106 protein-coding genes (2 of these 106 only partly in view) are annotated in these 114917 nt (G+C 64.6%); 65 read left to right on the top strand and 41 right to left on the bottom strand.

Translation table 11 applies throughout. From position 1 onward, the window contains the following. Positions 1–706: the 3' portion of a tRNA (adenosine(37)-N6)-dimethylallyltransferase MiaA gene (gene miaA / locus HWX53_RS04005; RefSeq protein ID WP_175939537.1), read on the top strand. Its footprint begins 266 nt before the window's first position; 706 of the gene's 972 nt are visible here — the last part of the coding sequence; the start codon falls outside the window, past its left edge; the stop codon is at positions 704–706. Positions 707–877: 171 nt separating this feature from the next. Here miaA and purM read toward each other — a convergent pair whose 3' ends face one another. Then, positions 878–1933 carry a phosphoribosylformylglycinamidine cyclo-ligase gene (purM, locus tag HWX53_RS04000; RefSeq protein ID WP_175939536.1) on the bottom strand — a complete coding sequence of 352 codons (1056 nt, stop codon included), beginning with the start codon at positions 1931–1933 and terminating at the stop codon, positions 878–880. Positions 1934–2167: 234 nt separating this feature from the next. Between purM and hda the strand changes: the two genes are divergently transcribed. The 7 genes from hda (at position 2168) to HWX53_RS03965 (ending at position 7937) form a co-directional block, all read left to right on the top strand. Further along, a complete protein-coding gene (gene hda, locus HWX53_RS03995) occupies positions 2168–2983 on the top strand; it encodes a DnaA regulatory inactivator Hda (protein ID WP_175939535.1) in 816 nt (271 codons plus the stop codon). Positions 2984–2994: 11 nt separating this feature from the next. Continuing rightward, positions 2995–3681 carry an HAD family hydrolase gene (locus tag HWX53_RS03990; RefSeq protein WP_175939534.1) on the top strand — a complete coding sequence of 229 codons (687 nt, stop codon included), beginning with the start codon at positions 2995–2997 and terminating at the stop codon, positions 3679–3681. Then, complete coding sequence (pcnB, locus tag HWX53_RS03985) at positions 3674–5311, top strand: polynucleotide adenylyltransferase PcnB (protein WP_175939533.1); 1638 nt, start codon at positions 3674–3676, stop codon at positions 5309–5311. The genes HWX53_RS03990 and pcnB overlap by 8 nt, the downstream gene beginning before the upstream one ends. Positions 5312–5426: 115 nt before the next feature. Next, the gene (gene folK / locus HWX53_RS03980; protein WP_175939532.1) at positions 5427–5990 is read left to right on the top strand and encodes a 2-amino-4-hydroxy-6-hydroxymethyldihydropteridine diphosphokinase; all 564 of its coding nucleotides are present in this window, start codon (positions 5427–5429) and stop codon (positions 5988–5990) included. Then, positions 5987–6667, top strand: coding sequence for a deoxynucleoside kinase (locus tag HWX53_RS03975; RefSeq protein WP_175939531.1), 681 nt, complete (start codon positions 5987–5989; stop codon positions 6665–6667). The genes folK and HWX53_RS03975 overlap by 4 nt, the downstream gene beginning before the upstream one ends. A 42-nt stretch (positions 6668–6709) precedes the next feature. Continuing rightward, a complete protein-coding gene (gene panB, locus HWX53_RS03970) occupies positions 6710–7525 on the top strand; it encodes a 3-methyl-2-oxobutanoate hydroxymethyltransferase (RefSeq protein ID WP_175939530.1) in 816 nt (271 codons plus the stop codon). Between the two features lie 112 nt (positions 7526–7637). Continuing rightward, complete coding sequence (locus HWX53_RS03965) at positions 7638–7937, top strand: hypothetical protein (RefSeq protein ID WP_175939529.1); 300 nt, start codon at positions 7638–7640, stop codon at positions 7935–7937. 35 nt (positions 7938–7972) lie between these two features. Here the strand turns inward: HWX53_RS03965 and HWX53_RS03960 are convergent, their stop codons facing one another. Beyond that, positions 7973–8905: a CopD family protein gene (locus HWX53_RS03960; RefSeq protein WP_175939528.1), complete on the bottom strand. Its 933-nt coding sequence runs from the start codon at positions 8903–8905 to the stop codon at positions 7973–7975. 434 nt (positions 8906–9339) lie between these two features. On the opposite strand from HWX53_RS03960, the gene HWX53_RS03955 reads away from it, so the two are divergent. From HWX53_RS03955 to HWX53_RS03940, 4 genes are all read left to right on the top strand, one after another. Further along, positions 9340–10083 carry a c-type cytochrome gene (locus tag HWX53_RS03955; RefSeq protein WP_175940592.1) on the top strand — a complete coding sequence of 248 codons (744 nt, stop codon included), beginning with the start codon at positions 9340–9342 and terminating at the stop codon, positions 10081–10083. Positions 10084–10104: 21 nt separating this feature from the next. Further along, positions 10105–11403, top strand: coding sequence for a cytochrome c (locus HWX53_RS03950; protein ID WP_175939527.1), 1299 nt, complete (start codon positions 10105–10107; stop codon positions 11401–11403). A gap of 82 nt (positions 11404–11485) precedes the next feature. Further along, positions 11486–12106 carry a hemolysin III family protein gene (locus HWX53_RS03945; RefSeq protein WP_175939526.1) on the top strand — a complete coding sequence of 207 codons (621 nt, stop codon included), beginning with the start codon at positions 11486–11488 and terminating at the stop codon, positions 12104–12106. A gap of 217 nt (positions 12107–12323) precedes the next feature. Beyond that, positions 12324–13823: a DEAD/DEAH box helicase gene (locus tag HWX53_RS03940; RefSeq protein ID WP_175939525.1), complete on the top strand. Its 1500-nt coding sequence runs from the start codon at positions 12324–12326 to the stop codon at positions 13821–13823. A 67-nt stretch (positions 13824–13890) separates the two neighbouring features. Here the strand turns inward: HWX53_RS03940 and HWX53_RS03935 are convergent, their stop codons facing one another. The 4 genes from HWX53_RS03935 to ggt all read right to left on the bottom strand — a co-directional run bounded on the left by HWX53_RS03935 (position 13891) and on the right by ggt (position 18775). Next, positions 13891–14400 carry a hypothetical protein gene (locus HWX53_RS03935; protein ID WP_175939524.1) on the bottom strand — a complete coding sequence of 170 codons (510 nt, stop codon included), beginning with the start codon at positions 14398–14400 and terminating at the stop codon, positions 13891–13893. A 51-nt stretch (positions 14401–14451) separates the two neighbouring features. Next, positions 14452–15276 carry a ferritin-like domain-containing protein gene (locus HWX53_RS03930; protein ID WP_175939523.1) on the bottom strand — a complete coding sequence of 275 codons (825 nt, stop codon included), beginning with the start codon at positions 15274–15276 and terminating at the stop codon, positions 14452–14454. Positions 15277–15625: 349 nt separating this feature from the next. Next, complete coding sequence (locus HWX53_RS03925; protein WP_244140040.1) at positions 15626–16888, bottom strand: MFS transporter; 1263 nt, start codon at positions 16886–16888, stop codon at positions 15626–15628. A 249-nt stretch (positions 16889–17137) separates the two neighbouring features. Further along, a complete protein-coding gene (ggt, locus tag HWX53_RS03920) occupies positions 17138–18775 on the bottom strand; it encodes a gamma-glutamyltransferase (RefSeq protein WP_175939522.1) in 1638 nt (545 codons plus the stop codon). 428 nt (positions 18776–19203) lie between these two features. Here ggt and HWX53_RS03915 point away from each other — a divergent pair, with 428 nt between their 5' ends. Continuing rightward, the gene (locus tag HWX53_RS03915) at positions 19204–19401 is read left to right on the top strand and encodes a hypothetical protein (RefSeq protein ID WP_175940590.1); all 198 of its coding nucleotides are present in this window, start codon (positions 19204–19206) and stop codon (positions 19399–19401) included. 46 nt (positions 19402–19447) lie between these two features. Here HWX53_RS03915 and HWX53_RS03910 read toward each other — a convergent pair whose 3' ends face one another. Next, on the bottom strand, positions 19448–19828 hold the full coding sequence (locus HWX53_RS03910) for a hypothetical protein (protein ID WP_175940589.1): 381 nt from the start codon (positions 19826–19828) through the stop codon (positions 19448–19450). Positions 19829–20037: 209 nt separating this feature from the next. Between HWX53_RS03910 and glpK the strand changes: the two genes are divergently transcribed. The 8 genes from glpK to HWX53_RS03865 all read left to right on the top strand — a co-directional run bounded on the left by glpK (position 20038) and on the right by HWX53_RS03865 (position 29165). After that, on the top strand, positions 20038–21534 hold the full coding sequence (glpK, locus tag HWX53_RS03905; protein ID WP_175939521.1) for a glycerol kinase GlpK: 1497 nt from the start codon (positions 20038–20040) through the stop codon (positions 21532–21534). A gap of 183 nt (positions 21535–21717) precedes the next feature. Beyond that, positions 21718–23094, top strand: coding sequence for a tRNA (N6-isopentenyl adenosine(37)-C2)-methylthiotransferase MiaB (gene miaB / locus HWX53_RS03900; protein ID WP_175939520.1), 1377 nt, complete (start codon positions 21718–21720; stop codon positions 23092–23094). A gap of 33 nt (positions 23095–23127) precedes the next feature. After that, the gene (locus HWX53_RS03895; RefSeq protein WP_175939519.1) at positions 23128–24243 is read left to right on the top strand and encodes a PhoH family protein; all 1116 of its coding nucleotides are present in this window, start codon (positions 23128–23130) and stop codon (positions 24241–24243) included. After that, positions 24240–24704: an rRNA maturation RNase YbeY gene (ybeY, locus tag HWX53_RS03890; RefSeq protein ID WP_175939518.1), complete on the top strand. Its 465-nt coding sequence runs from the start codon at positions 24240–24242 to the stop codon at positions 24702–24704. Before HWX53_RS03895 ends, ybeY begins: the two co-directional genes overlap by 4 nt. A 30-nt stretch (positions 24705–24734) precedes the next feature. Then, positions 24735–25421, top strand: coding sequence for a gamma-glutamylcyclotransferase (locus tag HWX53_RS03885; protein ID WP_175939517.1), 687 nt, complete (start codon positions 24735–24737; stop codon positions 25419–25421). Positions 25422–25611: 190 nt separating this feature from the next. Next, positions 25612–26517 (top strand): transporter associated domain-containing protein, encoded by a 906-nt coding sequence (locus HWX53_RS03880; protein ID WP_175939516.1) that lies wholly within the window; start codon positions 25612–25614, stop codon positions 26515–26517. Between the two features lie 66 nt (positions 26518–26583). Next, the gene (lnt, locus tag HWX53_RS03875) at positions 26584–28236 is read left to right on the top strand and encodes an apolipoprotein N-acyltransferase (RefSeq protein WP_175939515.1); all 1653 of its coding nucleotides are present in this window, start codon (positions 26584–26586) and stop codon (positions 28234–28236) included. A gap of 467 nt (positions 28237–28703) precedes the next feature. Next, entirely contained in the window at positions 28704–29165 is a 462-nt protein-coding gene (locus HWX53_RS03865) for a hypothetical protein (RefSeq protein WP_175938246.1), read from the top strand. On the opposite strand, the gene HWX53_RS03860 is transcribed toward HWX53_RS03865, so the two are convergent. Continuing rightward, a complete protein-coding gene (locus tag HWX53_RS03860) occupies positions 29159–31060 on the bottom strand; it encodes a tetratricopeptide repeat protein (RefSeq protein WP_175939513.1) in 1902 nt (633 codons plus the stop codon). The genes HWX53_RS03865 and HWX53_RS03860 overlap by 7 nt on opposite strands. 329 nt (positions 31061–31389) lie before the next feature. Here HWX53_RS03860 and glyQ point away from each other — a divergent pair, with 329 nt between their 5' ends. The 6 genes from glyQ (at position 31390) to gloA (ending at position 37334) form a co-directional block, all read left to right on the top strand. Then, complete coding sequence (glyQ, locus tag HWX53_RS03855; RefSeq protein WP_175939512.1) at positions 31390–32418, top strand: glycine--tRNA ligase subunit alpha; 1029 nt, start codon at positions 31390–31392, stop codon at positions 32416–32418. Between the two features lie 17 nt (positions 32419–32435). Further along, the gene (glyS, locus tag HWX53_RS03850; RefSeq protein ID WP_175939511.1) at positions 32436–34535 is read left to right on the top strand and encodes a glycine--tRNA ligase subunit beta; all 2100 of its coding nucleotides are present in this window, start codon (positions 32436–32438) and stop codon (positions 34533–34535) included. Between the two features lie 3 nt (positions 34536–34538). After that, on the top strand, positions 34539–35090 hold the full coding sequence (gene gmhB, locus HWX53_RS03845) for a D-glycero-beta-D-manno-heptose 1,7-bisphosphate 7-phosphatase (protein ID WP_159835296.1): 552 nt from the start codon (positions 34539–34541) through the stop codon (positions 35088–35090). A 30-nt stretch (positions 35091–35120) separates the two neighbouring features. After that, on the top strand, positions 35121–35894 hold the full coding sequence (locus tag HWX53_RS03840) for a lysophospholipid acyltransferase family protein (protein WP_175939510.1): 774 nt from the start codon (positions 35121–35123) through the stop codon (positions 35892–35894). An 87-nt stretch (positions 35895–35981) separates the two neighbouring features. Beyond that, positions 35982–36863, top strand: coding sequence for a SprT family zinc-dependent metalloprotease (locus HWX53_RS03835; RefSeq protein WP_175939509.1), 882 nt, complete (start codon positions 35982–35984; stop codon positions 36861–36863). A gap of 84 nt (positions 36864–36947) precedes the next feature. Further along, positions 36948–37334, top strand: a complete 387-nt coding sequence (gene gloA / locus HWX53_RS03830; protein ID WP_175939508.1) for a lactoylglutathione lyase — start codon at positions 36948–36950, stop codon at positions 37332–37334. 68 nt (positions 37335–37402) lie between these two features. Here gloA and HWX53_RS03825 read toward each other — a convergent pair whose 3' ends face one another. Further along, complete coding sequence (locus HWX53_RS03825; RefSeq protein ID WP_244139991.1) at positions 37403–38038, bottom strand: FCD domain-containing protein; 636 nt, start codon at positions 38036–38038, stop codon at positions 37403–37405. Between the two features lie 191 nt (positions 38039–38229). Here HWX53_RS03825 and dgoD point away from each other — a divergent pair, with 191 nt between their 5' ends. Then, positions 38230–39378, top strand: coding sequence for a galactonate dehydratase (gene dgoD, locus HWX53_RS03820; protein WP_175939507.1), 1149 nt, complete (start codon positions 38230–38232; stop codon positions 39376–39378). A 6-nt stretch (positions 39379–39384) separates the two neighbouring features. On the opposite strand, the gene pabB is transcribed toward dgoD, so the two are convergent. The 5 genes from pabB to grpE all read right to left on the bottom strand — a co-directional run bounded on the left by pabB (position 39385) and on the right by grpE (position 45761). Further along, positions 39385–41184 carry an aminodeoxychorismate synthase component I gene (gene pabB, locus HWX53_RS03815; protein ID WP_175939506.1) on the bottom strand — a complete coding sequence of 600 codons (1800 nt, stop codon included), beginning with the start codon at positions 41182–41184 and terminating at the stop codon, positions 39385–39387. 22 nt (positions 41185–41206) lie between these two features. Continuing rightward, complete coding sequence (gene dnaJ / locus HWX53_RS03810) at positions 41207–42343, bottom strand: molecular chaperone DnaJ (protein ID WP_175939505.1); 1137 nt, start codon at positions 42341–42343, stop codon at positions 41207–41209. A gap of 268 nt (positions 42344–42611) precedes the next feature. Continuing rightward, positions 42612–44564, bottom strand: coding sequence for a molecular chaperone DnaK (gene dnaK, locus HWX53_RS03805; protein ID WP_175939504.1), 1953 nt, complete (start codon positions 44562–44564; stop codon positions 42612–42614). Between the two features lie 179 nt (positions 44565–44743). Continuing rightward, positions 44744–45139 carry a thioredoxin family protein gene (locus HWX53_RS03800; RefSeq protein ID WP_175939503.1) on the bottom strand — a complete coding sequence of 132 codons (396 nt, stop codon included), beginning with the start codon at positions 45137–45139 and terminating at the stop codon, positions 44744–44746. A 19-nt stretch (positions 45140–45158) separates the two neighbouring features. Then, positions 45159–45761 (bottom strand): nucleotide exchange factor GrpE, encoded by a 603-nt coding sequence (gene grpE / locus HWX53_RS03795; RefSeq protein WP_175939502.1) that lies wholly within the window; start codon positions 45759–45761, stop codon positions 45159–45161. A gap of 361 nt (positions 45762–46122) precedes the next feature. On the opposite strand from grpE, the gene HWX53_RS03790 reads away from it, so the two are divergent. Next, complete coding sequence (locus HWX53_RS03790) at positions 46123–46284, top strand: hypothetical protein (RefSeq protein WP_175939501.1); 162 nt, start codon at positions 46123–46125, stop codon at positions 46282–46284. Here the strand turns inward: HWX53_RS03790 and HWX53_RS03785 are convergent. The 3 genes from HWX53_RS03785 to hrcA all read right to left on the bottom strand — a co-directional run bounded on the left by HWX53_RS03785 (position 46256) and on the right by hrcA (position 48901). Next, positions 46256–46663: an RNA-binding S4 domain-containing protein gene (locus HWX53_RS03785; protein WP_175939500.1), complete on the bottom strand. Its 408-nt coding sequence runs from the start codon at positions 46661–46663 to the stop codon at positions 46256–46258. The two genes, HWX53_RS03790 and HWX53_RS03785, sit on opposite strands and share 29 nt — an antisense overlap. Positions 46664–46688: 25 nt before the next feature. After that, the gene (gene hemH, locus HWX53_RS03780) at positions 46689–47756 is read right to left on the bottom strand and encodes a ferrochelatase (protein WP_175939499.1); all 1068 of its coding nucleotides are present in this window, start codon (positions 47754–47756) and stop codon (positions 46689–46691) included. Between the two features lie 128 nt (positions 47757–47884). After that, positions 47885–48901 (bottom strand): heat-inducible transcriptional repressor HrcA, encoded by a 1017-nt coding sequence (hrcA, locus tag HWX53_RS03775; protein WP_175939498.1) that lies wholly within the window; start codon positions 48899–48901, stop codon positions 47885–47887. Positions 48902–49087: 186 nt separating this feature from the next. On the opposite strand from hrcA, the gene HWX53_RS03770 reads away from it, so the two are divergent. Together HWX53_RS03770 and recN are read left to right on the top strand one after the other, a co-directional pair. Continuing rightward, positions 49088–49981, top strand: coding sequence for an NAD kinase (locus HWX53_RS03770; RefSeq protein ID WP_175939497.1), 894 nt, complete (start codon positions 49088–49090; stop codon positions 49979–49981). Between the two features lie 35 nt (positions 49982–50016). Then, positions 50017–51669 carry a DNA repair protein RecN gene (gene recN / locus HWX53_RS03765; RefSeq protein WP_175939496.1) on the top strand — a complete coding sequence of 551 codons (1653 nt, stop codon included), beginning with the start codon at positions 50017–50019 and terminating at the stop codon, positions 51667–51669. A gap of 234 nt (positions 51670–51903) precedes the next feature. On the opposite strand, the gene glnE is transcribed toward recN, so the two are convergent. Beyond that, the gene (gene glnE, locus HWX53_RS03760; RefSeq protein WP_175939495.1) at positions 51904–54696 is read right to left on the bottom strand and encodes a bifunctional [glutamate--ammonia ligase]-adenylyl-L-tyrosine phosphorylase/[glutamate--ammonia-ligase] adenylyltransferase; all 2793 of its coding nucleotides are present in this window, start codon (positions 54694–54696) and stop codon (positions 51904–51906) included. Positions 54697–54897: 201 nt separating this feature from the next. Between glnE and HWX53_RS03755 the strand changes: the two genes are divergently transcribed. From HWX53_RS03755 to aroG, 4 genes are all read left to right on the top strand, one after another. Continuing rightward, the gene (locus tag HWX53_RS03755) at positions 54898–59169 is read left to right on the top strand and encodes an AsmA-like C-terminal region-containing protein (RefSeq protein ID WP_175939494.1); all 4272 of its coding nucleotides are present in this window, start codon (positions 54898–54900) and stop codon (positions 59167–59169) included. A gap of 64 nt (positions 59170–59233) precedes the next feature. Then, positions 59234–60067 (top strand): carbon-nitrogen hydrolase family protein, encoded by an 834-nt coding sequence (locus HWX53_RS03750; protein ID WP_175939493.1) that lies wholly within the window; start codon positions 59234–59236, stop codon positions 60065–60067. 168 nt (positions 60068–60235) lie between these two features. Continuing rightward, positions 60236–61702 carry a metalloprotease TldD gene (gene tldD / locus HWX53_RS03745; RefSeq protein ID WP_175939492.1) on the top strand — a complete coding sequence of 489 codons (1467 nt, stop codon included), beginning with the start codon at positions 60236–60238 and terminating at the stop codon, positions 61700–61702. A 328-nt stretch (positions 61703–62030) separates the two neighbouring features. Further along, the gene (gene aroG, locus HWX53_RS03740; RefSeq protein WP_175939491.1) at positions 62031–63104 is read left to right on the top strand and encodes a 3-deoxy-7-phosphoheptulonate synthase AroG; all 1074 of its coding nucleotides are present in this window, start codon (positions 62031–62033) and stop codon (positions 63102–63104) included. Between the two features lie 85 nt (positions 63105–63189). On the opposite strand, the gene HWX53_RS03735 is transcribed toward aroG, so the two are convergent. Then, on the bottom strand, positions 63190–63744 hold the full coding sequence (locus HWX53_RS03735) for a cob(I)yrinic acid a,c-diamide adenosyltransferase (RefSeq protein ID WP_175939490.1): 555 nt from the start codon (positions 63742–63744) through the stop codon (positions 63190–63192). 201 nt (positions 63745–63945) lie between these two features. Between HWX53_RS03735 and HWX53_RS03730 the strand changes: the two genes are divergently transcribed. From HWX53_RS03730 to proC, 6 genes are all read left to right on the top strand, one after another. Further along, positions 63946–65361 carry an FAD-linked oxidase C-terminal domain-containing protein gene (locus HWX53_RS03730; protein WP_175939489.1) on the top strand — a complete coding sequence of 472 codons (1416 nt, stop codon included), beginning with the start codon at positions 63946–63948 and terminating at the stop codon, positions 65359–65361. A 122-nt stretch (positions 65362–65483) separates the two neighbouring features. Continuing rightward, on the top strand, positions 65484–67049 hold the full coding sequence (locus tag HWX53_RS03725; RefSeq protein ID WP_241269821.1) for an FAD-linked oxidase C-terminal domain-containing protein: 1566 nt from the start codon (positions 65484–65486) through the stop codon (positions 67047–67049). A 132-nt stretch (positions 67050–67181) separates the two neighbouring features. After that, positions 67182–68270 carry a glycolate oxidase subunit GlcE gene (gene glcE / locus HWX53_RS03720; RefSeq protein ID WP_175939488.1) on the top strand — a complete coding sequence of 363 codons (1089 nt, stop codon included), beginning with the start codon at positions 67182–67184 and terminating at the stop codon, positions 68268–68270. A gap of 19 nt (positions 68271–68289) precedes the next feature. Then, entirely contained in the window at positions 68290–69516 is a 1227-nt protein-coding gene (gene glcF, locus HWX53_RS03715) for a glycolate oxidase subunit GlcF (protein ID WP_175939487.1), read from the top strand. A gap of 45 nt (positions 69517–69561) precedes the next feature. Further along, a complete protein-coding gene (locus HWX53_RS03710) occupies positions 69562–70257 on the top strand; it encodes a YggS family pyridoxal phosphate-dependent enzyme (RefSeq protein WP_175939486.1) in 696 nt (231 codons plus the stop codon). A 15-nt stretch (positions 70258–70272) separates the two neighbouring features. After that, entirely contained in the window at positions 70273–71085 is an 813-nt protein-coding gene (gene proC / locus HWX53_RS03705) for a pyrroline-5-carboxylate reductase (RefSeq protein ID WP_175939485.1), read from the top strand. Positions 71086–71123: 38 nt separating this feature from the next. Here the strand turns inward: proC and HWX53_RS03700 are convergent, their stop codons facing one another. The 8 genes from HWX53_RS03700 to recG form a co-directional block, all read right to left on the bottom strand. Beyond that, on the bottom strand, positions 71124–71345 hold the full coding sequence (locus HWX53_RS03700) for a hypothetical protein (RefSeq protein ID WP_175939484.1): 222 nt from the start codon (positions 71343–71345) through the stop codon (positions 71124–71126). A gap of 27 nt (positions 71346–71372) precedes the next feature. Then, positions 71373–72233 (bottom strand): 4-hydroxybenzoate octaprenyltransferase, encoded by an 861-nt coding sequence (gene ubiA / locus HWX53_RS03695; RefSeq protein ID WP_175939483.1) that lies wholly within the window; start codon positions 72231–72233, stop codon positions 71373–71375. Between the two features lie 116 nt (positions 72234–72349). Then, positions 72350–72838, bottom strand: coding sequence for a Dps family protein (locus HWX53_RS03690; protein ID WP_175939482.1), 489 nt, complete (start codon positions 72836–72838; stop codon positions 72350–72352). 163 nt (positions 72839–73001) lie between these two features. Then, a complete protein-coding gene (locus HWX53_RS03685; RefSeq protein ID WP_175939481.1) occupies positions 73002–73166 on the bottom strand; it encodes a hypothetical protein in 165 nt (54 codons plus the stop codon). A gap of 53 nt (positions 73167–73219) precedes the next feature. Next, positions 73220–74710 (bottom strand): catalase, encoded by a 1491-nt coding sequence (locus HWX53_RS03680; protein WP_175939480.1) that lies wholly within the window; start codon positions 74708–74710, stop codon positions 73220–73222. Positions 74711–75011: 301 nt separating this feature from the next. Continuing rightward, a complete protein-coding gene (locus HWX53_RS03675) occupies positions 75012–75383 on the bottom strand; it encodes a DUF805 domain-containing protein (RefSeq protein ID WP_175939479.1) in 372 nt (123 codons plus the stop codon). A 178-nt stretch (positions 75384–75561) separates the two neighbouring features. Further along, positions 75562–76521, bottom strand: coding sequence for a hydrogen peroxide-inducible genes activator (locus HWX53_RS03670; protein ID WP_175939478.1), 960 nt, complete (start codon positions 76519–76521; stop codon positions 75562–75564). Positions 76522–76683: 162 nt separating this feature from the next. Further along, positions 76684–78882 (bottom strand): ATP-dependent DNA helicase RecG, encoded by a 2199-nt coding sequence (recG, locus tag HWX53_RS03665; RefSeq protein WP_175939477.1) that lies wholly within the window; start codon positions 78880–78882, stop codon positions 76684–76686. 79 nt (positions 78883–78961) lie between these two features. Between recG and queA the strand changes: the two genes are divergently transcribed. The 5 genes from queA to secF all read left to right on the top strand — a co-directional run bounded on the left by queA (position 78962) and on the right by secF (position 84930). Beyond that, on the top strand, positions 78962–80005 hold the full coding sequence (gene queA / locus HWX53_RS03660) for a tRNA preQ1(34) S-adenosylmethionine ribosyltransferase-isomerase QueA (RefSeq protein ID WP_175939476.1): 1044 nt from the start codon (positions 78962–78964) through the stop codon (positions 80003–80005). A 49-nt stretch (positions 80006–80054) separates the two neighbouring features. Continuing rightward, a complete protein-coding gene (tgt, locus tag HWX53_RS03655; RefSeq protein WP_175939475.1) occupies positions 80055–81215 on the top strand; it encodes a tRNA guanosine(34) transglycosylase Tgt in 1161 nt (386 codons plus the stop codon). 206 nt (positions 81216–81421) lie between these two features. After that, positions 81422–81751 carry a preprotein translocase subunit YajC gene (gene yajC / locus HWX53_RS03650; protein WP_159835259.1) on the top strand — a complete coding sequence of 110 codons (330 nt, stop codon included), beginning with the start codon at positions 81422–81424 and terminating at the stop codon, positions 81749–81751. A gap of 131 nt (positions 81752–81882) precedes the next feature. Further along, positions 81883–83961: a protein translocase subunit SecD gene (gene secD / locus HWX53_RS03645; protein WP_175939474.1), complete on the top strand. Its 2079-nt coding sequence runs from the start codon at positions 81883–81885 to the stop codon at positions 83959–83961. Between the two features lie 18 nt (positions 83962–83979). Then, a complete protein-coding gene (secF, locus tag HWX53_RS03640; RefSeq protein WP_175939473.1) occupies positions 83980–84930 on the top strand; it encodes a protein translocase subunit SecF in 951 nt (316 codons plus the stop codon). A 79-nt stretch (positions 84931–85009) separates the two neighbouring features. On the opposite strand, the gene HWX53_RS03635 is transcribed toward secF, so the two are convergent. From HWX53_RS03635 to HWX53_RS03625, 3 genes are all read right to left on the bottom strand, one after another. Further along, complete coding sequence (locus HWX53_RS03635) at positions 85010–85588, bottom strand: YceI family protein (protein ID WP_175939472.1); 579 nt, start codon at positions 85586–85588, stop codon at positions 85010–85012. 58 nt (positions 85589–85646) lie between these two features. Beyond that, positions 85647–86210 carry a YceI family protein gene (locus HWX53_RS03630; protein ID WP_175939471.1) on the bottom strand — a complete coding sequence of 188 codons (564 nt, stop codon included), beginning with the start codon at positions 86208–86210 and terminating at the stop codon, positions 85647–85649. 121 nt (positions 86211–86331) lie between these two features. Continuing rightward, positions 86332–86901, bottom strand: a complete 570-nt coding sequence (locus HWX53_RS03625) for a cytochrome b (RefSeq protein WP_175939470.1) — start codon at positions 86899–86901, stop codon at positions 86332–86334. 420 nt (positions 86902–87321) lie between these two features. Here HWX53_RS03625 and HWX53_RS03620 point away from each other — a divergent pair, with 420 nt between their 5' ends. The 5 genes from HWX53_RS03620 (at position 87322) to HWX53_RS03600 (ending at position 91855) form a co-directional block, all read left to right on the top strand. Continuing rightward, a complete protein-coding gene (locus HWX53_RS03620; RefSeq protein ID WP_175939469.1) occupies positions 87322–87984 on the top strand; it encodes a paraquat-inducible protein A in 663 nt (220 codons plus the stop codon). A gap of 5 nt (positions 87985–87989) precedes the next feature. Next, positions 87990–88670, top strand: a complete 681-nt coding sequence (locus tag HWX53_RS03615; RefSeq protein WP_241269867.1) for a paraquat-inducible protein A — start codon at positions 87990–87992, stop codon at positions 88668–88670. Beyond that, the gene (locus HWX53_RS03610) at positions 88663–90324 is read left to right on the top strand and encodes an MlaD family protein (protein WP_175939467.1); all 1662 of its coding nucleotides are present in this window, start codon (positions 88663–88665) and stop codon (positions 90322–90324) included. Before HWX53_RS03615 ends, HWX53_RS03610 begins: the two co-directional genes overlap by 8 nt. Beyond that, positions 90321–91025, top strand: coding sequence for a PqiC family protein (locus HWX53_RS03605; RefSeq protein WP_175939466.1), 705 nt, complete (start codon positions 90321–90323; stop codon positions 91023–91025). The genes HWX53_RS03610 and HWX53_RS03605 overlap by 4 nt, the downstream gene beginning before the upstream one ends. Before the next feature lie 221 nt (positions 91026–91246). After that, complete coding sequence (locus HWX53_RS03600; protein WP_244140039.1) at positions 91247–91855, top strand: glutathione S-transferase N-terminal domain-containing protein; 609 nt, start codon at positions 91247–91249, stop codon at positions 91853–91855. A 45-nt stretch (positions 91856–91900) separates the two neighbouring features. Here HWX53_RS03600 and HWX53_RS03595 read toward each other — a convergent pair whose 3' ends face one another. From HWX53_RS03595 to HWX53_RS03580, 4 genes are all read right to left on the bottom strand, one after another. Beyond that, a complete protein-coding gene (locus tag HWX53_RS03595; protein WP_175939464.1) occupies positions 91901–92926 on the bottom strand; it encodes an alpha/beta hydrolase in 1026 nt (341 codons plus the stop codon). Positions 92927–93186: 260 nt separating this feature from the next. Then, positions 93187–93744 carry a TetR/AcrR family transcriptional regulator gene (locus HWX53_RS03590; RefSeq protein WP_175939463.1) on the bottom strand — a complete coding sequence of 186 codons (558 nt, stop codon included), beginning with the start codon at positions 93742–93744 and terminating at the stop codon, positions 93187–93189. Between the two features lie 153 nt (positions 93745–93897). Further along, entirely contained in the window at positions 93898–95031 is a 1134-nt protein-coding gene (gene mnmA, locus HWX53_RS03585; protein WP_175939462.1) for a tRNA 2-thiouridine(34) synthase MnmA, read from the bottom strand. Positions 95032–95062: 31 nt separating this feature from the next. Next, positions 95063–95545, bottom strand: coding sequence for an NUDIX hydrolase (locus tag HWX53_RS03580; RefSeq protein ID WP_175939461.1), 483 nt, complete (start codon positions 95543–95545; stop codon positions 95063–95065). A 204-nt stretch (positions 95546–95749) separates the two neighbouring features. On the opposite strand from HWX53_RS03580, the gene HWX53_RS03575 reads away from it, so the two are divergent. The 3 genes from HWX53_RS03575 to HWX53_RS03565 are packed head-to-tail and all read left to right on the top strand — an operon-like array spanning position 95750 to position 98672. Then, positions 95750–96895, top strand: coding sequence for a Re/Si-specific NAD(P)(+) transhydrogenase subunit alpha (locus HWX53_RS03575; protein WP_175939460.1), 1146 nt, complete (start codon positions 95750–95752; stop codon positions 96893–96895). Between the two features lie 13 nt (positions 96896–96908). Beyond that, positions 96909–97229 (top strand): NAD(P) transhydrogenase subunit alpha, encoded by a 321-nt coding sequence (locus tag HWX53_RS03570; protein ID WP_175939459.1) that lies wholly within the window; start codon positions 96909–96911, stop codon positions 97227–97229. Next, a complete protein-coding gene (locus HWX53_RS03565) occupies positions 97230–98672 on the top strand; it encodes an NAD(P)(+) transhydrogenase (Re/Si-specific) subunit beta (RefSeq protein ID WP_175939458.1) in 1443 nt (480 codons plus the stop codon). Positions 98673–98745: 73 nt separating this feature from the next. On the opposite strand, the gene HWX53_RS27425 is transcribed toward HWX53_RS03565, so the two are convergent. Continuing rightward, entirely contained in the window at positions 98746–98952 is a 207-nt protein-coding gene (locus HWX53_RS27425) for a hypothetical protein (RefSeq protein WP_208454773.1), read from the bottom strand. 491 nt (positions 98953–99443) lie between these two features. Here HWX53_RS27425 and HWX53_RS03555 point away from each other — a divergent pair, with 491 nt between their 5' ends. From HWX53_RS03555 to HWX53_RS03510, 10 genes are all read left to right on the top strand, one after another. Further along, positions 99444–100745 (top strand): class I SAM-dependent RNA methyltransferase, encoded by a 1302-nt coding sequence (locus HWX53_RS03555; RefSeq protein WP_175939457.1) that lies wholly within the window; start codon positions 99444–99446, stop codon positions 100743–100745. A 115-nt stretch (positions 100746–100860) separates the two neighbouring features. After that, positions 100861–102258 carry an aminopeptidase P N-terminal domain-containing protein gene (locus tag HWX53_RS03550; protein WP_175939456.1) on the top strand — a complete coding sequence of 466 codons (1398 nt, stop codon included), beginning with the start codon at positions 100861–100863 and terminating at the stop codon, positions 102256–102258. Between the two features lie 10 nt (positions 102259–102268). Next, positions 102269–103468, top strand: a complete 1200-nt coding sequence (locus tag HWX53_RS03545) for a UbiH/UbiF/VisC/COQ6 family ubiquinone biosynthesis hydroxylase (RefSeq protein ID WP_175939455.1) — start codon at positions 102269–102271, stop codon at positions 103466–103468. A gap of 207 nt (positions 103469–103675) precedes the next feature. Continuing rightward, positions 103676–104767 (top strand): tRNA dihydrouridine synthase DusB, encoded by a 1092-nt coding sequence (gene dusB, locus HWX53_RS03540; protein WP_175939454.1) that lies wholly within the window; start codon positions 103676–103678, stop codon positions 104765–104767. After that, complete coding sequence (locus tag HWX53_RS03535) at positions 104764–104997, top strand: Fis family transcriptional regulator (RefSeq protein ID WP_175939453.1); 234 nt, start codon at positions 104764–104766, stop codon at positions 104995–104997. Before dusB ends, HWX53_RS03535 begins: the two co-directional genes overlap by 4 nt. 64 nt (positions 104998–105061) lie before the next feature. Beyond that, positions 105062–106627, top strand: coding sequence for a bifunctional phosphoribosylaminoimidazolecarboxamide formyltransferase/IMP cyclohydrolase (purH, locus tag HWX53_RS03530; protein ID WP_175939452.1), 1566 nt, complete (start codon positions 105062–105064; stop codon positions 106625–106627). A gap of 89 nt (positions 106628–106716) precedes the next feature. Then, positions 106717–107259: a crossover junction endodeoxyribonuclease RuvC gene (gene ruvC / locus HWX53_RS03525; RefSeq protein ID WP_175939451.1), complete on the top strand. Its 543-nt coding sequence runs from the start codon at positions 106717–106719 to the stop codon at positions 107257–107259. A gap of 24 nt (positions 107260–107283) precedes the next feature. Beyond that, entirely contained in the window at positions 107284–107865 is a 582-nt protein-coding gene (gene ruvA, locus HWX53_RS03520; protein WP_175939450.1) for a Holliday junction branch migration protein RuvA, read from the top strand. An 80-nt stretch (positions 107866–107945) separates the two neighbouring features. Next, positions 107946–109007 (top strand): Holliday junction branch migration DNA helicase RuvB, encoded by a 1062-nt coding sequence (ruvB, locus tag HWX53_RS03515; protein WP_175939449.1) that lies wholly within the window; start codon positions 107946–107948, stop codon positions 109005–109007. Between the two features lie 3 nt (positions 109008–109010). Beyond that, the gene (locus HWX53_RS03510) at positions 109011–109913 is read left to right on the top strand and encodes an oxygenase MpaB family protein (RefSeq protein WP_175939448.1); all 903 of its coding nucleotides are present in this window, start codon (positions 109011–109013) and stop codon (positions 109911–109913) included. Here the strand turns inward: HWX53_RS03510 and HWX53_RS03505 are convergent. Genes HWX53_RS03505 through tyrS form a run of 3 tightly spaced genes read right to left on the bottom strand, consistent with a single transcriptional unit; the run spans position 109910 to position 112273 of the window. After that, positions 109910–110557 (bottom strand): histidine phosphatase family protein, encoded by a 648-nt coding sequence (locus HWX53_RS03505; protein WP_175939447.1) that lies wholly within the window; start codon positions 110555–110557, stop codon positions 109910–109912. The two genes, HWX53_RS03510 and HWX53_RS03505, sit on opposite strands and share 4 nt — an antisense overlap. Beyond that, positions 110554–111012: a D-aminoacyl-tRNA deacylase gene (gene dtd / locus HWX53_RS03500; protein WP_175939446.1), complete on the bottom strand. Its 459-nt coding sequence runs from the start codon at positions 111010–111012 to the stop codon at positions 110554–110556. Before dtd ends, HWX53_RS03505 begins: the two co-directional genes overlap by 4 nt. A gap of 4 nt (positions 111013–111016) precedes the next feature. Further along, a complete protein-coding gene (gene tyrS / locus HWX53_RS03495; protein ID WP_175939445.1) occupies positions 111017–112273 on the bottom strand; it encodes a tyrosine--tRNA ligase in 1257 nt (418 codons plus the stop codon). A 261-nt stretch (positions 112274–112534) separates the two neighbouring features. Here tyrS and HWX53_RS03490 point away from each other — a divergent pair, with 261 nt between their 5' ends. Further along, positions 112535–113665, top strand: a complete 1131-nt coding sequence (locus HWX53_RS03490; protein WP_175940586.1) for an anhydro-N-acetylmuramic acid kinase — start codon at positions 112535–112537, stop codon at positions 113663–113665. A 69-nt stretch (positions 113666–113734) separates the two neighbouring features. On the opposite strand, the gene erpA is transcribed toward HWX53_RS03490, so the two are convergent. From erpA to rplM, 3 genes are all read right to left on the bottom strand, one after another. Further along, positions 113735–114100 (bottom strand): iron-sulfur cluster insertion protein ErpA, encoded by a 366-nt coding sequence (erpA, locus tag HWX53_RS03485; RefSeq protein WP_175939444.1) that lies wholly within the window; start codon positions 114098–114100, stop codon positions 113735–113737. 198 nt (positions 114101–114298) lie between these two features. After that, entirely contained in the window at positions 114299–114691 is a 393-nt protein-coding gene (rpsI, locus tag HWX53_RS03480; RefSeq protein WP_008351569.1) for a 30S ribosomal protein S9, read from the bottom strand. A gap of 10 nt (positions 114692–114701) precedes the next feature. Next, on the bottom strand, positions 114702–114917 hold the 3' portion of the coding sequence (rplM, locus tag HWX53_RS03475) for a 50S ribosomal protein L13 (protein ID WP_159835229.1). It continues 213 nt past the right edge of the window; only the last 216 of its 429 coding nucleotides appear in the window; the start codon falls outside the window, past its right edge; it ends in the stop codon at positions 114702–114704.

Here is a 114917-nt window from a genome sequence, read left to right as displayed (position 1 = left end):
CGGCGAAATCGTCGCGCGGGGAAACGTGCCGCTGCTGGTCGGCGGCACGATGCTGTACTACAAGGCGCTGACGCAGGGCCTCAACGACCTGCCGCCCGCCGATCCGTCCGTGCGCGCCACGCTCGACGCCGACGCCGCGCGCGACGGCTGGCCCGCGCTGCACGCGCGGCTCGCGGCGGTCGATCCGCAGACCGCGGCGCGCCTCGCGCCGAACGATTCGCAGCGCATCCAGCGCGCGCTCGAAATATATCTGCTGACCGGTCAGCCGATGTCCGCGCTGCTCGCCGCGCCGCGCGTGCTGGAGCAGGAAGCGCCGTATGACTTCGTGCCGATCGCGCTGGAACCGTCGGACCGCGCGGTGCTGCATGCGCGCATCGCGGCGCGCTTCGACGCGATGCTCGCGCACGGTTTCATCGACGAAGTGAAGCGCCTGCGCGCGCGGGGCGACCTCGATGTGTCGATGCCGTCGATGCGCTGCGTCGGCTATCGGCAGGCGTGGGAATACCTCGACGGCCTGACCGGCTACGACGAGATGCGCGACAAGGGCATCTTCGCGACGCGGCAGTTGTGCAAGCGCCAGTTGACATGGCTGCGCGCGATGCCCGAGCGCGTCGTGGTGGATTGCTGCGCGCCCGATGCGACGGAGCAGGCGGTCGAAGCGATAAAGTCCCGAATAGAGAGGCCAAAGTCTCGCGGGCCGGCGTGACGAACGCCTATCACCGCACGCGGTTGCTCGATCTTGAGCACGCAGCGCACCCAGCTATTGAGTCGACTGCCTTCGTGAGTCGAAGCGCTCACGCGGCCGACGCGGCTTGAAAAGTAAAAAACCCTCGCGCGCAACGCGAGGGTTTCTGTCTTGGAAAGCGACTGGCGACGCTTAGACCACCACCGTCTGCGCCTCGCCTTCACGGCTCTCGCGCACGACGCCGATCTTCCACACCTGCTCGCCCGCAGCGGACAGCAGGCCGGTCGCCGTATCGGCGTCCTCGGCCGCGACGATCACCGCCATGCCGATCCCGCAATTGAACACGCGATGCATTTCCGCATCGGCGACGCCGCCGTGCTTCTGCAGCCACGCGAAAAGCGGCGGCAACGGCCACGCGCGATGGTCCAGCTCCGCCGTCAACCCCTCGCGCAGCACGCGCGGAATGTTCTCGACAAGCCCGCCGCCCGTGATGTGCGCCATACCCTTCACGGTGATGCTCTGCATCGCGGAAAGCAGCGGCTTCACGTAGATGCGCGTCGGCGCCATCAGCGCGTCGGCGAGCGAGCGGCCGTCGAAATCGGCGTTCAGGTCCGGATTCGCGCGCTCGATGATCTTGCGCACGAGCGAATAGCCGTTCGAGTGAATGCCGCTCGACGCCAGCCCGAGCACGACATCGCCCGGAGCGATGGTGCTGCCGTCGATAATCTTGCTCTTTTCCACCGCGCCGACCGCGAAGCCCGCGAGGTCGTATTCGCCGTCCGGGTACATGCCCGGCATTTCCGCCGTCTCGCCGCCGATCAGCGCGCAGCCCGCGAACTCGCAGCCCTGCGCGATGCCCTTGACCACGTCCGCGGCGGTGTCCACGTCGAGCTTGCCGCACGCGAAATAATCGAGGAAGAAGAGCGGCTCTGCGCCCTGCACCAGAATGTCGTTCACGCTCATGGCGACGAGATCCTGTCCGACCGTGTCGTGCCGGTTCAGCTGGAACGCGAGGCGCAGCTTGGTGCCGACGCCGTCCGTTCCCGACACGAGCACCGGCTCCTTGTACTTCTTCGGCACTTCGAAGAGCGCGCCGAATCCGCCGATCCCGCCCAGCACGCCATCGCGCAAGGTCTTCTTGGCGAACGGCTTGATCCGGTCGACGAGCGCATCGCCCGCGTCGATGTCGACACCTGCATCGCGATACGACAAACCTTGGGTGTCCGGGGCGGATTTCGGTTGATTCATGGGGGGAGAGCGAGAAGGTCGGTAAAATGCGATTTTACCCGATGATGATACGAGGACGGTCGCCCGGCAGCTTGGTCCGCCGCGCGGCAGCGCCTTTTCGAGACAGAACGGCCCGGCCGACGAAACGCGCCCGAGCGCCCGGCCGCTTGCCACAGGCGCCTTCGCGCGCATCGGCGAGCCGACGCCGCCTGTTTTCGAGAGAACGCAGCATCCAGCCGACGACATCCATTCCCCGTGCAACGCCAACTGACGCTCGACCTCGGCACCCCGCCGCCCGCCACCTTCGACAATTTCTTCGCCGCCGGCAACCACGAACTGGTCACGCGGTTGCGCGAGCTCGAAGGCGCGCTCGCGTCCGGCCCCGTCGCGGATCGCACGTTCTATGTCTGGGGCGAGCCCGGCAGCGGGCGCAGTCATCTGCTGCACGCGCTCGTTCATGAGGCGGGCAGCCGGGCGCGTTACTTGAGCCCGCAGAGCGCGTTGCACGCGTTCGGCTTCGATCCGCAGGTCGCGCTGTATGCCGTCGACGACTGCGACCGCCTCTCGCCCGCGCAGCAGATCGCGCTCTTCAATCTGTTTAACGAAGTGCGCGCGTATCCGGCGAGCGCGCTCGTCGCCACCGGCAACGCCGCGCCGATGACGCTCGCCGTGCGCGAAGACTTGCGCACGCGTCTCGGCTGGGGCCTCGTCTTCCATCTGCTGCCGCTTTCTGACGAAGCGAAGGCGTCGGTTCTCAAGCACGCGGCGCACGAGCGCGGCATCGTGCTGGCGGAAGACGTCCCCGCCTATCTGCTCACGCACTTCCGCCGCGACATGCCGAGCCTGATGGCGCTTTTCGACGATCTCGACCGCTTCTCGCTCGAACAGAAGCGCAGAGTCACGCGCGCGCTCTTGCGCTCGATGCTCTCGCAAAGCGGGCGCGTGACGCCGCTCGTGGCGGTGTCGCCGGATACGCCGCAGGACGCGGACGACGAGCACCGCGCCGCCCCGCCTGCCGGCGCGCCCGACGCCGACGCCGCACCGGACAACGTTCCCACCCGCTTCAAGTAGAATGCGCTCCCATGAACCTTGCCCTCTTCGATCTCGACCACACGCTCATTCCCACCGACAGCGACCACGAATGGGGCCGCTTCATGGTGAAGCTCGGCATCGTCGACGCGACAGAATTCACGCGTCAGAACGACGCCTTCTACGCCGACTACAAGGCGGGCGTGCTCGACATCAACGCTTACCTGCACGCGATGCTCGCGCCGCTCGCGAAGTACTCGCGTGAGCAGCTCGCCGACTGGCACGCGCAGTTCATGCACGAGGTCATCAATCCGCGCATCGTGCCGGCCGCGGTCACGCTCGTGCGCGAGCATCAGGACAACGGCGATCTGTGCTGCCTGGTGACCGCGACGAACGCGTTCATCACCGCGCCCATCGCGGAAGCGTTCGGCATCGACACGCTGATTGCATGCGAAGTCGAAACCGTCGGCGATCATCCGCAAGGCGCGTTTACCGGCAGGCCGCGCGGCACGCCGAGTTATCGCGAGGGCAAGATCGTGCGCGTGGAGGAATGGCTCGCGTCGCTCGGCAAGACGCTCGGCGACTTCAAGCGCAGCTATTTCTACAGCGACTCGCATAACGACATCCCGCTGCTCGAGCGCGTCACGGACCCCATCGCCACCAATCCGGACGACACCCTGCGCGCGCATGCGCAAGCCAAAGGCTGGCGCATCCTGAACCTCTTCGATACACGTGATTAAAAAACTCATCCGCAAGCTGTTCGGACAAGAGAGCGCCGCATCCAGCGAAGGCGCCTCGAACGACACGCCGGGCGCATCCGCTGACGACATTCAAGCCGCCGAAGCCGCTGAAGCAAAAGCCGCCCGCAAAAGCACGCGTGCCCCGCGCAAGAAAGCCGCCGCGCCGGTCAAGCGCGACCCGAATGTGCCGGTGATACTGTCGTCGGACATTCACGGCATCGATCCGTCGCTCATCTCGAAGAACGCCATCCGCGTGACCGAAGGCTTGCAGCAGGCGGGTCATCGCGCGTTCATCGTCGGCGGCGCGGTGCGGGATCTGCTGCTCGGCGTCGCGCCGAAAGATTTCGACGTCGCCACCGACGCCACGCCCGATCAGGTGCAGCGGCTCTTTCGCCGCGCGCGCATCATCGGGCGGCGGTTCCAAATCGTCCACGTGCAGTTCGGACAGGAGATCATCGAGACGTCCACGTTCCGCGCGCTCGTCGACGCGCCGCCGGAACCCGTCGCCGAAGCGCCGCGACGCTACCGGCGCGGCGAGCTCGACATGCGAACGCACGCGGTGGACGCGAGCGGCCGCGTGCTGCGCGACAACGTGTGGGGCGAGCAGCATGAAGACGCCACGCGCCGCGACTTCACCATCAACGCGATGTACTACGATCCGGCCACGCAAACCGTGCTGGATTATCACGACGGCATGGCCGACATTCGCGCGCGCCTCTTGCGCATGATCGGCGATCCGGCCACGCGTTATCGCGAAGACCCGGTGCGCATGCTGCGCGTCGTGCGCTTCGCGGCGAAGCTCGGCTTCGAGATCGACGAAGCGACGCGCGCGCCGATCAAGGAACTCGCCGATCTGATGGACAACGTGCCGGCCGCGCGTCTCTTCGACGAGATGCTGAAGCTGCTGCTGTCCGGCCACGCGCTCGCGTGTCTCACGCGCTTGCGTCAGGAAGGGCTGCATCACGGTGTGCTGCCGCTGCTCGATGTCGTGCTGGAACAGCCGCACGGCGAGAAGTTCGTGACGCTCGCGCTCACGAGCACCGACGAGCGCGTGCGCGCGGGCAAGCCCGTTTCGCCGAGCTTCCTGTTCGCCACGCTCTTGTGGCACGACGTGCAGACGCGCTGGCAGAAGTACACCGCCGCGGGCGATTATCCGGTGCCGGCGCTGAACCGCGCGATGGACGATGTGCTCGACATGCAGACGGAAAAACTCGCCATTCACAAGCGTTATTCCGCCGACATGCGCGAGATCTGGGGCTTGCAGCATCGGCTGGAAAAGCGCGGCCGCAGCGCGATGAAGCTGCTCGAACACCAGCGGTTCCGTGCGGGTTATGATTTCCTGCTGCTGCGTTGCGAGTCGGGCGAGCTGGATGCGGCCATCGGCCAATGGTGGACCGATTTCATCGAGGGTGATAACGCGACGCGCGAAGCCCTGCTCTCGCAAGGCGGCAAGGAGCGTGCAGCGCCGAAGAAGCGTCGCCGGCGCAGCAATGCGAAACGCAAGGCTGCCGAGGGCGGCGAGAGCGGCGCAAGCACTGCGGCCGATGGCGAGCCCGAGTCCGACCGCTCCGACCGCATTGCGAACGAAGCCGGCGCGCCCCGAAATATCGAAGGCGCGGACAACGAATAAAGCCGGTTTTCGCTAAAGTAGCGGATAACGGTTAGCACCCGGGCAATGTGCCGGCGTTTCGATGTGTTTGGATGCCTCGCCGCTTCGCCCGGGACCTACGCGTAGGACTTCTGCCATGACGATTGCTTATCTCGGCCTCGGAGCGAATCTCGGCGATGCGCGCCAAACGCTGAAAGACGCAGTCGTGTGTCTCGCGCAGCAGCACACGATCACCGTGCTCGCCAAGTCGAGCCTGTATCGCACGGCGCCCATCGACGCATCCGGCGACGATTACTTCAATTGCGTCGTGAAGCTCGAAACGACGCTGCCCGCGCGTGCGCTGCTGCGCCTGTGCCATGTCATCGAAGAACAGTTCGGGCGCGAGCGGCCGTATCGCAATGCGCCGCGCACGCTCGACCTCGATATCCTCCTGTACGGCGCGTTCAGCATCGACGACATGGATCTCGTCGTGCCGCATCCGCGCATGACCGAGCGCGCGTTCGTGCTCGTGCCGCTCATCGAACTCGAACCCGATCTCATCATCCCGCAACGCGGCCGCGCCGACGCGTTCGTCGCGAACGTCGCCGATCAGCGCATCGAGAAAGTCGCCCTGTGCCAGTGCGCGGCGCCCGCCGCGCAGCCGGCAGCGGCAAAAGCTTCCAGCGCCTCCACCGTCTCCACTAAAGCCAATTGCCGATGAGCAATCCGCCTCTCACCGTCACGGCGCCGCAGTTGCGGCCGCCGCATCGTTATATCGCGATCGAAGGGCCGATCGGCGTCGGCAAGACGACGCTCGCCACGCGGCTCGCCGAACGCTGGTCCATGCGCACGCTGTTCGAGCGCCCGCAGGACAACCCGTTCCTCGAGCGTTTCTATCGCGACACGACGCGGCACGCGCTCTCGACGCAACTGAGTTTCGCGTTGCAGCGCGTCGCGCAAACGCGGGAAGTGGCGGACATGCTCACGCAGAACACGCCGCTCATCGCCGACTTTCTCACGCAGAAGAGCGATCTGTTCGCGCGGCTTACGCTGCCTGACGACGAGTTCAACCTGTACCGCGATATCGCCTCGCGCATCGGCGCGAGCGCGCCTGCGCCGGATCTCGTCGTGTATTTGCAGGCGAGCCCGGAAGTGCTGTTCTCGCGCATTCAGAAACGCGCGCTGCCGATGGAGCTGCAAATCTCCGACTCGTATCTGCGCGCGCTCGCCGACGCCTACAACGACTTCTTCTACCACTACGACGCGACGCCGCTGCTCACGGTGAACGCGGAGCATCTGAATCCCGTCGCATCGGACGACGATCTCGAACTGCTCGTCGAGCGGATCGAGACCATGCGCGGGCGCAAGGAATTCTTTGTCAAAGGCGTCTCGGTGTGAGCTTGCGTCTCATGCTCGCGCGCCATTTCAACTGAAATCATCATGACGTATCTGCAGGAAACCAGCCGCTCGACGATCACCGTTCCGAAGCTGCAAGCCATGCGCGAGGCGGGCCAGCGCATCGCTATGCTCACGTGCTACGACGCCAGCTTCGCCGCATTGCTCGATCGCGCGGGCGTCGATGTCATGCTGATCGGCGATTCGCTCGGCAATGTCCTGCAAGGCCACAGCACGACGTTGCCGGTGACGCTGGACGACATCGCGTATCACACGGCATCCGTTGCGCGCGGCAACAAGAGCGCGCTGATCGTCGCGGACATGCCGTTCGGCACCATCGGATCGCGCGAAGAAGCGTATGCGAATGCCGTGAAGCTGATGCGCGCGGGCGCGCACATGGTGAAGCTCGAAGGCGGCGAGTGGCTCGCGGATACCGTGCGCTTTCTCGTGGAGCGTTCGATTCCGGTATGCGGCCACGTCGGGCTCACGCCGCAGTCGGTGCACGCGTTCGGCGGCTTCAAGGTGCAGGGCAAGTCCGAAGCGGCCGCGGAACAGATGCGCCGCGACGCGCTCGCGCTTCAGCAAGCGGGCGCGCAACTGCTCGTGATCGAAGCGGTGCCGACGCTCGTCGCGCGCGAGGTCACGCAACAACTTGCAATTCCGACCATCGGCATCGGCGCGGGCATCGACTGTTCGGGACAAGTGCTCGTGCTGCACGACATGCTCGGAATTTTCCCCGGCAAGCGGCCGCGCTTCGTCAAGGATTTCATGCAAGGTCAGCCGAGCATTTTCGCGGCGGTCGAAGCCTACGTGAACGCGGTGAAGGACGGCAGCTTCCCCGGTCCCGAGCACACGTTCTGATCGTCTTAGTTTTGCGCCGTACCGCCCGGCCGTTTGCGCTGTCACGAACAGACTGGACGGGCGAGGTTCTTGCACACTAAGCTGAACACCTCAGCCCGAAGCGAGAACGACCATGTGGCACGTCCTTCCCGATGAAACCGTCCGCGCGCAGCTTGCTGTCGGCGCGTTCGTGGCGCTCGGCGTGGCGCGCGTGATCGCGGCGGTGCTGGGCGCGCAGCATGGCTGGCGCATCTCGATGGTGACGCGCGGTTTCATCGTGCTCGCGGTGGCGTTGTGCTTGCCGCAGATCCTCGACGTGCTCTTCGTCGCCGATTCGCATACCGCTTTTGTCGAGCTTCAGGGCAAAGCGGCCGGATGCGCGCTCGCGCTGTTTTGCGCGCCTATCGTGAGCCACAAGCTCGGTTACGAGTGAGACGGCGCTCAGTCCGCTGGACCCGCTTAACCCGCTCAACCGCCCATCGCGAAACCCGGCAAGCTGTGCGACAGCACCGACGCCGCCACGAATACGCCCACCATCAGCACCGCTTCGACGCGCATCAGGTTGATGACCGTATGCGCGTCCGTCGTCGATGCCGTACGTTGCAGGCGCGGTAGCGCCGACCAGCGGTTGAGCGCGCCGAGCAAGAGCGCCGCCGCGACGAACGCGAGTTTCACGATCAACGCGTGACCCCAGCCGCTTTGCGTCAGCGCCTCTGCCGATCCGCCGGTGCCGCGCCATGCGTTGAAGAGACCCGTCGCGATGACGACCGCCACCGCGACCGTCGCCACGCTCGACATGCGCGCGACGACGCGCAGTAGCGCCGCGCGCGCAGTCGATGCGTCGAGCGCCGGCAAGACGCCCGCGCCCGCGATGACGACGCCACCCCACACGCCTGTCGCGAGCAAATGCAGCAATTGCACGCCCTCCGCGATGGAGAACGCGCCCGCATCGGCGGCATGGCCGATCGCCGCTTTCCCCGATGCCGCGATCAACGCGCCGAGCACGGCGACGGCCAGGCGGGCGGGACCCAATGGACGGCTCGTCGCCATGGCGAGCGCGAGCAACACGCCGCCCGCAACCGACACCGCCCAGCCGATGCCCGCGTGCGTCGCGCTCGCGACGAGCCAGAGCGACGAACCGGCATCGAGAATGGATGTGCCGCTCATCGCGGCCGACTCCAGCCACAGCGAAACGAAGCCGCACAGCACGAACGCGAGCGCCCCCGCGATGCCGATACGCGATGCGCGCCGCCCGCCGCGCTGCGCCGGCGACACCGCCGCTGCCACGCGTTCGCGATGGAGCCACGCGCTGAGCAGCGCCCCGCCGAGCGCGCACGCGAACGCCACATCTGACAGCGCGGCGAACACCATCTGCAAAAAGGACAACGAATCGCCGGTCATGATGCGGCGGCCATCGAGGCGTGAACGGGAATTGCTGTGAGGAGATCCGGGCGGGTCATCAGTGCGTCGGCAAGAAAGCGGCTCGCGAAGTCTAAACGAACGCACGCAAACCGGAGCGCGCATTGCATCGGACGCTACGAACTTCGGCGCGACGCGATGGTGCTTGTGTCGACTCTTTGTTGATAAGCAATGAATTCAATGCAATGTCAAAGTTCTTGTCTGTCGCGCGGCATATTGTCGCGATTCCGCCTCAGAGCGCCCGAGAAGTTGTGTCAAATAGTCACCATCAGGCATCGATGATAGAATTCCGCGTCGCATCAGAGGCTCATCGAGCCGCTGTGGCTGTGGTCCGCCACCCTCCGCCACCCTACGCGTGGCCGTGGTTCGCCACCTTCGCACCGAGCCGCACGAAGCTCGGCAGGTCCCCGAATTTCATGGAGTGTCGCGTGTTTTCAAGACGCATTTTCCGTCCGCTGCTCGCCTTGGCACTGATCGGCAGCGCCGGCGTTCTCAGCGCGGGCCAGGCGCTTGCCCAGGCGCAAAACCAGCCTATCGCGCCGGATACCATGGCAGCCCGCGTGCAAGGCTGCACCGCATGTCACGGCGTGCACGGCGAAGGCACGGACAATGACTACTTCCCGCGTCTTGCCGGCAAGCCCGCCGACTATCTGTACAACCAGCTCCAGAACTTCCGCGAAGGGCGGCGCAAGTACCCGCCGATGAACTACCTCGTCACGTATCTCTCGGACGACTACCTTCATCAGATCGCGAATTACTTCTCGCAGCAGCGTCCGCCGTATCCGCCGCCCGCGAAGACGAACGTGTCGGGCACGACGCTCGCGCGCGGCTCGCAGATCGTGCTGAACGGCGATCCGTCGAAGAACATTCCCGCCTGCGCGGCGTGTCACGGCAAGGCGCTGACCGGCATGCAGCCGGCCATCCCGGGTCTCGTCGGCCTGCATTCGGACTACATCAGCGCGCAGGTCGGCGCATGGAAGTCGGGCACGCGCCACGCGAAGGCGCCCGACTGCATGCAGCAGATCGCTTCGCGCCTGTCGGATGACGACGTGACCGCCGTCGCCGCATGGCTCTCCACGCAAACCGCACCCGCCAACCCGGTGCCCGCGCCCGCTGGCTCGTTGAAGATGCCGCTCGTCTGCGGCAGCGAACCGCAATAAGGCGTCTGGAGCGACAACACAATGAAACGCAAGTCCCTGTTCGCACTTTCCTCGGCTGTCGTGGTGGCAGCCGTCGCAGCCGGCGCCGTCCTCTGGTCGGGCGGCGACAACCTCCATTCGGGCGGCGCGGTCGCGGCGACTCCGGCGGATCAGGCCGCGCTCGTCAAGCACGGCGAATATCTCGCCCGCGCCGGCGACTGTATCGCGTGCCACACGGTGCGCGGTGGCAAGCAGTTCGCGGGCGGCCTGCCCATGGCGACGCCCTTCGGCACCATGTTCACGCCGAACATCACGCCGGACGACAAGTACGGCATCGGCAAGTGGACATCCGACGACTTCTATCGCGCGATGCACACCGGCCGCTCGAAGGACGGCAGCCTGCTCTACCCCGGCTTCCCGTTCACGAGCTACACCAAGGTGACGCGCGCCGACTCCGACGCGATCTACGCCTACCTGCGTTCGGTTCCGCCGGTGTCCGAGCCGAGCCGTCCGCATGAACTGCGCTTTCCGTTCAACAACCGCAATCTGCTGATCGGCTGGCGCACGCTGTTCTTCAGCGAAGGCGAGTACAAGCCGGACCCGACCAAATCGGTCGAATGGAACCGCGGCGCGTATCTCGTCGAAGGTCTGGGTCACTGCGGCATGTGCCATACGTCGATCAACGCGATGGGCGGCCCGGTCAACTCCGCAGCGTTCGCGGGCGGCCTGATTCCGCTGCAGAACTGGTACGCGCCGTCGCTCACGTCGAACAAGGAAGCCGGTCTCGGCGACTGGGACATCAAGGACATCAACGACCTGCTGAAGAGCGGCGTGTCGCAGCGTGGCGCGGTGTTCGGCCCGATGGCCGAAGTGGTCCACAACAGCCTGCAGTACATGACCGACGCGGACATCAACGCGATCTCGACGTATCTCAAGTCGATCCCGCAGAAGAAGGAAGCGCCGGAACCGCTGCAACTGGAAACGTCCGAGAAGTTCGGCGGCGAGCTGCTGACCATGGGCAAGAAGGTCTACACCGAGAACTGCGCGAAGTGTCACGCGGAGAACGGTCTCGGCAAGCCGCCCGCTTACCCGCCGCTCGCGAACAATCAGTCGATCCAGATGCCGTCGGCCGTCAACCCGATCCGCATGACGCTCAACGGCGGCTATCCGCCGAGCACGGACGGCAATCCGATGCCGCACGGCATGCCGCCGTTCGCGCAGTCGCTGTCGGATACGGAAGTGGCCGCGGTCGTGACGTACATCCGTATGTCGTGGGGCAACCACGGCACGCCGGTGTCGCCGCAACAGGTGAGCAACCTGCGTTCGGCGCCGCTCGACTGACATTCGCGCGAGACAGCGTACAATACGCACGGGGCGCAGCCTTCATGTTGGGGCTGCGCCTTTTGTCTTTGGTGGACCAGTCATGCACGCAGGCGAGCGTTTCAACAGCATCAGCCATCTGATCGGCGTCGTTTTGTCCGTCGCGGGACTCGCGACGCTCGTGACGATGGGCGCGCTCCATGGCGACGCCTACAAGGTCGTGAGCTTCGCGATTTACGGCGCCATGCTGTGCACGCTGTACCTGATCTCGACGCTGTACCACTGTGCGCGCACGCCGCGCATGAAAGCGGTCTTGCAAAAGTGCGACCACTCGGCCATCTACTTGTTGATAGCCGGCAGCTACACACCCTATACACTGGTGACCTTGCGCGGCCCGTGGGGCTGGTCGCTGTTTGGCGTGAGCTGGGGGCTTGCTGTGCTCGGCATCACGCAGGAACTCACGCTCGGGCGAAGAACCCGCAGCGTTTCGATGGTGCTGTACGTGTTGATGGGCTGGCTCGCGCTCGTAGCCGTTCATCCGCTCTTGACGGCGCTGCCGCCCGCAGGCACTGCGTGGCTGGTGGCAGGCGGTCTGATCTACACCGCCGGCATCTGGTTTTTCATCAACGACGAGCGCATCCGGCACGGCCACGGTATCTGGCATCTGTTCGTGCTGGCGGGCAGTCTGTGTCAGTTCGTGAGCGTCGCGCGCTATGTCGCGTGAGCCTTGAACGGGGCAAAGCGCCCGCATCGCGAAGCAACGCGATGCAACTTACAGCCAGCCGGCGTGTCTTGATAGCGCGTCGAACCTTGCGGCACAGCCAGGCGGTCCAGGACCGCGCACCAAGGCCGCCGCCCGATTCATCGCGAGCGTCGTACATCATCGCCGCTGTTGCCAGCCGCCTGCACGCCGTTCGCCACAACGATTCGAACATCTATTTATGTCTTTTGATTCACTCGGTCTGTCAGAACCTCTCCTTCGCGCAGTCAACGAACTCGGCTACACGAATCCCACTCCGATCCAGCTTCAGGCCATTCCGGCCGTCCTGAAAGGCGGCGACCTGCTCGCCGGCGCGCAAACCGGCACCGGCAAGACGGCGGGCTTCACGCTGCCCATCCTGCAACGTCTCTCGCAAATGGCACCGGCCGCGGCCGGCAGCAAGCGCCCGGTGCGCGCGCTGATTCTCACGCCGACGCGCGAACTCGCGGCGCAGGTCGAAGAAAGCGTGCGCGCGTATGGCAAGTATCTGAAGCTGCGCTCGACCGTGATGTTTGGCGGCGTCGGCATCAATCCGCAGATCGACGCGCTGCGCCGTGGCGTGGATATTGTCGTCGCGACGCCGGGCCGTCTGCTCGATCACATGCAGCAGAAGACGATCGACGTTTCGCAGCTCGAAATTCTCGTGCTCGACGAAGCCGACCGCATGCTCGACATGGGCTTCATCCACGACATCAAGCGCGTGCTCGCGCGTCTGCCGCAGAAGCGCCAAAACCTGCTGTTCTCGGCCACGTTCTCCGACGAGATCAAGGCGCTCGCCGACAGCCTGCTCGATTCGCCCGCGCTGATCGAAGTCGCGCGCCGCAACACGACGGCCGAGCGCATCGAACAGAAGATCCATCCGGTCGACCGTGATCGCAAGCGCGAGCTGCTCACGCATCTGATTCGCCAGCACGACTGGTTTCAGGTGCTCGTCTTCACGCGCACGAAGCACGGCGCGAACCGTCTTGCCGAGCAACTGACGAAGGACGGCATCAGCGCGCTCGCCATTCACGGCAACAAGAGCCAGTCCGCGCGCACGCGGGCGCTCGCCGAATTCAAGGATCAGACGCTGCAGGTGCTCGTCGCGACCGATATCGCGGCGCGCGGCATCGACATCGACCAGTTGCCGCACGTGGTCAACTTCGACCTGCCGAACGTGCCGGAAGACTACGTGCACCGCATCGGCCGCACGGGTCGCGCGGGCGCGGAAGGCGAAGCGGTGTCGCTCGTGTGCGTCGACGAACTGCAATTGCTGAAGGACATCGAGCGCCTCATCAAGCGGCCGATTCCGCAGGAAGTGATTGCCGGGTTCGAGCCGGACCCGAACGCGAAACCAGAGCCGATTCAGCGCCGCAGTCAGGGTCGCGGCGGTCCGCGCGAAGGTGGCCGCGCGCATGGCGGATCGCAGGATCAGGCGCGCGCCCCGAAAGCGGGCAACGGCGCCGGTCAGGGTCAGCGCGACGGCCGCGGCTCGAAGCCGGCCAACGCTAAACCGGCCGGCCACGGCAACGCGGGCGTCAAGCCGGCGCCCCGCCGTCCCGAAGCCGCGCACGCAGCCGGCCACGCTCCGGCCCCGCGCGCCAAAGCCGGCAATCCCGGCGCGCTGCTCGGCGGCAAGTCGCGCAACGACAACGGCGGCGCGCGCCGCGACGGCATGCGCACCGGCGGACGCGGGCGCTGAGCGTCGGCGACGTCATGTTGAAAGCGAGCCGCCAACGCGAGCGGCTCGCGAAAGAAGCAACAAGCAATCAGGCAGCGGCGCTCGCCGCTTGCTTCAGCCAGTCCAGTTGCTCGCGCCAGCGCGCGATGACCTGCTCGGTGTCCGTCAGTTCGAACGTGATGCCGCCTGTCAGCCGCGCGTACGGCACGCGCTGAATCTCCCCACTTTCAATCGTCCCGACGAAGCACGCGAGCGGCACGTCGTCGAGCGCGACGCGGCGCGCGTCGATCTGCACCTGATGGAACGCCTCGTCGAAGACGAAAGCGAGCGTTGCGCTCGCGCTCGACGCGATTGCCCGCGCCGTACGCGACGACGGCCACAGCGCGAAGCACAGCGTGCGCGCGTCCGGGGCGAGCAGTTCGCCCGCGCTCAACAAGGCGGTGCGAATGCGCCCGCCGTCGTCCACGGCGGACAGCGACGCCGTGAAGCCGCTCGGCGCGCCCGTCAGCGTACCGTCGAACAACGCGCGCAGATCGGAGGGCCATTCGTCGAAGATGGTCTGCAAAGACAGCGCCTTCGCTGCGGTCGAGTCGGTCATTGACGTAGGCTCGTTGCGTGAAACAGCATGCGCCGCCGCACGCATCTGGCGTTAGCGGAAGAAGAGTTGCGTGATTTTCGCGAGCGGATAGTGCACGCCCGGCTGGATACGCGCGGGCAAATCGAGCGGCTTCAAGAGCATCTTAATACACTGATCAGCCGACAAATTTCTCCGAACCAACGCATTGACCTGCGCGAAGAGTTCGCGATTGTAGGTCGAATCCTTGACGCGCTCCGGGTATCGAATGGCGAAGACGTGTCGCAGCGCGATCTCCGAGTCCTCGCTTTTCAGCTCGGCCACGCGACGCACCAGCGCGCCGAGCACCGCCAGCCGGCCATTGCCTTCGATCTTGTTCCACTTCTTGAAGAAGCGGAAGAAATGCTTGTAGTGACGCACTTCGTCGACCCGGATGTTATCCGTGATCTCCTTGAGCACCGGCTCGTCTGAACATTCGTTGATGGCGCGATACAGCGTGGCCGTTCCCGTCTCGATGACGCAGCGCGCCACCATCTCCAGCGCGCGCTTCTTTTCGAACTGCTCGTAGGAACAGGTCAGCGAATATTCGGCGAAGAAGTTCTTGAACGCCGTGTCCCAGTCGAACTCCGGCCAGACGTGGTTGATGTACGTCTTGAGCGCGCGGCCGTGCTGCATCTCCTCGGGCTCCCACTCGTTATTGAGCCACGCCGCGATTTCCGGATCGTCGCGAAAGTAGGTGCTGAGGTTGCTCGTATAGAGATCCGTGCCGCTCTCGATGAACGAGCAGGCACACAGCAACAAAAGAAGATGTTCGTTGGACGCCGCCTTCTGTCGGTCGATCCGATTCAGATCGATATCTTCGATGCGCCACGGCATCACGTGGGTGCTATCTGTATGCATGTATCGCGCTCCCTGGCTGAACTGAACGCGCCACCGGCCAAAAAAGACGGTCGAGGTTCATACGACGCTGCGACGTTGTCCCAGCGTCTTCGAATCAAAGTGTTAGCGGCTTGTGCTTTTTCATCTTAGCCGTCCTGCAACGAGTTTGCAGACATGGGGACAGACTTGCGCCGCGCTGCGCGGTTCCATGCGCGGTTTGCCTTGCGTCAATTTTCTACGTCTCGATGCGCGGCTTGGGTGGCGCAGCTTGAAGCAGGAAGCGTGCCGCCCGCGATGGATGCGCGAGGCGCGTCAAAAAGCACAACGGCGGCGAAGCCGCCGTCGTAAGCTAGTTCACAGGAAGCAGATGCTATGCAGCGTGTCGCGCGCCGCCGCGCATGCGCCAGGCGACGATCGCAAGCGAGACGCCCGACAACACCGCCGCGAGCAGCACGTAGTAGCTCGGCGCGAGCTTGTCGCCGGTGACGTGGATGAACGCCTCGACGATGGTCGGCGCGAATCCGCCGAAGAGCGTCACGCCGAGCGCATAGCCGATGGACAAGCCCGTCGAGCGCACGCGCGTGGGAAAGATCTCCGACATCAGCGCGGGCATGGGACCGGAATACGCGGCTTTCAGGATGCCTGCTGCCGACTGAAGCACGACGAGCGAGAGAACCGTCGGCGAAGCTTGCAGCCATGCGAACATCGGATAGATGGCAACGCCCATGACGACGGAGGTGCCGAGCATGATGCGAATGCGCCCGAGCCGGTCGGACAGCGCGCCCATGATCGGCGAGAAGATGAACTGCAGCCCACCGTTGAGCACGACCACGGCGAACGACGCCGTGGCGGGCAGATGCAGTTGCTTGACGGCATACATCGGCATGTAGAGTTGCAGCACATACACGCCGACCGTCGATTGCGCGACGATACCGACCGCGAGCAGCAGATTGATCCACTGATTCGAGAACGAGACGCCCGGCGCGCGAGCGTCGGTGCGCGCCGGCCGGGACGCCAGGAACTCCGGCGTTTCGTCGAGGTGCGAGCGGATGTAATAGCCGACGGGCCCGATGAGCAGGCCGAACACGAACGGAATGCGCCAGCCCCACGACTCGAGTTGCGGTTGCGGCAGCCACGCGGTCAAGAGCGAGCCGAACGCGGCGGCCATGATCGCGGCAAGCCCCTGACTCGCGAACTGCCAGCTCGCGTAGCAGCCGCGACGCGCTTCGCTATGCTCGACCATGAACGCCGTCGCGCTACCAAACTCACCGCCTACCGCGAAGCCCTGAATCAGCCGCGCGAGCAGGATCAGAAGCGGCGCCGCGATGCCGATGTGCTGATACGACGGCATTGCCGCCATGGTCAGCGTGCCGATCATCATCAGCAGAATGGCGAGCGTCAGCGCGGCCTTGCGGCCGTTGCGATCGGCGTAGATGCCGAGCACGATCGCGCCCAGCGGACGCATCAGGAACGAGATGCCGAAGGTGCCGATGGCGAGCATCGTCGAAAGCCATTCGTCGTGCGATGGGAAGAACGCCTTCGCGATGATCGCCGCGAAATAGCCGTAGACGAGAAAATCGAACCATTCGAGCGCATTGCCGACCGACGACGAAAAAACGATGCGGCGAACCATCGCCTTCGACAGCGTGGCGGCCGGCGGATGCGAAATGTCGGCGCCATGGGCAACGGCCGGGCGGCCTGCCAGCGGTGTTTCGTGCACCGCTTCGTTCAAAGTCTTTCCGTGTTGCGTCATCTCGTGCTCTCGGCTCAATACAGCAATGCGCGGACGTGCGCCACCGTTCGCACGGCGCTTGGCGCAGTGCGAAGGCGAAAACTCATGGAAGGCCGGCTGTCTGCGTGAACGCAGGCAGCCGTATCGTTGCTAGAAGCCGGCAGCGAGACCGTCGCGGCGGCTGTCGCTCGCTGCGACGTAACCGCGGTCGGGATCGTCGCGGTCCAGCTTCCAGATGTATTGACCCGAGCCGAAGTCCATGTACGGATCGTCGATGGACTTGATCGTATGGCCCATGCCCTCGAGCGCGCGAGCCGTCTCGAGATCGAGCGTAGCTTCGATGTCGATGGTGAAATCGCGGTTCACCTTCCAGCGCGGCGCGTCGCAAGCCGCCTGCGGCTGCTGACCGTAGTCGAGCATTCGCACGATCGACTGCAGATGCCCTTGCGGCTGCATGTCGCCGCCCATGACGCCGAAGCTCATCACCGCTTCGCGTCGGCCGCCGACGTCCTGCGTGAGGAATGCCGGGATGATCGTATGGAACGGGCGCTTGCCGCCCTCGACGACGTTCGCCGATTCCGGGTCCATCGAGAAGCCGCAGCCACGGTTCTGCAGCGAGATGCCGGTATTCGGCACGACCACGCCCGAGCCGAAGCCCATGTAGTTCGACTGGATGAAGCTCACCATCATGCCGCGCTCGTCGGCCACCGACATATAGATCGTGCCGCCCGCCTTCGGCATGCCGAAGTCGAACTGCGTGGCTCGCGCCGGGTCGATAAGCTTCGCGCGCTCCGTGAGGTAGGCGTCGTCGAGCATCTGCTCCGGCGTGACTTCCATCGAGCGCGGATCGGCGACGTAGCGATAGACGTCGGCGAACGCGAGCTTCATGGCTTCGATTTGCAGATGCTGCGACTCGATACGATCGACCGTCAGCGCGCTGACATCGAACTTGTCGAGAATGCCGAGCGCGATGAGCGCCGCGATACCCTGCCCGTTCGGCGGAATCTCGTGGACGGTGTAGCCGCGATAATCCTTGCTGATCGGCTCGACCCACTCCGCGCGATAGTTCCGCAGGTCGTCCAGCGTCATCGCGCCGCCGCCCTCGCGTGCGAACGCCGCAATGCGTTCGGCGACTTCGCCCTCGTAGAACGCGCGTGGGCCGTGTTCCGCGAGCGCGCGTAACGTATTGGCGTGACCCGGCATGCGCACGAGCTCGCTGACTTCGGGGGCGCGGCCGTGCGGCATGAACACATCCGCAAAGCCGGGTTGATCTTTCATTTCAGGGACAGCCGCCGCCCACTTGTACGCGACGATGCTCGCCACCGCATGACCGCGCTCCGCGATTCCGATGGCCGGCTCCATCAGATCGGCAAAGGGCAGCGACCCGAACTTCGCATGCAATGCTTCCCATCCGGCGATGACGCCCGGGACCGTCACGGTGTCCCATCCGCGCTTGGGCTGGCGTGCCAGGCCGTTTTCTTCGCCATATTTGCGGCGGAAATAGTCGACGTTCCATGCCGCCGGGGCCACGCCCGACGCGTTCAGCCCGTGCAGCTTGCTGCCGTCCCACACCAGCGCGAAAGCATCGCCGCCCAGACCGTTCGATACCGGTTCCACGATAGTGATGGCCGCCGCGGCCGCGATGGCCGCGTCGACGGCATTGCCGCCTTTCCACAGCATGCGCAGACCGGCTTGCGCGGCGAGCGGATGCGAGGTCGAAACGATGTTCCGCGCGAACACGGGAAGGCGCGGAGTGGGATAAGGGTTCTGCCAATTGAAGCGGTTCATGAATGAAATCCGAGTTACGGGCGGCGATACGCGTGCAAAGCACACTGATAGTTAATCGTTGATGCGGCAAAAGAAGCATATTGCATTGCCACCGTAAGCCGGAACAAATTCATTTATCGTATAGATTAATGAAACGTCAGCATGAGTTCGCGGCGAGCTCTTTCAGTGTGCAGTGCAGCGCAGTCTTCACGTGGATTCTGCAAATCGGCCTCTCTGACCAACCGCTTTCGAAGCCGCCAAAAGTCAAAGCCGAAATTTTCACCGGTATGATTGGCACTCCTCAGACGCTTGCCTACAATCCCAATTCCCGGCAGCGCATTGAAGAAATACACGTGCTGCCCGGCAGTTGCAGTTTTCCCGCGCAACGTTTCGAAGCGAGGAGCCGGTCGCCGCTGGCCGTCTGCGCTTCGGTCGTCATGGAGAACACGATGCTGAGTCCGCACGAATTTGCCACGCTGCTTTTGGTTCAGGAAGCGCCCAACCAGGTCGACATGGAACGCGAGGAACTCGACGCCCTGCTCGAACGCCAGCTCGTCCAGCTCGAACAACTCGCCTCCGGCCGACAGCAATGGCGGCTCACCGCAACCGGCGATTCCACCATCAAGGCCTTCAAGCGGTTCTCGTAGCAGCGCGCGGGACGCGTGCCGCCGGCCGCGTCCCTTCCCCCGAGCTTTATCCCCCTCGCAACGTCGGATCGACGGCCGCTCGCCAACTCAGCGCCTGCGCGCGCTGATCCAGCAGGAAGTTGGCCCACGCGCTCTGCGCTGTCGGACCCGGATTCGCGACATACGCGCGATGCCGTTCCGCGATTCCGGCCTGAAACGCGCAGAAGCGATCTCTCGACAGCGCGCCGCGCCGCTCGGCGACGTACGCGTCGAAGAAGGCCGAGTACACGGACTGCGCGTCGGCGCCCCAATCCGTCGACGCCATCCCGCACATGTCCTGAAGCGCGCCGAAAGACGGCGCGCCGAACGATCCCTCCAGACTAGGCGTCGTTACGCAGCCGGCCAGTACGGCTGCCGCAACCGTGCCCGTCGCGATCCACATTCGCATTGCAGTCACCCATCGCTCGATTGAGCCGCCAGTATCGGACGATCGCCGCGTTGTTGCCACTCGGCCGAATGGCATAGGCCGAATCACGGCGAGCATGGACCGTCCATTTTGCTTATGCCATTCGGCCAGGTTGTCCGCGCGCCGCGCCTCCGATAGATTGCGCATGCGGACTTCGCATGGCGGATGCCCGCTCAACCTCGGAGATGACCATGCAGGATCAAATCGTCCTCGCGCTCGACCAGGGCACGACGAGCTCGCGCGCCATGCTGTTCGACAGGAGCGGGAACATCGTGTCCGTCGCTCAGAAGGAGTTCCAGCAGATCTATCCCCGTGCCGGCTGGGTCGAGCACGATCCGCAGGAAATCTGGTCGACTCAGGCGGGCGTCGCGGCCGAAGCCGTGACGCGCGCGGGGCTGAGCGCATCGTCGATCGCGGCTTTGGGTATCACCAATCAGCGCGAGACCACCATCGTCTGGGATCGCGAGACCGGCAAGCCGGTGTACAACGCGATCGTCTGGCAGGACCGCCGCACCGCCGCGCTCTGCGATGAATTCAAGGCGCGCGGCCTCGAGCCGATGGTCCGCGCCAAAACCGGCCTGCCTATCGACGCCTATTTCTCCGCAACGAAAATCCGCTGGATTCTCGATAACGTCGAAGGCGCGCGGGACAAAGCCAGGCAAGGGCGGCTCGCGTTCGGAACCGTGGATAGCTGGCTCGTCTGGAACTTCACGCGCCGGGGCATGCACATCACGGACATCACGAACGCGTCGCGCACCATGCTCTTCGACATACACGCGCGCCGCTGGGACGACGAGCTGCTCGACGCCTTCGACATTCCGCGTAGCATGCTTCCCGAAGTGCGCGCGTCATCCGAAGTGTACGGAACCACGCACGGCAGTTTTCTCGCCGCCGAAATCCCGATCGCGTCCATCGCGGGGGACCAGCACGCCGCGCTCTTCGGCCAGATGTGCACGGAAAGCGGCATGGTGAAGAACACGTACGGCACGGGCTGCTTTCTCGTCATGAATACGGGCGACAAACCGATCGAGTCGCGCAACAACCTGGTGACGACAGTTGCGTGGCAGATCGGGGATCGCGTCGACTATGCGCTCGAGGGCAGCATCTTTATCGCCGGCGCAGTCGTGCAATGGCTGCGCGACGGACTCGGGCTCATCCGAAGCGCGAGCGAGGTCGAAGCGCTTGCGCGCGCCGTGCCCGACAGCGACGGCGTGTATCTCGTCCCCGCCTTCGCCGGGCTTGGCGCGCCGCACTGGAACGCGCGTGCGCGCGGAACGTTGTTCGGCGTCACGCGCGGCACAACGTCGAGCCACATTGCGCGGGCGGCGCTCGAATCCATCGCGTATCAGTCGCTCGACGTGTTGCGAGCCATGGAAGCCGACTCGGGCATGCCCATCGCGCAGTTGCGTGTGGACGGGGGCGCGTGCGCCAACGACTTGCTGATGCAGTTTCAGGCCGACATGCTAGGCGTCGATACGGTGCGGCCGCGCGTCGCGGAAACCACCGCGCTAGGCGCAGCCTATCTCGCCGGACTCGCGGTGGGCTACTGGAAAGACCTTGGCGAACTGAAAGCGCAATGGCAGTTGGACAGGCGGTTCACACCGTCGATGCCGGCGTCCGACGTCGAACCGCGTCTTGCCGGATGGCGGCGAGCGGTCGCCGCAGCGAAGGCCTGGGCGGATGCCTGATGCAAGCCGACCGCCTAACCGCAGCCCGGCACCACTCAACGGGCTGGCGAGCGTCGCAAGGCGCTGCGGGCTATAATATGCGGCTAACGTCAAGCGAAAGTAGCGCAGTTTCGCGCAAAAACCGCTCAATTCCATCCGTTCTCAATACGCCCCCAGGTTAACCACTGCGACCGGCGACCATTCATGACCAAGAAAGTTTACGTAAAGACCTTCGGCTGCCAGATGAACGAGTACGACTCCGACAAAATGGTCGACGTGCTCGGTGCCGCTGAAGGACTCGTCAAGACCGACACGCCCGAAGACGCGGACGTCATTCTCTTCAATACGTGCTCCGTGCGCGAAAAGGCACAGGAGAAAGTGTTCTCCGACCTGGGGCGCGTGCGCGAACTGAAGGAAGCGAATCCGAACCTGCTGATCGGCGTGGGCGGTTGCGTCGCGAGTCAGGAAGGCGCGTCGATCGTGGCGCGCGCGCCTTACGTCGATATCGTCTTCGGACCGCAGACGCTGCATCGCTTGCCGGCCATGATCGACAAGCGGCGCGCCACGGGCCGCGCGCAAGTCGACATCACCTTTCCGGAAATCGAAAAGTTCGATCATCTGCCGCCGGCGCGCGTCGAGGGTCCGAGCGCGTTCGTCTCGATCATGGAAGGGTGCAGCAAATACTGCAGCTATTGCGTCGTGCCTTACACGCGCGGCGAGGAAGTGTCGCGCCCGCTCGATGATGTGCTGACCGAAATCGCCGGTCTCGCCGATCAGGGCGTGCGCGAAGTGACGCTCCTCGGCCAGAACGTGAACGCCTACCGGGGCGCGTTGACGGCCGGCGCGCATGAAATCGCGGACTTCGCGACGCTCATCGAGTACGTCGCGGAGGTGCCGGGCATCGAACGCATTCGTTACACGACTTCGCACCCGAAGGAATTCACGCAGCGCCTCATCGACACGTACGCGAAGGTGCCGAAGCTCGTTTCGCACCTGCATTTGCCGGTGCAGCACGGCTCCGACCGCATTCTGATGGCGATGAAACGCGGCTACACCGTGCTCGAATACAAGTCGGTCATTCGCCGGCTGCGGGCAATTCGCCCGGATTTGTCGCTGTCGACGGATTTTATCGTCGGTTTCCCCGGCGAAACCGAGGACGATTTTGCCAAGATGATGGCGCTCGTCGAGGAAATGAGTTACGACACGAGCTTCTCGTTCATCTACAGCCCGCGACCAGGCACGCCGGCTGCAAACCTGCATGACGATACGCCCCGCGAGGTCAAGCTCAGGCGCTTGCAGCACTTGCAGGCGACGATCGAGGAAAACGTCGTGAGAATCAGCAATTCGATGGTCGGCACTGTGCAGCGCATTTTGGTGGAAGGTCCGTCGCGCAAGGATCCGAGCGAGCTCGCCGGACGCACGGCGAACAATCGCGTCGTCAACTTCCCGGCGCCGCTCGCTTCGCATGCGCGACTCATCGGCCAGATGATCGATGTCGAGATCAACCACGCGTATCCGCATTCGCTGCGCGGCGCGCTCGTGCTCGCACCCGAGACGGCCGCCCCCGAGCTTGCCAATTAATCCTACGAGACCGGACAGGACACCCACCCCGCCTTGAAGAACGCTCCCCAGCAGCATCTCGAATTCACCGCTCCGCGCGAAGACAACGCGCGGCTCGCGAACCTCTGCGGCCCGCTCGACGAAAATCTGAGGCAGATCGAACAGGCGCTCGACGTGACGCTGTCGCGACGCGGGCACAAGATCTCGATTCGTGGCCGGGGCGCCAAAGTCGCGCTCGCGGCGCTCGAAAACTTCTACAACCGCGCCCGCGATCCGATTTCCGTCGACGATATTCAGCTCGCGCTCGTCGAAGCAAGCCATGCGGCGCGGCTAGCGAAAGAAGCCGGCCAGAACGGCGAGGACGACGGGCAGAACGACCCGCGTTTCCGCGGCGACCCGGATCACCCGTTCGACGAGCCGAGCGCCACGATGGACCTCGGCGAGGACGAAGATCACGGCCCGACGCTGTACACGCGCCGCGCCGACCTGCGTGGCCGAACGCCCATGCAGCGCCAGTATCTGAAGCAGATCGTCGCGCACGACGTGACGTTCGGCATCGGGCCGGCCGGCACGGGCAAGACGTATCTCGCCGTCGCCTGCGCCGTGGATGCGCTGGAGCGCGATCAGGTCAAGCGCATCGTGCTGACGCGCCCAGCCGTCGAGGCGGGCGAACGGCTCGGCTTCCTGCCCGGCGATCTCGCGCAGAAGGTCGATCCGTATCTGCGCCCGCTCTACGACGCGCTCTATGATCTGCTCGGCTTCGACAAGACCGCGAAGATGTTCGAGCGCCAGATGATCGAAATCGCGCCGCTCGCCTACATGCGCGGCCGCACGCTGAACCACGCGTTCATCATTCTCGACGAGGCGCAGAACACCACGCCCGAGCAGATGAAGATGTTCCTCACGCGTATCGGCTTCGGCTCGAAGGCGGTCGTGACCGGCGACACGACGCAGGTGGACCTGCCGCGCGGCCACAAGAGCGGGCTGATCGAAGCGCAGCACGTGCTGTCGGAAGTGCGCGGCATCGCCATCACGCATTTCACGTCGGCGGACGTGGTGCGGCATCCGCTCGTCGCGCGCATCGTCGAGGCTTACGACGCGCAGTCGCAAAAAGACGCCGCGCTCGCCGAGGCAGCGCGCGCGGCCCAGCAGTCGCAAAAACCTGCATGAAGCCGAGCCTCACGCTGAACCTGCAGTTCCCGGCTGCAAAGGCGTTTCCGTCGCACAAGGCGCTGTTGTCCCGCGCGACGGTCGGCCGCTGGATCAAGGCGTCGCTCTTTGCCGACGCCGAGTTGACGGTCCGCTTCGTCGACGAAGAAGAAGGCCGCATGCTGAATCGCACGTATCGGCAGAAGGATTACGCGACGAACGTGCTGACCTTCGCATATGCGGAATCCGAGGACGACCCCGTTTCGGGCGATCTGATTCTGTGCTGTCCGGTGGTCGAAAGGGAAGCCAGCGAGCAAGGCAAGCCGCTCGACGCGCACTACGCGCATCTGATCGTGCACGGCACGCTGCATGCGCAGGGCTACGATCACGAGGTCGAAAGCGAAGCGCAAGAGATGGAATCCATCGAGACGGATATCATGCAGTCTCTCGGCTTCCCCGATCCGTACGTGCCATTGGTCTGACTTTCGCCGATCCGCTGCCCCGTCCGCACCGTGAACGACAAGACACCCGAGTCCACGCCCGCTATCGAGAGCCCGCCGCTCGATCCGCAGCAGCCTCGCCCGGACTATCCGCCCGCGCTACTCGACACGCCGCTTCTCACCGATGAGGAACTCGCCGCATCGCGCGAAGCGGCGCTTTCGCATTGGGACCGCGCGTCGGACCTGTGGCTCTTCGGCTATGGCTCGCTCATCTGGAATCCCGGCCTGCCGACGCTCGAAGCCGTGCGCGGCAAAGTGCATGGCTATCATCGCGGGCTGTATCTGTGGTCGCGCGTGAATCGCGGCACGCCGGAGCAGCCGGGGCTCGTGCTCGCGCTGGATCGCGGCGGCTCCTGCACCGGCATGGCGTTTCGCCTCGGCGGCCCGGACACGGAAGCGCATCTCGACGTGCTGTGGAGACGCGAGATGTCGATGGCCTCGTATCGTCCGGCATGGCTGCCGTGCACGCTCATCGACGGACGACGCGTCGAGGCGCTCGCGTTCGTCATGCGCCGCGACGCCACGTCGTACACAGGCAAGCTCGCCGATCCGGTGATCCGCACGGTGTTCGGCTGTGCGAGCGGCCGATACGGCACCACGCTCGACTACGTGAGCCGCACGGTGGAAGCCTTGCGTGAATGCGGCATGCGCGACCGCGCGCTCGAGGCGCTGCTCCGACGTTGCCAGGGCGGCAAGTGATCTTCTCGCGGGCCGAAGAGAGGGTCGGCCGATCGGCTAACGATGCCCGCCTGACACCTATTTTGCATATCGATCGGCTAGCATCGTGGAGCGTTTCGCTAAGCGCGCCGCACCACGCAGGCCGCGTTTTACCTTGGTGTATGCTTAAGTTTCTGTTAATTCGCGCCCGGGTCTTCCCGGGCGCTCCGCTATGAACGAACCCTATCCCAGTCGACGCCACGCCGACAAACCGCAGGAAAAACGCTCGCTGCTCGAGCGTCTGACCGATTTCATCTCGCACGAACCCGAGTCGCGCGACGAGCTTCTCGAAGTGCTGCAAGACGCCCACGAGCGCAACCTGCTCGACGCCGATTCGCTTTCGATGATCGAAGGCGTCTTTCAGGTGTCCGATCTCTGCGCGCGCGACATCATGATTCCGCGCGCCCAGATGGACGCCATCAACATCGCGGAAACGCCCGCCGAATTCATTCCCTTCGTGCTGGAAAAAGCGCACTCGCGCTATCCGGTGTACGAGGGCAACCGCGACAACGTCATCGGCGTGCTGCTCGCGAAAGACCTGCTGCGCTATTACGCCGAGGAAGAGTTCGACGTGCGCGGCATGCTGCGCCCCGCCGTGTTCATTCCCGAGTCGAAGCGGCTCAACGTGCTGCTGCACGACTTCCGCGTGAACCGCAATCACATTGCGATCGTCGTCGATGAATACGGCGGCGTCGCGGGCCTCATCACCATCGAGGACGTGCTGGAGCAGATCGTCGGCGACATCGAGGACGAATACGACTTCGACGAGGAAACCGGCAATATCATCGCATCGCCGGACGGCAAGTTCCGCGTGCGCGCGCTGACGGGCATTCAACAGTTCAACGAAGAATTCGGCACCGACTTCTCCGACGAGGAAGTCGACACCATCGGCGGGCTCGTCACGCACCGGTTCGGGCGCGTGCCGCATCGCGGCGAGAAGGTGCGCATCGACGACTTCGTGTTCGAGATTCTTCGCGGCGACGCCCGCCAGGTTCACGTGCTGCTCGTGCGGCGCGTGCCCAATCTCACGCAGCAACCGCGTCAGCCCGGCGACGACGAGAGCGAGCTGCGCGACTGACCGGCGGCGCGCGCGCCGCCCACCGCTTCGAGAATCACCCTTTCGCTTCCGCCGACCTAGCAATCCATGGCCGATTCACCGTTTCGCTCCCTCTCGCGTCAACGCGACGTCACAGCTTCCGCTGCGCCGCGTGCCCTCCCGTTCTGGCATTACCTCGTCGCCGCCGTGCTCGGCGCGGCGAACACGCTGTCTTTCGCGCCGACGCCGCACGGCGGCTGGATCGAACTCGTCATCTTCGCGTGCTTCTTTGCGTGGCTGTCGCGCACGAACGGCTGGAAAAGCGCGGCGGCAACCGGCTGGGCCTTCGGCTTCGGCAACTTCGTCACGGGCGTTTGGTGGCTGTATGTGAGCATGCACGACTACGGCGGCATGGCCGCGCCGCTCGCCGCCGCCGCGGTCGCGCTGTTTTCGCTTTATCTCGCGGTGTATCCGGCGTTGTCGAGCCTCGTCTGGTCGCTCGTCGCGGGACGCGCCCGCTTCGGCGACGAAGACGCTGCCACCGCCCGCGAGATCGACGCATCGCCGCGCTTTGCGCCAACCTGGCACGGCGCGTTCGCGTTCGCAAGCGCCTGGGCGCTCGGCGAATGGCTGCGCGGACTCGTCTTCACCGGCTTTCCGTGGCTCGCGAGCGGCTATGCGCAAGTGGACGGCCCGCTCTCCGGGTTCGGCGCGATTGCCGGCGTGTACGGCGTCGCGTGGGTGCTCGCGCTCGTGGCTGCGTGCATCGTGCAGGCGGTGGTCGCGTTTCGCGGGATGCGGCGGCGCGCGCTGGCGCCCGCATTGACGGCGCTTGCGCTGATCGTCGCCGGCATGCTGCTCTCGCTCGTGCAATGGACGACGCCCGCGAACGCGCCGCTCGACGTGCGTCTGCTTCAAGGCAATGTAAAGCAGGAGATGAAGTTCGAGCAGGCGGGCGTCGACGAATCGCTCGCGCTGTACAAGCGGCTCATCACCGAGAAGCCGGCCGATCTGATCGTCACGCCGGAGACCGCGCTGCCCGTGCTGGCCGTTCAGGTGCCGCCGGCGTTCGCGAGCGCAATCCGCAGTTTCGCGGACAGCACGAATTCGTCGATTCTTTTCGGCGCGATCGGCGTCACGATTCAGCCGAACGGACGCCCGACCGACTTCACGAACAGCCTCTTCGGCATCACGCCGGGCGTGAACGATGTGTATCGCTACGACAAGCATCATCTCGTGCCGTTCGGCGAATTCGTGCCGCTCGGCTTTCACTGGTTCGTGAACCTGATGGGCATTCCGCTCGGCGATCTCGCGCGTGGCCCCGTCGTGCAAAAGGCGTTCTTCGTGCGTAACCAGCCGGTCGCCGTCGATGTTTGCTACGAGGACATCTTCGGCGAAGAGATCGCGCGCACGCTGCGCGAACAGGAAACGCCCGCGGGCATTCTCGTCAACTCGACGAATCTCGCGTGGTTCGGCAACACCATCGCGCTCGATCAGCATTTGCAGATCGCGCGCATGCGTTCGATCGAAACCGGCCGGCCGACGCTGCGAGCGACGAACACGGGCATGACCGCCGTGATCGCGGCAAACGGCGATGTCGTGTCGCGGCTGCCGACCTTCACGACCGGCGTGCTCGAAGCGCGCGTGCAGGGGACGTCGGGGCGCACGCCGTATGTGACGAGCGGTAATGCGACGGTGATCGTCGTGTCGCTGCTGTTGCTGGCGGTGGGGTTTGCGTTCGCGCCGAGGAGAAGAAAATAGCGGGTGAAGGCGTCGGCCTTTTGGCGACGACGCCTTCACCGCTCTAATCGACCTTCTCGCGCACTGTTCGGAGTCAGACAAAATTCAAACACTGTGCGCCGATCCGGCCCATCAACCAACCGTCCCACCATGCACGCAGCCCTTGCGCCCGCTGAAGTTTCCATCGTCATCCGATGCTTCAACGCTGCGGCAACGCTCGCTCGTGCCCTCAACAGTTGCCTCGCGCAGCCGGAAGCTGCGCAGATCATAGTCGTCGATGATGGCTCGGAAGACACATCACTAGATATCGCAAGAAGCATCGCACTCACTGACGCACGTGTTCAACTGCTGCAAACACCGGCGAACGGAGGGGCTGCACGCGCGCGGAATCTCGGCGCCCAATACGCTGCGCATCCGCTCCTCGCGTTCCTCGACGCCGATGACGAATATTGCCCGGCGCCCTTGCTCGAGCGGTCGGCACGCTTCGGATGGCGCCGGAACAACACGTCGTGCGGCTCAACGTGGCATTCGTGGGATATCCGCCCAACGTCGTCGGGTTCTCCGGGTTCGCGCACCATGCCGAGATCATGAACAACATGATCATCAGCAGTCTCCTCATTCGCCGGACCGCCATCCTGGCGTTGGGCGGCTTTCCCGAAGACGACGTGTATCGTCAGTACGGCGGCGAGGACGGCACGCTACAGTCGGCCATCATGGTGCTGTTTGGATGCATCAGACTGACCGGTCCCAAGAACGTGTTCAATCACTACCATTCAGATAGTCACGTGGCACAGTATTTCCGGCGCATGATGGGCGAACTCGACAGTCCGGTTGATGCGGTGCACAAGTTGCGCCACGCGGTGGAGTCCTACGTGGCGCAGGCCCGCGCAGCCTGGAACAAGCACCTCGACGACGCGAAGCAGGCCTCACTCGGACCGCAAGTTCAATGACCGCGGGCAGCCCAATCGCGCAGTTCATGCCCGACGCGCTGAATCACCTCGTCCCAGTCGCCCGGTCTCTCCTGCCGGAATAGCCGCGCTGAGGGATACCACGGCGAATCGTCGCGGTCGCGCAGCCAGCGCCAACAGGCGTCAAAGCGCGACAGAATCCACACAGGCTTGTTCAGCGCGCCTGCAAGGTGCGCGACAGACGTGTCGACTGCAATGATCAGGTCGAGCAGAGAGACGATCGCGGCCGTATCGGCGAGGTCGAGTACTTCAGGCATGAGGTCCAATGGGCGCCGCTCTTCAGGCAAGTCGCCCAACTGCGCGCTGCTTGCGTCTCCTTTCTGAAGACTCACGAATTCGATATAAGGGATCTCCAAAATTGGGAGAAAGCGCCTTAGACCGATCGAACGGCGTTGATCGACCTCGGTCAGAAGCGGGTTATGCAGTCGTGGATCTCCCGCCCACACAAGACCGACCCTGAGCTTGCCGGCCGGCAAGCGTTGCTTCCAACGTTCCACATCTTGCGCGAGCGGCGCGAGATAAGGCATCTCGCGGGGAATCGTGTCCAGGGTGGTTCCGAAGCAAAGCGGCAGGCTCATCGAGAAGCACCAGAAATCGTGAGGCGGCAGGCGATGAAACGCCTCGACACCGATGCATTCGCTAACGCTTTCCATTTGCTGGAACAGGCGCATGAGCGGTCGTGCGCAGACCACCGTGAGCTTGGACGCGCCGCGCATCGCGATGAGCGGGAAGTATCGGCTGAATTGAACGCCATCGCCCAAGCCCTGCTCGACGAGGACCACGATTGATTTGCCTAGCAGCGATTCCCCTTGCCACTGGGGATAATCGACAGGCGGCAGAAATGTCTTCTCTCCTGGCAAACGCGGATCGAACCGGACTTCGTGCATCGGCCAACCTTCGGTGTATCGTCCCTGACTAAGCAATAGCAATGACAGGTGAAACCTGGCGGTTGCGTGCTCTGGTTCGAGCGTCAACGCTTGTCGATACAGTGCCTCTGCCTCTTGAAGCCGCTTCAATTCGACCATTACTCCGGCAAGATTGGTCTGCACCGTAGCATCGTTCGGGCGCAAGCGGGCCGCCGCTTCCAACGACCTCAATGCGTCCGTGAAACGGCGCAGCCTAAGATGCACGTTTCCGAGGTTGTTATGCGCCTCGGCCAATTCCGGGCTTAACGCAATAGCCTCGCGATATGCTGCCTCGGCGCCATCGAGTTTGTGTTGTTGTTCCAGGGCCAGACCGAGCCTGAACCGCAGCCAGCCGACGTCGGGCAGGCGCGCCACCGCTTCTCTATAGGCTTGCTCTGCGCAATCCCACTTTTCCAGCGCCAGTTCTAACTTGGCACGTTCCAAAAGGGCCGATAGGTTCTGCGGACAGAGCGCGTACGCGCGCTCATAGGAACCGGCCGCTTCCTGTGGCCGACCCAACGCTTCCAGGGCCGCGCCACGGTGGAAGTGGGCATCCGCGATATCGTCGCGCAAAGCGAGCGCTCTGGACAACTCGATCTCGGCCTCCTGCCACCGCTTCTGCCTAACGAAGAGGAGCGCGAGGTTGAACCGGGCTTCCACGAACGTGGGATTAATCGACAGCGCCCGCTCGTAGGCTGATTGCGCTGCTTCGTAGTTTCCTTGCCGGGAAAGGAGAATGGCGTAGTTCGAATGGACGCCTACGGAGTTCGGTTCAGCCCGAAGCGCCTTCTGCCACAGTGCTTCTGCTTCCTCTTCCCGATTGAGTTTGAGCGCGCAGATCGCGGCTGTGTTCAGAACTTCGGCATCGACCGCATCCTGTTCCAGAAGCGGCGCCAACGCCTTCAGCGCCTGGTCGAACTGGCCGCCTTCGTAATGCGCCAGCGCTTGCTGATAACTACTTTGGTCTTGCATCTTCGGCGGTTGTCGATTCGTGTTCTTGGTCGGCGGATCGTCATCTCAGCGATAGTCGAATGTGACGACGCGCGGATTGGATTTTTTAACACGACGATTCTTCAAACCGGGCGTCTGTACTGAAACATTACACAATGACACCAATGCCCAAGTTTCCTCAGAGCCAATCCCGAGTTTGCCCAATCGAGACGCCCCGGTCATCCCCGCGCCGCCGACGCTGCACGCCCGGCCAATACGCTAGAATCATGCGTTTAAGCGATGTGGCCGAGCCTGTTAGTCGCATCTGTCTCGACGATGGCCGCGCCGCGTCCGCCCCGAAAAAAGCAACCATGCTCACCTTTCAGCAAATCATCCTGACGCTGCAGTCCTATTGGAACGACAAGGGCTGCGCGCTTCTCCAGCCCATCGACATGGAAGTCGGCGCGGGCACCTCGCACGTGCACACCTTCCTGCGCGCGATCGGTCCCGAGCCGTGGCGCGCGGCCTACGTGCAGCCGTCGCGCCGCCCGAAGGACGGCCGTTACGGCGAGAACCCCAACCGCCTGCAGCACTACTATCAGTATCAGGTCGTGCTCAAGCCCGCGCCTGAGAACATCCTCGACCTGTATCTCGGCTCGCTCGAAGCACTCGGCTTCGATCTGAAGCAGAACGACGTGCGCTTCGTCGAGGACGATTGGGAGAACCCGACGCTCGGCGCATGGGGACTCGGCTGGGAAGTGTGGCTCAACGGCATGGAAGTGACGCAGTTCACGTACTTCCAGCAGGTAGGCGGCCTCGACTGCAAGCCGGTGCTCGGCGAGATCACGTATGGCCTGGAACGCCTCGCCATGTATTTGCAGAAAGTCGAGAACGTGTACGACCTCGTCTGGACCGAGTGGGAAGAAGACGGCCCGAACGGCAAGGTGCTGCGCCGGCTGACCTACGGCGACGTCTATCACCAGAACGAAGTCGAGCAGTCCACCTACAACTTCGAGCACGCGAACGTCGATCTGCTCTTCAACTTCTTCAACAGCTACGAAGCCGAAGCGAAGAAGATGATCGAGGCGAAGCTCGCGCTGCCCGCCTATGAACTCGTGCTGAAGGCCGGCCATACGTTCAATCTGCTCGATGCGCGCGGCGCCATTTCCGTGACCGAGCGCGCGGCGTATATCGGCCGCATTCGGGCGTTGTCGCGTCTCGTCGCGCAGGCTTACTACGATTCCCGCGAAAGTCTCGGCTTCCCGATGCTCGGCAATCCGGTGCACGCCGCCGCGGAGCTCGTCACCGATCAGCAGGAAGCCGCGCGTCCGGCCTGGGCGCCGCCGCTGAAGGTGGAAAGCGCGCCGCCGGGCGAAACGCGCAACAACGATCAGGTTTGACGAGGCAAGACAGAACAATGACGCAATCCAATCACGCTTCCCTGCTCGTCGAGCTGCTCACCGAAGAACTCCCGCCGAAAGCCCTCGCGCGTCTCGGCACCGCGTTCGCCGAAGGCATCGTCGAGCGGCTCGCCGCCCGCGATCTGATCGAAGGCGCCGTATCGTTCGAACAGTATGCGACGCCCCGCCGCCTTGCCGTGTTGATCCGCAACGTGCGCGATGTCGCGCCCGAGAAGCAGGTCCGCGAAAAAGTGCTGCCGGTCTCGGTCGCGCTCGACAAGGAAGGCAATCCCACGCCGCCGCTCGCGAAGAAACTCGCCGCGCTCGGCTTTCCCGACTTCCCGCTCGCGGAGCTCGAACGCGCACAGGACGGCAAGGCCGAGGCGTTCTTCCTGCGCTATGCCGCGCCCGGCGCAACGCTCGCCGACGGCCTGCAAGCCGCGCTCGACGAAACGCTCACCAAGCTGCCGATTCCGAAGGTCATGACGTATCAGCGTCCGGACGGCACCAACGTGCAATTCGTGCGTCCGGTGCAGCGCCTTGTCGCCATGCACGGCCGCAACGTCGTGCCGGTGAGCGCGCTCGGCGTCGATGCGGGCGATACGACCATCGGCCATCGCTTTCTGTCGCAGGGTTTCATCGCCATTCCGAGCGCCGACGACTACTCGGAAACGCTGCGCACGAAGGCGCATGTCGTCGCGAATTTCGATGACCGCCGCGAATCCATCCGCACGCAATTGCAGGCGTTCGCGGGCGAGGACCGCGTAGTGATGCCGGAGTCGCTGCTCGACGAAGTGAACGCGCTCGTCGAATGGCCTGTCGTGTATCAGTGCCGCTTCGACGAGGAGTTCCTGCAAGTGCCGCAGGAATGTCTGATCCTCACGATGCAGACGAACCAGAAGTACTTCGCGCTCACGGACCAGAACGGCAAGCTGCGCTCGCGTTTCCTGATCGTGTCGAACATCGATACACAAACGCCTGCCGAAATTATCGAAGGCAACGAGCGCGTGGTGCGTCCGCGTCTCGCGGATGCGAAGTTCTTCTTCACGCAGGACAAGAAGAAGCGCCTCGAGGAGCGCGTGCCGCTGCTTGCAAACGTGGTCTATCACAACAAGCTCGGCTCGACGCTCGAACGCGTGCAGCGTCTCGAAGCGCTCGCGGGCGAGATCGCGCCGATGATCGGCGTCGATGCCGCGCTCACGCGCCGCGCCGCGCGTCTTGCGAAGGCGGACTTGCTGACCGACATGGTCGGCGAATTCCCCGAGTTGCAAGGCACGATGGGCACCTACTACGCGCGCCACGACGGCGAGCCGGAAGAAGTCGCGCTCGCGTGCTCGGAGCACTATCAGCCGCGCTTCTCTGGCGACGACACGCCGTCCACCGGCGTGGGCTCGGCGGTCGCGCTCGCGGACAAGCTCGAGACCATCGTCGGTATCTGGGGCATCGGCCTCGCGCCGACGGGTGAGAAGGACCCGTTCGCGCTGCGCCGTCATGCGCTCGGCGTGCTGCGCATCCTGCTCGAAAAGAAGCTGCCGGTCGACCTGCGCGATCTCGTCGCCGCCGCGCAGCGCCAGTTCGCCGGCATGCCGCGAGTCGCGGATTCGACGGAAGCCGTGTATGCGTTCTTCCTGGATCGTCTGCGCGGCCTGTTGCGCGAACGCGGCTTCGAAGCCAACGACATCGAGGCCGTTCTCAGCCTGAATCCGACGCGTCTCGACGATATCGTCGCGCGTCTCGACGCCGTGCGCGAATTCGCGGCGCTGCCGGAAGCGGCATCGCTCGCGGCGGCCAACAAGCGCATCACGAACATCCTCAAGAAGTCGGAGCAAGGCGCACCGTCGTCGGTGAATGCGGAATTGCTCGTGGAGCCGGCCGAGAAGAATCTGTACGCGCAGATTCAAAGCGTAACGCCGCGCGTGCAAAGCCAGCTCGCCGCGCGCAACTACACCGAAGCGTTGAGCGCGCTTGCCGCGCTGCGCGAGAGCGTCGATACGTTCTTCAACGACGTGATGGTCAACGCGGAAGACGCGGCGCTCAGAAACAATCGCCTCGCCCTGCTCGGCGCGCTGCATCAGCAGATGAACTGCGTCGCCGACATCTCCAAGCTCGCGGCGTAAGTCATGAACAGACGACTCGTGATTCTGGACCGCGACGGCGTCATCAACGTCGATTCGGACGCGTTCATCAAGTCGCCGGACGAATGGGTCGCCATTCCCGGCAGTCTCGAAGCCATCGCGCGACTGAATCAGGCGGGCTACCGCGTGGCGATTGCGTCGAACCAGTCGGGCATCGGGCGCGGTCTGTTCGACATGGCCGCGCTCAACGCCATGCATCAGAAGATGAACCGCGCGGCGGCGGCAGTGGGCGGACGCATCGACGCGATCTTCTTCTGTCCGCATACGGCCGAAGACCAGTGCGATTGCAGAAAGCCGAAGCCCGGCATGCTGCAGCAGATCATCGACCGTTTCGAGATCGATCCGGAAGACACGCCTGTTGTCGGCGACGCCCTGCGCGATCTTCAGGCTGGCGCGGCGCTCGGCTTTCCGGTGCATCTGGTGCTGACCGGCAAGGGCGAAAAAACGCTCGCGCAAGGCAACTTGCCTGAAGGCACGCAGGTTCACAAAGACCTGCGCGCGTTCGCGCTCGACTTCCTCGCGCGGCACCACGACTGACCGCTTTTTGTCACGCACTCTCGGGGCTTCATGCGCTTCATCCGTTCTTTGCTGCTGATGCTGTACTTCGTCGTGTACACCGTGCCGTACGCGACCGCCTGCTTCATCGCGTTTCCGTTCATGCGCGCGCACAACCGTTACTGGATGGCGGCGGGCTGGTGCAAGTCGACGATCGTCGTGCTGCGGTATCTCGTCGGCATTCGCTACACGATACAAGGCATGGAGAACCTGCCGAATGGCCCCGCCGTGCTGCTGTCGAAGCATCAATCCGCATGGGAAACGCTCGCGTTTCCCGCGCTGATGCCGCGCCCGCTCTGCTATGTCTTCAAGCGCGAGTTGCTGTACGTGCCGTTCTTCGGCTGGGCGCTCGGCCTCCTGAAGATGGTGCACATCGACCGTTCGCAGGGCCGTGACGCATTCGCCTCGGTGACGCGCCAAGGCCGCGCGCGCATGGATGAAGGCGCGTGGGTCATCATGTTCCCGGAAGGCACGCGCACGCGCGTCGGCGCGCAAGGCAAGTACAAGACGGGCGGCGCGCGCTTCGCGGTGGCCACGGGCGCGCCTGTGGTGCCGATTGCGCATAACGCCGGGCACGTCTGGCCGCGCAATTCGTTCATGAAATATCCGGGTATAGTCACGGTGTCGATCGGCAAGCCCATCGATACCGCCGGTCTCTCGCCCGAAGAAGTGAATGCGCGCGTCGAGAGCTGGATCGAAACGGAGATGCGCCGTATCGATCCGCTCGCTTATGCCGCGCCGGGCAATGAGCCGCATCGAGCCGGCGCTGCGGGCGCGGGTCGCTAACGCGGCCTAGCACTCGAAAGTCAGAGCCGCGGCGTGCCTTATTCGTTCCTGTCGTCATTTCTGCGCCGCGAGCGCAAAGCCGACCCGATGCAGAAGACTCCCTCGCGACAGCGCCCCGCCGTCGCGCTCGATACACTGCAACTCGATCTCCCGTTCGAGCATGCGCCCGCCGCCGCGCCCGCGCCGCTGCGCGGCGAGCTTCCCTCTTCCGAGCCGACCGCCAAGCCGGCGCCGTTGCCCGAAGGCGTGCGGCTGCGGCGCATCGTGCTCGGCGCGCGGGCGCTGGATTACCGCTTCAAACGCTCGGCGCGCCGCACCATCGGCTTTTGCATCGACGCGACCGGACTCACGATCACCGCGCCGCGCTGGGTGACGATCGCGGATATCGAAAGCGCCATCGTCGACAAGCAAAGCTGGATTCTGCGCAAGCTGGCCGAATGGCAAACGCGCGTCGAGGAACGCGCGCTGCCGCGCATCGAATGGAAGGACGGCGCGGAGTTTCCGTTTCTCGGCAAGACGATTCGCGTGTCGCTGAACGCGGCCGCGAGCGCGCTGTCCTTCGATGCGGAGACCAACGTGCTGGCGCTCGCCCTGCCCGCGCTCGCCGACGCGCAGCAGATCAAGGACCGCGTGCAGAGCTGGCTGCAAAGCGAAGCGAAGCGCATCTTCGGCGAGCGGCTCGCGGTGTATGCACAAAAGCTCGGCGTCGAATTTCGCGCGTACGCGTTGTCGTCGGCGGCGACGCGATGGGGCAGTTGTTCGAGCGACGGCAAGATTCGCCTCAACTGGCGGCTCATTCACTTTCCGATGTCGATCATCGATTACGTGGTCGCGCATGAGCTCGCGCACTTGCGCGAGATGAACCACAGCCCGCGTTTTTGGCGCACCGTCGAATCCATCTTCCCGGAGTTTCGCGAGGCGCGGCATACGTTGAAGCACCATCCGCCGGACCTGCTGCCGACGCTGTAAGCGCGCGTTCTGAGCGAACGGTACAATTTCGCATACCCGCAATCGCGGCTTTGCGCCGCCGTTCATCACAACAGGACCCCCACCATGCGACTCCTCCACACGATGCTGCGCGTCGGCGACCTGCAGCGTTCCATCGATTTCTATACGCGTATTCTCGGCATGAAAGTGCTGCGCCAGAGCGAGAACCCGGAATACAAGTACACGCTCGCGTTCGTCGGCTACGGCGACGAGAGCGAGAACAGCGTGCTCGAACTGACGTATAACTGGGGCGTCGAAAAGTACGAGATGGGCACGGCTTACGGCCATATCGCGCTCGAAGTGGATAACGCGGCCGAGGCGTGCGACCGCATCCGCGAAGCGGGCGGCAAGGTCACGCGCGAAGCCGGTCCCGTGAAGGGCGGCAAGACGGTGATCGCGTTCGTCGAAGATCCGGACGGTTACAAGGTCGAGCTGATCGAAAAGCATTCCTGATCGCTGGTTCAGCGACAAAGCAAGCGCGCTGCGATTCTCGTCGCCGCGCGTTTTTTTTTCGCCTGCCGTCAAGCTTCGATACGGTCGCGTGTCACGCCGAGCAGATCGGCCATCGCGCGCCGCGCGGCAGCGGCGTCGCGAGCGGCGATGGCATCGAACACGGCCGTATGTTCGGCGAGCGATGCGTTGAACACATCCGCGCGCTTCGCATTCAGGCGCAACTGGCCTTCGAGCGTGCGCGCGATCAACGCGCCCAGCGGCACCAGCAACTCGTTGCTGCACGCGGCCAGCACGCACAAGTGAAAGTCGAGGTCGGCGCGAACCCATTCGTCGACGTTCCGCGCCTCCGTCATCGCGCGATGCGCGCGCTCCAGCCGTTCCAGCGTGCTCGGCTCGTGATTGCCAGCGGCGAGCGCGGCCGCATACGGCTCGATCATCTCGCGCATTTCCTGGAGCTTGAGCGCAAAGAGCATGGGCGGCGCGACGCGCGAGTACCAGTCGAGCATGTCGGCGTCGAGAAGATTCCACGCGTCCTTCGGGCGCACCCGCGTGCCCACCTTCGGCCGCGATTCGACGAGCCCTTTAGACGTCAGCGTGCGCAGCGCCTCGCGCAGCACGGTGCGGCTCACGCCGAAGCGTTCGATAAGATCCGCTTCGCGGGGCAACGGCGAGCCGGGCGGGAAATCGCCTCGCAGAATGGCCATGCCCAGTTCGTGCGCCACGCGGCCATGCAAATCGCGGTGAATGATCCACTCCTCGTCGGTCTCGTTGATTCGGGCGTGATTATGCTCGAACTCCTTCGGCGCCCAAAGCGCGTCTGCCGCCAATAGTACTATTAATAGGACCAGACGCGCTGCTTTTTGCTACTATGGAGACCCTTGCAGGAGACGCTCACATGAAAATCACGAAACTCGAAACCTTTATCGTTCCGCCGCGCTGGTGCTTCCTCAAGATCGAAACCGACGAAGGCATCACCGGCTGGGGCGAGCCCGTCGTCGAAGGCCGCGCTCACACGGTGGCCGCCGCCGTCGACGAACTCGCGGACTATCTGATCGGCAAAGACCCGCGCCATATCGAAGACTTGTGGCAAGTGATGTATCGCGCGGGCTTTTATCGCGGCGGCCCGATCGGCATGAGCGCGATCGCGGGCGTCGATCAGGCGCTGTGGGACATTCTCGGCAAGCATCACGGCGTGCCGATTCACGCGCTGCTCGGCGGCCAGGTGCGCGACAAGATCAAGGTGTATTCGTGGATCGGCGGCGACCGTCCGAGCGATGTCGCCAACAACGCGCGCGCGGTCGTCGAACGCGGCTTCAAGGCCGTGAAGATGAACGGCTCCGAAGAATTGCAGATGATCGACACCTTCGACAAGGTGCAAGGCGTGATCGACAACGTGCGTGCCGTGCGCGAGGCGGTCGGCCCGAACGTGGGCATCGGCGTGGACTTTCATGGCCGCGTGCACAAGCCGATGGCGAAGGTGCTGGCGAGAGAACTCGATCCGTTCAAGCTGATGTTCATCGAGGAGCCGGTGCTTTCGGAGAACGTCGAGGCGCTGCGCGATATCGTCAATCAGACGAGCACGCCCATTGCGCTCGGCGAGCGGCTGTATTCGCGCTGGGACTTCAAGCACATTCTCGCGGGCGGCTATGTCGATATCATCCAGCCGGACGCGTCGCACGCCGGCGGGCTGACGGAGTGCCGCAAGATCGCATCGATGGCGGAAGCCTACGATGTCGCGCTCGCACTGCATTGCCCGCTCGGTCCGATTGCGCTCGCGACTTGCCTGCAAATCGATGCCGTGAGCTACAACGCGTTCATCCAGGAACAGAGTCTCGGCATCCACTACAACACGGGCAACGATCTGCTCGACTACATCAAGAATCCCGAGGTCTTCAAGTACGACGACGGCATGGTGTCGATTCCGCAAGGGCCGGGGCTCGGCATCGAAGTCAACGAGGAGAAGGTGCGCGAGATGGCGAAGGTCGGGCACCGCTGGCGCAATCCGGTGTGGCGTCACGCGGATGGCAGCGTCGCGGAGTGGTGATCGGCTCTAGCGTTTGAACGTTGCGTTGACCGCGCCGCGCAGCGCATTGCTGAGAAGCAAGCCTTCGGCGCGGTCGATGTCTCGCACGGTCAGCGTGCGTTCCGACGCGCCGAGTTCGTCCATCAGCACCGCCCGCATGACGCCCGGCAGCACGCCGGCGCTCAAGGGTGGCGTCCACCACTTTCCGTCCGACTTCACGAACACGCTCGAACGGCCGCCCTCGGTCAGTCCGCCGCGCTCGTTCGTGAACAGCATGTCGAACGCGCCTTCGGCTTCGGCGGCTTTCCACGCGCGGTCGTAGTCGGCGCGGCGCGTCGTCTTGTGGCGAAGCAATACATCGGCGGATGACTGCGGCGCGAAGCCTCGGTCCGCGGCGAGCAGCACGTCCACCGTATCCGACGACAACGGCGCGAGCGGCGCGCTCGTCAGCGCGAGGCGTCCGCTCTTGTCGAGCGCGATGCGCAACCTATACGGCTTGCCCGCTTCGAAGCTCGCGCATTGCCGCGCGACTTGGGCATCCAGAGCGCGCTTGTCGAAGAGAAACCCCAAATACGCTGCGCTCGCTTCGAGTCGCGCAACATGACGCGAGTAGTGGCGCACGCCTTCATCCCGCGTGGCGTACGTCGTCTCGAAGAGTTCGAAACCGGGGTCCGCGCCGGTCAGAAAGCGCGCCTTGAGAAGACACTCCTCGTACTCGCTCTCGGCGATGCTATCCAGCACGATCCCCGCGCCGATGCCAAGCACACCGCGCTTCTGATCAGCGTCGATCACGAGAGTGCGAATGGCGACGGAGAGGCAGAAATCGCCGCGTTGATCGAGCCAGCCGATTGCGCCGGTATAAAGCCCGCGCGGCGTGCTTTCGATCTGATCGATGAGTTGCATCGTGCGGTACTTCGGCGCGCCGGTGATCGATCCGCACGGAAAGAGCGCCCGCACGATAGCGGCGAACGACGCGTCCGGGGCGACGCGCGCCTCGACCGTCGAGGTCATCTGCCAGACCGACGCATACGGCTCCACGGAGAAAAGCGCCGGCACATGCACGGAGCCCGTCGCCGCGACACGCGAAAGATCGTTGCGCAGCAAATCGACGATCATTACGTTCTCCGCGCGATTCTTCGGGTCGTCGCGCAGCGCGGCGGGGTCCGAGTCGCGCGGCGCGGTGCCTTTCATCGGCTTTGCGCGCAGCACCTCGCCATGCTTCTCGAGGAAAAGCTCCGGCGAACACGACACGACCGCGCGTCCGTCCGGCAACGCGATCAACGCGCCGTACCTGACCGGCTGCCGCTCCCGCAGCCGTCGATACAGCGCGAGCGGCGAGCCGAACACATCGAAATTCAGCCGGAACGTGTAGTTGACCTGATACGACTCGCCTTCTTCCAGCGTCTGCTTGATGGCAGCAATCGCGTGATCGAATTCGTCGCGCGTGATGCTCGGCCCGATGCCGCCGACGCCCGCGACCGAGGGCTCGGCGCTTCCGGCATTCTGCGACGCGAGCCATTCGCTCGCCTCATCGCGTGAAAGCAGCGCGCACGAGCGGAACATGAGCACGCGCAGCGCGTGATCGCCGCCGCGTCCGATGCTGCCGAACTGAAGGTTGCGCCCGAACTCGTAATCCGCGACAACGACTGCATGCAGTCCGCTTGTCAGATCGCGTTCGATGGCGGCGCAGACCGCATCGAGTTCGCGCCCGTCCTCGCACACATGCTCGTGCGAAAAGTCCGCGTACAAACGACTCGACCGCCTTTCGGCGGTCGCGTCGCAATCGTCGAGCAGCGCGAACACCGCGCTGCGTGCTTCGATTTTCATGGCAATGCTCGTATCGACTGCATCAGTCGAAGAAGCTCTTTACCCGGTCGAACCAGCTTTTGCTCTGCGGGCTATGCCGCGCGCCGCCTTCCGTCAGCGACTTCTCGAACTGCTTCAGCAGATCGCGCTGCTGATCGGTGAGCTTGACTGGCGTTTCCACCTGCACGTGCACGTAGAGATCGCCCGCAATGCTCGAACGCAAGCCCTTGATGCCCTTGCCGCGCAGACGGAACGTCTTGCCCGACTGCGTGCCTTCGGGCACGGTGAAGCTCGCGCGTCCCGCCAGCGTCGGCACTTCGATCTCGCCGCCGAGCGCCGCCGTGGTGAACGGAATCGGCATCTGGCAATGCAAGTCGTCGCCGTCGCGCTCGAACACCGAGTGCTGCTTGATGTGGATTTCCACGTACAAGTCGCCGCTCGGCCCGCCGTTGATGCCCGGCTCGCCGTTGCCCGCCGAACGGATGCGCATGCCGTCGTCGATGCCGGCCGGAATCTTCACTTCCAGCGTCTTCGTTTCCTTCACCTTGCCCGCGCCGTGGCAGTTGCCGCACGGGTCGGGAACGTAGGTGCCGCTGCCGTGACACTTCGGACAGGTCTGCTGGATGCTGAAGAAGCCCTGCGACATCCGAACCTGGCCCTGGCCGTGACACGTCGGACAGGTTTCCGGCTTCGTGCCGGGCTTCGCGCCCGAGCCGTGGCAGACGTTGCAGTTGACCCAGCTCGGCACGCGGATTTGCGTGTCGTAACCGTGCGCGGCCTGCTCCAGCGTGATCTCCATGCTGTAGCGCAAGTCCGCGCCGCGATACACCTGCGGACCGCCGCGACCGCCGCGCGCCGCGCCGCCCGCGGCCTGCCCGAAGATGTCGCCGAAGATATCGCCGAACGCATCGGCAAAGCCGCCGAAGCCTTGCGCGCCCGCGCCCGCCATGTTCGGATCGACGCCCGCGTGACCGTATTGATCGTACGCGGCGCGCTTCTGCTGGTCGGAGAGCATCTCGTAGGCTTCCTTCGCCTCCTTGAAGTTCTCTTCCGCCTTCTTGTTGTCCGGGTTGCGGTCAGGGTGATACTTCATCGCGAGCTTGCGATACGCCTTCTTGATCTCGTCGTCGCTCGCGTTCTTCGCAACGCCCAGAACGTCGTAGTAATCCCGTTTCGCCATGTCGGTTCCATGCCGCCGCGGAGTGACCGCGACGGTTCCTCTCGAATGCTTCGGACCAAACGGCCCGCGCGTAACCTCTGACGCCTCGCTGCAAAAACCCGCCTTCAGCGCGACGCCCCAAAAAAACAATGTGCCCGGTCGAGCCGTTCGGCTCGCCAGGCGCGTTTCACGTCAGACGCTCAACGCGTCCTGCCGCGGTGTTTTCGCGTGAAACTGCCCGCGAAAAGACCGCGAGCGCGTGAACGTTGCCATCCACGCGCTCTGCGGCTTAGTCCTTCTTCACTTCCTTGAAGTCGGCGTCGACCACATCGTCATGCTGCTGGCTCGCGCCAGCCGATGCCGCTTCCGCGCCGGCCGCACCGGCAGCCGCGCCCGCCGCGCCTTGCTGCGCCTGCATGTCGGCGTACATCTTCTCGCCGAGCTTCTGCGATGCCGTAGCCAGCGCCTCAATCTTCGCTTCGATCGTCGCCTTGTCGCTCGACGTGTTCTTCAGCGCCTCTTCGAGGTCCTTCAGCGCGGCTTCGATCTTTTCCTTCTCCGAAGCGTCGACCTTGTCGCCGTACTCGGCAACCGCCTTCTTCGTGCTGTGGACCAGCGCGTCGCCCTGGTTGCGGGCATCGGCCAGTTCGCGCAGCTTGTGATCTTCCTCGGCGTTGGCTTCGGCGTCCTTCACCATCTTGTCGATTTCGGCGTCCGTCAGACCCGAGTTCGCCTTGATGGTGATCTTGTTTTCCTTGCCGGTCGCCTTGTCCTTCGCGCCGACGTGCAGAATGCCGTTCGCGTCGATGTCGAAAGTCACTTCGATCTGCGGCACGCCACGCGGTGCGGGTGGAATGCCTTCGAGGTTGAACTCGCCGAGCAACTTGTTGCCTGCGGCCATCTCGCGCTCGCCCTGGAACACCTTGATCGTCACGGCGCTCTGGTTGTCGTCCGCCGTCGAATACACTTGCGAGTGCTTCGTCGGGATCGTGGTGTTCTTGTTGATCATCTTCGTCATCACACCGCCGAGCGTCTCGATGCCGAGCGAAAGCGGAGTCACGTCGAGCAGCAGCACGTCCTTGCGGTCGCCCGACAGAACCTGACCTTGAATCGCGGCGCCCACGGCCACGGCTTCGTCCGGGTTCACGTCACGGCGCGGTTCCTTGCCGAAGAACTCCTTCACCTTTTCCTGCACCTTCGGCATGCGCGTCATGCCGCCGACGAGAATCACGTCGTCGATTTCACCGACCTTCACGCCTGCATCCTTAATAGCGATGCGGCACGGTTCGATCGTGCGCTCGATCAGGTCTTCCACGAGCGCTTCGAGCTTCGCGCGGGTGATCTTGAGGTTCAGGTGCTTCGGACCCGACGCGTCCGCCGTGATGTACGGCAGGTTGATTTCGGTCTGCGCCGTGGACGACAGTTCGATCTTCGCCTTCTCAGCGGCTTCCTTCAGGCGTTGCAGCGCGAGCACGTCCTTCGACAGATCGACGCCCTGCTCCTTCTTGAACTCGCCGATGATGTAATCGATGATGCGCTGGTCGAAGTCTTCGCCGCCCAGGAACGTGTCGCCGTTCGTCGACAGCACTTCGAACTGCATTTCGCCGTCCACATCCGCGATTTCGATGATCGAGATATCGAACGTGCCGCCGCCCAGGTCGAACACGGCGATCTTGCGGTCGCCCTTTTCAGCCTTGTCGAGGCCGAACGCGAGCGCGGCTGCCGTCGGTTCGTTGATGATGCGCTTGACTTCCAGACCGGCGATGCGGCCGGCGTCCTTGGTTGCCTGACGCTGGCTGTCGTTGAAGTACGCCGGAACCGTGATGACGGCTTCCGTCACCGGCTCGCCGAGGTAATCTTCAGCGGTCTTCTTCATCTTGCGCAGCACTTCCGCCGAGATTTGCGGCGGCGCGAGCTTCTGGCCGTGCGCTTCGACCCATGCGTCGCCATTGTCGGCCTTGACAATCTTGTAGGGCATCAGGCCGATGTCCTTCTGCACTTCCTTCTCTTCGAAGCGGCGGCCGATCAGGCGCTTGACAGCGTACAGCGTGTTGCGCGGATTCGTGACCGACTGACGCTTGGCAGGCGCGCCGACGAGGATCTCGTTGTCATCCATGTACGCGATGATCGACGGCGTGGTGCGCGCGCCTTCCGAGTTCTCGATGACCTTGACCTGATTGCCTTCCATCAGCGCCACGCACGAGTTCGTGGTGCCGAGGTCGATGCCGATGATTTTGCCCATTTTTATACTCTCCTAGCTTTGATCGCTTTGGCGCTGCGGCCGGAAAACGCCGGCTTTTGCGGCCGATTCAACGGGCCGAACGCCCAAAATTCATACCTGTACGCAAGATAAGAGCGCCGGTTTCGTTTTCAAGACCCTGAGTGCAATGCGGTCTATAACTTTTTGCGCTCCGGCTCGCGTCATTCCTTTGCCGCCGCCGCGCGGATTTTTTCGCGCGCCGCCGCGACCGCCGCCTCGAACTGCGCAAGACCGTGCCAGCCGGTCGCGCGGCCGAGCCGCTTGCCGCGGTGAAAGAAGAACCACGTCGGCACGCCGTGCAACATGAAGCGGCGGCCTAGCTCCCGATGCTCGTACACATTGCTGTGAAACCACTTCAGTCCGAGCGCGCGAATGGCGTCGGGCTGCGCGAGCATCGCCTTTTTCGCGATCTCGCAGTTGAAGCAGTCGAGGCCCCAGAAGAACACGACGGCCAGTTCGTCGCCCGCCGACGCCAGCCCGCCGTCGAAGCCGGCGGCGTCCAGTTCCTGCATCTCGAAGACGGAGAAAGCGGTCGAATCGACGGGCACGTTGGCCATGATCGCGAACCTCGCGGGCTTACTTCGGCGCAGCGACGGTGACGAGCGCCGGACGCAGCACGCGATCGGCGATGATGTAGCCCTTCTGCAGCACTGCAACGATGGTGTTCGGCTCTTGATCCGCCGGCACCATCGAGATGGCCTGATGACGATGCGGGTCGAACTTCTCGCCGACCGGATTCAGCGCGACGACGCGGCCCTTTTCCAGCGCGCCCGTCAACTGGCGCAGCGTCAGTTCGACGCCTTCGCGCACCTTGGCGAGGTCCGTGGACTGATCGGCGAGCGCGGCTTCGAGGCTGTCGAGCACCGGCAGCAGGTTTTCAGCGAAGTTCTCGATGGCGAACTTGTGCGCCTTCGCCACGTCTTCCTGGCCGCGGCGGCGTACGTTCTCCGTTTCAGCCTTTGCCCGGAGGAATTCTTCCTGCAGCGCGGCCACGCGAGCCTGCGCTTCCGCCAGTGCCGTTTCGGTGGCGTTCGTGCTGTTGGTGGCGGCTTCCGGCGCAGCAGTGCCGTCTGCCGAGGCGGCCTGCCCGCCTGCCTGATTCAAGTCGGCGGCCTGGCGCGCGTTTTCGTCGGCGGGCGTGGGGTTCTGGCTCGCTGAATTCTCTTGCGTGTTTTCCATGTCGCTGAGTGTCATTACCGTGATTGGATGGATCGGGAGGCCGCCAGCCATCGAAGGCCGGCGCGCTTCCTCGCGCTAGCTGCCGAAATTGGGGCAGCGGAAAAGTTTTCAAGGGTTTGTCAGATCAAAATTGAACGTCAGTGTGCCAGCCCGGGCGCGCGCGAAATAAGCGGTAACGGACGTTTCGCCGCATCGCGTAAATTGAGATTGAGGGAATCGAGCGGCTCACCTACACTTCGATCAAGCACCGCAGGACGCACGTTTACCCTAATCCTACGATTGCTTCAAACCGCTTACGCGTCGCCAATTTCCTGATCCTCGCGCGGTCGTCCAGCCGCCGTTCCCGTTTCCCGGGGGTACCATGAAACTGACCTTTGCCATCGCGGTGGTCGCCCTGGTACTCGTCGCGGGAACCACGACCATCTGCATGTCCGGCGCCCTGACCGCCCGCACCACCGAGTACGGCGGCGTTCACGCGACGGTCGAAGAATTCTTCAATCCGAACCTGAAAATCTGTCGATGATGCGGCGGTCGCGCTTCGTCGGCCTGCCCTGCATGCCGGCGGCGGGCTCGCGAAACGTCTTGCGCCGTTCCGCTTCCGCGAGCCGCTTGGTCCGGCCTTCGTCGGTCTCGGCGTAGAGCGTCTGCGCCACCGGCGCGGGACCGCGCACGTCGCACAGGCCGAGCACCTGCACCTGCCAGACGATCCGCTCGATATCGATCTCGACGATATCACCCACCCGCACGTCCTTCGACGGCTTCACGTTCGCGCCGCCGATCCTCACGCGGCCTTTCTCCACTGCGTCGCTCGCGAGCGAGCGCGTCTTGAAGAAACGCGCGGCCCACAGCCATTTGTCGATGCGCAGGCGCGCGCCCGGTTCCGTCGTGATCTTGTAATTCATGGTGATTCTCGTGCGATGAGCGGTTTCAGGCCGCCACCGTCACCGGTTGCGTGGCCTGTACAGGCCATCCTTGCAGATGTTGTGCCGCGATCTCGCCTAACGCCTTGATCCACGCCGGCGACGCGTTCAGGCAAGCGATGCGGTGGAATTCCTTGCCGCCCGCCTTCAGGAATTCGTCGCGCACTTCGATGCCGATTTCCTCGATCGTTTCCAGGCAGTCCGCCGTGAAGCCGGGGCAGAACACGTCCACGCGCTTCACGCCGGCCGCGCCCAGTTCCGCGAGGGTCGGCGCGGTGTATGGCTGCAGCCACTCCGCGCGGCCGAAGCGCGACTGGAACGTCACGCGGCATTCCACCGGCGTGAGCCCCAGCGCGGAGGCGAGCAGCGAGCCGGTCAACTGGCATTGGTCATGGTACGGGTCGCCGAGATCCATGGTCCGCTTCGGCACGCCGTGAAAACTCAACACGAGCTTGTCGCCCGAGGCGAAGTCCGGCTGGCCGTGCAGCCGCCAGTAGTCACGCACCTGCTCGGCGAGCGCCGCGATGTACGCGGGATGGTCCGCGTAATGGCGAATGGTGCGGATCTCCGGCTGATTGCGCACGCGCTTGAGCGCAGTGAAGGCGTCGTCGAAAGCCGTGGCCGTGGTCGACGACGAATACTGCGGATACATCGGCACGAGCAGGATGCGATCGGCGCCTTCCAGCTTCAGCTGATTCAGCATGGCGCCGATGCCCGGCGTGCCGTAGCGCATCGCGTAATCGACGATGACGTGATAATCGTTCGCCGCAAAAAGCCGCCGCAAGCCTTCGACCTGCCGCTCCGTATAGACACGCAACGGCGAGCCTTCGGGCATCCACACCTGCGCGTATTTTTTTGCCGATGCCCGCCCGCGAAACGGCAGGATGATGCCGCGCAGAATGATTTGCCAGATAAACGACGGAATTTCGACGACGCGCGGATCGCTCAGAAACTGCGCGAGATATTTGCGCACCGCTCGCGGCGTGGGCGCGTCCGGCGTGCCGAGATTGATCAGCAGCACCGCGACGCGATGCGAGGCGCTGGGCTGCGAGGGCAACTCGAGGTCGAAACGCATAGGGCAAGGCGGCCGAAAGTCATCGAAAGGTGACGGCCATTATAGCGGCGCGTTCCAGCACGCTGCATCGGCCGAACGGCCTAGTGGCGGCGCGTTCGGCGGCGCGGCAAGATGCCCGCAAAGACGCGTTATTGCTGGCTGAGCGACATCGACAGCAGGCGCGCCGTGATATCGACGATGGGAATCACGCGGTTGTAGGCCATGCGCGTCGGGCCGATCACGCCGAGCGTGCCGACGATCTTGCCGTTCACTTCGTACGGCGCGGTCACGACGCTCATCTCCTCGATCGGCACGAGATTCGATTCCCCGCCGATGAAAATCTGCACGCCTTGCGCGTGACTCGATACATCCAGCAATTGCAGGAGGCTCGTCTTTTGGTCGAAGAGGTCGAAGAGTTTGCGCAGCCGCGCCATGTCCGACGAAAGGTCCGCGACTTCGAGCAGGTTGCGCTCGCCGGAAATCAGCACGGTCTCGCCGGGATCGGTTTCGGCCGTGCTCGCGACGACCGCCGCTTGCATCAGCGTGGTCATGTCGCCGCGCAACTGGTCGATTTCCTCGCGCAGCCGGCGGCGCACTTCGTCGAAGGACAGGCCCGCGAAATGCGCGTTGATGTAATTGGAGGCTTCCGTGAGTTGCGAGGGCGAGTAGTCGCGCTGCGTGGCCATCATGCGGTTTTGCACGTCGCCTTCCGGCGTCACGATGATGAGCAGAATGCGCTTGTCCGACAGCCGCATGAACTCGATCTGCTTGAACATGTGGCTGCGCCGCGGCGTGAGGATCACGCCTGCGAACGAGGACAGGCTGGACAGCACGCTCGCCGCCGCAGCGACGATCTTCTGCGGCTCCTCGCCTTGCAGACGCGTCTTGACGGCCGTGGTCATCGCCTCGTCCTGCGGGGCTTCGACCGTGAGCATGGTGTCGACGAACAGGCGATAGCCGCGCGGCGTGGGAATGCGCCCAGCGGACGTGTGCGGACTGGCGACGAGGCCGAGGTCCTCGAGGTCCGACATCACGTTGCGGATGGTGGCGGGACTCAGTTCGAGGCCGGAGTGACGTGATAACGTGCGCGAACCGACCGGCTGACCTTCGGCGATGTAACGCTCGATCAACGTTTTCAGGAGGGTTTGTGCACGTGGGTCTAGCATGGGCAAATTTTAACGCAACGTGTCAAAGCGCGGCGACGGCCGCCGCCGCGGGCTCGCGCCGTTTCGGGCTGCGTCCGGCGGCGCGCCGATCGTTCAATGTCCGCTCCATTCTAGCGACAAACCGGAGCTGCCTGAGACCGCGCGGCCCCGGTTCTTTTCGCCTCCCACCTATGGTGTAATGCCGGCATGGAAATTGGCCAATTCAAGACCGTCGCTCTGGTCGGGCGCACCAACACGCCCGGCATCGAGGCGCCGCTGCGATCGCTCGCGGAGCACATTGCGAACCAGGGCTTCGACGTGGTGTTCGAAGCCGGCACCGCGAAGGATGTCGGCGTGACCGACTATCCCGCGCTGTCCATCGCGGAGATCGGCGCGCGGGCGGATGTCGCTGTCGTTCTCGGCGGCGACGGCACCATGCTCGGCGTGGGCCGTCAGCTCGCGCCGTACAGAACGCCGCTCATCGGCGTGAATCACGGGCGGCTCGGGTTCATCACGGACATTCCGCTCAAGGAAATGCGCGAACGCGTGCCGCAAATGCTCGCGGGACAATTCGAGCGCGAGGAGCGCAGCCTGCTCGAAGCGCGCATCGTGCGCAACGACAAGCCGATCTATCACGCGCTCGCGTTCAACGACGTGGTCGTGAATCGCAGCGGCTTCTCGGGCATGGCGGAGTTGCGCGTCTCGGTGGACGGGCACTTCATGTACAACCAGCGCTCCGACGGGCTGATCGTCGCGACGCCGACGGGCTCCACGGCGTACGCGCTGTCTTCCGCCGGGCCGATCCTGCATCCGCAACTGCAAGGCTTCGTGCTCGTGCCGATCGCCCCGCACTCGCTCTCGAACCGTCCGATCGTGCTGCCCGACGACTCGAAGGTCACCATTCAGATCATCGGCGGGCGCGACGTGAACGTGAACTTCGACATGCAGTCGTTCACCGCGGTCGAACTGAACGACGCCATCGAGGTGCGGCGCTCCCGGCACACCGTGCCGGTGCTGCATCCGGTCGGCTACAGCACGTACGCCACGCTGCGCAAGAAACTGCACTGGAACGAGCATCCCTCGCAGGACTCGTCTGTCTGACCGCACAACTTTGCCGAACCCTTCCCGAAGCGTCCATGCTCCGTCATCTCTCCATTCGAGACTTCGTCATCGTCGCCGCGCTCGACATCGAATTCGATTCGGGCTTCACGGTTTTTTCGGGTGAAACCGGCGCGGGCAAATCGATTCTGATCGACGCCCTCGCCCTCACGCTCGGCGCGCGCGCCGATGCGAGCGTCGTGCGCACCGGCGAGCCGCGCGCGGACATCACCGCCGAGTTCGGCACGCACGCGCAGGTCATTCGCTGGCTCGACGAGCACGCGCTCTCGCAAGACGGCGACACGGTGATGCTGCGCCGCGTGATCGATTCGAGCGGCCGCTCGCGCGCATTCATCAACGGCACGCCGGCGACGCTCACGCAATTGCGCGAAGTGGGCGAGATGCTCGTGGATATCCACGGCCAGCACGCGCATCAGTTATTGATGCGGCCCGACGCGCAGCGCGAATTGTTCGATACGCACGCCGGTCTGGTCGATACGGCCGCCGCCGTGAATCGCGCGTGGCGGGCTTGGCGCGAGGCGCAGCAGGCCGTCGATGCCGCGCAAAGCCGCGACCGCGAACTGCAACTTGAGCGCGAACGCCTTGCCTGGCAACTCAGCGAATTCGACAAGCTCGCGCCGCAGCCGGGCGAATGGGAGGAAGTGAGCGCGGAGCATCATCGGCTGTCGCATTCGGCGAGTCTCATCGACGGCGTGCAGAACGCGCTCGGCGCGCTGTCCGAATCCGATGACGCGATGATTTCCCAGCTCGGCGCCATCATTTCGAAGCTGCGCGCTCTCGCCGATATCGACCCGGCGCTCAACGATGCGCTCGCCTCGCTCGAACCGGCCGAGATCCAGTTGCAGGAGGCGTCATACTCGCTGTCGCACTATGCGCAGCGGCTGGAGCTCGACCCGGACCGGCTCGCGCAAGTCGAAAAGCGCATGGATCAGCTTCATTCGACGGCGCGCAAGTTCCGTCTTCAGCCCGAAGCGCTGCCGGAAGAACACGAAACGCGCCGCCGTCAGCTCGCCGAACTCGACGCCGCCGCCGATCTCGACGCGTTAAACGCCGCCGCCGCGAAAGCGAAAGACGCGTATCTCGCCGAAGCGAACGTGCTCTCGAAGGCGCGCGCGAAGGCCGCTAAGTCGCTCTCGAAAGCGGTCACCGAAGGCATGCAGGAATTGTCGATGGCGGGCGGCAGCTTCGAAGTCGCGCTCGTGCCGCTTGCGGAAGGCGGCGCGAACGGGCTGGAGCAGATCGAGTTTCGCGTTGCCGGTCACGCGGGCGTCGCGCTGCGGCCGCTCGCGAAGGTCGCCTCGGGCGGCGAACTGGCGCGTATCAGCCTCGCGCTCGCGGTCATCGCGAGTACCGCGAGTCCGACGCCCACGCTCATTTTTGACGAAGTGGACACGGGCATCGGCGGCGGCGTCGCGGAAGTCGTCGGGCGGCTCTTGCATCAACTCGGGCGCGACCGTCAGGTGCTGTGCGTCACGCACTTGCCGCAAGTGGCCGCGCGCGGCGATCAGCATTTCCAGGTCGCCAAATCATCCGATGATGCGGGCGGCACCGTCAGCACCGTGACGCCGCTCGACAAGGCGAAGCGCATCGAGGAAGTGGCGCGGATGCTCGGCGGTATCGAAATCACCGCGACGACGCGCAAGCACGCGAAGGAAATGCTGGCGGCGTGAGCGCGGCGGGCGGGGGGCGGGCTTCTGGCCTGCCCCTGACGCGTCGCCCACGCGCGGCGCACACCGCGCCGCTACAGCGCCGTCACCGCTTCACGCAGGATGCGCACGCCAGCCGGGTCGACGCGGGGTTTCTGCATGCGGTAGAGCCTCAGCGTGCTTCTGGACACGCCGGACCCGGCCCGCGCACGCGCCGCTCACATCGCGTCACCTCTCACGCGCCAAGCACCCGCCGCTTCACATCCCATCCCCAAAGACCCGCCGCCAGAGCCCTGTCACCGCTTCGCGCTCCGCGCGCACGACAGCCGGATCGACGCGTGCCTTCTCCATGCCGTCGAGCCGCAGCGTGTGCTGCAGCTTCCGGTAGTACCGGTACGCCGCGCCGATGGTCTCCGCATCGGGTTCCGAGATGAGGCCGCTCCGCGCCGCGATCTTCAGCAGCGTGATGTTCCCCGCGTTGCGCAGAAACTCGCGGTGCGTCCGCGTATGCAGCAACACCCAGTACTGCACGATGAACTCGATATCGACCATGCCGCCGCGATCGTGCTTCAGGTCGAACAGATCGCTGCGATTCGGATGCCCCGCCGCCACGCGCTCCCGCATCGCGACGATTTCGAGCGCGAGCGCCGCCGCATCGCGCTCCATCACGAGCACGTCAGCGCGAATCGCTTCGAATTGCGCGCCGATGTCGGCATCGCCCGCGCTGAACCGCGCCCGCGACAGCGCCTGATGCTCCCAGACCCACGCGGTATTGGCCGCGTCGCCTTCACGTAACTGATAGCGGCGAAACGAATCGAGGCTCGTGACCAACAGGCCAGACTCGCCGTTCGGCCGCAGCCGCAAGTCCACGTCGAACAGCGTGCCCGCGCCCGTCGCCGCCGTGAGCCACGTAATCAAACGGCGCGCGAACATCGCGTAGATGTCGGAGGCGGCGTCGTCCGGATCGTCGTAGAGAAAGATCAGATCGAGATCCGACGCGTAGCCCAGCTCCTTGCCGCCCAGCTTCCCGTACGCGATGACCGAGAACCGCGGCGTCTCGCGATGCCGCTTCGGGAACTGCTTCCAGACGGTTTCGACCGTCACGTCGAGCACCGCGTCCGCCAGTTCGGACAAGCGATCGCTCACGTGCTCGACCGTCAGCCGCCCCGCCAGATCCAGCAGCAGAATGCGGAACACTTCGGCCTGATGCGCGTGGCGCAGCAAGTCCATCTGGTGCTCGGCGTCCTCGGCGGCGGCGAGGCGCGCATTCAGCGCGCGCCGGAATTCGGGCCAGTCGAACGGGCTGGAAATCGCTTCGTCGTCGAGCAATTCGTCGAGCAATTGCGGATGACGGATCAGATAGCCCGCCGCCCAGCGTGACCCGGACAGCACCGAGAGCACGCGGTCGAGCGCCGCCGGATATTCGGTGAGCAACGCGAGGTACGCGCCGCGCTTCGCCGTCGCTTCGAGCAGATCGAAGAGACGCGCGATGGTGTCCACGCGGCGCGCCGCGGCGATGTTCTGCACGGCTTCGAGCGCGCGCTGCGCGACGATGTCGAACCGGCCACGGCTTTGTTCCGGCAGCCCGGCATAGCGCGACGAGTTCCAGACGCCCGTCAGCCGCGCGAGCACCGGCGCCGGGTCCGCGAAGCCCAGTTCCATGAGACGCGCGGTGAGTTCGTCCTGCGCGGATTCGTCGGCGAGCGCGCCGCTCCAGATCCACGACGCCGCCGAATCTTCGGCCACGCCGCAGCCATGCTCGCCGCTCACCTTGTCGGCGAAGATCGCGTCGAACTGCTGCTCGACGAATTCGCGGTGCGCGTCGAGCTTCGCCATCAACGCGGCGTAATCCGCGAAGCCGAGCGACGCCGCCAGCAGCGCGCGCTCATCGTCGGCCACGGGCATGGCGTGCGTCTGCGCGTCGTTGCGATATTGCAGACGATGCTCGACCGTGCGCAGGAAGAGATACGCCTCGGTGAGCGCATCGCGCACATTAGGCGCGATGAGCCCGTTGGCCGCCGCGCGTTCGAGCACGGCGAGCGTTGGCCGGATACGAAAATCCGCTGCCTGTCCGCCGCGGATCAACTGAAACACTTGCGCGCTGAACTCGATTTCGCGGATGCCGCCGCGCCCGAGCTTGATGTCGTCGGCCTTGTCGGGCCGCATGGACGCGCGCCGCCGCGCTTCCTGCCGAATCTGCTGATGCAGCGCGCGGATCGCCGCAATCACGCCGTAATCGAGATAGCGGCGGTAGACGAACGGCGTGGCGATCGCGTCGAGTTGCTTCGCGAGCCGCTGCGCCGACTCGCTTTCGCGCTCGGACACGAGCCGCGCCTTGATCCACGCGTAGCGCTCCCACTCGCGGCCCTGCACGTAGAAGTACTCTTCGAGCATGCCGAGACTGCACACGAGCGGCCCGGAATCGCCGTTCGGACGCAGCCGCATGTCGACGCGAAACACGTAGCCGTCCTGGGTGATTTCCGCGAGCGCGCCGATCAGCCGACGCCCGAGCCGCGTGAAGAATTCCTGCGTCGCGAGCGGCGCGCGCGTGCCGCCAGCGGTTTCGCCGTCGTCTTCGTAGACAAAGATCAGATCGATATCCGACGACGCGTTCAACTCGCGCCCGCCGAGCTTGCCCATGCCGACGACGCCGAGCGTGAGCCGCTCGCCGTTCGGGCCGCGCGGTTCGCCGAACAGCGTTTCGAGGTCCGCCGTCAGCACGGCGAGCGCGCGCTGAATGGTGACTTCGGCGAGATCGGTCATCGCGCCGGTGACTTCAGCGACATCGGCCGCGCCGCGCAGATCGCGCTCCATCACCGTGCAGAACACGTCCACGCGAAGGCGCCGCAGCGCGGTTTTGAGCGCGGCTTCGTCGAGCGCGCCGTTCGACGCAGCGCGCGCGCAGTGCGCGTCGAGACGCGCTTCGATCCACTCGCGCGTGACGGGCGACTGCGCCCACTCCGCCACGTTCGATGCCAGTTCGGCGCGCGCGGCATACGCGCGGGCTGCATAAGTGGAGTAGCCGGAACTGCGCAGAGTCACATCGGTCATGAATGGTTAGGCTCGCAGGTTGCTTTGCGTCGAGTGTTTCGGTGCGCGGGCGGGCGCAGGCGGCGCCGCCGCCCGGAAGGCTTGCGCAGCGGGCCTGTGCGGGCGGTCCGGCGCGCGCACGCTGCAGATATCCGCGCCTTGCCCTGTGTTACATTTCAGCGTCGAACACGCAAAACTACCATATCGCCGAACAGCCGCAGCATGTCCGACAGCAGACGATCCGTCGACCCGACCAAAGTTGGACAAGCCCAGCCCAGCGGCAACGCCGAGCGCGTTCTGTCGCGCGTTCTCAAAGTCGTTCTCGTCATCGCGGCCGTGCTGTATTTCGCGGTCGCCTGCATCTATCTCGGCCTGCGCTATGTCGTGCTGCCGCAGATCGATTCGTTCAGGCCGCGCATCGAAGAAGCCGTCTCCACGCGCATGCACGCGCAGTTGCGCATCGGCCGGCTGTCCGCGCGATGGACGGGCATGCAGCCGACCATCGACATCGACAATCTTCGCATCGACGCCGCCGACGGCTCGCCGGGGCTCGCGGTGCCGCACGCGAGCGCGAGTATCGCGTGGCGCTCGCTCCTGCAGCTGAAGCCGAAACTGGCGGATCTGACCGTCGATGGCCCCGACGTGATCGCCGCGCGCAACGCCCGAGGCGAGGTCACGGTCGCGGGCGTGCCGATTCCGACGCATCGCACGGGCTCTAACGCGTTCACCACATGGCTGCTCGGACAAGAGCACATTCTGCTGCGCGACGGCACGCTGCGTTGGCGCGACGCCCAGCGCGGCGCGCCCGAGATCGCGTTCAAGCGGCTGCGGCTCACCGTGCTGAACGACGGCCTGCGTCATCGCGTGGCGCTTGCCGCGCCGCCCGACGGCGAGGTGCTGCACGGTCCGCTCGACCTGCGCGCGGACTTTCGCCACGAGCCGTTCAGCGCGATGGGCGCGCCCGCGAACTGGACGGGCCGCGTGTACGTGTCGACCGGTCCGCTGGATCTGCCGACACTCGGGCGCTACGTGAAGCTGCCGTTCGCCATCTACGACGGCCGCGTCGAGAACCGCATCTGGGTCAACTTCGCGCGCGGAGAGTTGCAGAGCGCGAACGGCGACCTCGCGGGCGGCAACATCGCGCTGCGCGTGCGGGCGACGCAGCCGCGACTCGATCTTCCGGTGGCGCGCTTCGGCTGGACCGTCGACAAGAAGGACGGCGCGTACACGCTCAATCTCTCCGACCTGCGCGCCGAACTCGGCCAGCCCGCGCTCGACGACGGCACGCCGGTCGCGCGCCTCCTGACCTCGCGGACGCTCAGCGCAACGTATCGCCCGGCGGCGGTCAACGTCGGCCTGCTCTTTCGCGTGACGGGCGATGAAGCCGATCTCGGCATCCTTGCTGAATTCACGCGCGCGCTGCCGGTTCCGGCGCGCGTGCTGAACGAACTCGTGCGCTTCAATCCGCGCGGGCAGATCGCCAATTTCACGATCTACACGGAACGCGTGCCGCCGCGCAGCGAAGAAGAAGTGCAGCGCCAGCGCGAAAAAGGCGACGCGAAGCTGCTGCACTATGCGTTCAAGGGCAAGTTGCAGGGCATCAGCGTGCAGGCGCAGGAGCCGCCGCCGGGACTCACCGCCAACAATCACCCGCGCGCCGGCATTCCGGGCATCGAAAACCTGTGGGGCGCGGTCGACGCGAACGAGTCGCAAGGCACCATCAGCATCGATACGAAGAACGCGGCCGTGACGATTCCCGGCGCGTTCGACGACCCGCGCCTCATCTTCGATTCGCTGCAAGGCCACGCGAGCTGGACCGTCGCGGATGCCATCGCGCCGGGCGAACTGCGCCGCGCGTTCACCATTCATCTGGACACGCTGCGCGTGAAGAACGCCGACGCCGAAGGCGAAGTCACCGCCGCGTACTGGAATCAGGGCCACGGCCGCGGCAATCTGGATCTGAAGGCGAAGGTCGCGCATCTGAACGCGACGCACCTCGTGCGCTATCTGCCGACGAGCCTCAACGAGCGCGTGCGCGTCTACCTCGGCCACGCGTTGCAGGCGGGCGTCGCGCGCAACGCCACGCTGGAAGTGCACGGCGATCTCACGCGCTTTCCGTACGCGAAGTTTCCGGATGCCGGCGTGTTTCGCATCGAAGCGCCGTTCACCGGCGGCAAGTTCGATCCGACGCCGTTCCCGCCGCGCAAGATGGCCAACGGCTTGCCGAATTTCTGGCCGGCGTTCGAAGGCATCGACGGCACCTTCACGCTCGCGCAGAACAAGCTCGGCTTCGACATTCATCGCGGGCATTACAAGGGCGTCGCGGTGTCGCGCGTGATAGGGCGTATCGACGATACGGGCAACCGCGAGACGAAGCTGTGGATCGACGGCCAGGCGCGCGGCCCGCTCGCCGACATGCTGCAATACGTCGATAACAGCTCGCTCGGGCTGATGGCGAAGCACGCGACGCGCAAGCTCGACGCGAAGGGCAACGCGTCGCTCGCGCTCACGCTCGGCATTCCGCGCTTCCGCCCGCCGCCGCCGCTGCCGCCGCTGCGCACGGAGTACAAAGGCTCGCTGACCTTCGCCGACAACGAAGTCGCGTATGCCAGTCTGCCGCCGCTCACGCATTTGCGCGGCCGCGCCGACTTCGCGGCGAAGACCGTCACGCTCGATTCGCTCACGGCGCAACTGCTCGGCGGCGACGTGCGCGCGACAGGCGGCGTGCGGCCCGACGGCAGCTACGCGTTCGATGTGAACGGGCGCATCGGCACCGACGCCGCCGCGCGCTTCAACGGACGCATGACGCCGCAGGTGACGCAGCTTCTGACGCGCATCGACGGCGCCGCGCCGTATGAACTGCACGTGCGCGGCGCGAAGAACGCGTTGCCCGACGTGCAGGCGAAAGCGGATCTCACGGGCGTCGGCATCGACTTGCCCGCGCCGTTCGGCAAGGCGAAGGGCGCGCCGATGCCGTTCGCGTTCAGCTTCGCGCCCGCGCCCGGCGCGGCGTCGGATCTGCACGACGCGCGGCTTACGCTCGGGCCGCTCGCGGCGCATTACCAGTTGCGGCGGATCGGCCGGGCGGAAGTCAAGATCGATCCGGAAAACCCGGCCGCGCCGATGAACATGCGCGCGACCTTGCAAGCCGTGCGCGGCGCGATCGCCGTTAACAAGCCCGCCGACTTGCCGGCAGAAGGCGTGACCGCCGACGTGGACCTGAAGACGCTCGACGCCGATGCGTGGCGCAACGTGTTCGCGGACGCGACGGCGGCACAAACGACGCCTCCCGCGCCGTCCGCGCCGGCAAGCGACACCGCCCGCCAGTTCGTCCCGACGCGCGCCGCGCTGCACATCGGCACGCTGAAGCTCCTCGATCGGCGCTGGGAGAACATCGCCATCGACGCGCGCGAGGAATCGAGCGATCGCAAGTGGCTGGCGAACATCACATCGGATCAGGTGACGGGCAGCGTCGCGTTCACGCCCGGCGCGGTCAAAGGCGGCCCCGGCGCAGTACAGGCGCGGCTCGACAAAGTGTCGATTCCCGAGAAAGCGGACAACGCGCCGGCCGAAAAAGCGATGAGCAAGCCGCCGCGCAACATGCCGTCCATCGATGTGATCGTGAATCAGCTCCTTTTTCGCGGCCGCGATCTAGGCCGGCTCGAAGTGGATGCGCATAACGAAGTCGTCGCCGATGAGCCGATCTGGACGCTCGACAAATTGCAGCTCGCCAATCCGGACGCAACGCTCACCGCGAACGCCATCTGGCGCGCGCTGCCGGGCGCGCAGCCGCCACGGGACGGCGATGCCACGCCCCGCCGCACATCGGTCGATTTCAGGCTGGACGTCAACAACGGCGGGCAGTTTCTGGACCGCTTCGGCGTGCCGCACTCGGTCAACGGCGCGACCGGTTCGGTATCCGGCCACGCGGGCTGGAACGGCGGGCCGACCGCGGTCGATCTGCCCACGCTCGACGGCACGGTGGCGGTCGATCTGCGGCACGGCCAGATTCTGCGCGCGCCGGCCGCCGCGAAGTGGCTCGGCATCCTGAGCCTGCGCAGCCTCGCGAATCTTCTGACGCTGCATTTCGAGGACGTGGTCGGCAAGGGGCTGCCGTTCGAGAAGCTCACGGGCAATGCGCGCATCGCGGACGGCATCGGCCGCACCGACGATCTTTCGATGATCACGCCGCCCGCCCGCGTGCAGGCGCAGGGCTCGGTCGATCTGCCGAAGAAGACGCAGGACCTTCGCGTCAAGGTGATTCCGACCGTCGGCGCGGGCGCGGTGGCGCTCGGCGCGGCAGTCATTAATCCGCTGCTCGGCCTCGGCGCGCTCGCGGCCGACCTGGCGCTGTCGCAGTCGATCAAAAAAGCCTTCGCGGTCGACTATTCGATCACCGGATCGTGGACCAAGCCGGTCGTTCAGCGCCTGCATGGCGATCAGGGTAAGATCGAATCACCCGCTGCCGTCGCGCGTCCGTCAGCCGCTGAATAAAAGCGAGTTTTCGTCGCAAGGCGCGCGGGCGGCGTCCATCTTCGACCAACCCAGCGCCACGAACATGACCGAACAATCGAGCGAAAGCACCGTGCGGCCGTTCCCGGTCGCCGCGCTGCAAATGGTGAGCACGCCGGATCGCGACCGCAATCTGGCCGAGGCCGGGCGGCTCATCGCCGAGGCGGCGCAAAGCGGCGCGCAACTGGTGCTGCTGCCCGAGTACTTCTGCTTCATGGGTTTCAAGGACACGGACAAGCTCGCGATCCGCGAGACGCCCGGCGACGGCCCCATCCAGCAGTTTCTGTCGGGCGCCGCGCGCAAGCATGGCGTGTGGGTCATCGGGGGGACGCTGCCGCTGAAGTCGCCGGAAGCGTCGCGCGTGCTGAACACGTCGCTCGTCTTCGGTCCGGACGGCGAGCAGGTCGCGCGCTACGACAAGATTCATCTGTTCAATTTTGAAAAGGGCGACGAATCGTTCGACGAAGCGCGCAGCATCGTGCCCGGCGCGGACGTGCGGACCTTCGATGCGCCATTCGGGCGCGTGGGCCTCTCCGTCTGCTACGACCTGCGCTTTCCCGAGCTGTACCGGAAGATGGGCGATTGCGCGCTGATCGTCGTGCCTTCCGCCTTCACTTACACCACCGGCCGTGCGCACTGGGAGACGCTGCTCAAGGCGCGGGCGATCGAGAACCAGTGTTACGTGCTCGCCGCCGCGCAAGGCGGCAAGCACGAAAACGGCCGCCGCACATGGGGGCATAGCATGCTGATCGACCCGTGGGGCGAGGTCGTCGCCGTGCGCGAGGAAGGCGCGGGCGTCGTCGCGGGCGTGATCGATCCCGAGCGCATCGCGAGCGTGCGGCAGAGTTTGCCGGCGTACCGGCATCGGGTGATCGCGTAGGCCTTCCTACGCGATGGCCCGACGTCGCGCTGACGCGACGCATCTCGAAAATAGGCTTTTTGACGGCCTTGAACGCGCGGAAGTGGTCCCGCACATGGCCTGAACGACGCGGACAGTAGAATTGTCCGACATTCACCGAACACGCTGCATCAACGCAATAGGCACCGCATGAACATCATCGAACCCGGCATCCGCAACCTGGTCACGGCGAAGGACGTTCTCCTGACGCCGTACGGCCTCGACGAGGGTCTCATCACGCGCACGCTCGCGGAGATTTTCACGCATCGCGTCGATTACGCGGATCTGTACTTCCAGTCCACGCGCAGCGAAGCGTGGAGTCTGGAGGAAGGCATCGTCAAATCGGGCAGCTTCAGCATCGATCAGGGCGTCGGCGTGCGCGCCGTCTCGGGCGAACGCACGGCTTTCGCCTATTCTGACGATCTTTCGCCCGATTCCATCCGCCAGGCCGCGCTCGCCACGCGCGCGATCGCGAAGGCGGGCGGCGGCAAGCACAAGATCAAGCCGGCGAGCACGCTCACGGGCGTCTCCGGCCGCGACCTATACGTGCCCGCCGATCCGCTGCATTCGCTCGATGCCAACGCCAAGGTCAGGCTGCTGGAGCGCGTCGAACAGATGGCGCGCGGCCGCGATCCGCGCATCACGCAGGTGATGGCGGGGCTCGCGGGCGAATACGACGTCGTGCTCGTCGCGCGCAGCGACGGCGCGCTGGCGGCGGACGTGCGGCCGCTCGTGCGCGTCTCGGTGACGGTGATCGCCGAGCAGAACGGCCGGCGCGAGATCGGCACGGGCGGCGGCGGCGGACGCTTCGACTACGGTTACTTCACCGACGATATCCTGTCGAAGTACGTCGATGACGCCGTGCATGCCGCGCTCGTCAATCTGGAAGCGCGCCCTGCCCCGGCCGGCGCGATGACCGTCGTGCTCGGGCCGGGCTGGCCCGGCGTGCTGTTGCACGAAGCCGTCGGACACGGGCTGGAGGGCGATTTCAACCGCAAGGGATCGTCGGCGTTCGCGGGCCGCATCGGCGAGCAGGTCGCGGCGAAGGGCGTGACGGTGGTGGATGACGGCACGCTGCCGAATCGCCGCGGCTCGCTCAACATCGATGACGAAGGCAACCCGACGCAGTGCACGACGCTGATCGAAGACGGCATTCTGAAGGGCTACATTCAGGACTCGCTCAACGCGCGCCTGATGAAGATGCCGGTGACGGGCAACGCGCGCCGCGAGTCGTACGCCGCGCTGCCGATGCCGCGCATGACGAACACGTACATGCTCAACGGCGACAAGGACCCGCAGGAGATTCTCGCGTCGGTGAAAAACGGCCTGTACGCGGTCAATTTCGGCGGCGGTCAGGTGGATATCACCAATGGCAAGTTCGTGTTCTCGGCGTCCGAGGCGTACATGATCGAGGACGGCAAGATCACATACCCGGTGAAGGGCGCGACGCTGATCGGCAGCGGTCCGGAATCGCTCAAGTACGTGACGATGATCGGCAACGACATGTCGCTCGACAGCGGCGTGGGCGTGTGCGGCAAGGAAGGCCAGAGCGTGCCCGTGGGCGTCGGTCAGCCGACGTTGCGCATCGAGAAGATGACGGTAGGCGGCACGATGTGATGCAGTTTTGCCGCATCGGCGGCGGCGCGTTCGGAATCGTTCGCAGCCGCCGATGCGGATTTCCCGCGTTCGACGCGCGGCCGCTTGTCAGCGCCGCCTGTTTGAGGTTATAAAGACGGTCAACCTTTTTGCAATGCGCTCTGTGCTCACCATGTCCGCCAAGTTTTATTTTTATTTCTTTTGGCATCTCAAGCCGCTGGCGGATCGAGAGGGGTGAGTCGTAGGTTGCAGATACGCAAAACCGAATTCCCGAAAAACCGCCAGCGAGTCTGGCGGTTTTTTTTCGCCTTCCATTTTTTGCTCAGAACATTGCCGTTGGAGAATCGCCATGCCCCCGCACAATACCGATGACGTTCGTATCCGCGAGTTGAAGGAGCTCGTCCCGCCCGCGCATTTGATCCGCGAATTTCCGTGCACGGAGCCGGTGTCCGATCTCATCTTCAACGCGCGGCAATCGATGCATCGCATTCTGCATGGCATGGATGACCGATTGATCGTCATCATCGGGCCGTGTTCGATTCACGATCCGAAGGCGGCGCTGGAATATGCGGGGCGCTTGATCGAGCAGCGCAAGCGGTTCGCGGGCGAACTGGAAATCGTGATGCGCGTGTATTTCGAAAAACCGCGCACGACGGTCGGCTGGAAAGGGCTGATCAACGATCCGTATATGGATAACAGCTTTAAGATCAACGACGGATTGCGTGCCGCGCGGGAATTGCTGATGCATATCAACGAGCTCGGGCTGCCGGCGGGGACGGAATATCTCGACATGATCAGCCCGCAGTACATCGCGGATTTGATTTCGTGGGGCGCGATCGGCGCGCGGACGACCGAATCGCAAGTCCACCGGGAACTGGCTTCGGGGATTTCGTGTCCGGTCGGATTCAAGAATGGCACGGACGGCAACGTGAAAATCGCGGTGGATGCGATCAAGGCCGCTTCGCAGCCGCACCATTTTCTTTCTGTGACGAAGGGCGGGCATTCGGCGATCGTTTCGACCGCTGGGAATGAGGACTGCCATATCATTTTGCGCGGCGGTAAAACGCCGAACTTCGATGCGGCTTCGGTCGATGCCGCGTGCAGCGATATCGGCAAGGCGGGATTAGCGGCGCGGTTGATGATCGACGCCAGCCATGCGAATAGCTCGAAGAAGCATGAGAATCAGATTCCGGTTTGCGCGGATATCGGGCGTCAATTGGCGGCTGGCGATGAGCGGATCGTCGGCGTAATGGTGGAATCGCATCTTGTCGCGGGGCGGCAGGATTTGAAGGAAGGGTGTGAGCTTACTTACGGCCAAAGCGTCACCGATGCCTGTATTGGGTGGGACGAAAGCGTCGGTGTGCTCGAAGGATTGGCGGAAGCGGTGAAGCAGCGGCGACTCAAAAGAGTTGGTGAAAATTGATTGCAGCTTAACCAACAGAGTCGACACCGCTTCTCAATCGGTGCCGACTCTGCCGAAGTTTCAAGCCGCCTTTGCTCGTGCGATCTCAATCTCGCGCGTGATTCCAGAGAATATCTTGCCCGCCATCCACTCGATTCAAAACGCGCGCCAACACAAACAACAAATCTGACAACCGATTAACATACCTTCTAGGCGCGTCATTAAGCACATCGGCTTCGACCCGCCCTAAAGCAATAATCGTCCGCTCAGCCCTTCGACACACCGTCCGACAAACATGCGCCAAAGCCGCCGCTCTCGACCCGCCCGGCAAAATGAATTCCTTAAGCGGCGGCAAAGTCGAGTTGTAATCCGCGAGCCACGCATCCAGCCGCGCTAAATGCGAGTCCGAAATCATCGAATGCCCCGGAATCGACAATTCGCCGCCCAGATCGAACAAATCGTTCTGAATCTGCGTGAGCGCATTACGCACATCCGGCGGTAAAGCCTCGCACAGCAACACGCCCAACGAAGAATTCAATTCATCGACATCGCCGATCGCCGCAATGCGCGCATCGTCTTTCGAAACGCGGCGGCCATCGCCAAGTCCGGTGGTGCCATCGTCGCCGGTGCGCGTCGCGATCTTGCTGAGGCGGTTACCCATCACTGCTCCTGTGTCATCCAGAATCCAAAGTGCGCCGAAAAGCCGCCGAAGCATTATAGGCAGCGCCCCTCGCTTACCCTGCGACGCCGCGCGCCGCGAGCGTCCCGCGCGTAAAATAGGACGGCGCCCTGCCGTGCAACCGACAAACAGCACGCATGCCGCCCGAAGCACGAAATCGACAAAAATCCGCCGGAGACGCCCGTGAACCACCCCGCCTTGCCGCATGCCATCCGCCGGCCGTTTCCCGCCGCCCTGCTCGACGCGCTCAAGCAACACTTCGCCGAGCGCGTCAGCACGAGCCAGGCCGTGCGCGAACATCACGGCCGCGACGAATCCCCGTTCGATCCGCAATTGCCTGACGCCGTCGTCTTTGCGCGCAGCACGGAAGAGGTCCAGGCCATCGTCCGGCTGTGCGCCGAGCACGACGTGCCGATCATCCCGTACGGCAACGGATCGTCGCTCGAAGGGCATCTGCTCGCCGTTCAAGGCGGCGTGTCCATCGACCTGTCGGAGATGAACAGCGTCGTCTCGATCAACGCGGAAGACCTCACCGCCACCGTGCAGCCCGGCATTTCCCGCAAGCAGTTGAACGAAGCGCTGAAGGACACCGGCCTCTTCTTTCCGATCGATCCCGGCGCGGACGCGAGCATCGGCGGCATGTCGGCGACGCGCGCCTCGGGCACCAACGCCGTCCGCTACGGCTCCATGCGCGAAAACGTCCTCGCGCTGACCGTCGTGCTGGCCGACGGCCGCGTCATCCATACCGGCACGCGCGCGCGTAAATCGTCGGCGGGTTACGACCTGACGCGGCTTTTCGTCGGCTCCGAAGGCACGCTCGGCGTCATCACCGAAATCACGGTGCGGCTGTATCCGCAGCCTGAAGCCATCTCGGCGGCCGTCTGCGCGTTCCCGTCGATGGGCGACGCCGTGCGCGCCGTCATCGAAACGATCCAGATGGGCGTGCCGATCGCCCGCGTCGAGTTCGTCGACAAGCTGGCGGTGCGCGCCATCAATCGACATTCGAATCTGACGCTGCGCGAGTCGCCGATGCTGTTCTTCGAATTCCACGGCACCGAAGCGGGCGTGAAGGAACAGGCGCAGACCGTGCAGGAGATCACGGCGCAGAACCACGGCACGGACTTCGAATGGGCGACGCGTCCCGAAGACCGCAGCCGCCTGTGGACCGCGCGCCACAACGCCTATTTCGCGATGCTGCAACTGAAGCCCGGCTGCCGCGCCGTGACGACTGACGTCTGCGTGCCGATCTCGCGTCTGGCCGAATGCGTCGAAGAGACGGAGAAGGACCTGCTCGGCTCGTCGCTGCCCTGCCCGATCGTCGGACACGTCGGCGACGGCAATTTCCACGTCGCGATGCTGCTCGATCCCGCGAAGCCCGAGGAACGCGACGAAGCCGAGCGCCTGAACCGGCGCATCGTGGAGCGCGCGCTGAAAGTCGGCGGAACGTGCACGGGCGAGCACGGCGTCGGGCTGCACAAGATGGACTTCATGCTCGACGAGCACGGCGAAGACGGCATCGACGTGATGCGGTCCATCAAGCACGCGCTCGATCCGAGGAACCTGATGAATCCGGGCAAGATCTTCGCGTTCACGCGCTAACCGCGCCGCCGCATCCCGCGCGCCCGGTGGACGAAGAAGCCACGAGCGCGCAACATGGGGTGTCGCCGCGTCAGAGACTTTTATCGAACACGCGCCGTCATGTTCAGGCGCCGGGAGGAGACATGAACGCACCCGACGAACTCAAGCCCGAGTTCTCCGACGCCGCCGCGCCGGAATTCTCGCCGAATCTGCCGCACGAGGACGCGCCCGCGCTCACGGAAGAACAACTCGCCGAGCGTCAGCGCGAAGTCGTGCAGGCGCTGATGGCCGTGCTGCCCACGCATTGCCTGCTGTTTCGCGACGAGGACACGTCCGTCTACGAATGCGACGGTCTCGCCGCCTACCGGCGTCTGCCGCTCGCAGTCGTGCTGCCCGAGACGGAAGCGCAGGTGCAGCGCGTCGTGCAGATCTGCGCGCGGCTCGGCGTGCCGATCGTGCCGCGCGGCGCGGGCACCGGGCTTTCCGGCGGGGCGATGCCGATTCGCCACGGCATCGTGCTCTCGCTCGCGCGCTTTCGGCGCATCATCGAAGTGGATTCGTACGCGCGCACGGCCACCGTGCAGCCCGGCGTGCGCAACCTCGCCATTTCGGAAGCCGCCGCGCCTTACGGGCTGTACTACGCGCCGGACCCGTCGTCGCAGATCGCGTGCACCATCGGCGGAAATGTCTCCGAAAATTCGGGCGGCGTGCACTGCCTGAAATACGGCCTCACCGTGCATAACGTGCTGCGCGTGCGCGCCGTGACGATGGAAGGCGATATCGTCGAATTCGGCTCGCTCGCGCCGGATGCGCCGGGGCTGGATCTGCTCGCGGTGCTGATCGGCAGCGAAGGCATGTTCGCCGTCGTCACCGAAGTCACCGTCAAGCTGATTCCGAAGCCACAGACGGCGCAGGTCATCATGGCGAGCTTCGACGACGTGGTGAAAGGCGGCAACGCGGTCGCGGCGATCATCGCGGCGGGCATCATCCCGGCGGGCCTCGAAATGATGGACAAGCCCGCGACGCGCGCGGTCGAGGAGTTCGTCAAGGCCGGCTACGATCTCGACGCAGCCGCCATTCTGCTGTGCGAATCCGACGGCACCTACGACGAGGTCGCCGAGGAAATCGTGCGCATGACCGCCGTGCTGCGCGAGCATGGCGCGACGCGCATCCAGATCTCGCGTTCGGAAGCCGAGCGGCTCAAGTTCTGGTCCGGCCGCAAGAACGCGTTTCCCGCCGCAGGCCGCATTTCGCCCGACTATTACTGCATGGACGGCACGGTGCCGCGCCGCGCCATCGGGCCGCTGCTCGCGCGCATCGAAGAGATGGAGAAGAAATACGCGCTTCGCTGCATCAACGTGTTCCATGCGGGCGACGGCAACATGCATCCGCTGATTCTCTTCAACGGCAACGATCTCGACGAATGGCATCGCGCGGAAGCGTTCGGTTCCGACATTCTCGAAACGTGCGTGGAACTGGGCGGCACGGTGACGGGCGAACATGGCGTGGGCATCGAGAAGATCAATTCGATGTGCGTGCAGTTTTCGCCGGAAGAGCGCGACGCGTTTCACGCGGTCAAGCGCGCGTTCGATCCGCTGCGCCTGCTCAACCCCGACAAGGCGATTCCCACGCGCGCGCGCTGCGCCGAGTACGGCAAGATGCATATTCGCGGCGGCCTCCTGCCGCATCCCGAACTGCCGCGCTTCTGATCGGCCGCCGCGCTCGCCGCGCGTTTCGCTATCCACGTTTGTCCGGGTACGGCTGCGTTAAGCGGCCGGTACAATCGACCGGACAGGCGTAGCGCAAGCCATACGAAAAGCGGATTACAAGAGCGGGACACCATGGAACAGGACGACATCGTCGCCGCCTGGTCGGAGCGGATCGCCCGGGCCAGCGAGACCGGCGCGCCGCTGCGCATTCGCGGCGGCGGCACGAAAGACTGGTACGGCCAGACGCTCCAGGGAGAGATTCTCGACACGCGCGCCTATCGCGGGATCATTTCGTACGATCCGGCGGAACTGGTCATTACCGCGAAAAGCGGAACGCCCCTTGCTGAAATCGAGGCTGCGTTAAGAGAACATGGCCAGATGCTGCCTTTCGAGCCTCCTCACTTCGGGCGCAATGCGACGCTCGGCGGCTGCATCGCGGCAGGTCTTGCCGGACCGCGCCGCGCGTGGACCGGCGCGGCGCGCGATTTCGTGCTTGGCGCGGCCGTGATGAACGGACGCGGGCAGGTGCTGCGCTTCGGCGGGCAAGTGGTGAAGAACGTCGCGGGCTACGACGTCGCGCGGCTGCTCGCGGGATCGCTTGGCACGCTCGGGCTGATTCTCGAATTATCGGTGAAGGTGCTGCCGCGACCCGTCGCCGAAGCCACGCTCAAATTCGACATGCACGCCACCGACGGCGTGCGCAAGCTCAATGAATGGGGCGGCCATCCGTTGCCGATCAGCGGCAGCGCGTGGCGCGACGGCACGCTCGCGCTGCGTCTCGCGGGCGCGGAAGCGGCCGTGAAGACCGCGCGCAATTCGCTCGGCGGCGAAGTGGTGGATGCGGTCGAGGCCGACCGCTTCTGGGTCGGCCTGCGCGAACAGACGGACCCGTTCTTCGCCGTGATCGAACCGCGCTCGGCGCTCTGGCGGCTCGCGTTGCCGTCGATTGCGGAGCCGCTGCATCTGCCGGGCGCGCAACTCATGGAATGGGGCGGCGCGCAACGCTGGTGGATCACCGACACCGATCCGCAGACCGTGCGCATCAGCGCGAAGCAGGCCGGCGGCCACGCGACGATCTTTCGCGCAGGCTCCGCCTATGACCGCAACGCGGGCGTCTTCACGCCGCTGCCCGCGCCGCTCATGAAGATTCATCGCGGGTTGAAGGCCGCGTTCGATCCGGCGCGCATCTTCAACCGCGCCCGGCTTTATCCCGATTTTTAGGCGAACCGAGCAACACGCAATGCAAACCAATCTCGCCGATTTCATCCGCGGCACCGCCGATGGCGACGAAGCCGACGCGATTCTCCGCAAGTGCGTCCACTGCGGCTTCTGCACGGCGACTTGCCCGACGTATCAACTGCTCGGCGACGAACTCGACGGACCGCGCGGACGCATCTATCTGATGAAGCAGATGTTCGAGGGCGCGCCCGCCACGCGCAGCACGCAGACGCATCTGGACCGCTGCCTCACGTGCCGCAACTGCGAGACCACGTGCCCGTCGGGCGTGCAGTACGGCAAGCTCGTCGAGATCGGGCGCAAGGTCGTCGAACAGAAAGTCGAGCGGCCGATGCGTCAGCGCATCCAGCGCCGCTTTCTCGCGAGCTTCCTGCCGAATAGCACGCTTTTCACGCCCGCGATGAAGCTCGGGCAGCAAGTGCGCGGCGTGCTTCCGCGCAAGCTGCGCTCGAAGATTCCGGTGCCCGAGAAGCCGCTCGCGCCGCCCACGCGCAAGCACGCGCGCAAGATGCTGATGCTCGCCGGCTGCGTGCAGCCCGCGATGATGCCGAACGTCAACACGGCGACGGCGCGCGTGTTCGATGCGCTCGGCATCGAAATCGTGACCGCGCCGGGCGCCGGCTGCTGCGGCGCGATTCGTCTGCATCTCGGCTATAACGACGACGCGCTCGACGACGTGCGCAACAACATCGACGCGTGGTGGCCGTATGTCGAAAGCGGCGTCGAGGCGATCGTGATGAACGCGTCGGGCTGCGGCGCGACGGTCAAGGAGTACGCGCACCTGCTGCGCAACGATCCGCTGTACGCGGACAAGGCGCGGCGCATCGTCGAATTGACGCGCGATCTGGCCGAGATTCTGCCGGCGTTCGAGGAAGAACTCGTGGCGCTGGCGCGGCGGCGGGCGGTGCATACGGTCGCGTTTCATCCGCCGTGCACGTTGCAGCACGGGCAGCAGATCCGCGGGCGCGTCGAGCATCTTCTGACGGCGCTCGGTCTCGAAGTGCGCCTGCCCGCGGACGCGCACATGTGCTGCGGATCGGCCGGAACGTATTCGGTGCTGCAACCGAAGATGGCTTACGCGCTGCGCAACCAGAAGCTCGACCGGCTGGAAAAGACCGAGCCGCAGATGATCGTGTCGGCGAACGTCGGCTGCATCGCGCATCTGCAAAGCGGCACGTCCACGCCGGTAACGCACTGGATTCAGCTTCTGGAGCATCTGCTGTACGGCTAGGCGGATTCGTATAATGGCCCGATCCGCCATGAATGTCGCTCGCGCATGTCCATCGCTCAACATCTAGAAGAAGTTCGTCAACGGATCGCGCAGGCCGCCCAAGGCGCGTCGCGCGATCCGGCGTCCGTCAAGCTGCTCGCCGTATCCAAGACCTTCCCCGCCGACGACGTGCGCGCCGCCTTCGATGCCGGCCAGCGCGCGTTCGGCGAGAACTACGTGCAGGAAGGCATCGCGAAGATCGCCGCGCTCGCAGACTTGCGCAGCAAGATCGAATGGCATTTCATCGGGCCGCTGCAATCGAACAAGACGAAGCTCGTCGCGGAGCAGTTTGACTGGGTGCATTCCATCGACCGCCTGAAGATCGCGGAACGCCTTTCCGCGCAGCGTCCCGAAGGCGCGACGCCGCTCAACGTGTGCGTGCAGGTGAACGTGAGCGGAGAGGCATCCAAGAGCGGCGTCGAGCCGCATGACGCCGCGGCGCTCGCGCATGCGGTGGCGGCGCTGCCCGGCCTGCGTCTGCGCGGGCTGATGTCGATTCCCGAGCCCGCCGACACGCTCGACGCCCAGCGCGCCCCGCACGCGCGCCTGCGCGAATTGATGGATGCGTTGCGCGCCGACGGCCTCGAACTCGACACGCTGTCGATGGGCATGTCCGCCGATCTCGAAGCCGCCGTGCTCGAAGGCTCGACGATGGTACGCATCGGCACCGCGATTTTCGGCACGCGCACTTACACCCACTGACTCATCACTCTCACCATGAAAATCGCATTCATCGGCGGCGGCAACATGGCCGCGGCGCTCATCGGCGGTCTCCTCAAGCGCGGCGTCGCGCCCGCGGATATCTACGCCATCGACATCAACGAGGAAGCGCGCGCGCGCACCGCGAAGCAATTCGGCATCGAGACGGGCGCGGCCATCGACGCGAAGCTCGCCGGCTACGACGCCATCCTGCTCGCGGTGAAGCCGCAGGTGCTCAAAGGCGTCGCCGAGGCGCTCGCGCCGCATCTCGCGCGGCAGACGGTCATCAGCATCGCGGCGGGCATCCGCGCGGCGGACCTCTCGCGGTGGCTCGGCGGCTACGCGCACGTGGTGCGCACCATGCCGAACACGCCCGCGCTCATCGGCATGGGCGTAACGGGGCTCGCTGCATTGCCGGGCGTGAGCGACGAGGCGAAGGCGCTTGCATCGCAAGTGCTGGAAGCGGTCGGCACGACCGTCTGGTTCGACGACGAAGCGAAGATCGACGCAGTCACCGCCATCTCCGGCAGCGGTCCGGCGTACGTGTTCTATTTCATCGAAGCGATGCAGGAAGCGGCGCGCGCGCTCGGCATGGACGAAGAGCAAGGCCGCGCGCTCGCGGTCGCGACGTTCACGGGCGCGGCGCAACTCGCGGCGCAGTCAAGCGAACCGGCGAGCGTGCTGCGCGAGCGCGTGACATCGAAGGGCGGCACGACGGCGGCCGCGCTCGCCTCGTTCGATGCGCAAGGCGTGAAGGACGCGATCGTGCGCGGCGCGCTGGCGGCGGAAGCGCGGGCCAAAGAAATGGGCGATGAATTCGGCGCGGCTTGAACGGCTCGAACGCGCAGATGCGACGTGGCGCGCGCGGGTTATTCGATGAAAAGCCTGTCGCCGCGCTGCGCGATATGCCGCAACAGCGGGTCATGTGCGTTCAACGCGAGCAAAACGTCCGGATGATTTTCTCGTCGTTCATGAGCACTTCGGCGAGCATGACGGGCGCGCACCGCTCGATGGTTTCCTTCGCGCCCCGACGCACGTCCAGTCCGATTGCCTTCCATGTCGAGCTCGATGAAATCGACACGATCGAGCATCAATGAATCGCCACGCGCCGCGCAAGCTCAGCCTGCCAGCGCGTACTGAAGCGCAATCCCTGCGAACAACGCGCCGCCCAGCCAATTGTTGTGCTTGAACGCGGCGAAGCACGCCATGCGCTCGCGGTTTCGGATAAGCATGTAGTGATACGCCGCGCAGCCGGCCGCGCCCAGCCAGCCGAGCCAGTACGGCCAGCCGAAGTGCAGCGTGACGCCGATGCCCGCATACACCGCGAGCGTCGCGGCGTAGCACAGCATCACGGCGAGCACGTCGTACCGGCCGAACGTGAGCGCGGACGTGCGAATGCCGATCTTGATGTCGTCGTCGCGATCGACCATCGCGTATTCGGTGTCGTAAGCAACCGACCAGAACACGTTGGCCGCGAGCATGATCCACGCGAGCATCGGCACATGATCCTGCACGGCGGCGAACGCCATCGGAATGCCGAAGCCGAACGCGATGCCCAGATACGCCTGCGGGATCGCGAAGAATCGCTTGGTGAACGGATACGTGCCCGCGACGAACAGCGCGAAGACCGACAGTTCCTTCGTGAGCACGTTGAGCGGCAGAATCAGCAGGAACGCGACGAGCGACAGCGCTGCCGCCAGCACCACCGCTTCCCACGCGCGAATCTTGCCCGACGTGATTGGCCGCTCGGCGGTGCGCTTCACGTAGCGGTCGAAGTCGCGGTCCGCGTAATCGTTGATCGCGCAGCCCGCCGAGCGCATCAGAAGCGTGCCGATTGCGAAGATCACGATCAGCATCAGCGATGGCCGGCCATCCGACGCGATCCATAACGCGTTGAGCGTCGGCCACAAGAGCAGCAGGCTGCCGATGGGCTTGTCCAGGCGCACGAGGCGCATATAGAGCGGGAGACGGGCGAGCATGGAAGGCGGCCGGAACGGAAGAGCAGATATTTTAGTCCAGCGCTGCGCGCCGTTCTGAAAAGCAAAAACCCGTGCAGTACATCGCACGGGTTTTCTAAACGGACAAGAGAACCGCTTTACGCGAGCATCGAGCGCAGCATCCACGCGGTCTTTTCATGCGTCTGCATGCGCTGCGTCAGCAGGTCGGCGGTCGGCTCGTCGTTGGCGGCTTCGGTCGCCGGGAAAATCTCGCGCGCCGTGCGCACCACCGCTTCCTGACCTTCCACCAGTTGGCGGATCATGTCTTCGGCGTCGGGCACGCCTTCGGCTTCCGGAATCGACGAGAGCTTCGCGAAGTCGCGATAGCTGCCCGGCGCGTGCACGCCGAGGGCGCGAATGCGTTCCGCGATCGAATCGACGGCCGTGGCCAGTTCCGTGTATTGCGTCTCGAACATCAGGTGCAGCGTGTTGAACATCGGCCCCGTGACGTTCCAGTGGAAATTGTGCGTCTTCAGGTAGAGCGTGTAGGTGTCCGCGAGCAGCCGGGACAGCCCGTCGGCGATCCGCTTGCGATCTTTGTCGTTGATGCCGATGTTGACGGCAGGTGCGATGCCTTTTTTCGCCATGATGACTCCGTGAAAGAGTGATTCGAACGTGGTGCGCCGCGCGTGACGCATTGTTTCGGCGCGCGGCGTTTCGAGCGATCGACAGTGTATCTTAGAAACGCGGCGGTTTCCTTGTGCGGCAAGGCTTGGAAGCCTATGCCGCATGCCTGCGCTCCAGATGGTCTCAGGCGAACCCGCCCGCGCCGTGAAGCGCGCTCGCGACGACGAGTCCGTACGCCGCCGCCACGATTCCGAAAGCAACTGCGACGCGCGCACCGCGCGTTGCCCGGCGGCTCGTCGCTTCCAGGCGATCCACCGCCTGGCCGATGATGTTCAGTGTCTGGGTCATGATCTTGCTCCTGCTTTCCCGTTCGACCGTTGCCGCCGCGCCTTTCACGCGAGTCACACAGCGGCCGTATCTTCCTCGTCGATGTCCTTCTGCACATCGACCCGCTGCCCGATGCGGGCGAGCGCATCGACGACGCCTTGCGCATAGGCCGGATCAGCGCGGCGGAAATGCTCGATCTGCCGCGCGACGATCTCGTTCGGCACGCCGTGAATGTGCCGCGCGATGTTGCCGAAGAGACGCTCGCGCTGCCCGTCATCGAACAGGCGGAAGAGCGCGCCCGGCTGGCTGTAGTAGTCCTCGTCCTCGCGATGGTCGTAGCGATCGACCGCGCCCGCCGCGAGCGGCGGCTCGTTGACGCTCGCGTCCTGCGCGAAGTCGCCGAAGCGGTTCGGCTCGTAGTTCACGCGGCCGCCGAGATTGCCGTCGACGCGCATGCCGCCATCGCGATGGAACGGATTCGCTACCGGCGTGCGCGGCGCGTTCACCGGAATCTGATGGTGATTGATGCCGAGGCGGTAGCGTTGGGTGTCGCCGTACGAGAAAAGCCGCCCCTGCAACAGCCGGTCCGGCGAAAAGCCGATGCCCGGCACGACGTTCGCCGGCGTGAAGGCCGACTGCTCGACCTCCGCGAAGTAGTTCTGCGCGTTGCGGTTCAGCTCGATCACGCCGACATCGATGAGCGGATAGTCCTTGTGCGGCCACACCTTCGTGATGTCGAACGGATTGAAGCGGTACGTCGCCGCGTCCGCTTCCGGCATGATCTGCACGCGGAAATTCCAGCGCGGGAAGTTGCCCCGGTCGATATTCTCGACCAGATCGCGCTGCGCGCTTTCGCGGTCGGCGGCGATCACGGCGGCCGCTTCCGCATCCGTGAAGTTTTCGAGCGGCTGCTGCGACTTGAAGTGGAACTTCACGTAGAAGCGCTCGTTATTCGCGTTGATGAACGAGAAGGTGTGCGAACCGAAGCCGTGCATCTGCCGATAATTCTTCGGAATGCCGCGATCGCTCATCAAAATGGTCACCTGATGCAGCGATTCCGGATGACGCGACCAGAAGTCCCACGCCGCCACGTTGCTGCGCAGGTTGGTGTACGGATCGCGCTTTTGCGTATGGATGAAGTCGGGAAACTTGAGCGGATCACGAATGAAAAACACCGGCGTGTTATTGCCGACCACGTCCCAGTTGCCCTCTTCCGTGTAGAACTTGATGGAGAAGCCGCGCACGTCGCGCTCGGCATCGGCCGCGCCGCGCTCGCCGGCCACCGTGGAAAAGCGCATGAAAATAGGCGTTTCCTTGCCGATTTCGTTGAAGAGCTTCGCCTTCGTGTAGCGGGAAATGTCGTGCGTCACGCGCAACGTGCCGAACGCCCCCGAGCCCTTCGCATGCACGCGGCGCTCGGGAATCACTTCGCGATCGAAGTGCGCGAGCTTCTCGATGAGCCAGAAGTCCTGCAACGTCACGGGGCCGCGCGGGCCGGCGGTCTGCGAGTTCTGGTTGTCTCCTACGGGCGCGCCGCTGGCGGTGGTGAGTCGTTGGGTCGTCATCGTGATACTCCGTGGTTTGTGTTGGCTTGGGATGAAGAAGGCGTCACGCAGTGCGGGCGAAGGCGGCGAGGACGTCGAGCGCGACGGCGCGCAGTTCGGACCACGGCGTTGCTGCCGAAGCGGCGCGGGATGCGGCGGGCTGGCGGGGTGTCATCGCTCTGTTCCTCGTGTCTTGTCTGAGCCGAGTGGCTCTCTGGGAACAGAGCTTATCAAAACTATCGAATAGCTCTATTCGATTAATTTTATTTATGTGATAGGCGGGTGATGCGGAGGGAGGACGACGCAACGCGCCGTCGACGCGTCAACTGTTGCCGAGAGGGTCGGAGCCGTAGCGGTTCACGCCTGGCGTGCCGCGCTCGCAACTCCAGAACAGCAGCAGAATGCTGCCGACAAGGGGAACGCACGCGATCAGATAGAACCATCCGGAGCGGTCCGTATCATGCAGCCGGCGAACCGTGACAGCGAGACCCGGCAGGAGTAGTGCAAAACCAATAATGCACATCGTCCAAACGGCAATCGGCGAATCGTTTTTCGTTTCGGAAAGGACGGTGGCGACGATCGCAATCACCAGCGAAAGGAGTTGAAAAAACCAGTATTCCGAGCGCGATGCGCGACCGTTAAACGTGGCGTATTTCTCGAATAGCGCTACGCGAATTGCATCAAAGAAGTCCATATGTTTCTCGATTCCTACGTTGCGCGGCGGACGTGCCGCGCCGGGAGCGGGATTTTAGAGCGCGGCGTAGTGCATATTTATCGAGAAAGTGGAAAGCAACCAAAAACTACAAAGCCGCAATAAAAAACCGCGCCTCTTTCGAGAGCGCGGTTCGAATCAATCACAAAGCCGGAGCGGTTTAATTCACCGCCACCGGCATATCCAGCTTTTTAACGCCCGGCAAATCGCAAGCGGCGATGGCATCGGAGATGGCGTCGATTGCCGGCATCCGCGTGAAACTCTTTCGCCAAGCGAGGACCACGCGCCGGTCCGGCACCGGTTCGTCGAACGGAACGTAACTGAGCAGGCCGGAGTCGATGCCCGGCGCGTGCGGCTTCACTTCCATGACCGACATGCGCGGCAGCACCGTGATGCCGACGCCGCTCGCGACCATATGCCGGATCGTTTCCAGCGAGGAACCTTCGAACGTCTTCTGAATGCCGTCGGCGTTTTGCGAGAAGCGCATCAGTTCCGGACAGACGCCGAGCACATGATCGCGGAAGCAATGACCGCTGCCGAGCAGCAGCATGGTTTCCTGCTTCAGATCGTCCGGGTCGATCTTGCTGCGGTTCTCCCACGCGTGGCCGGAAGGCATCGCGACGACGAACGGCTCGTCGTAGAGCGCGCGCACCATCAGCCCCGTTTCGGGAAACGGCAGCGCCATGATCGCGACGTCGATCTCGCCTTGCTTCAGAAGCTCGATCAGCTTGAGCGTGTAGTTCTCCTGCAGCATCAGCGGCATCTGCGGGACGGATTTGATCATCTGCTTGACGAGCGTCGGCAGCAGATACGGCCCGATGGTGTAGATGACGCCCAGACGCAGCGGCCCGACGAGCGGATCCTTGCCCTGCTTGGCGATTTCCTTGATGGCGAGCGTCTGTTCGAGCACGCGCTGCGCCTGCGTGACGATCTGCTCGCCGATCGGCGTGACGCTGACCTCGCTCGTGCCGCGCTCGAAGATCTGCACGTTCAGCTCGTCTTCGAGCTTCTTGATTGCCACCGACAGCGTCGGCTGGCTGACGAAGCATGCCTCGGCGGCGCGGCCGAAGTGCCGCTCGCGCGCCACCGCGACGATGTACTTCAATTCAGTGAGCGTCATTGGGGACCAATGGAAGACATGGGTTCAATAGGTTTGAGTTATACACCCGCGAATGCCGGTTCGACAACTCGTCGATATCCGGCGCGCGCGGATGACCGCGAATCACTCGGGAATCACTCGCGAATCAAATAGGGACCGACGAAACGCCGGCAAGTTCGCGGCCTATGCCTTCAGATACTGCTCGCGTGCGCCGAGCCATCGCGCGAGATGCCGCTCGACGGCCTCAGGGAACGCGTCGAGCATCTGTTGGGCCGCCTCGCGCGCAGGCTCGATCAGCCAGCCGTCCTGTTCCAGGCTCGCGAAGCGCAGCATGGCCTCGCCCGACTGACGCGCGCCCAAAAACTCGCCGGGACCGCGTATTTCCAGATCGCGGCGCGCGATCTCGAAGCCGTCGGTGGTTTCGCGCATCGTCTGCAAACGAGCGCGCGCCGTCTGCGAGAGCGGATTCGAATACATCAGCACGCACACGGACGCCGCGCTGCCCCGCCCCACGCGCCCGCGCAACTGATGCAACTGCGCAAGGCCGAAGCGCTCGGCGTGCTCGATCACCATCAGCGACGCGTTCGGGACGTCGACGCCGACTTCGATCACGGTGGTCGCGACGAGCAACTGCACTTCGTTGCGCGAAAAGGCGTCCATGACCGCGGCTTTCTCGGCAGGCGCGAGCCGCCCGTGAACCAGCCCGACGCGCAGTTCGGGCAGCGCGGCAACGAGCGTCTCGTACGTCTCGACGGCCGTCTGCAACTGCAAGGTCTCGCTTTCCTCGATCAGCGGGCACACCCAGTAGACCTGCCGCCCGGTCAGCGCCGCCTCGCGCACGCGGCCGATGATTTCGTCGCGCCGGCCGTCCGACACGACTTTGGTGAGAATCGGCGTGCGGCCCGGCGGCAATTCGTCGATGGTGGATACGTCGAGGTCGGCGTAGTACGTCATCGCGAGCGTGCGGGGAATGGGCGTCGCGGACATCATCAGTTGATGCGGCTGGAAGTCGCGCGCGCCGTCGGACGCGTTCTGCGCCTTCGCGCGCAACGCGAGCCGTTGCGCAACGCCGAAGCGATGCTGCTCGTCCACGATCACGAGGCCGAGACGCGCGAATTCCACGGTGTCCTGAATGATCGCGTGCGTGCCGATAACGAGTTGCGCCGTCCCGAGCGCCGCCGCCTCGCTCGCGGCGCGCTTTTCCTTCGCCTTCAGACTGCCGGCGAGCCACGCCACCGACACGCCGAGCGGCTCCAGCCAGCCGCGCAGCTTGCGCGCGTGCTGTTCGGCGAGGATTTCGGTCGGCGCCATCAGCGCGGCCTGATAACCAGCGTCGATGGCCTGCGCCGCCGCGAGCGCCGCCACGATGGTCTTGCCGCTGCCGACATCGCCCTGAAGCAGACGCTGCATCGGATGCGCGAGCGTCAGTTCGCCCGCGATTTCCGCGACCACGCGCTCCTGCGCACCGGTCAGCCTGAACGGCAGCGCATGCAACAGACGCGCGACCAGCGAATCGGCATCGCTGGCGGTCCGGCGCGGCATCGCGGGCGCGGCGCGCGTGCGGCGCTCGGCGTGCGCGCGCTTGAGCGATAGCTGCTGCGCGAGCAATTCCTCGAACTTGATGCGCGTCCACGCCGGATGCGTGCCGTCGATGAGCGCGGTTTCGTCCGAATCCGCCCGCGGATGATGCAGCGTCTTCACCGCGTCGAGCAGGCCCGGCAGATTCAGCGGCGCGAGATGGGCGCGCGCCACCGGGTCCGGCAATAGCTCCGGCAACGAGACGCGGGTGAGCGCGTTGTCGATGGCCTTGCGCAGATACGCCTGCGAGATGCCCGCCGTCGACGGATAAACGGGCGTGAGCGCCTGCGGCAGCGGCGTATCGCCATCGACCGGGCGCACCGCCGGATGCACCATCTCCAGCCCGAAGAAGCCGCCTCGCACGTCGCCGCGCACGCGCAGCCGCGTGCCGATCGCCATTTGCTTGACTTGCGAGCCGTAGAAGTTGAGAAAACGCAGCGTGAGTTCGTCGCCGGCGTCGTCGTGAATCTTGACGAGCAACTGCCTTCGCGGCCGATAGGCAATCTCGTTGTCGAACACGATGCCTTCCGTCTGCGCGATGTCGCCGGGAATCAGTTCTGCGATCGGCGTGAGCGAGGTTTCGTCCTCGTAGCGCATCGGCAGATGCAGGACCAGGTCGATGTCCGACTTGAGGCCGAGCTTCGCGAGCTTGTCCGCCGTCTTGACGACGGGCTTTGCCTTCTTCGCCGCGTCGTCGCCGGCTTTGGCGCGCTTGGCCGCCGGCGCGGCTGCGAGCGCGGCGCCAGGTTCGGCGCTGGAAAGCGCATCGGCCGGGGATGACAGGCGACGGTCGGACAAGGGCATCTAATCTCTTCGCAAGTACAATGTGAGGTTTGTTCGGCGCTGGTGCCTTGTTTCAGCTTCGTTCGCACGACTTCAAGCCATGTTCACGCTTTCCGATTTCGATTTTAATCTGCCGCCCGAGCTGATCGCGCAGAGCGCGCTCGCCGAGCGCAGCGCGAGCCGCCTGCTCGAAGTGGACAACCGCGCCTCGCCGGCCACGCTCGTCGACCGGCGCTTTTCCGAACTGCCCGACTTGATTCAGCCGGGCGACCTGCTCGTCTTCAACGATACCAAAGTCCTGAAGGCGCGGTTCTTCGGCCAGAAGGCCAGTGGCGGCCGCGTGGAAGTGCTGATCGAGCGCCTGACCGGCGCGACCACGGCGCTCGCCCAGATCCGCGCGAGCAAGAGTCCGACGGCGGGCAGCACGATCAAGCTCGCGGACGCATTCGACGTGACCGTCGGCGAGCGCGTCGAGCCGTTCTACACGCTGCATTTTCCGGCCGATTGCCTGACGCTCATCGAGCAATACGGGCGCTTGCCGCTGCCGCCGTACATTGAGCACGACGCCGACGCCTACGACGAATCGCGCTACCAGACCGTTTATGCCGCGAATCCCGGCGCGGTGGCCGCGCCCACGGCGGGCCTCCATTTCGACGACGCGCTCTTTGCCCGGCTGGATGCGCGCGGCGTCGAACGCGCGACGCTCACGCTGCACGTCGGCGCGGGCACGTTCCAGCCGGTGCGCGTCGACAACATCGCCGAGCACAAGATGCATAGCGAGTGGTACGCGCTGCCGCAGTCGCTCGTGGATCGCATCGCGGCCGTGAAGGCGCGCGGCAATCGCGTGATCGCCGTCGGCACTACCTCGATGCGCGCGCTCGAAGCCGCCGCCCGCGACGCCGCCGAGGCCGGCCGCCCGCTCGCCGCGACCAGCGCGGAAACCGACATCTTCATCACGCCGGGCTACGAATTCCGCATCGTCGACCGGCTGATCACCAACTTCCATCTGCCGAAATCGACGCTGATGATGCTCGTCTCCGCGTTCGCCGGCATGGAGACGATCCGCGAGGCGTACCGTCACGCGATCGAGGCGCGTTACCGCTTTTTCAGCTACGGCGACGCGATGCTGCTCACGCGCGCCTAATTTTTCAACCCGACGCGCCGGACTGTTCTCCGGTAGCACAGGAACCTACATGACCGAGAATCACACCCCGCCGGACAACGGCCTCAAGTTCGAACTGCTGACGACCGACGGCCAGGCGCGCCGCGGCCGCCTCACGCTCAATCACGGCGTCATCGAAACGCCGATTTTCATGCCGGTCGGCACGTACGGCACCGTGAAGGCGATCCAGCCGCGCGAACTCGAAGAAATCCGCGCGCAGATCATCCTCGGCAACACGTTTCACCTTTGGCTGCGCCCGGGACTGGAGACGATCGGCGCGCACGGCGGGCTGCATCGCTTCATGGGCTGGGACCGGCCTATTCTCACCGATTCCGGCGGCTTCCAGGTGTTTTCGCTCGGTGATCTGCGCAAGATCACCGAAGATGGCGTCACGTTCGCGTCGCCGATCAACGGCGACCGGCTGTTCCTGTCGCCCGAAGTGTCGATGCAGATCCAGAAGGTGCTGAACTCGGACATCGTCATGCAGTTCGACGAATGCACGCCGTACGCGACCAACGGCGTGCCGACCTCGCACCAGGAAGCCGCCGATTCGATGCGCATGTCGATGCGCTGGGCGAAGCGTTCCATCGACGAATTCAGGGGGCTCGACAATCCGAATGCGCTGTTCGGCATCGTGCAGGGCGGCATGTTCGAAGACCTGCGCGACGAATCGCTGGCCGGACTCGCGGACATCGGCTTTCACGGTTTTGCGATCGGCGGGCTGTCGGTCGGCGAGCCGAAGGAAGACATGATGCGCGTCCTGAACCACATCGGGCCGAAACTGCCTGCCGACAAGCCGCATTACCTGATGGGCGTCGGCACGCCGGAGGATCTCGTGGCGGGCGTGGCGGCGGGCGTCGACATGTTCGATTGCGTGATGCCCACGCGCAATGCACGCAACGGCTGGCTTTTCACGCGTTTCGGTGATCTGAAGATCAAGAACGCGACGCACAAGAATTCGATGAAACCGCTCGACGAAAGCTGCGGCTGCTACACGTGCCGCAACTTCACGCGGGCGTATCTGCATCATTTGCATCGCGTGGGCGAAATTCTCGGCGCGCAGTTGAACACCATCCACAACCTGCACTACTACCTGCAATTGATCGGCGAAGTGCGCGAGTCGATCGAAAATCACAGCTTCGAGGCGCTCCGCAAGACCTTCGCGGAAAACCGGGCGCGCGGGGTCGACTAACTTACGCCAGCCGTTGCGCCGCTCGCATTACAATTACCTTTCTAACGCTCGCCCGAACGGCCCGCGCGCGGGCCTAACGGCTTGATGCCAAAGCGCATTCCGGCGTCTTGCCGGCATGGGCGAGTGGTAGAATGTCGGGCTAATTTCCAAGCCGGTTTTTGAATCGCAATTTCGACGTATTTTCGACGTATAACGGAGAGACCAACGTGTCGTTCATTTCGAATGCCTTTGCACAAGGCGCCACCGCGGGCAGCGCGGAATCGAGCCTGATGAGCTTCCTGCCCCTGATCCTGATGTTCGCGGTGCTGTATTTCATCATGATTCGTCCGCAGATGAAGCGTCAGAAGGAGCATCGCAACATGCTGGCCGCCATGGCCAAGGGCGACGAAGTGGTGACCAACGGCGGTATCGTCGGCAAGGTGACGAAGGTGTCGGAAGCGTATGTCGGCGTCGAAATCGCCGAAGGCACGGAAATCACCGTGCAGAAGGCCTCCGTCACGACTATTCTCCCCAAGGGCACCATCAAGTCGCTGTAAGGCCAGATTCTTTCGCGTCCGGCGCGGCCTCGCTCCGAGCCCTCCGAGTCACACGAGTCACTCAACCGGCTCGTCGCGCATAACGCCGGACGCCCTCTCCCCCGAAGCCAACTTTCTGTTCGGCCATCCCCATGAATCGTTATCCCCTTTGGAAGTATGTCGTGATGCTGGTGGCGCTCGTCATCGGTCTCGTGTACACGCTCCCCAATTTCTTCGGCGAAGCGCCCGCCGTGCAGGTGTCGAGCGGCAAGGCGACCGTCAAGCTGGATTCGTCCACGCTCGCAAATGTGGAAGGCGCGCTCGCCGCGAGCCACATCACGGCGGACGAAGTCACGTTCGACAATTCGCAGACCAACGCGAACATTCGCGTGCGCCTGAAGGACACCGACACGCAGTTGCGCGTGAAGGACCTGCTGACCAAAACGCTTAACAGCGACCCGACCGATCCGCAATACATCGTCGCGCTGAATCTGCAGAGTGCCTCGCCGCGCTGGCTGACGGCCCTGCACGCGCTGCCGATGTACCTCGGTCTCGACTTGCGCGGCGGCGTGCACTTCCTGCTTCAGGTGGACATGGCCGGCGCGCTGAACAAGAAGCTCGATTCCGACGCAGCCGACGCCCGCACTTATCTGCGCGATCGCAACATTCGCGATGGCGGCGTGAATCGCGTGGGGCAATCGGTCGTCGTGAATTTCTCGGATCAGGCGGTCGCGGACAACGCGCGCAACCTGCTTTCCACGGGCGTTTCCGAGTTGCAATGGACGACGCGCCAGAGCGGCGACGGCGTTCAGGTGGTCGGCACGTTCTCGGCGGGCACGCAGAAGACCGTGGAAGACGGCGCGCTCAAGCAGAACATCACGACGCTGCATAACCGCGTGAACGAGCTCGGCGTCGCGGAGCCGGTGATTCAGCAACAGGGCGCGGACCGCATCGTGGTCGAGCTGCCGGGCGTGCAGGACACGGCGAAAGCGAAGGACATCATCGGCCGCACCGCGACGCTCGAAGCGCGCCTCGCCGACCCGGTGAACACATACGCCTCGGGCCCGAACGATCCCGTTCCTCCCGGCGACGAGGCGTTCAAGCAAGGCGACCGCACCGTGTTTCTGCGCAAGCAGGTGATTTTCACGGGCGACCGCATCATCGACGCGTCCGCCGGCTTCGACGATCATCAGCGCCCGTCCGTGAACATCCGTCTGGATTCGGCCGGCGGGCGCGCGGTGGGCGCGGTTTCGCGCGACAACATCGGCAAGCCGATGGCCATGGTGCTGTTCGAAAAGGGCAAGGGCGAAGTGCTGACGGTCGCGACCATCCAGTCCGAACTCGGCGACCGCTTCCAGATTACCGGCCAGCCGACGCCGCAAGCCGCCACCGACCTCGCGCTGCTCCTGCGCGCCGGCTCGCTCGCGGCGCCGATGGACATCATCGAGGAACGCACGGTCGGCCCGAGCCTCGGCGCGGACAACATCAAGAAGGGCTTCGATTCGGTCACGTACGGTTTCGCCGCGATCGCCGTCTTCATGATCGTGTATTACCTGCTGTTCGGCCTGATCTCGATGCTCTCGCTGTCCGTGAACCTGCTGCTGCTCGTCGCGATTCTCTCGATGCTGCAGGCCACGCTGACGCTGCCGGGCATTGCCGCTATCGCGCTCGCGCTCGGTATGGCGATCGACGCGAACGTGCTGATCAACGAACGTATCCGCGAAGAACTGCGCAACGGCGCGCCGCCGCAGACCGCGATTCAGGAAGGCTTCAAGCACGCCTGGGCGACGATTCTCGATTCGAACGTCACCACGCTGATTGCCGGTCTCGCGCTGCTTGCGTTCGGCTCGGGTCCGGTGCGCGGCTTCGCGGTCGTGCACTGTATCGGCATTCTGACGTCGATGTTCTCGGCCGTGTTCTTCTCGCGCGGTCTCGTGAACCTGTGGTACGGCGGCAAGAAGAAGCTGAAGTCGCTGGCGATCGGCCAAGTGTGGCGTCCGGAAGGCGCGAGCGCCGAATCGGCCGCTGCGGCATATCTCGCGGCGCAGCAGGGCGACGAAGCGGTCGCCGAGGAAGGCGTGCCTGCCGCCCGCAGCAAGGCCAAGGCGCGCGCCGCCGCCGCGCCGCGCGCGAGCGCTCAGACGGCCCCGCGCACCGGCAAGCCGACCGTGCGCCGCCGCTCGGGCCCCGGCATCGATCAACAGAAACCGGGCCAGTCCGTTAAGCCCTGAGCCCCGGAGAAACGAAACATGGAATTCTTCCGCATTCGCCGCGACTTGCCGCTGATGCAGCGCGCGTTGATCTTCAACGCGATCTCGCTCATCACGTTCCTCGCGGCTGTCTTTTTCCTCGTGCATCGCGGGCTGCATCTGTCGGTCGAGTTCACCGGCGGAACGGTCATCGAAGTGCAGTATCCGCAGGCCGTGCCGCTCGAACCGGTGCGCGCCACCATGGCGAAGCTCGGTTACGGCGACGCGCAAGTGCAGAACTTCGGCACCTCGCGCGACGTGCTGATCCGCTTGCCGCTCAAGCAGGGCCTCACCTCCGCGCAGCAGAGCGATCAGGTAATGAGCGCGCTCAAGTCGAACGACGCGCAAGTCAGCTTGCAGCGCGTGGAGTTCGTCGGGCCGCAGGTCGGCAAGGAGCTCGTCACCAACGGGCTCGCCGCGCTCGCGTGCGTGGTGATCGGCATTGTGATCTACCTGTCGTTCCGCTTCGAGTGGAAGTACGCGGTGGCGGGCATCATCGCGAACCTGCACGACGTGGTGATCATTCTCGGCTTCTTCGCCTACTTCCAGTGGGAGTTCTCGCTCTCGGTGCTGGCGGCGATTCTCGCGGTGCTCGGCTATTCGGTGAACGAGTCGGTCGTTATCTTCGACCGGATTCGCGAGACGTTCCGCAAGCAGCGCAAGATGACGGTGATCGAAGTCATCAACCACGCGATCACGAGCACCATGTCGCGGACCATCATCACGCACGGCTGTACCGAAATGATGGTGCTCTCGATGTTCTTCTTCGGCGGTCCGACGCTGCACTACTTCGCGCTCGCGCTGACCGTGGGTATTCTGTTCGGTATCTATTCGTCGGTGTTCGTTGCCGCCGCGCTCGCCATGTGGTTCGGCGTCAAGCGTGAAGATCTGATCAAGGACAAGAAGGACAAGTACGATCCGAACGACCCGAACGCGGGCGCTCAGGTTTAACGCTTCTTTTCAGCGCAAAAGCAAAGGGCCGGTCTCGATGACCGGCCCTTTTCGTTTCTCTCGCGCGATGCGCCGAAACTTACTGCTTCACGCCTTCAGCCTGGATATGCAGCACCGTCTTCAAGCTGAAGCCGTACGACTTGCCGTAGTCCATGCCGAAGTCGCCGCGATCGAAGGTCGCCGTCGCTTCCGTGCCGCAGACTTCCTTCTTCATCATCGGGTTCACGAAGCACTTGAAGCTCTCAATCTTCAGGTTCAGCGGCTTGGTCACGCCGTGCATCGTCAGCGTGCCGACCACTTCAGACGGCTTGTCGCCGTCGAACTTGATCGACGTGCCCTTGTACACGGCCGTCGGGTACTTGGCGGCATCGAAGAACTCGGGCTTTTGCAGATGCTCGTCGAGCTTGGCGTTGCCCGTGTTGATCGACGTTACGTCGATGGTCACGTCCACCGTGCCGGTCTTCGCCGCGCGGTCGAGCACCACGGTGCCGCTGCTCTTGTTGAACTTGCCGCGCCACGTCGACACGCCGCCGAAGTGGTCCGCCTCGAAGCTCGGATACGTGTGGTTCGGGTCGAGCTGGTACGTGTCAGCGGCCATCGCGCTGAAGGACAGGCCGGCTGCGAGCATGCCGGCGGCGATCATCGAAAGCTTGTTCAAGTGCTTCTCCTGACTGAATGAGCGTTGAATCTAGGTTGTTGAACGAAACGGCCGCCGCTTACTTCTTCGCGGCGACGATATGAAACTTGATGACGACATCGTCCGCGACCACCGACGTGTCCTTCCACTCGCCCGTGCCCACGTCGAATTGCGTGCGCTTGATCGGCAGCGCGCCATCGAAGGTTTCGGTCGCGCCCTGCTGCGTGATGGTGACGGGCACCGTGACCGTCTGCGACTTGCCCTTGATCGTGATCTTGCCGGTGACCTTGTACTGATTGCCGCCCGCCGGCGCAATGGCGCTCGAAACGAACGTGGCGGTCGGATACGTCGCGCTGTCGAACCATTCCTTGCCGCGCACCTGCTTGTTGTAGTCGTCGTCGCCGAGATCGTAGCTGCCGGTGTCGATGGTGATGTTCGCGCTGCCCGCCGCAGGCTTCGCAGGATCGAACGAAATCTGCGCGTTGAACTTGTTGAACTTGCCGTCGGTGGGCACGTTCATTTGCTTGGACGTGGCGATGACCGAGCTCTTCGCCATGTCCACTTGCGCTTGCGCGCCCGCCGCCGTGGCGAGCGATGCCGCGGCCACCGCCGCCAGCATCCAACCATTGAGTTTCAGTTTCATGTGTGCCTTTTTTGACGTATCGACGAGCAACCGGTATTGAAAATCAAAAGCATGCGGGAACCAACAACGAGCCGGACATGCGTTGCCAACGGCGAGGAAACAATCGGACGTTGCGCCTCGCTTACTTGATAAACGGCAGCATGCGGCCGAGCAAGCCGTCGCGATCGACGAAATGATGCTTGAGCGCCGCGAGCACGTGCATGGCGACGAGCACCAGCAGGCCGTAGTTCAGCGCCACATGGACGATGCGCAGCGTGGCCTTGAGCGCCTTGTCCGGCCCGATGATCGTCGGCAGCGGCAACACGCCGAGATAGACGACCTGCAAGCCCGCCGCCGAGCTGTACAGATAGCCCGATGCGGGAATCACGATCATCAGCACGTAGAGCAGAATATGCGTGACGTGCGCCGCGCCCTGCTGCCAGCGCGGCATGCCGGCCGGCATGGCGGGCGCGCGATGCGTCATGCGCCACACGAGCCGCAGCGCCGCGAGCACGAACACGGTCACGCCAATCCACTTGTGCCACGAAAAGTACTTGAGCTTGGTCGGGGTGAAGCCGGGAATGTCGGTCATGATCCAGCCGAGATAGAACCCGCCCACGATCAAGAGCGCGATGAGCCAGTGAAACGCGATCGCCGTCGCGCCGTATCGCTCGGCCGAACTGGCTTGCGAGATGCCAACACTGCTTTCCATGATGCTGATGTCCTGAATATGCGTAATGTGCGTCCGGTGCGTCTGGCTGATGCACGCGCCGCCATGCTACCCGAACAACGGCGAAATGCCATCACACGCGCCGAGGCTTCCCGGCCAGGCTCCGGGCCAGCACTGGCGCGGCTTTGCGGCCGTTTTCGAGCGATGTACCGCATCCATGCAACGAACTATTCTGCGCATGCAACGGTCGATGCCTGCGGGCGCGGCCAGAAGTGAACGGAACCGTCGGCCAGTTTATTCCGCGCCGGGGTCTCGCTTGCTTGGCGCCTGCCGTATCGTCGCGCGTCATCGGTCTTTGATACCATGCTGCTACCGTGCGCGCTGGCCCGGGACTTGCTCTTTCTGCCCCGGGCCGATCTTGCGGCGCCCCACGAACACGCATGAGAAGGCCCGGCATCGACTATGAATGTGAACGATTCAGAAGAACTGATCGCATGTCACGAATGCGACGCGCTCTTCAGAAAGCGCGCGTTGCCCGAACATAGCACCGCGAACTGTCCGCGCTGCGGCGCGCGACTCTACCGCGGCATGACATCCAACCTCGACCGCATCTGCGCGACGACGCTCGCCGCGCTCATCACCTTCGTCATCGCGCAGGCGTTTCCCATCGTCGAGCTCGACGCGAACGGCATCACCTCGCAGACGACGCTCATCGGCGCGATCATCGCGCTCTGGGGCGAGCACATGGAATTCGTCGCGGTGCTCGTGTTTTGCGCGACCATCCTGTTTCCGCTTTGCGAACTGATCGCGCTGCTGTACGTGCTGATGCCCGTGCGCGCCGGTTACGTGCCGCCGGGTTTCAACGTCACCTTGCGCGCGATTCAGTTCGTGCGGCCGTGGGGCATGATCGAAGTGTTCATGCTCGGCGTGCTCGTCACGCTCGTGAAGATGCTGAGCGTCGCGCGCGTGATTCCCGAAGCCGCGCTCTTCGCATTCGGCGCGCTCACGCTGATGGTGGCAGTCGTCGTCAGTTTCGATCCGCGCTCGCTCTGGGATATCGCGGGGCAGCTTCCCCGGCGCGGGCGGCGCGTGGCCGTCGCGCCGCCCGCGAGGCAGAAATCGTGACCGACATTCCGCGCGACACCGACTCGCCCGCGCCCGGCGCCGAACCGCCCACGTTGTTCACCACGGCCTCGCGCGAGCGCGTCGTCGGGTGCCACGCCTGCGGCCTCGTGCAGCCGCTCGCGCGCACGGTCGAAAAGCAGCGCTGCACGCGCTGCGGCGCGGCCGTGCACCGGCGCAACCCGGACAGCATCGCGCGAACGTGGGCGCTCCTCATCAGCGCGGCGATCCTCTACATTCCCGCGAACGTCTATCCGATGCTGCACACGTCGTCGATTCTCGGCGCGGAAGACGACACCATCATGAGCGGCGTCGCGTTGTTCTGGAACGATGGCGACTATCCGCTCGCCGTTGTCATTTTCGTGGCGAGCATTCTCGTGCCGATGCTGAAGCTGCTGTCGCTCGCGTTTCTGCTCGTGAGCGTGCAGCGGCGCTCGACGTGGCGTCCCCGTCAGCGCACGACGCTCTATCGCATCGTCGAAGGCATCGGCCGATGGTCGATGCTCGATATTTTCGTTGTGACGCTCACTGTCGCGCTGGTGCGCTTCAAGTCGGTCGCGGTCATCACAGCGGGGCCGGCCGCGCTCGCGTTCGCGTCCGTCGTCGTCTTGACGATGCTCGCCTCCATGCAGTTCGACCCGCGTCTGATATGGGACAACATAGAACCGTCAGGAAAGAAATATGACTAGTGCCCAAGGTCCGAATGGGCCGGATGCTCCGAAGCCTTCCGAGGAAACGAGCGGCGGCGGCCTGCCGCCGAGACTGCCCGAGCCGGTGATCGAGCCGCGCAGCCGCTGGCTGCCGTCGCTCGTGTGGGTCATTCCGATCGTCGCGGCGCTGATCGGCGTGTTTCTGGTCGTGAAGACGGTGTCGAGCCGCGGTCCGACCGTGACCATCAGTTTCGTGAGCGCCGAGGGCCTGGAGCCCGGCAAGACCAAGGTCAAGTTCAAGGACGTGGACATCGGCACGGTCAAGACCATCACGTTGTCGAAGGATCATTCGCGCGTGCTCGTCGATGTTCAGCTCACCAAGGAAGCCACCGATTTCGCCGTGAAGGACACGCGCTTCTGGGTCGTGCGGCCGCGCGTGGCGGCAAGCGGCGTCACCGGTCTTTCCACGCTGCTTTCCGGCGCGTACATCGGCGCGGACGCGGGGAAATCGACCGAGGATCAGAGCTACTTCGTCGGTCTGGAGACGCCGCCTGCCGTCACCGGCGACCAGAAAGGGCACACGTTCACGCTGCACGGCGAATCGCTCGGCTCGCTGGATATCGGCTCGCCGGTGTATTACCGGCGCGTGCAGGTCGGGCAGGTCACGGCGTTTTCGCTCGACAAGGACGGCACCGGCGTCACCATGCAGGTTTTCGTGAACGCGCCGTACGACCAGTACGTCGGCACGAACTCGCGCTGGTGGCACGCGAGCGGCGTCGATCTGCGGCTGGATTCGAGCGGCTTCACGCTGAACACGCAGTCGCTCGCGACTGTCGTGCTCGGCGGCATCGCGTTCCAGACGCCGCCGAACCAGCAGGCCGGCGCGCAAGCGAAGGAAAACGCGACCTTCCGCCTCGCCTCGGATCAGGCCGATGCGATGCGCGACCCCGACGGCGACCCCGTGCATGTGGTGATGAACTTCAATCAGTCGTTGCGCGGCTTGTCGGTCGGCGCGCCGGTGGATTTCCGCGGCATCGTGCTCGGGCAGGTGACGGGCATCGGCGTGCGATACGACCAGCAGACGCATTCGTTCATGATGCCTGTCACCATCGACCTGTATCCGGACCGGCTCGGCCGCCGCGCGAAAGCCGCGCTGCCCGAACAGGGAACGGAGCAGAGCCACGACATGCTGGAGTTGCTCGTCAAGCGCGGCCTGCGCGGACAGTTGCGCACCGGCAATCTGTTGACGAGCCAGCTTTACGTCGCGCTCGACTTCTTCCCGAAAGCCGCGCCCGCGAAGGTGAACGTGGCGGGCGATCCGATCGAACTGCCGACCGTGCCGAACACGCTCGACGAGCTGCAACTGCAGATTGCCGACATCGCGCGCAAGCTGGACAAGATTCCGTTCGACCAGATCGGCACGAACCTGAACGGCTCGCTGAAGAACGCCAATACGCTCTTCGACCAACTCAACAAGGAAGTCATGCCCGAAATGCGCGACACGCTCACGCAGGCGAAGAAGACCTTCGGCGCGGCGCAATCGACGCTCCAGCAGGACTCGCCGCTTCAGTCCGACGTGCATCAGGCGATGCAGGAACTCACGCGGACGCTTCAATCGCTCAATGCGCTGGCCGATTATCTGGAACGTCATCCGGAATCGCTGTTGCGCGGTAAACCGGAGGACAAACCATGAGGTTCGGCGCGTTGTTGTTGACGGTGGGCGCGGCGGGCGCGCTGTGCGCGTGCGCGTCCTCGCCGTCGAGCCGGTTCTATACCCTGGGCGGCGCGGCGCAGACACCGGCTGCGGTGTCATCGTCGGCAGCGGCGTTCTATTTCCAGCTCGCGCCGGTGGACATGCCGGAGCAGGTTTCGCGCAATCAGCTGGTCGTGCAGACGAGTCCCGCGCAGGTGAGCGTGCTGGAACAGGAACGCTGGGCCTCGCTTCCCGCCGACGAAGTGCGGCGCGCGCTGTCGAGCGATCTGTCGCAGCAGTTGAATGCGATCGATGTCTACGGCACGCCGTATCCGGAGTCCGCGCCGGTGTATCGCGTGACGGTGAAGGTGCAACGGTTCGAGTCGTGGCCGGGCTCGCAGGCCGTGCTCGATGCGGTCTGGAGCGTGCGTGCAGCCGGTTCGCAGACGGTCATGACGTGTCGCACGGTCGCGGACGAGCCTGTCGGCGACGGCTACGGCGCGCTGGTCGACGGGCATCGCAAAGCGGTGAATGCCCTCGCCACGGCGATTTCGGCAGGCGTGCGAAGTCTCGCTGCGCTGCCGCCCGCCGTTGCGACCGCGCCGTCCACGGAGGGCAAAACGGCGGCGGTCAACGCGCGGCCAGCGCCGGTTTTGCCGTGCCCCGCGTCGGATGGCGCGACGACTGCCAGTGCCCAGTAACTTTGACGCGTTGCATGCGCCGAACGCGTAGGAACCCGATGTTTCCGTGTGCTTCGCACCGCGTTTCTTCTGCTGATGAGCAGCACTGAGCGTCTTGCCGCAACGGCATGTTGTCGCCAGACGACACCGCCCTGCGCCGCATCTCGAAAATGCGGTTGACGCAGGCGCGCCCGGTTAAGATCGACCTCCGCTTTATCCGAAACGAACGCGAAGAATAGATGATGAAACTGATCGGTTCGCACACGAGTCCATTCGTCCGCAAGGTGCGGATCGTGATGGCGGAAAAGAAGATCGACTGCGAACTGGTGCTCGAAGATGTCTGGGCATCCGATTCGAAGATCCACGATTTCAACCCGCTCGGCAAAGTGCCGTGCCTGATTCTGGACGGCGGCGAAGCGGTGTTCGATTCGCGCGTGATCTGTGAATATGTGGATACGCTCACGCCAGTCGGCAAGCTGCTGCCGCAGGAACGGCGCGAACGCACCGAAGTGCGCTGCTGGGAAGCGCTCGCGGACGGCATGCTCGACGCGGCCGTCCTGACTCGCCTCGAAGGCGTGCTGCGCGACGAGGCTCACCGCAGCGACATGTGGATCGCGCGGCAGCGGCACAAGATCGAGGACGGTCTGCGCGCGATGGCGCGTGGTCTCGACACGAAACAGTGGTGCTCGGCGAACCGCTTCACGCTCGCCGATATCGCGTGCGGCTGCGCGCTCGGCTATCTCGACTTCCGCATGCCGGACCTTGACTGGCGCGAGGCGCACCCGGCGCTCGACAAGTTCTACGCGCGGCTCGCGCAACGGCAATCGTTCATCGATACGGAGCCGCGCTGAGCGCCACGCTCCCGCGCACGGCGGGAGCGGGCCAGCAAGCGCGCGTTACTTCTTTAGCGCGGCCTTGAGCGTCGCGTTGGCCTGCGCGATCGCGGCGCGCGTGGCGGGCGTCCCGGCGAGCGCGTTCAGCATCACGAAATCGTGGATCGTGCCGTTGTAGCGGACGGACGTCACCGGTACGCCGGCTTCGGTCAGCTTGCGCGCGTAGGCTTCGCCTTCGTCGCGCAGCACGTCGTTTTCGTCGGTGATGACGAGCGCCGGCGGCAATCCCTTCAATTCGTCGATGCTTGCGCGCAGCGGCGACGCCGTGATCTTCGCGCGATCGGCCGCGTTCGGCGCGTAGGCGTCCCAGAACCATTTCATCGCATCGCGCGTGAGCCACGGGCCGTTCGCGAACTCGTTGTACGAGCCGTCGTCGAAATTCGCGTCCGTCACCGGATAGAACAGCACTTGCGCGCGCAGCGCCGGGCCGCCGCGCTCCTTGGCGAGCAGCGTCACGGCCGCAGCCATGTTGCCGCCGACGCTGTCGCCGGCCACCGCCATGCGCGACGCATCGACGTCGAACTCGCGGGCGTGGTCCGCGACGTAGCGCGTCGCCGCATACGCTTCCTCGATAGGCACCGGATACTTCGTCTCGGGCGACCGGTCGTAATCGACGAACACGACTTCGGCCTCTGCGCCGTTCGCGATCTCGCGCACCAGCCGGTCGTGCGTGTTCTTGTCGCCGAGCACCCAGCCGCCGCCGTGGAAATACACGATGACCGGCAACGCGCCCTTCGCGTGCGCCGGCCGCACGATGCGCAACGCGATCCGGCCTGTCGGACCGGCTTCGATCACGCGGTCTTCGATCTTCGCGGCTTCCTTCTTCACCGGCTGCGCTTGCGCGCCTGCGAGCACGTTGCGCGCGTCGGCCGGGGAAAGCGTGTAGATCGGCGGGCCGTTTTTCGCGGCGAGCGTGTCGATAAATTGCTGCGTCGTCGGTTCGAGCACCGGCGCGGCGTCGGCTGCGGCATGTGAGAGGACGGCGGTGGCGACGGCGGTTGCGATCAACGTGGCTTTCAGCTTTTTCATGGTGTTCTCCGGTCGGTAAAAAGGAAACGTACGTTTGATGTTTATCTACCACTAGATAGATAAATCGACGGAATTGCGTGATTTATCTGGTGCAGGTGCGTAGCGCGGCTATCCGCGCAATACAGCCGGGCGCGCCAATCAAGGCTCGCGAAGTTGCCCTGTCTTCATGCAGCAACGAGTAACGCCAAAATCTACCTATCGAACGATAGAGAAAGGCATGAGGGGAAACGGGTTTTTCACAGACTTATCCACAGGGTTATCTACCGCCGCACAGTTGCGGCGACTTCGTCCAGACGCGTCCGCGTCTGAAACAATCGGCACGCAAGCAGACTCCCCTGAAATGCGGCATAGAGGGCGCGCGCCGCCGCCTCGGGCTTGCCTCCGGCATCGAGCGTGTCCTGCGCTTCGCCTTCCGCGAGGACCTTTGCGAGCCAGTTTTCGTTGGCGCGAAAAAACGCCTGAATGGCATGACGCACTTTCTCCGGCAGCGACTCGATGTCCGCTGCCAGCATGCCGCAGAGGCAGACTTGCGTTCCGTCGCCGATGATGCGTCCAAAGAGCTTCGTGTAGCGGTCGAGCTTCTTGTCGGCCGAGGCCGAACTGTCGATGGCATAGACCGACGACATGACGTCCGCGCTATAGGCGTTCACGGCTTCGAGCGCGAGATCTTCCTTGGTCGGGAAGTAATAGTGGATGCTCGACGTCTTCACGCCGACGAGTTCCGACAAGTCCCGATAGCTGAAGCCGTTGTAGCCGCGCTTCATCATGACCGTCTGCGCGTGATCGAGCAGCGCCTCGCGTACCGTGTTCTTGTCCATTGCGTGATTCACCGTTCATCCGATGTCGATGCCCTCACTTTATCTATCGATAGGTAGAGAGTCAAGCGATTGTATCAAATGACTTTTTATCGACTCGATAGGAAACGGCCATCGAAGCGCGCCCCGGAGCGCGCGCCTCCGGGGCGCGTGTCGTCAGCTTGCAGTCGCCGCTACGACGCGCGGCGCGTGCGATACCACGTCCGCCGCCGCGCTCTCAATGATGCCGCCGCCCAGACACACGTCGCCCTGATACAGCACCGCCGACTGTCCCGGCGTCACCGCCCACTGCGCTTCGTCGAAATTCAATTCGAAATGACCGTCGTCAGCAGCGGCGAAGCGGCACGCGGCGTCTTGCTGCCGATAGCGCGTCTTCGCCGCGCACGCGGTGCCGTCCTCGGGCGCGAAACCCGCCACCCAGCTGGTGTTCCCCGCGACGAGCGTCTGCGATAGAAGCCACGGATGGTCGTGGCCCTGCACGACATAGAGCGTGTTGCTCGCCATGTCCTTGCCCGCGACGAACCACGGCTCGCCGCTGCCGTCCTTCGCGCCGCCGATGCCGATGCCCTTGCGCTGCCCGAACGTATAGAACGCGAGCCCGATGTGCTCGCCGACGACTTTCCCTTCAGCCGTCTTCATCGGGCCGGGTTGCGTGGGCAGATAACGGTTCAGGAAGTCGCGGAACGGCCGTTCGCCGATGAAGCAGATGCCGGTCGAATCCTTCTTCTTCGCGTTCGGCAGGCCGATCTGCGCGGCGATTTCCCGCACCTTCGTCTTCGGAATTTCGCCCAGCGGGAAGAGCGTCTTCGAAAGCTGCTGCTGATTCAGCCGATGCAGGAAGTACGACTGGTCCTTCGTCGAATCGGTGGCCTTCAGCAACTGGAAGAGACCATTCTGTTCGCGCACGCGGGCGTAGTGGCCGGTCGCGATGGTTTCCGCGCCGAGCGACATCGCGTGATCGAGGAACGCCTTGAACTTGATCTCGGCGTTGCACAGCACGTCCGGGTTCGGAGTGCGGCCGGCCGAGTACTCGCGCAGAAATTCGGCGAACACGCGGTCCTTGTATTCGGCGGCGAAGTTGACCGCCTCGACGTCGATGCCGATCAGGTCCGCCACCGACACCACATCGATCCAGTCCTGCCGTGTCGAGCAGTATTCGCCGTCGTCGTCGTCTTCCCAGTTCTTCATGAACAGGCCGACCACGTCGTAGCCCTGCTCTTTCAGCAGCCACGCCGTCACCGACGAATCGACGCCGCCCGACATGCCCACCACTACTCTTCGCTTGCTCATAGGATTACCGCGTTGTTCGCGCGCGAGCGCGTCAGGGGCGCGCCACCGGCGCGACCGAATGCGTATGGATGAAATCGAGTGGCACGCGCCGCCCGGCCAGATAGTCGTCCACGCACTGCATGACGAGCGGCGTGCGATGCTGCGCGGCCGTCGCGCGCAGTTCGTCGGGCGTGAGCCACATCGCGCGAACGATGCCTTTGTCCAGCGCGCGCCCCGCCACTTCGCCCGCGGACTTGCCGCAGAACGTGAAGCGCAGATACGTCACATCGCGCCCGGGACGCTGAAAGTGCGTCATGTACGCGCCGACGAGCGCCTCCGGCTCGAAGCGATGCGCCGTTTCTTCCAGCGTCTCGCGAATGACCGCCTCGACGAGCGTTTCGCCCGCTTCGAGATGACCGGCCGGTTGGTTGATTCGCAGCCCTGCGGACGTGTGTTCCTCGATGACGAGGAAGCGCCCGTCCTGCTCGACGACCGCCGCGACCGTAACGTGAGGAGCCCAAGTATCTGATTTCATGGCCGACATTTTACCGTCACCTGTCCGATCACGCGCGCGCGGCCTAAGGGTTAGCGCGGGGTGCGATCGCGCCCCGGATCGCATTTTGGGCGCTTATTCTTCAGTTAGAGTCGAGAACGTCGTCCGTCAGCATCTGAAACCCGAAAACAGCCTTGGTCTCTCCCGCGCGCGAGGGCAAGAAAAGAAAAGACAGGAGGATTCAACATGCATATCGGAGTGCCTGCCGAGACGCGGGCGAACGAGGCGCGCGTCGCCGCCACGCCGGAGACCGTCAAAAAGCTCGTCGCGCAAGGGCACCGCCTTTCGGTGCAAAGCGGCGCGGGCGTGCGGGCAAGCTATATCGACGACGCGTTTGCGCAAGCGGGCGCGGATATCGTCGATGCCGCTACCGCGTTGTCAGCCGACATCGTGCTCAAGGTGCAGTCGCCGTCCGCCGATGAACTCGCGACGATCAAGCCGGGCGCCGTGCTCATCGGCATGCTGGATCCCTTCAACACCGAGAACACCGCGCGGCTCGCAGCAGCGAACATCACCGCGTTCGCGCTCGAAGCCGCGCCGCGCACGACGCGCGCGCAGAGCCTCGACGTGCTGTCGTCGCAAGCAAACATCGCCGGGTACAAGGCCGTGCTGATGGCCTGCCAGTACTACCAGCGATTCATGCCGATGCTCATGACCGCCGCCGGCACCGTGAAGGCGGCGCGCGTGCTCGTGCTGGGCGCGGGCGTCGCGGGCTTGCAGGCGATCGCGACGGCGAAGCGCCTCGGCGCCGTGGTCGAAGCGTCGGATGTGCGGCCGGCCGTGAAGGAGCAGATCGAATCGCTCGGCGCGAAGTTCGTCGACGTGCCGTTCGAGACCGACGAGGAACGCGAGGCGGCGCAAGGCGTCGGCGGCTACGCGCGTCCGATGCCGCAGAGCTGGCTCGCGCGGCAATCCGCGCTGGTACACGAGCGCGCCAAGGCCGCCGACATCGTTATCTCCACCGCGCTGATTCCCGGCCGTCCCGCGCCGACGCTCATCTCGGTGGAAACGGTGAAGCACATGAAACCGGGCTCGGTGATCGTGGACCTCGCCGCCGGACGCGGCCCCGAGTTCGAAGGCAGAAAAGGCGGCAATTGCCCGCTCACCGAAGTCGATCAGGTGGTGACGAAGCATGGCGTGCATATCATCGGCCACACGAATCTGGCCTCGATGGTCGCCGCCGACGCCTCCGCGCTCTACGCGCGCAATCTGCTCGACTTCCTGAAGCTGATCTTGACGAAGGAAGGCACGCTCAACATCGACCTCGCGGACGACATCGTCGCGGCCACGCTCCAGTGTCGCGACGGACAGCTTGCCCGCGCGACCGCCTGACACGGAGACGAACATGGACGTCATCAACCATACGGTGATCAACCTCATCATCTTCGTGCTGGCGATCTACGTCGGCTATCACGTCGTCTGGAACGTGACGCCCGCGCTGCACACGCCGCTGATGGCCGTCACGAACGCGATTTCGGCGATCGTGATCGTCGGCGCGATGCTCGCGGTGGGTCTCACGGTCGGCGGCACAGGCAAGTTCTTCGGCGCGCTCGCGGTGCTGCTCGCGGCGGTGAACGTGTTCGGCGGCTTTCTCGTCACGCGGCGCATGCTCGAAATGTTCAAGAAGAAGGAACCGAGGAAGCTGACCAGCAAGGAGGGCGCGTAAATGAGCATGAACGTCGTCACTCTCCTGTATCTGATCGCGTCGGTGTGCTTCATTCAGGCGCTCAAGGGCCTGTCGAATCCGAAGACCGCGCGCATCGGCAATACGTTCGGCATGGCGGGCATGGCCATCGCCATTTTCACGACGCTCGCGCTCATCACGAAGCAGGCCGCTGATCTCGGCTCGAATCTCTCGCTCGGGCTGTCGCTTCTGTTCGCGGCGTTGATTATCGGCGGCGCGGCGGGCGCGTATATCGCGGCGAAAGTCGAGATGACGAAGATGCCCGAGCTCGTCGCGGCGATGCACTCGCTGATCGGTCTCGCGGCCGTGTGCATCGCGTATGCGGTGGTTGCCGAGCCGTCCGCGTTCGGACTCGCGCCGCCGGGCTATCTGATTCCGTACGGCAATCGCGTCGAGTTGTTCATCGGCACGTTCGTCGGCGCGATCACGTTTTCGGGCTCGGTCATCGCGTTCGGCAAGCTCTCGGGCAAGTACAAATTCCGGCTCTTTCAGGGCGCGCCGGTGGTGTACTCGGGGCAGCATCTGATCAACCTGCTGCTGGCCGTGGCGATGATCGGCTTCGGCATCATCTTCATGGTGACGCAGTCGTGGCTGCCGTTCGTCATCATGACGTTGATCGCATTCGCGCTCGGCGTGCTCATCATCATTCCGATTGGCGGCGCGGACATGCCGGTGGTCGTCTCGATGCTCAATTCGTACTCCGGCTGGGCGGCGGCGGGCATCGGCTTTTCGCTCAACAATCCGATGCTGATCATCGCGGGATCGCTCGTCGGTTCGTCCGGCGCGATTCTCTCGTACATCATGTGCAAGGCGATGAACCGCTCGTTCTTCAACGTGATTCTGGGCGGCTTCGGCGGCGAAGCGGGCGGCGCGGCGGCGGGCGGTGCGCAGGAGCAGCGGCCGGTGAAATCCGGTTCTGCCGACGACGCCGCGTTCATGCTCGGCAACGCGGAAAGCGTGGTGATCGTGCCGGGTTACGGGCTCGCCGTCGCGCGCGCGCAGCATGCGCTGAAGGAGCTGACGGACAAGCTCGTGGAGAAAGGCATCGACGTGCGGTATGCGATTCATCCGGTCGCGGGACGCATGCCGGGGCATATGAACGTGCTGCTCGCTGAAGCCGAGGTGCCGTACGAGATGGTTCAGGAGATGGAGGACATCAACAGCGAATTCGGGCAGACGGACGTGGTGCTCGTGCTCGGGGCCAACGACGTGGTGAACCCGGCTGCGAAGACGGACCCGAAATCGCCGATTGCCGGCATGCCTATCCTCGAAGCGTACAAGGCGCGGACGATCATCGTGAACAAGCGGTCGATGGCGGCGGGCTATGCGGGGCTCGACAACGAACTGTTCTATATGGACAAGACGATGATGGTGTTCGGGGATGCGAAGAAGGTGGTCGAAGAGATGATGAAGGCGGTGGAGTGAGGCTTGGCGATCGAGACGAACCGCGCTCGTTCGCCAGCCGTGGACGAGCGCGTAAAGTCGTGCCACTTGCCATTCAATCGCCAACGATCAAGATACCCTTTAGAGGAAGCCGCATTCGGTTGCTCGCAAAGAGAGTATCGAAGAACGTGATGAGGCGGTCGAAGTCCGGATTCGTCACCCCCGCGGCAACGTAGACATTCCGGACCGCAATCGCCAGATAGTCGACGTCATCCATCATGCAAGCCTGGAAGAGGTCTTTGAGGAACTGGTTGTTGGCCACTCCACGTCCGGCATCGACCTCGACAACGAACCGTTCGTCCGCGTGATAGGCATCGGCTTCGAATGCCTTGGCGACCCGTCCGTTGTTTCCATATAAGACGGGGACGCGAATCTTGTCCGCGTGCTTTTCCCGGCCTCAACGGCTAAGCCGAGTTCTGCAAGCGGCGCAGCAACGTAGGCCAGAACGCCGTTGTTCGGCAGGGTATGTCTATCCGAAGCAATCGACGGATGAACTTCTTCGAACGCCTGGACCACGCCGACGGCAAGACGCGTCGCTTTGTCGGATCTCGGGAAATGTCTTTCTCGGGCGGACTAATACGTTGCGTATGAACGACCACCGCACTCACTGGACGTCTGTGCCGAAGCAGAACGAGACGTTGCCATCTGCTTGGCCGGCCCGGCCCCGAAACGACGCCGTGGCAGATTCCAGCGCACAGCCTTTCGAAGTTCGCCCGCGTACAATACCGCCTTTGAACCCCGCAACCGCCCCACATGTCCTCCCCTCTCTTCGACTGGTTTGTCCCCTGCCCGCGCGGTCTCGAAGCGCCGCTCGCCGCCGAGCTTGCCGAGATCGGGGAGCGACACGTCAGCACCGCGCCGCTCTCGGGAAGCGGTCCGCTCACGGTCGGCGCGCAAGTGCCGGGCGGCGTGCACATCCGGGGCGGCTGGGTCGCGGGCATGGCGGCGAACCTGCACTCGCGCATCGCGAGCCGCGTGTTGCTGAAGATCGCGCACGGCCCGTATCGCAACGAGCACGATATTTACGAACTGACGCATCGGCAGCGATGGGAACAGTGGTTCACGCCGAGCCAGACCATGCGCGTCGATCTGACGGCAATCAAATCGCCGCTCAAAAGCCTCGAATTCACCACGCTGCGCGTGAAAGACGCCGTGTGCGACCGCCTGCGCGATCTGAGCGGCGCGCGCCCCAGCATCGATACGGCGCAGCCCGACGTGCGCGTGTTCGCGTTCCTCACCATGAACGAGTGCACGCTCTATCTCGACACCTCCGGCGAACCGCTCTTCAAGCGCGGCTGGCGGCTCGACAAGGGCGCAGCGCCCCTTCGCGAGAATCTCGCCGCCGGCATCCTGCGCCTGACCGGATGGACGCCCGGCACGCCGCTTTTCGATCCGATGTGCGGCAGCGGCACCTTCCTCGCCGAGGCCGCGCAGACCGCGCTCAACATCGCGCCGGGCAGCGAGCGACGCTTCGGCTTCGAGAAGCTGAAGCCGTTTCATCCGGGCATGTGGCAAAAGCTCAAGAACGCCGCGATCGAAGCGAAGCGCGCGGCGCGCGGCAACGCGAAGGACATCAACATCTTCGGCAGCGACATCTCCGGCGACATGCTCGACAAGGCGCGCGCGAACCTGAGCCGCGCCGGCGTGCCGGAACTCTCGCTCAAGCAGGTTGACGCGCGCAACATGACGCCGCCCACCGACGCGCCCGGCATCCTCGTCGCGAATCCGCCGTATGGCGAACGCATCGAAGTGCGCGGACGCGGCCCGCGCGGCGAAATCCGCGATACGGCTCGTTCGCGCCGCGAGGACGACGACGCATTCGCCCGCGCCCAGCCCGATCCCGCCGACACCGAGTTCTTCGTCTCGTTCGGCAACGCGCTCAAGCAACGCTTCCCCGGCTGGCGCGCCTATGTGCTCACGTCCGACCGCAAGCTGCCCGGCATGTTGCGGCTGCGGGAATCGACGAAGACACCGCTGTTCAACGGCGCGCTCGAATGCCGGCTGTTCCGCTTCGACCTCGTGGCGGGCAGCGTGCGCAACCGGGCGGAAGAGTAGCCGCTGCGCAGGAAGCTCGACCGCTTTCGAGCGAGTATGCCGCGTCCCATGACGTGCGACTACTAGGCCGAATGGCCTATTCGCGCAGCTTGTAGGCCGGCGCTACAATCGGCGCATGAACTCACTTACCGAAGATGTCAGCCCGATCGCCGTCGATGTTCACCGCAGCCGCCGCGAGCGCGTGCTCGCGCAGTTGCGCGCGCAGGGCGGCGGGCTCGCCGTGCTCTCGACCGCGCCGGAAGTCATGCGCAATCGCGACACGGACTATCCGTTTCGCCACGACAGCTACTTCTATTACCTGACGGGCTTCAGCGAACCCGAGGCGACGCTCGTGCTGAACGCGAGCGCGCGGGATGGCAAGCCCGCGTCTATCCTGTTCTGCCGCGAGAAGAACGCCGAGCGCGAAACATGGGAAGGCTTTCGCTACGGCCCGGAAGCTGCCGCCGAGGCGTTCGGTTTCGATGCCGCCTTTGCCATCGGCGCGCTCGACGAACACATGCCGCGCCTTCTCGCCGATCAGCCCGCGCTCTTTTACGCGCTCGGCACGTCGGCTGAACTCGACGCCAAGGTCCGCGGCTGGCTCGACGCCGTGCGCGCGCAAAGCCGCAGCGGCGTGCGCGCGCCGACGCGAGCGCAGCATCTGTTGCCGATCATCGACGAAATGCGGATGGTGAAAGACCCGCACGAGATCGCGATCATGCGCCGCGCGGCATCCATCTCCGCCGAGGCGCACCGCCGCGCGATGCACGCCTGCCGCCCCGGCATGCGCGAATACGAACTCGAAGCGGAACTGCTCTACACCTTCCGGCGGCACGGCGCGCAAGCGCCCGCGTACGGCTCCATCGTGGCCACAGGCGCGAATGCGTGCGTTCTGCATTACCCGGCGGGCAATGCGATTCTGCGCGACGGCGACCTCGTCCTGATCGACGCCGCATGCGAACTGGACGGCTACGCCTCCGACATCACGCGCACGTTTCCGGCAAGCGGCCGTTTCTCGCGGGCGCAGCGCGAGCTCTATGACATCGTGCTCGCCGCGCAGTCCGCCGCCATCGACGCGACGCGCGCCGGCGTGAGCTTCGACGCGCCGCATCAGGCCGCGCTCCAAGTGCTGTCGCAAGGGCTGCTCGACACCGGCATCCTCGATAAAGCGAAGTTCGGCGGCGTGGAGAACGTCATCGCGGAACGCGCCTACGCGCGCTTCTATATGCACCGCACCGGCCACTGGCTCGGCATGGATGTGCACGACGCGGGCGAGTATCGGGAAGCAGACGGCCCGCGCGACGAACAAGGCGCGCGTCCCTGGCGTACGCTCGTTGCCGGCAACGTGCTGACCATCGAGCCGGGCCTGTACGTGCGCGCCGCCGAGGACGTGCCCGAGCGCTACTGGAACACAGGCATCCGAATCGAAGACGACGCGCTCGTCACGCCTGGCGGCTGCGAGCTGCTGACGCGCGAAGTCCCCGTCGCCGCCGACGAAATCGAGGCGCTCATGCGCGAATCCATCAGCCATTGAATCTGACGACATGAGCGACGCCATCACGCAACCGCATTTCGATTACGACATCGCCATCGTCGGCGCGGGTCCGGTCGGGCTCGCGCTCGCCGGCTGGCTCGCGCGGCGCAGCGCGACCTCGCGGCTTTCCATCGCGCTGATCGACGCGCGCACGCCCGAAGCCGCCGCGAACGATCCGCGCTCGCTCGCGCTCTCGCACGGCAGCCGCGTGATGCTCCAGCCGCTCGGCTTTCCCGCCGACGTCACGCCGATCCGCCGCATTCACGTATCGCAGCGTGGACATTTCGGGCGCACGCTGATCGAGCACGACGAACACGACTTGCCGGAGCTGGGTTACGTCGTGCGCTACGGCTCGCTCGTCGGCGCGCTCGCGAAGGCGGTGCGCGCGACGAAGGTGGATTGGCTCACCGATACGTCCGCCCTGCCGCCCTTGCAGGACAACGAAAGCGTGACGCTGCCACTGCAATCGGGCGGCGTCGAGCGCACGATCCGGGTGCGCGTGCTGGTCAACGCCGAGGGCGGGCTCTATCAGCAAGGTCCGCGCGATGTTGCAGTGTCCACGCAGCGCCGGGCACGCGATTACGGGCAGACGGCCATCGTCGGCACGGTGAGCGTGTCGGACCCGCAAGCCAACGTCGCGTGGGAACGCTTCACGAATCAAGGGCCGATTGCGCTTCTGCCGTGCGGCGGCCAGCGTCACGCGGACTACTCGCTCGTCTGGTGCTGCTCGCCCGACGAAGCCGCGCGACGCATGCAGCTAGACGACGACGCGTTCCTTGCCGAACTCGGCGTCGCGTTCGGCTCGCGCATGGGGCGCTTCACGCAAATCGTCGGGCGGGCGGCGTACCCGCTCGGGCTGACGGCGCTCAACGCGCTGGTCGACCGGCGCACGGTTGCTATCGGCAACGCGGCGCAGACGCTGCATCCAGTAGCGGGCCAAGGCTTGAACCTCGGGCTGCGCGACGCTCAGGCGCTCTGCGATGCCCTCTCGACCGACGGACCGCGCCCGCTCGCGCTCGCGCACTTTGCACAGCGGCGCGCGCTCGACCGCCGTTTCACCATCGGCGCGACGGATACGCTCGCCCGCATCTTCACGGTGGATTTCGCGCCGCTCGCCGCCGCGCGTGGGCTGGCGCTGACCGCGCTCGAGTTCCTGCCGCCGCTCAAGACGGCGCTCGCGCGGCAGATGATGTTCGGCCAGCGGCGTTAAACACGTGCGACGTGTGTGGCAGACGCGCGACTTATCCTCTATGGCCGCGTCTGCTTTCATAGAAGATTTAAACACTTGCACGCGATTGCTCTTAATTTCAGCACTCGCTTAGCGTTAAAATACGCGTTTCCCTTCCGCATTCCTGCATCCGTCTGACGCGACACGGCGCGCATTGCCGAACGTTCGCCCGCCCGGTGCCCCGACTTCATGCCCATCATCGGTTCACACGTTCTGCGCAATAACCTGTTCGTCGCTCCGATGGCAGGCGTCACCGACCGGCCGTTCCGCCAGTTGTGCAAGCGCATGGGCGCGGGCTACGCGGTCTCGGAGATGGTCGCGTCGAACGCGCAGTTGTGGAAGAGCGAAAAGACCATGCGCCGCGCAAACCATGCGGGCGAGGTCGAGCCGATTGCCGTGCAGATCGCGGGCGCGGACCCGCAGATGCTCGCCGAAGCCGCGCGTCACAACGTCGCGAACGGCGCGCAGATCATCGACATCAACATGGGCTGCCCGGCCAAGAAGGTGTGCAACGTCGCGGCGGGATCGGCGCTCTTGCAGAACGAACCGCTGGTCGCGCGCATCGTCGAGGCGGTCGTGCAGGCGGTCGGCGTCGGCCCGGACGCGGTGCCCGTGACGCTCAAGATTCGCACGGGGTGGAATCGCGAGAACAAGAATGCGCTGACCATCGCGCGCATTGCCGAGAATGCCGGCATCTCCATGCTGACCGTGCACGGACGCACGCGCGCCGACTTGTATAAGGGCGACGCGGAGTACGAAACTATCGCCGCCGTGAAGGCGTCGGTGAAGATCCCGGTCGTCGCGAACGGCGACATCACGACGCCCGAGAAAGCGCGCGACGTGCTCGCGGCAACCGGCGCGGACGCGATCATGATCGGCCGCGCGGCGCAGGGCCGGCCGTGGCTTTTCCGCGAGATCGAGTACTTCCTTGCGACGGGCGAGCGCATGCCGCCGCCGCGCATCGACGAGATCCAGCAGGTGATGAACGAGCACCTCGAAGACCACTACGCGTTCTACGGCGAATTTACGGGCGTCCGGACTGCGCGCAAGCACATCGGCTGGTACACTCGCGGCCTTTCCGGGGCCAACACCTTCCGGCACCGGATGAATACGCTCGACACGACCAAAGAACAATTGTTCGCTGTGAACGAATTCTTCGACGCGCAAAAGGCGCTGTCAGACCGTCTCGTCTATGTAGATGAGGCCGCGGACGCCGACGAAGCGGCCGATGAAGAATCGTGCGGCGGACAGAACAACACAGACCGACGAATCGCCGCATGAGCAGACATAACATCGAACAATGCGTCCGCCAGAGCCTCGACAGCTACTTTCAGGACCTGGACGGCTCGAACCCGCACGACGTCTACGACATGGTGATTTCGTGCGTGGAAAAACCGATGCTCGAAGTGGTGCTCGCGCAGGCGGGCGGCAATCAGTCGCTCGCCGCGGAGTATCTCGGCATCAACCGCAACACGCTACGCAAGAAACTTCAGCAGCACGGATTGATTTGATTCTTCGGACGAGGCGCGCGCCTCGAGTCCGGCCTGGTTATCCTTTCTGGTTTCAGTGTTCATCATGATCAAGCAAGCGCTCATCTCGGTTTCCGACAAGTCCGGCATCGTCGAATTTGCCCAATCGCTCTCGCAACTCGGCGTCAGGCTTCTTTCGACCGGCGGCACGGCGAAACTGCTCGCGGACGCGGGACTGCCCGTGACCGAAGTCGCCGACTACACCGGTTTCCCGGAAATGCTGGATGGACGCGTAAAGACGCTGCATCCCAAGGTGCACGGCGGCATTCTCGCCCGCCGCGATCTGCCCGAGCACATGGCCGCGCTGGAGAAGCACGACATTCCGACGATCGACCTGCTCGTCGTCAATCTGTATCCGTTCGTGCAGACGGTGGCCAAGGAACAATGCTCGCTTGAAGACGCCATCGAGAACATCGACATCGGCGGGCCGACCATGCTGCGCTCGGCGGCGAAGAATCATCGTGATGTGACCGTGATCGTCGATCCGGCCGACTACGCCGCCGTGCTCGACGAAATGCGCGCGAACAACAACAGCGTCGGCTATGCGACGAACTTTCGGCTCGCGACCAAGGTCTTCGCGCACACCGCGCAGTACGACGGCGCGATCACCAACTATCTGACGAGCCTTACCGAAACGCTTCAGCACAGCGAGCGCAACACCTATCCCGCCACGTTCAATCTCGCGTTCGAGAAAGTGCAGGACTTGCGCTACGGCGAAAATCCGCATCAAAGCGCGGCGTTCTACCGCGATCTTTCGGTGCCCGCCGGCGCGCTCGCGAACTACGAGCAGTTGCAGGGCAAGGAGCTCTCGTACAACAACATCGCGGATTCGGACGCCGCGTGGGAATGCGTGAAGACCTTCGACGCGCCCGCGTGCGTCATCGTTAAGCACGCGAATCCGTGCGGCGTCGCCATCGGCGCAAACGCGCACGAGGCTTACTCGAAGGCGTTCCAGACGGATCCGACTTCGGCGTTCGGCGGCATCATCGCGTTCAATCGCGAAGTGGACGAAGCGGCGGCGCAGGCCGTGGCGAAGCAGTTCGTCGAAGTGCTGATCGCGCCTTCGTTCAGCGAAGCGGCGCGCGCCGTGTTCGCCGCGAAGCAGAACGTGCGCCTCTTGCAAATCGCGCTCGGCGACGGCCACAACGCATTCGACCTGAAGCGCGTGGGCGGCGGTCTGCTGGTTCAATCGCTCGATTCGAAGAACGTGCAGCCGCATGAACTGCGCGTCGTGACCAAGCGCCATCCGACGCCGAAGGAAATGGACGATCTGATGTTCGCCTGGCGCGTGGCGAAGTTCGTGAAGTCGAACGCGATCGTGTTTTGCGGCGGCGGCATGACGCTCGGCGTCGGCGCGGGGCAGATGAGCCGCGTGGATTCGGCGCGCATCGCGGGTATCAAGGCGCAGAACGCAGGACTCTCGCTTAACGGCTCGGCGGTCGCATCGGATGCGTTCTTCCCGTTCCGCGACGGCCTCGACGTTGTGGTGAACGCGGGCGCGACCTGCGTGATCCAGCCGGGCGGCTCCATGCGCGACGACGAAGTGGTCGCCGCCGCCGACGAGCACAATGTCGCGATGATCCTCACCGGCACGCGCCATTTCCGCCATTAATTGCGCCGAGTTCATTTAGTATTGGCCTGTTTGCGCGTCGAGTCGCGCAAACAGGCCATTTCACTTTGGACGAGCCGCATCGCGAACGAATGAGAATCCTAGGCATCGACCCCGGCCTGCGCGTGACGGGCTTCGGCATCATCGACATGGCGGGGCACTCGCTCAACTATGTGACGAGCGGCGTCATCAAGACGGCCGACGCCGATTTGCCTTCGCGCCTGAACACCATCTTCGACGGCATTTCGACGCTGATCCGGCAGCACAATCCGGATCAGGCGGCGATCGAAAAAGTCTTCGTCAACGTCAATCCGCAATCGACGCTGCTGCTCGGGCAGGCGCGCGGCGCGGCCATTTGCGGGCTGGTCGCGAGCGGCGTGCCGGTCGCCGAGTACACCGCGCTGCAATTGAAGCAGGCAGTCGTCGGCTACGGACGCGCAACGAAAGAGCAGATGCAGCAAATGGTTGTGCGTCTGCTCAATCTGTCGGGCGTGCCGAGCACCGACGCGGCCGACGCGCTCGGCATGGCCATCTGTCACGCGCACGGCGGCACGGGGCTCGCCACGCTCGGCGGCATTGCGCCGTCGCTCGCGAAGAAGGGCTTGCGCGTGCGGCGCGGCAGACTCATCGGCTAAATCTCTTCATTCGATAACGCAAACATGATTGGTCGCATTGCCGGCGTTCTGCTGGAAAAAAATCCGCCGCACCTGCTCGTCGACTGCAACGGCGTCGGCTATGAAATCGACGTGCCGATGAGCACGTTCTACAACCTGCCGAACGCGGGCGAGAAGGTCGTGCTGCTCACGCAGATGATCGTGCGCGAGGACGCGCATTTGCTGTACGGCTTTCTCACGTCGCAGGAACGCGCGACGTTTCGCGAATTGTTAAAGATCAGCGGCATCGGCGCGCGCATGGCGCTCGCGGTGCTTTCCGGCATGAGCGTGCAAGAGCTCGCGCAGACCGTGACGACGCAAGACACCGCACGCCTCACGCGCGTGCCGGGCATCGGAAAGAAGACGGCCGAACGCCTGCTGCTCGAACTGAAGGGCAAGCTCGGCGCGGATCTCGGCGCAATGGCGAGCGCCGCTTCGCAGTCCGACCATGCGTCCGACATCCTCAACGCGCTGCTCGCGCTCGGCTATTCCGAGAAGGAAGCGCTCGCCGCCATCAAGAACGTGCCGGCGGGTACGGGCGTCTCGGAAGGCATCAAGCTCGCGTTGAAGGCGCTCTCGAAAGCCTGATTCTCCGGGCGCCTGGAACTGCGCGCCACTAGGCCGTTCGGCCAGGTTCGCGGCGAGAAGGCTCGCTGTACAATCGACCCATGATCGAAACCGACAAACTCGCCGCAGAACGCATCATCTCGGCCACGCCCGTCTCGCCGAACGAAGAAGCCTTCGAGCGCGCGTTGCGACCGCGCCAGCTCGACGAATACGTGGGGCAGGAAAAGGTGCGTGGGCAGCTCGAAATCTTCATCGAAGCGGCCAAGCGGCGCTCCGAAGCGCTGGATCATGTGCTGCTGTTCGGCCCGCCGGGTCTCGGCAAGACCACGCTCGCGCATATCATCGCGCGGGAAATGGGCGTGAATCTGCGGCAGACGTCGGGGCCGGTGCTGGAGCGCGCAGGCGACCTCGCCGCGCTGCTCACCAATCTCGAAGCGAACGACGTGCTCTTCATCGACGAGATTCATCGGCTTTCGCCGGTCGTCGAGGAAATTCTGTATCCGGCGCTCGAGGATTACCAGATCGACATCATGATCGGCGAAGGACCGGCCGCGCGCAGCGTGAAGCTGGATCTTCAGCCGTTCACGCTCGTCGGCGCGACCACGCGCGCGGGCATGCTGACCAATCCGCTGCGCGACCGCTTCGGCATCGTGTCGCGGCTGGAGTTCTACAACGCGAACGAGCTCGCGCGTATCGTGTCGCGCTCGGCGTCGCTGCTGAAGGCGGACATCGTGCCCGAAGGCGCGCTGGAGATCGCGCGGCGCTCGCGTGGCACGCCGCGTATTGCGAACCGGCTGCTGCGTCGCGTGCGCGACTACGCGGAAGTGAAGGCGAACGGCAGCATCACGGCGGAAGTGGCGGATGCCGCGCTCAAGATGCTGGACGTCGATCCGGTCGGGTTCGACCTGATGGACCGCAAGCTGCTCGAAGCGATCCTGCACAAGTTCGACGGCGGGCCGGTCGGCGTCGATAACCTCGCGGCGGCCATCGGCGAAGAACGCGACACGATCGAAGACGTGCTGGAGCCGTATCTGATCCAGCAAGGCTATTTGCAGCGCACGCCGCGCGGGCGCGTCGCGACCTTGCTGACGTATCGGCACTTCGGCATCGCCGCGCCGGATGGCGGCCCGATCCGCGATCTCTGGGACGCGAACAACGGCTAGCGCATGTCGGATCAGGCAACGTTGGTCACGCGCGTGCGGTCGTCGATCGCGCGCGGCATCACGAACCTCACGACCGGTAGCGGGCCGACGCTCGATTACTCGTCGCCGCCGGGCGATCCGGGCCTCTTCGGGCCAGACACCATCTGCTGGAAAGTCCACGCCGATTTCACGTCGATGATGACGAGCGGCATCAGCGCCCTGTTGCTGCAGACGCTGCATCCGCTGGCGCTCGCGGGCGTGTGGGATCACTCGACGTTTCGCACGGATATTCTCGGGCGTCTACGGCGCACGGCGACTTTCATCGCGGGAACGACCTTCGGCAACCGGCAAGACGCGCTCGCGCTGATCGAGCGCGTGAAGCGCATCCATCTTGGCGTGACAGGCACCGCGCCCGACGGCCGGCCTTACGGTGCAAACGACGCCGATCTCTTGACATGGGTGCACGTCGCCGAAGTCACGAGCTTTCTAGAGGGCTATCTGCGCTACGTGGACCCCGCTCTGTCCGTGGCGGATCAGGACCGCTACTTCGAAGAAACGGCGCTCGTCGCCCGCCTGCTTGGCGCGCGCGACGTGCCGACCACGCGCGCTCAAGTCGACGCCTATCTCGCCGCCATGCGCCCGCATCTGCATGCAAGCGAGCGCACGCAGGAAGTCATTCGCGTGCTCAGGAACGCGCCGACGCCGAGCGTGGTCATGAAGCCGGCGCGCGTGCTGGTGTTCAATGCGGGCGTCGATTTGCTGCCCGACTGGGCGCAGGACATGCTCGGGCTGTCGTCGCTCGCGCCGATGCGGCGAGTCATTGCGCGTCCCGGCGTGCGGGCGATGGCGCCCGTCGTTCGCTGGGCGCTCGTCAACGGCATCTCGAAGCGTGCGCGCTTGCGAGTTGCCGCAAAGAAGAACGACTAGGCCGTTTTGCGCAGGCTGTCGTCGGCGGTGTCTGTGACGAGATGCGACACGTCACCCCATGACACGACCGTCGCATGGCCGCCGTCGTAATCGACGACGTTGACGCTGCAATTGAGCAGCGGCCAGTTGCGCGGCGCGTCGAGCGGCAATTTCATCGCGAACCGGTAGATGCAGTCGAGCACGCCGCCGTGCGCGATGCACGCGATACGCCCGCCCGGATGCGCGGCGACGATCGGCTCCATCGCGTGAATCACGCGGTGAAAAAAGACGCGCAGCGATTCGCCGGCCGGCGGCGTGAAGCCGGGATCGCGCGTCTGCCATTCGACGTACTCGGCCGGAAACTTCTCGCTGATTTCGTCGCTGTCGTGGCCCTGGAACGCGCCATAGTTGCGTTCGCGCAAGCCTTCGGACAAGTGGAGGTCGAGACCGAGCGCATCGGCGAACGGGCGGGCGGTCTGTTGGGCGCGTAGCAAGTCGCTGGTGTAGACGGCGTCGAGCCGCCCTTCCCGCGCGAGCCGCGCGCCCAGTTGTTCAGCTTGCAGCACGCCATGCGCGGACAGCGGAATGTCGATATGCCCCTGGATGCGCTTCACGCGGTTCCAGTCGGTTTCGCCGTGGCGGATGAACAAGACCTGCGTCGTCATGGCCGCACCTGCAGCCAAAACGTGACCGGCCCGTCGTTGACCAGCGACACCTGCATATCAGCGCCGAATTCGCCGGTCTCGACGATCGGATGCTTCGCTCGCGCCTCGCGCACGAAGTAATCGAAGAGCCGCCTGCCTTCGTCGGGCGGCGCGGCCGGCGTGAAGCTCGGGCGCAGTCCGCTCGACGTATCGGCGGCGAGTGTGAACTGCGATACCAGCAGCACGCCGCCCGCGCGCCCCGCGCCGTCGATGTTCTGCACGGACAGGTTCATCTTGCCCGCCGCGTCGCTGAACACGCGGTACGCCAGCATCTTCGCGAGCAACTTGTCGGCTGCGGCTTCGGTGTCGCCGCGTTCTGCGCAGACGAGCGCGAGCAGGCCCGCGTCGATCGCGCCGGTCACGCGTTCGCCGACGCGCACGTCCGCGCGCCGCACTCGCTGGATAAGCGCGATCATCCGCTTACGCCGTCAGCGTGATGCGCGCAAAGCGGCGCTTGCCCACCTGCACGACGAACTCGCCCGGCTCGACCTTCAGACCCTTGTCGGAAACCGTCGCGCCGTCGATCTTCACGCCGCCCTGCTCGATGTTGCGCAGCGCCTCGCTGGTAGACGGCACGAGCCCGGCCTGCTTCAGCAACTGGCCGATGGCAAGCGGCGCGCCCGCGAGCGTCACGGTCGGAATATCGTCCGGCACGCCGCCCTTCGCGCGATGGTTGAAGTCTTCGAGCGCGCGCTCGGCGTCCGCCGGCGAATGGAACCGCGCGACGATTTCCTGCGCGAGCATCACCTTGAAATCGCGCGGATTGCGGCCGCCCTCGGCTTCCTGTTTGAAGCGCGCGATCTCTTCCATGCTGCGGAACGACAGCAGTTCGAAGTAACGCCACATGAGCACGTCCGAAATGCTCATCAGCTTGCCGAACATCTCGGTCGGCTTTTCGCTGATGCCGACATAGTTGTGCTTCGACTTCGACATCTTTTCGACGCCGTCGAGCCCTTCGAGCAGCGGCATCGTCAGAATGCATTGCTGCTCCTGGCCGTATTGCTTCTGCAATTCGCGGCCGACGAGCAGGTTGAACTTCTGATCCGTGCCGCCGAGTTCGAGGTCGGCGTTGAGCGCGACCGAGTCGTAGCCCTGCATCAGCGGATAGAGGAATTCGTGAATCGAGATCGGCACGCCGCTCTGGAAACGCTTGGTGAAATCTTCGCGTTCGAGAATGCGCGCCACGGTGTAACGCGAGGCCAGCTTGATCATGCCGTCGGCGCCGAGCGGCATGGACCATTCGCTGTTGTAGCGAATCTCGGTTTTCTCGCGGTCGAGCACCAGCGACGCCTGCTCGAAATACGTCTTCGCGTTCATTTCGATCTGCTCGCGCGTGAGCGGCGGGCGCGTGGCGTTGCGGCCGGACGGATCGCCGATCAACGACGTGAAATCGCCGATCAGGAAAATGACCTGATGCCCGAGGTCCTGCAACTGGCGCATCTTGTTGAGCACCACCGTATGGCCGATGTGGATGTCCGGCGCGGTCGGGTCCAGCCCGAGCTTGATGCGCAACGGCTTGCCCGTCGCGGCGCTCCGTGCGAGCTTCTGCGCGAACTCGTCTTCGATCAGCAGTTCGTCGCAGCCGCGTTTGGCGATCGCGAGGGCGGCGCGCACGTCGTCGGTGATCGGAAAGGCCTCGCGCGAGGGCGCGGAAGAAGCGTTGGAGTCAGTGGTCATGCTTGCGGCTTGTGATGTGAGAGAGATGCGATGGCGCCATATGGAACGGCTTCGCGCGCTGCGCAATGGCTTGTTCAGGCTCACGATTTTACGCGATGAGGCACGCATTCGGTCCGTTCGGCGGCGCGCGGATAGTCGGCGGCGGCGGGGGGCGGTGGCTGCACCTTAACGATCGGCGCGGATGCGCGGATAATCCCGCGTTGATGGGGAGCACCGACGAGCATCGACGAGGAGGGAAACGTGGGAAAAAAAGCCGAAGCAATCGAACCCGGCAAAGCAGACGGCGTGTACTTCGGCCTGATGTCGGGCACGAGCATGGACGGCGTCGATGGCGTCGCGGTGCAGTTCGCCGCGGGCAAACCGCCGGTCGTGCTCGGCGAGGCGCACGTGTCCTTTTCCGAGGGCCTGCGCGACGCGCTTTTCGCGCTGCAGGCGCCCGGCGACAACGAACTGGAACGCGAGGCGCTCGCCGGCAACGCGCTCGCCACGCGCTACGCCGTCTGCTGCCACGAGTTGCAGAGCGTGAGCGGCTATTCGTCGACGAAGGTGCGCGCGATCGGCGTACACGGCCAAACGGTGCGGCATCGGCCGGAGAAGGGATACACGCGGCAGATCAACAATCCCGCGTTGCTCGCGGAAATGACGAATATCGACGTGATCGCGGATTTTCGCAGCCGCGACGTCGCCGCCGGCGGTCAGGGCGCGCCGCTCGTGCCGGCGTTTCACGCGACCGTTTTCGGCGCGAAGAACGAGACGCGCGTCGTCTGCAATCTGGGCGGCATCAGCAATATCACGGTGCTGGCGGCGAGCGGCGCGGTACGCGGCTTCGACTGCGGCCCGGCGAACGCGTTGCTGGATGAATGGGCGCACCGGCATCTGAACAAACCGTACGACGACGGCGGGAAGTTCGCGGCGCGCGGCGAGGTGAACCGGCCGCTGCTCAACGCGCTGCTCGACGAGCCGTTTTTCGAGGAAGCGCCGCCCAAAAGCACGGGCCGCGATCTGTTCAATCCGGCGTGGCTCGATGCGAAGCTCGCGCCGTTCGCCGCGCTCGCCCCCGCCGACGTGCAAGCGACGCTCACCGCGCTCACGGCCGTGACGGTCGCGCGCGAGATAGAGCGCCACGCGTCCGACGCCCGCGCGGTCTACGTGTGCGGCGGCGGTGCGCGCAATCCCGTGCTGATGCAGATGCTGCAACAGGCGCTCGATGAAACCGGCGTCTCGGGCGTGCCCGTCATGACCACCGAGGCGCTCGGCGTGCCGCCGCAGCAAGTCGAAGCGTTCGCGTTCGCGTGGCTCGCGATGCGCTGCGTGGCGCGCGAGCCCGGCAATCTCGCGTCGGTGACGGGCGCGGCCGGCGAGCGCGTGCTGGGCGCGATCTACCCGCGCTGAACTCTTTGGCGAGCGGAAACGAAAAACGGAGCCCGAAGGCTCCGTTTTCCACAACTGCTCGATCCGCGCTCAGACCGAGAACGACGAACCGCAACCGCACGTCGTCGTCGCGTTCGGATTCTTGATCACGAACTGCGCGCCGTTGAGATCGTCCTTATAGTCGATTTCCGCGCCGACGAGATACTGATAGCTCATCGAATCGACGAGCAGCTGCACGCCGCTCTTGTCCATCACGGTATCGTCTTCGTTGATTTCTTCGTCGAACGTGAAACCGTACTGGAAGCCCGAGCATCCGCCGCCTTGCACGAACACGCGCAGCTTCAGATCCGGATTGCCTTCTTCGTCGATCAATTGCTTGACCTTGTCGGCCGCAGCGTCGGTGAAGACGAAGGGCATCGGCATTTCGGTCGTGGGGGTGTCGCTGACTGCGCTCATTGAACTCTCCAATTTAGCTTCTAGCCGCTATTGTAGGGCTGATCTCAAAATCGTGCCGAAAGCCCATGAAATCAAGAGGCTATATGCAAATTCGACTGATTCGGGCAAACGCGGCAAAAAGAAAAAGCCGCCGGCACCTTGCAGTGCGGGCGGCTTTCGCAGCAGCTTCGCCGGCAGAACCGACGAAACCCGAAGCGATTAACGCTTCGAGAATTGCTTCCTGCGGCGTGCCTTGTGGAAACCGACCTTCTTACGTTCCACTTCACGCGCGTCACGCGTGACGAAGCCAGCATTCGACAGTTGCGACTTGAGCGTTGCGTCGTAGTCCATCAGCGCACGGGTGATGCCGTGGCGGACCGCGCCTGCCTGACCCGTTTCGCCGCCGCCGTTCACGTTGACCTTGATGTCGAACGTGGTGGCGTGGTTCGTGAGTTCCAGCGGTTGACGCACGATCATCAGCGACGTTTCGCGCGAGAAATAGTCGGCGATGGGCTTGCCGTTGACGATGATCTCGCCCTTGCCCGACTTGATGAAGACACGAGCGACGGCGCTCTTGCGGCGGCCCGTACCGTAGTTCCAGTTACCGATCATGTGGGCTCCCTTAGATCTCGAGCGACTTGGGCTGTTGAGCCGTGTGCGGATGCGTGGCTTCAGCGTAGACCTTCAGCTTCTTGATCATCGCGTAGCCGAGCGGGCCCTTCGGCAGCATGCCCTTCACAGCCTTCTCGAGCGCGCGGCCCGGGAAACGCTCTTGCATCTTGCCGAACGTCGTTTCATAGATGCCGCCCGGGTAGCCCGAGTGACGGTAGTACTTCTT

Source organism: Caballeronia sp. BCC1704, assembly GCF_902833455.1.
GTDB lineage: Bacteria > Pseudomonadota > Gammaproteobacteria > Burkholderiales > Burkholderiaceae > Caballeronia.
This window is presented reverse-complemented; position numbering and strand designations above follow the sequence as displayed.

Coding starts and splice junctions, on each gene's coding strand:
- purM (WP_175939536.1), bottom strand. CDS start 1,933: ATGAATCAACCGAAATCCGCCCCGGACACCCAAGGTTTGTCGTATCGC.
- HWX53_RS03990 (WP_175939534.1), top strand. CDS start 2,995: ATGAACCTTGCCCTCTTCGATCTCGACCACACGCTCATTCCCACCGAC.
- folK (WP_175939532.1), top strand. CDS start 5,427: ATGACGATTGCTTATCTCGGCCTCGGAGCGAATCTCGGCGATGCGCGC.
- HWX53_RS03975 (WP_175939531.1), top strand. CDS start 5,987: ATGAGCAATCCGCCTCTCACCGTCACGGCGCCGCAGTTGCGGCCGCCG.
- panB (WP_175939530.1), top strand. CDS start 6,710: ATGACGTATCTGCAGGAAACCAGCCGCTCGACGATCACCGTTCCGAAG.
- HWX53_RS03965 (WP_175939529.1), top strand. CDS start 7,638: ATGTGGCACGTCCTTCCCGATGAAACCGTCCGCGCGCAGCTTGCTGTC.
- HWX53_RS03960 (WP_175939528.1), bottom strand. CDS start 8,905: ATGACCGGCGATTCGTTGTCCTTTTTGCAGATGGTGTTCGCCGCGCTG.
- HWX53_RS03955 (WP_175940592.1), top strand. CDS start 9,340: ATGGAGTGTCGCGTGTTTTCAAGACGCATTTTCCGTCCGCTGCTCGCC.
- HWX53_RS03950 (WP_175939527.1), top strand. CDS start 10,105: ATGAAACGCAAGTCCCTGTTCGCACTTTCCTCGGCTGTCGTGGTGGCA.
- HWX53_RS03945 (WP_175939526.1), top strand. CDS start 11,486: ATGCACGCAGGCGAGCGTTTCAACAGCATCAGCCATCTGATCGGCGTC.
- HWX53_RS03940 (WP_175939525.1), top strand. CDS start 12,324: ATGTCTTTTGATTCACTCGGTCTGTCAGAACCTCTCCTTCGCGCAGTC.
- HWX53_RS03935 (WP_175939524.1), bottom strand. CDS start 14,400: ATGACCGACTCGACCGCAGCGAAGGCGCTGTCTTTGCAGACCATCTTC.
- HWX53_RS03930 (WP_175939523.1), bottom strand. CDS start 15,276: ATGCATACAGATAGCACCCACGTGATGCCGTGGCGCATCGAAGATATC.
- HWX53_RS03925 (WP_244140040.1), bottom strand. CDS start 16,888: ATGGTTCGCCGCATCGTTTTTTCGTCGTCGGTCGGCAATGCGCTCGAA.
- ggt (WP_175939522.1), bottom strand. CDS start 18,775: ATGAACCGCTTCAATTGGCAGAACCCTTATCCCACTCCGCGCCTTCCC.
- HWX53_RS03915 (WP_175940590.1), top strand. CDS start 19,204: ATGCTGAGTCCGCACGAATTTGCCACGCTGCTTTTGGTTCAGGAAGCG.
- HWX53_RS03910 (WP_175940589.1), bottom strand. CDS start 19,828: ATGCGAATGTGGATCGCGACGGGCACGGTTGCGGCAGCCGTACTGGCC.
- glpK (WP_175939521.1), top strand. CDS start 20,038: ATGCAGGATCAAATCGTCCTCGCGCTCGACCAGGGCACGACGAGCTCG.
- miaB (WP_175939520.1), top strand. CDS start 21,718: ATGACCAAGAAAGTTTACGTAAAGACCTTCGGCTGCCAGATGAACGAG.
- ybeY (WP_175939518.1), top strand. CDS start 24,240: ATGAAGCCGAGCCTCACGCTGAACCTGCAGTTCCCGGCTGCAAAGGCG.
- HWX53_RS03880 (WP_175939516.1), top strand. CDS start 25,612: ATGAACGAACCCTATCCCAGTCGACGCCACGCCGACAAACCGCAGGAA.
- lnt (WP_175939515.1), top strand. CDS start 26,584: ATGGCCGATTCACCGTTTCGCTCCCTCTCGCGTCAACGCGACGTCACA.
- HWX53_RS03865 (WP_175938246.1), top strand. CDS start 28,704: ATGGCGCCGGAACAACACGTCGTGCGGCTCAACGTGGCATTCGTGGGA.
- HWX53_RS03860 (WP_175939513.1), bottom strand. CDS start 31,060: ATGCAAGACCAAAGTAGTTATCAGCAAGCGCTGGCGCATTACGAAGGC.
- glyQ (WP_175939512.1), top strand. CDS start 31,390: ATGCTCACCTTTCAGCAAATCATCCTGACGCTGCAGTCCTATTGGAAC.
- glyS (WP_175939511.1), top strand. CDS start 32,436: ATGACGCAATCCAATCACGCTTCCCTGCTCGTCGAGCTGCTCACCGAA.
- gmhB (WP_159835296.1), top strand. CDS start 34,539: ATGAACAGACGACTCGTGATTCTGGACCGCGACGGCGTCATCAACGTC.
- HWX53_RS03840 (WP_175939510.1), top strand. CDS start 35,121: ATGCGCTTCATCCGTTCTTTGCTGCTGATGCTGTACTTCGTCGTGTAC.
- HWX53_RS03835 (WP_175939509.1), top strand. CDS start 35,982: ATGCAGAAGACTCCCTCGCGACAGCGCCCCGCCGTCGCGCTCGATACA.
- gloA (WP_175939508.1), top strand. CDS start 36,948: ATGCGACTCCTCCACACGATGCTGCGCGTCGGCGACCTGCAGCGTTCC.
- HWX53_RS03825 (WP_244139991.1), bottom strand. CDS start 38,038: ATGGCCATTCTGCGAGGCGATTTCCCGCCCGGCTCGCCGTTGCCCCGC.
- dgoD (WP_175939507.1), top strand. CDS start 38,230: ATGAAAATCACGAAACTCGAAACCTTTATCGTTCCGCCGCGCTGGTGC.
- pabB (WP_175939506.1), bottom strand. CDS start 41,184: ATGAAAATCGAAGCACGCAGCGCGGTGTTCGCGCTGCTCGACGATTGC.
- dnaJ (WP_175939505.1), bottom strand. CDS start 42,343: ATGGCGAAACGGGATTACTACGACGTTCTGGGCGTTGCGAAGAACGCG.
- dnaK (WP_175939504.1), bottom strand. CDS start 44,564: ATGGGCAAAATCATCGGCATCGACCTCGGCACCACGAACTCGTGCGTG.
- HWX53_RS03800 (WP_175939503.1), bottom strand. CDS start 45,139: ATGGCCAACGTGCCCGTCGATTCGACCGCTTTCTCCGTCTTCGAGATG.
- grpE (WP_175939502.1), bottom strand. CDS start 45,761: ATGGAAAACACGCAAGAGAATTCAGCGAGCCAGAACCCCACGCCCGCC.
- HWX53_RS03790 (WP_175939501.1), top strand. CDS start 46,123: ATGAAACTGACCTTTGCCATCGCGGTGGTCGCCCTGGTACTCGTCGCG.
- HWX53_RS03785 (WP_175939500.1), bottom strand. CDS start 46,663: ATGAATTACAAGATCACGACGGAACCGGGCGCGCGCCTGCGCATCGAC.
- hemH (WP_175939499.1), bottom strand. CDS start 47,756: ATGCGTTTCGACCTCGAGTTGCCCTCGCAGCCCAGCGCCTCGCATCGC.
- hrcA (WP_175939498.1), bottom strand. CDS start 48,901: ATGCTAGACCCACGTGCACAAACCCTCCTGAAAACGTTGATCGAGCGT.
- HWX53_RS03770 (WP_175939497.1), top strand. CDS start 49,088: ATGGAAATTGGCCAATTCAAGACCGTCGCTCTGGTCGGGCGCACCAAC.
- recN (WP_175939496.1), top strand. CDS start 50,017: ATGCTCCGTCATCTCTCCATTCGAGACTTCGTCATCGTCGCCGCGCTC.
- glnE (WP_175939495.1), bottom strand. CDS start 54,696: ATGACCGATGTGACTCTGCGCAGTTCCGGCTACTCCACTTATGCAGCC.
- HWX53_RS03755 (WP_175939494.1), top strand. CDS start 54,898: ATGTCCGACAGCAGACGATCCGTCGACCCGACCAAAGTTGGACAAGCC.
- HWX53_RS03750 (WP_175939493.1), top strand. CDS start 59,234: ATGACCGAACAATCGAGCGAAAGCACCGTGCGGCCGTTCCCGGTCGCC.
- tldD (WP_175939492.1), top strand. CDS start 60,236: ATGAACATCATCGAACCCGGCATCCGCAACCTGGTCACGGCGAAGGAC.
- aroG (WP_175939491.1), top strand. CDS start 62,031: ATGCCCCCGCACAATACCGATGACGTTCGTATCCGCGAGTTGAAGGAG.
- HWX53_RS03735 (WP_175939490.1), bottom strand. CDS start 63,744: ATGGGTAACCGCCTCAGCAAGATCGCGACGCGCACCGGCGACGATGGC.
- HWX53_RS03725 (WP_241269821.1), top strand. CDS start 65,484: ATGAACGCACCCGACGAACTCAAGCCCGAGTTCTCCGACGCCGCCGCG.
- glcE (WP_175939488.1), top strand. CDS start 67,182: ATGGAACAGGACGACATCGTCGCCGCCTGGTCGGAGCGGATCGCCCGG.
- glcF (WP_175939487.1), top strand. CDS start 68,290: ATGCAAACCAATCTCGCCGATTTCATCCGCGGCACCGCCGATGGCGAC.
- HWX53_RS03710 (WP_175939486.1), top strand. CDS start 69,562: ATGTCCATCGCTCAACATCTAGAAGAAGTTCGTCAACGGATCGCGCAG.
- proC (WP_175939485.1), top strand. CDS start 70,273: ATGAAAATCGCATTCATCGGCGGCGGCAACATGGCCGCGGCGCTCATC.
- HWX53_RS03700 (WP_175939484.1), bottom strand. CDS start 71,345: ATGCTCGATCGTGTCGATTTCATCGAGCTCGACATGGAAGGCAATCGG.
- ubiA (WP_175939483.1), bottom strand. CDS start 72,233: ATGCTCGCCCGTCTCCCGCTCTATATGCGCCTCGTGCGCCTGGACAAG.
- HWX53_RS03690 (WP_175939482.1), bottom strand. CDS start 72,838: ATGGCGAAAAAAGGCATCGCACCTGCCGTCAACATCGGCATCAACGAC.
- HWX53_RS03685 (WP_175939481.1), bottom strand. CDS start 73,166: ATGACCCAGACACTGAACATCATCGGCCAGGCGGTGGATCGCCTGGAA.
- HWX53_RS03680 (WP_175939480.1), bottom strand. CDS start 74,710: ATGACGACCCAACGACTCACCACCGCCAGCGGCGCGCCCGTAGGAGAC.
- HWX53_RS03675 (WP_175939479.1), bottom strand. CDS start 75,383: ATGGACTTCTTTGATGCAATTCGCGTAGCGCTATTCGAGAAATACGCC.
- HWX53_RS03670 (WP_175939478.1), bottom strand. CDS start 76,521: ATGACGCTCACTGAATTGAAGTACATCGTCGCGGTGGCGCGCGAGCGG.
- recG (WP_175939477.1), bottom strand. CDS start 78,882: ATGCCCTTGTCCGACCGTCGCCTGTCATCCCCGGCCGATGCGCTTTCC.
- queA (WP_175939476.1), top strand. CDS start 78,962: ATGTTCACGCTTTCCGATTTCGATTTTAATCTGCCGCCCGAGCTGATC.
- tgt (WP_175939475.1), top strand. CDS start 80,055: ATGACCGAGAATCACACCCCGCCGGACAACGGCCTCAAGTTCGAACTG.
- secD (WP_175939474.1), top strand. CDS start 81,883: ATGAATCGTTATCCCCTTTGGAAGTATGTCGTGATGCTGGTGGCGCTC.
- secF (WP_175939473.1), top strand. CDS start 83,980: ATGGAATTCTTCCGCATTCGCCGCGACTTGCCGCTGATGCAGCGCGCG.
- HWX53_RS03630 (WP_175939471.1), bottom strand. CDS start 86,210: ATGAAACTGAAACTCAATGGTTGGATGCTGGCGGCGGTGGCCGCGGCA.
- HWX53_RS03625 (WP_175939470.1), bottom strand. CDS start 86,901: ATGGAAAGCAGTGTTGGCATCTCGCAAGCCAGTTCGGCCGAGCGATAC.
- HWX53_RS03620 (WP_175939469.1), top strand. CDS start 87,322: ATGAATGTGAACGATTCAGAAGAACTGATCGCATGTCACGAATGCGAC.
- HWX53_RS03610 (WP_175939467.1), top strand. CDS start 88,663: ATGACTAGTGCCCAAGGTCCGAATGGGCCGGATGCTCCGAAGCCTTCC.
- HWX53_RS03605 (WP_175939466.1), top strand. CDS start 90,321: ATGAGGTTCGGCGCGTTGTTGTTGACGGTGGGCGCGGCGGGCGCGCTG.
- HWX53_RS03600 (WP_244140039.1), top strand. CDS start 91,247: ATGAAACTGATCGGTTCGCACACGAGTCCATTCGTCCGCAAGGTGCGG.
- HWX53_RS03595 (WP_175939464.1), bottom strand. CDS start 92,926: ATGAAAAAGCTGAAAGCCACGTTGATCGCAACCGCCGTCGCCACCGCC.
- HWX53_RS03590 (WP_175939463.1), bottom strand. CDS start 93,744: ATGGACAAGAACACGGTACGCGAGGCGCTGCTCGATCACGCGCAGACG.
- mnmA (WP_175939462.1), bottom strand. CDS start 95,031: ATGAGCAAGCGAAGAGTAGTGGTGGGCATGTCGGGCGGCGTCGATTCG.
- HWX53_RS03580 (WP_175939461.1), bottom strand. CDS start 95,545: ATGAAATCAGATACTTGGGCTCCTCACGTTACGGTCGCGGCGGTCGTC.
- HWX53_RS03575 (WP_175939460.1), top strand. CDS start 95,750: ATGCATATCGGAGTGCCTGCCGAGACGCGGGCGAACGAGGCGCGCGTC.
- HWX53_RS03570 (WP_175939459.1), top strand. CDS start 96,909: ATGGACGTCATCAACCATACGGTGATCAACCTCATCATCTTCGTGCTG.
- HWX53_RS03565 (WP_175939458.1), top strand. CDS start 97,230: ATGAGCATGAACGTCGTCACTCTCCTGTATCTGATCGCGTCGGTGTGC.
- HWX53_RS03555 (WP_175939457.1), top strand. CDS start 99,444: ATGTCCTCCCCTCTCTTCGACTGGTTTGTCCCCTGCCCGCGCGGTCTC.
- HWX53_RS03550 (WP_175939456.1), top strand. CDS start 100,861: ATGAACTCACTTACCGAAGATGTCAGCCCGATCGCCGTCGATGTTCAC.
- HWX53_RS03545 (WP_175939455.1), top strand. CDS start 102,269: ATGAGCGACGCCATCACGCAACCGCATTTCGATTACGACATCGCCATC.
- dusB (WP_175939454.1), top strand. CDS start 103,676: ATGCCCATCATCGGTTCACACGTTCTGCGCAATAACCTGTTCGTCGCT.
- HWX53_RS03535 (WP_175939453.1), top strand. CDS start 104,764: ATGAGCAGACATAACATCGAACAATGCGTCCGCCAGAGCCTCGACAGC.
- purH (WP_175939452.1), top strand. CDS start 105,062: ATGATCAAGCAAGCGCTCATCTCGGTTTCCGACAAGTCCGGCATCGTC.
- ruvC (WP_175939451.1), top strand. CDS start 106,717: ATGAGAATCCTAGGCATCGACCCCGGCCTGCGCGTGACGGGCTTCGGC.
- ruvA (WP_175939450.1), top strand. CDS start 107,284: ATGATTGGTCGCATTGCCGGCGTTCTGCTGGAAAAAAATCCGCCGCAC.
- ruvB (WP_175939449.1), top strand. CDS start 107,946: ATGATCGAAACCGACAAACTCGCCGCAGAACGCATCATCTCGGCCACG.
- HWX53_RS03510 (WP_175939448.1), top strand. CDS start 109,011: ATGTCGGATCAGGCAACGTTGGTCACGCGCGTGCGGTCGTCGATCGCG.
- HWX53_RS03505 (WP_175939447.1), bottom strand. CDS start 110,557: ATGACGACGCAGGTCTTGTTCATCCGCCACGGCGAAACCGACTGGAAC.
- dtd (WP_175939446.1), bottom strand. CDS start 111,012: ATGATCGCGCTTATCCAGCGAGTGCGGCGCGCGGACGTGCGCGTCGGC.
- tyrS (WP_175939445.1), bottom strand. CDS start 112,273: ATGACCACTGACTCCAACGCTTCTTCCGCGCCCTCGCGCGAGGCCTTT.
- erpA (WP_175939444.1), bottom strand. CDS start 114,100: ATGAGCGCAGTCAGCGACACCCCCACGACCGAAATGCCGATGCCCTTC.
- rpsI (WP_008351569.1), bottom strand. CDS start 114,691: ATGATCGGTAACTGGAACTACGGTACGGGCCGCCGCAAGAGCGCCGTC.